The following is a 115343-nucleotide window of genomic DNA, read 5'->3' as shown; positions in this document are numbered from 1 at the left end:
CCGCGTGGGCTATCTGCCGGGCTATCGGTTGCAGGGCTACGACGCCAGCATCACGTTGAGCAGCGCCACGCCGTGGTCGGTGTCGCCGGGTTTTGAGCTGAGAAAGCGTGGATTAGGTTCAGTGTTGCCAGGCGTGTCGCTGTTTGCCGGCATCAGCAAACAGTATTCACCAGGCAGCAGCGGCTCAACGCTGACGCTCGCCGACAGCCACGCCAGCCGCACGTACGATGCGTGGAGCGATAACCGCTATCGCCTGCACGCCGGGTTTGAAGGTCAGATTAGCGAGAACTGGTCACTGCAGGTAGGCGCGAAGCATAGTGCTGGCGGGAAGTATCAGACCGATACCGCATTCAACGGAGCGCTGAACTATTCCTTCTGAAGATCGCGGTTCTGATAAAAAAGCCGGGCAATCTTCTGCCCGGCTTATTCATTTATTTACTGCTGGTGCGCCGCTGTAGCTGATCGCGCAGATTAGGCGGCGTGCCTTTAATGGTCAGCGTATCGGTAGTGGGATCCCAGAAAATACGTTCGCCAAGCAGCATCGCATCAAAATTCAGGGTTAATCCGCCACCGCTACCGGCAAACTTGGTGAGCTGACGCAGTGTACTGCGGTCAGCAGGGAAGCTCTCTTCCAGCTCGTAACCCTGCTCCTGAGTAAAAGCCTGGAAGGTTTTTTCCCCCAGTGGCGGCAGTTCGCTCGACAGATCTTCCAGCGCGATCTCTTCGCCTGCCTGCAGCTGCTCGTTGCAATAGCTGTAAACCTGCTGGCGATAATTCTGGCGTTCGTTTTTATCCAGCTCCGACTCGGCGCAGTAATCATCCACCGCTTGCAGCAGACCGCGGTTTTGCGCTTTGGTGTCCAAACCTACGCTGGCGCCAAGGAAATCCATAAAAAAGTCAGCCACTTTGCGCCCAACGCGACCGCGCAGGAACGTCAGATAACGCGTCGATTCTGGATTGGTTTCCCATTCGGTGAGATCGATACGCGCTACGATATCCGCATGGTTGATGTCGAGATAATGGGTGCTGCTGATATCAAGCTGCTCGTTGACGCGCATGCTCGACTGGCTGTTCAACACCGCAATCAGCAAATATTCGACGGCCAGATAGCGATAGTGCAGGAACAGCACCACGCCACCTTCAGCAAACGTATATTTGCTCAGTTCATCGCGCAAACGACCGGTCGCCGCGCGGCTAAATGCCAGAAAGTCATCTTCCCCTTTGCGGCAGTTACGCAGCGCATCGGCCAGCTCGCTATCCTCGTTAAACAAGCCGTAGGCTTTGCTTTTTGCGCTATAAACCCGGTGCAGCTCTTCCGCCATCTCTTCAACCGCGCGGGTGGGCGGCAGCAAGGTATCGCGCAGCACCAGTTCCAGCTGGTTTTCATCACGTTTAACTAACTGGTGCAGGGCAATCTGGTCGATATCCAGACTCATGGTAGACTCTCCTTTTAGCTCAGGCGCGTATTCAAACACCGCCCGAAGCCGCTTTCAACTGCCAGCACAAACTGATCGCTCTGCTTGCGATAAAATTGCGGAAAAAAGTGCATTGTTACGGTAATATACCGCCTTTTCACCCTTGATTAGACGACGATATGCCACAATCATCCCGTTACAGTGACGAACGCGTGGAAAAGCTCCTCGCAGAGATGGCGCAGATTCTTGAGAAAGACAAAGCGCCAACCGACCTTTCCCTTATGGTATTGGGTAATATGGTAACTAATTTGATCAATACCAGCGTTTCACCGGCTCAGCGCCGCACGCTGGCACGATCTTTCGCGGAAGCGTTGCAGTCTTCCGTCCGCGACGATAACGCTCATTAAAATGCAGATCTGACCTCATAATATGGTAACCAACCGGCAGCGCTACCGCGAAAAAGTCTCCCAGATGATCAGCTGGGGGCATTGGTTTGCCCTGTTTAATATTATCTTCGCGTTTATTTTAGGCAGCCGCTATCTATTGGTTGCCGATTGGCCCGCGTCGCTTGCGGGTCGCATCTATGCCTTTACCAGTTGGATTGGCCACTTCAGCTTCATCGTTTTCGCCGGTTATCTGCTGATCATTTTCCCGCTCACCTTTGTGGTGATGTCTCAACGATTGCTCAGGGTGTTGTCGGCGATTATCGCCACCGCTGGACTGACGCTGATTATGGTCGACAGCGCAGTGTTCAGCCGCTTCCACCTGCACCTTAATCCGGTGGTGTGGGAGTTGGTGATTAACCCCGATCAAAGTGAGATGGCGCGCGACTGGCAGCTGATGTTTATCAGCGTGCCGCTGATTTTCCTGGTGGAGATGTTGTTCGCCACCTGGAGCTGGCAAAAGCTGCGCAGCCTTAACCGACGTTCATTCGGTAAGCCGCTGGCCGCGCTGTTTATCAGCGCCTTCTTCGCCAGCCATCTGCTGTATATCTGGGCCGATGCCAACTTCTATCGCCCAATTACCATGCAGCGCGCCAATCTACCGCTCTCTTATCCGATGACCGCGCGTCGCTTCCTGGAGCGCCACGGCCTGCTGGATGCGCAAGAGTATCAGCGCCGTCTGGTACAACAAGGCGACCCTGAAGCGCTATCGGTGCAGTATCCGCTGAGTGACATTACTTTCCGCGATGCGGGTACACGCCATAATCTGCTGGTGCTGACCGTCGATGGTCTGAATAACGCCACGGTGGACAAAGCGCTGCCGTCGCTCAATCAATTTGCTAGCGAGAACGTGCGCTTCACGCAGCATTACAGCGCCGGACTGCAGCCGGAAAAAGGCTTGTTCGGTCTGTTCTACGGCATCTCGTCCAGCTATATGGATGGCGTGCTGGCATCACGCATGCCTTCCGCCCTGCTCAATGCGCTGAATGCGCAAGGTTATCAGTTCGGTTTGTTCTCATCGGATGGCTTTAGTCAGCCGCTGTACCGTCAGGCATTGTTAGCCGATTATTCGCTACCGCAGGCCGATTCACAGCCTAATAGCACCACCGTCACGCAGTGGCAAAACTGGCTCAACGGCCAGAAAGCCAATAGCGCGCCGTGGTTCTCATGGGTGGCGTTGAACGGCGTGACCATCAATGGCGATACGCTGAAGTCGCGTCAACGCAGCTATTTGCGTCAGGCAAGTGGTGTTGATGAACAGATCAATACCGTGCTGCAAACGCTGCAGCAGCGCGATTTGCTGAAAAATACCGTGGTGGTGATTACGGCGCAGCGTGCCATCAATCTGGATAGTAATGATGACAATGCTGGCAATCGCGCGACGCTGCAGGTGCCGCTGGTGGTGCATTGGCCCAATACGCCAGCACAAACCATCGATCGCCTGACCAATCAGCAGGATGTGATGACCACGCTGATGCAGCGTCTGCTGCACGTGCGCACCAATCCCGTCAACTACTCGCAGGGTGAAGACCTGTTTGCCGCGCAACGTAGCCACAATTGGGTAGCGAGCAGCGAAGACGGCAAGCTGGTGATCACCACGCCAACCCTGACGCTGGTGCTAAATAATAATGGCAGCTACAGCGCTTATGATGTCCACGGCAAGCCGCTGAAAGATCATAAACCGCAGCTGGCATTGTTGTTGCAGGTGCTGACGGAAGAGAAGCGCTTTGTCGCAAACTGATTAAATATGAGGCAGTTAAATAGCTCTCATCTTGCAATTGCGCGGGGAAACAGTAATATTCCCCCACGTTCGGCACGTAGCGCAGCCTGGTAGCGCACGGTCATGGGGTGTCCGGGGTCGGAGGTTCAAATCCTCTCGTGCCGACCAAATTCCCAAAAAAGCAGCCTTTAAGGCTGCTTTTTTATTGCCTGAGATCCCGCTTAGATAATCCGATTACCTTGATCATCTATCACCCTCTCGCCATCCTCCTTAATAAATTCGCCTTGCTGCGCGTCTGGCAGAATATCAATAACCGCTTCTGAAGGTCGGCATAAGCGCGTGCCTAAAGGCGATACCACGATTGGGCGGTTAATTAAAATCGGGTTATTCAACATCGCCTCGAGCAACTGTTCATCGCTAAACCGTTCTTCGGCTAAACCTAGCTGTTCATACGGTGTTACGTTCTTACGCAATAAGGAGCGTGGGCTGATCCCCATCGCATTGATCAACGCCATTAACGTTTCACAATTGGGCGGCGTTTCAAGATAGAGAATGATGGTAGGTTCAACACCACTATTGCGAATAAGCGCCAGGGTGTTGCGAGAAGTTCCGCAAGCCGGATTGTGATAAATAGTGATATCAGTCATGACTTCCCTCAGGTTAGTTCGACAACGTCAGGCGTAATGCCAGCGCACTTAGCGTGACAAGTAGTACCGGCAGCGTCATCACCACGCCGACCCGAAAGTAGTAGCCCCAGCTAATTTTAATGTTCTTCTGATCAAGCACGTGCAGCCAGAGTAATGTTGCCAGACTACCGATCGGAGTAATTTTAGGACCGAGGTCGCAACCAATCACATTGGCGTAAATCATCGCTTGTTTAATCACACCCTGTGACGTACTGGCATCAATAGAGAGCGCGCCAATCAGCACCGTCGGCATATTATTCATCACCGATGAAAGCACCGCCGTAACCAGGCCGGTGCCAAAAGTGGCCGACCATAAACCTTGCTGGGCGAAGATATTCAGTAACTCAGTAAGATACTGCGTTAGACCCGCATTTTTCAATCCATAAACCACCAGATACATGCCCAGCGAGAAAATGACGATCTGCCAGGGGGCGCCACGTAGAACTTTTCCCGTGTTAATAGCGTTGCCGCGTTTAGCCACGATAAACAGGATTAAAGCCGCCGCCGCAGCAATAGCGCTCACCGGAATACCCAGCGGTTCCAGCAGGAAAAATCCAACCAGAAGTAGGCTCAGCACCAGCCAACCCGCTTTAAACGTTGCAGAATCTTTAATCGCCTCCGCGGGCTTTTTCAGCAGGGCATGGTCGTAAGCGTCAGGTATATCGTTGCGGAAGAAGAGGTGAAGCACCAACAGCGTAGCGCTGATAGCCGCCATGTCTACTGGAACCATTACCGAAGCGTAATCACTGAATCCGAGGTTGAAGAAGTCAGCTGAAACGATATTAACCAGATTGGATACCACCAGCGGTAAGCTCGCGGTATCAGCAATAAACCCAGCAGCCATAACAAAAGCCAATGTGGTGCCTTTACTAAAGCCCAGCGCCAGCAGCATAGCTATCACGATCGGCGTCAGTATCAGTGCGGCGCCATCGTTGGCGAAAAGCGCAGCGACCGTCGCCCCTAAAAGTATGATGTAAGTGAACAACGATCGACCTCGCCCATGCCCCCAACGAGCTACATGCAAAGCACACCACTCAAAAAAACCGGATTCGTCCAGCAATAGACTAATGATGATGACGGCAATGAAAGCCGCCGTGGCATTCCAGACGACATGCCAGACACCAGGAATATCTGCCAGCTGTATAACCCCGCTAACCCATGCCAGAACAGCGCCGAACAAAGCAATCCAGCCAATCCCCAGGCCGCGAGGTTGCCAGATGACAAATACAATCGTGACGATAAATATCGCTGCTGCCAGTAACATCCCCATCTCCTGCCCAATGCCACACATTCGTTTTGGTGTATGTATTTTAATTATCAACTACAAACAGAGGTATTGCCGCGTTGCAATGACTCGCGCACCTCATCACGCTGACTGCTCCAGGCAGTATCGATAATCGACGCCGCCCAGGCGGGCATATGTGGCGAGAGACGATAGTGAATCCACTTACCTTCACGGCGATCCAGTAGCAACCCAGCCTCACGAAGCAAGGCAATATGCCGGGAAATCTTTGGCTGTGATTGGTCAGTGACTGAACAGAGGTCGCACACACACAGCTCCCCTGCTTCTCGCAGCAGGAGGATAATGGTGGTGCGCGTCTCGTCGGCAAGCAGTTTGAAAAGTTGAACAGGCAGCATCAGAACACATTCCAGTGAAATTTAACACATATGCTAATTCATATATGTTAAAAGTAAAGGAAGAGTTTAATTACTGGAGAATTTTACATGCAGGCATTTCCCGCACTTGATGCGCATCATTTTGATCCGTCCATCGCTGAGAAGATCGGTGGTGTTGAGCAACCACCCAAATTCCTCATCCTCTATGGCTCGGTGCGCCAGCGTTCGTTTAGCCGACTTTCTGCCGAGGAGGCCGGGCGACTACTCAGCAAAATGGGGGCAGAGGTGAAGATATTTAATCCCTCAGGTTTACCTCTGCCTGATGATGCTCCCGAGACACATCCAAAAGTGCAGGAGTTACGCAGCCTGGTAAGGTGGTGTGATGGCATGGTGTGGAGTTCACCAGAAAGGCACGGAGCCATGAGTAGCATCCTAAAAGCGCAGATTGACTGGATTCCGCTGACTGAAGGTTCGATTCGCCCTTCTCAAGGTAAAACGCTGGCAGTTATGCAGGTTTGTGGTGGCTCGCAGTCATTTAATGCCGTCAATCAGATGCGCGTGCTTGGGCGCTGGATGCGGATGTTCACCATTGCCAATCAATCATCGGTGGCAAAAGCGTGGCAGGAATTTGATGAAGAAGGACGGATGAAACCCTCTGCTTATTACGATCGCATTGTGGATGTCGTGGAGGAACTGTTCAAAATCACGCTGATTCTAAAAGACCATACTGACTATCTCGCGGATCGTTACAGCGAAAGAAAAGAGAATCACCAGCAGCTTTCAGCCCGGGTTAATCAGGCGAAGATTTAGCCATGCCGGGCTGGCCTGGGCTCAGCCCGTTAATATTATCAGAATAGCACCAAGCAAAAAGCAATTATCAGCGTTTAATCAGTAAGTTACCGAAAGCAACCTAAGCGGTTCAAGATCACACTTTCGGATAATTATGACGGCACTTCATCAAACTGAAACAAAACTGTCACAGACTTCACTTATTCTTAAGCCTCATGTTTTTTCGATGGAAACCGTTATGGTCATCAAAGCAAAAAACCTGCAGGACGCGGAAGAACTGCTGCACTCGGGTATCAATAAAGTTGAACTGGCTTACGATATCGACAGTGACGACTTCTTCCGCCTGGCCAGTCGTTGGTGCGATCGGGGCGCGCGCATTACCAAAGGCCATCAGCACTTTGTGGTGCAGATTAAAGGTATGGCAATTCCCCCGAATAACTAACAGTGAGTAAGCCCCTTTGGCTTGCTCTCCATCCGGCTGACTGGTAAAACTACGTTTTCCGTCGGCCGTGATTTTTTATGTTTGCCTCTCAGACACCGCTTGCTCTGCCCTCTTCTCCCTTTATTCATGCTGCTGGCCTCTCGCTGGACAGCGTGCCGATCGCCTGGTGTGAATTCGATCAGCACCATTGGCATGCCGAACTGCATCATTCGTGGCAACTGCCGCTGCCCACCTCGCTGGAAAGTGCCGTAACGAAGCGCAAAGCCGAGTTTCTGGCCAGCCGCTGGTTGGTACAGCAAAGAGTGGCGCAGCTTGATGAACCCGATTTTGTCTTGCGTAATGCGCCGGATCGCTCACCGCTATGGCCTGCTGGCATTCAGGCGTCGCTGTCGCACACGCGCAACATTGCGATCTTCGCCGCCACGCGCGATCCGTTATGCATTGGCGTGGATGTGGAGCAAATAATGGCAGAGGAGACTGCCGATGAGACGGCCGAGCTGTTGATGAGCGCTGCGGAAAAGCAGCGCCTGCTGGCGCAACCATTGCCTTTCGCGCAGAGTGCAACGCTGCTGTTTTCGCTGAAAGAGAGTCTGTATAAAGCGCTGTGGCCGCAGCTGCATCAGCCGATGGATTTTCTGCAGGCGGAAGTAGTGGAGTTGGATGTGAAGCAAGGCCATGCGCGGTTGCGGCTGTGTCAGGATTTTGCGCCGGATTTTACTGGCAACACGCCGTTGCAGGCGCGTTTCTGGCTGAGCGATGCGCACGTCATAACGTTGCTCACCCATCCGCTGCCGGCAAAATAAAAAACCGGCTCAGAAATAAACCCGAGCCGGTGACAACACAAGACGACAGAAGTGTTCCAGGGACGCAGAAACGAGGATTTCTGCTGCGAATGACTTTACTTCCTGCGCAACACCTTGCCCAATAAGGCTTTTCGCTAAGCTTTCCCGGCTAGCATCAATGCCCGGTATCGGTGCGATGTACCGCATCCAGCGTGGCCATCTCGCGCTCTTTGCCGGTTAACTCAATGAGCTGTCCTTCACGCATCTCAAGCAGGCGATCGGCATGAATAAAGTAGTGATCGTCGTGGCTAATGGCGAAAACGGTTTTACCCGATTGCTGTAACCACGGCAGCAACTCGCGATAGAAGATACGGCGGAAATGGGGATCCTGATCCGCCGCCCACTCGTCGAGCAGCAAAATGTCACGCTCTTCGGCTGCGGCTAACAGCAGCGCCAGGCGTTTGCTCTGCCCTTTCGACAGTTGCAGATTGAGCACTTTATTGCCTTCGAGCTTGAGCTTATCCTGCATCTTCAGGCGCTCCAGCCACTGCTGCACCAGCGCCGGATTGGCCGGCTGGCCTTGCTGGCCGATTAAACGGTCAAACAGGTGCACATCAGTAAACACCGCCGAGAAGTGTTGGCGATACGCATCGAGATTGTGCCAGTCAACCACCTTGCCATCCAGCAGCAAGCTGCCCGATTGCGGCTGATAAAGCCCGGTGAGCAGCATCGCCAGGGTTGATTTACCGCTGCCGTTGCCGCCAATCAGAAACACCAGTTCTCCACGACGCAGCGTCAGATTGATCGGTCCAACCTGGAAACCCCGTTCGCCATAGTGGAAACTCACATCGCGCAGCTCCAGCGTTTGCCAGTTACTGACGCTCGGTAATGGTTTAAATGCTTCATTGTACGGCGCCAGTTCAAAGGTATTGAGTTTGCGAAAGGCGACCTGCGCGCTAAGCAGCGTGGGCAAGGCACCGACCGCCGCCAGCAGCGGCGTTCGCAGGAATAGCAGCGTCAGCGAATAGGTTGCTGCCACCGCAGTATTGGCCCAGCCAAGCCCGTTTGCCATAAAGAACACAATGCCAATCGCACCCAGCATCATAATATTTGACCAGTTCACCGCGCTGAGGTGGAAAGTATCGGCGCGCACGATGTGGTGGCGATAACTTTTGGCATTCTCCTGATACACGCTGTCGTAAATCAGCTGCGCACGTTCGCGGTTCAGCTGCAGCTCTTTGCGCCCTTCAATAATGGTCTGGAAGTCGCGATACAGTTCATCTTCTGTCTCGCGCAATTTTGCCATGTGCTGATAAACGCGCGACACCAGCAGCCAGCCACCGACCAGCGTTACCACCAGCCACAAGCTGGTAATCAGCAGCATTTTCGGCGAGAGCCAGGCGAGATAAAGTGCCGAGCCCAGCGTGATGATGATGCCCTGAATCAGCTCGGGTAAACGCACGAAGGCAATGGTGATGGCGCGCACATCGCTGGTAAGACCGGCCAGCAACTGCGCATTGCCAATCTGTTCAAGACGTTCCACCCGCGTATCAAGAATACGTTTGATAAATTCACCGCGCAGACGCCAGACAAAATGGTGGCCGAGCAGGGTCAGCGCCAGCTGTGAACCGAGCGTCACCGCCATCAGCAGAAACAGCTGCCCGAGAAAGCTTGGTAAGACAGAGATCGAGGTGTTCACCGCCACGATCAGCTCATTATTGATATAGGCAATCAGGCCTATACCGAGCACGGCGCTCAGCAGCGTGAGCAGGATGACGCCAATAAAAGGCCAGCGGTACTGGCGATAAACTACATGCAGCAATGCCATCAAAGGGTTCCAGCGGTCAATCAAGCAGCCTGCAGTTTAATGTCGCCCTCGCTGATAGCAAGAATAATTCTCATCCCGCCGCGGCTAAAACGCCCGGCGGAAAGTGAGGTTGTAGCGGAAAGCACCCGCCTGCGGATGAATGCCCGCTTTAAGCGGCAAAATGCCGTGATAGCGCAGGCGTGAAGGCCCGCCCCACACCACAATGTCGCCATGTTCCAATAGCACACGCTGGGTAGCATCGCCGCGTTCGAAGCCACCGAACTGGAACACCGCCGGCAGCCCTAGCGACACGGAAACTATTGGCTGGCGTAGATCCTTCTCATCCTTATCCTGATGCAGCGTCAGTTTCGCACCGGGTTCATAGCGATTAATCAGACACGCATCGGGATTGTAACCGCTAAAACCGGCTTCGCCTGCCGTCTGCTGCGCCAGCTCGCGGAACAGCGCGGGCATCGGTGGCCAATGGTGCCCGCTGTTGCCGTCCTGTTCGGTGTATTGATAGCCGCGTGAATCGGTTGACCAACCAAAATCGCCGCAGTTAGTCATCGCCACCGACATACGATGGCCGCCGGGCGTGATGCGATGCTCGAAGGGATTCTGTGCGGAAATGTCGTGAATCGCGGCCAATAGCGCATCGGCCCGATCGCGAGCGCGACGGCGCAGAATGACGGCGCCCTCTGCCAGCGGCTCTTGCCACGGGGCTTCTTCACTGAATAAGTCCAACATCTGCGCCTCCTTTACTGTGATTTCTGATCGATCAGGAAAGATTTGAACTGCGGCGACATCCAGTGGTTAAAACCATCGCCCTGCTTAGTGATCAAATAGACGGCCAAATGCTCTTTCAATGCTAGCGCCTGCGCATTTTCGCTGCCCAGCACCATCAAGCCGGTATCCCAGCCATCCGCTTCCAGCGCGGTGGTGGCAATCACCGTCGCCGAAACCAGCTTATGCTCAATCGGCCGGCCGGTGCTGGGATCGATGACGTGCGAAATGCGTTTGCCATCCAGTTCATAATAGTTGCGATAGCTGCCCGAGGTGCTGATGCCATGCCCTTGCAGATCGACACGGGCTTCTACCGCGTTTTCGCGATCGGTCGGTTTCTGAATCGCTACGCGCCACGGCTGCTGGTTGGCATTCACGCCACGGCTTAACACCGCGCCGCCCACCGAGACCAGATAGTTGGTGATGCCTTGCTGCTCCATCAGACGCGCCAGGTGATCGGTGGCATAACCTTCGCCCATGGTAGAGAGATCAACATACAAGCCTGGCAGATCTTTCTGCAGCCACTGACCGGCAACGCCCTGAATTACACGCAAGTGCTGTAAACCGCTCAGCGCTTTGGCCGCGGCAATTTCGGCATCGGTTGGCGTATGCAACGGCTGTTGGGTTGGGCCGAATCCCCATAAATTGACCAGCGGCCCGACGGTGATATCCATCGCACCCGCCGTTTTTTTGCCAATACGCAGCGCCAAAGTGACGATATCCGCCATATCCGCGCTCACCGGTTGCGCTGCTGTACCTTGATACTGATTAAATTGCGATAGCACCGAATCAGGCTTCCACGTCGATAATTCACCGTCATCATGGTCCAGCTGCTGCTGAATCATTTGCTGCAAGGTCGCTTTACGTTGCGGCTCAACGCCGGCGACGCTAACGCGCCAAACGGTGCCCATGGTTTTGCCTTCCAGCACCATTGCCTGCTGACTATCATTTTTTTCACAACCGCTCAGGCCGCATGCAACTAAGCCAATTAGCAGAATATTCTTAAGGCACATACTTTCCTCTTATGAAACGCATCACTTCAGCCCATTGCTAAGCATAAAATCTTGTAAATCAGTCTAAAGACCCTTGATGTTTGTTAAGCACTGGCCCAGGATAATCGGTCCCTGCAACGGTATGTCTTCAGGAGAATGAGATGATTTATATGATAATTGCAGTGACCACCGGGTTATTTATTTTTGGCAGCTTCAAATGCTGGCAGCACTATCGCCATCGTCTGATTCAGCATTATCCCTCACGCAGACGTTAAATTTTTGCACCAGAAAGTCATCATCCTGCACCGCTTCAGCGCTGGCGCAGTGTAGCAAAGTCGCGGCAAGGCGCGTGGCGCTGAGAGCGGTGGAATGGCATGAATTCTGCATTGTTGATGGGGAGTTGAACATCAGCGAGGTGCAGAATGGAAAATATCAAAACGCAGAACAGTAAATGGCAGCACTGGCTTAGCTTCTCCGCTTTTACGCTGGCGGGTGTGGCGATGGAAGGCAGCGTAACGTCCATCACCCAACCACCGCAGCAACCGGCGCCAAAAGCCAAAAAATGGCGCGGTGTGCAGTAAACCGCTACAGCCCCAACTCACTCAAGCCCGGATGATCGTCCGGGCGCGTGCCCGCCGGCCAATGAAACAGACGCGCTTGCGCGCTGATTGGCAGATCGTTAATGCAGGCGAAACGCTGGACCATTAAACCATCGGCGCCAAAGTGCCAGTTTTCATTACCATAGCTGCGGAACCAGTTACCGCTGTCGTCATGCCATTCATAGGCAAAACGCACCGCTAGCTTATCTTCATGCCACGCCCACAACTCTTTAATCAGCCGATAATCCAACTCTTTAACCCACTTGCGCTGCAGGAAAGTCACCACTTCCGCGCGTCCATTCACGAATTCGCTGCGATTACGCCAGCGCGTATCTTCGCTATAAACCAATGAAACACGCTGCGCGTCGCAACTGTTCCAGGCATCTTCCGCCATGCGGACTTTCTGTAACGCCGTTTGTTGATTGAACGGTGGCACCAGCATCTTTTTATCTCCTGATTATGTAGACAGATCTGTCTACTTGATTCATCCTGCCGTATGTAGACAATTCTGTCTACATTTCTTTAAAGGATTTTTTGATGCTTGAGCCCCTGGTTTTTGATGCGACGGCTTCCGCACGCGAGCGTATTTTGCTGTGCGCCCAGCAGCTGTTTTATCAACAAGGCATTCGCGCCACCGGCGTGGATAAAGTGATTGCTGAGGCCGGCGTCACCAAGGTGACGTTCTATCGCCACTTTCCGGCGAAGAATGCACTGGTGGTCGCGTTTTTGCAGCAGCGCCATCAGCGCTGGATGGCGGCTTTTCGTGTCGCGCTGGATCAGCAGGTGGCGCTGATTAATGCCCTGCCCGCCGCCTTACTGAGTTGGTTCAACGATGCCGATTATCGTGGCTGCGCATTTATTAACACCGCTGCCGAATTAGGCACCACGTTGCCGGAAGCCAGTGAACTGATTCGCCAGCATAAGCGCGAGATGGCGCAAGCAATAAGCGAAAAGCTGACGCCAGAACAGCAAATTAAAACAGCGCAGATTGTGTTGTTGGTAGAAGGGGCGATTGTGCAGGTGCAGATTGGGGAGGATGCGGAACAGGTGGTCGAGGTGCTACGGGCCGCGCTGGATGCGCTGATAAAAACGGGAGCGTGACCGCTAAGCCACGCTCCATCACGATTAGAACTGGTAAACCAGACCTAATGCTACGACGTCATCGGTGTTGATTCCGGCTGCGTCGGTGAAGTTACTGTCGTCCAGCAGGTTGATCTGATAATCAACATAGGTCGACATGTTTTTGTTGAAGTAGTAAGTCGCACCTACATCAATGTATTTCTTCAGGTTCTGGCTGCCGTATCCTTCGATATCAGAGCCGCGAGAAGAAACGAAGGCCAGAGATGGACGCAGGCCGAAATCAAACTGATACTGTGCGACCAATTCCCAGTTATCTGCTTTGTTGGCGTAACCGTAAATCGAGCCATCATCGCTGGCACCAAAGCGCGTTGCGTTATAAGAACGGCTGTACATCGCGGCCAGGTAGATGTTGTTCGCGTCATACTTCAGCGCGCCGCTGTAAGCTTCGGCTTTATCACCACGACCAAGGATGCCTGCGGTACGTGGGTTGTTGCCATTCTGGTTATTGGTACGATCCGACTGGAACATTGCCGCACCAATACCGAAGCCTGAACCCAGGTCATAGGTGGTGCTCAGACCGTAGCCGTCGCCATTTTCACCCAGTACATCACGACCAGAGCCCGTCGCTTCGGTTGGGTTGTCGTTTTTGCCTTGATACTGAACCGCGAAGTTCCAGCCATCGACTAAACCGAAGAAGTTGGTATTACGATAGGTTGCGAGGCCGTTACTGCGCTGGAACAGGAAGTTGTCCGCGCCGTAGGTATCGCCACCGAACTCTGGCAACACGTCAGTCCATGCGCCGAGATCGTACATTACGCCGTAGTTACGACCGTAATCGAATGAGCCTGCATCACCAAATTTCAGACCGGCAAAGCCTACGCGCGTATAGCTGTTAGCGGTGCCTTCGCTTTCAGCGGTGTTGAGTGCCGCCTGATATTCCCACTGGCCGTAACCGGTCAGCTGATCGGTCACCTGAGTTTCACCTTTGAAGCCAAAACGTAGGTAAGACTGGTCACCGTCCGAGCCAGAGTCGTCAGAGAAATAGTGCAGACCATCAACTTTACCGTAGAGGTCTAATTTGTTGCCATCTTTGTTGTAAATTTCAGCTGCGCTTGCTGATCCTGCAACCAGCAATGCAGGAATCATCAGGGAGAGAACGCGACGTTTCATTTTATTACCCTCTTTAATGTGCCTTTATTTATGCCACTGCAAACTGAACGATTAAAAATTCAGCCGGCAAGCCATTGTTATTTTATGTTGGGCAATAATCTATCACGAAAATGATACTAAATTTCCAAAACTGTTTCATTGTATTAAAAAGTTATTTCAGGATGTAATTTTTGGGGAACTAATAACCAGCACAGATAGGTAAAAAATATAGCACTTAATGACAACATGGATTTAAAACATTACAAAACAGCAAATTACATGAATTACATTTTCGCACTGAATGACAAAACTCTTCGTCATCCAGAGCATACAATTATCTCGCTATCATCATTTATTTCATTATTACCTTCATTCACCCCGAATGATTTGATTTACCCTAATTTCCCGCCGGACAAGATTGTCCGGCATTTTTTTGCCCAAAATTCAGCCCCAGCGATTATATTGCGTAAAGTTAATTACGCGAGACAAATTAACCCAGACAATTCCGAGGCATTATTTGCCGCTTTCCGCACATTTTGTTCAATGTATACCCTTAAAATGGCAATGTTAATTTCCGTGCACAACAAAGATTGCTGGAATATTACCCGGTGCGTAATATTAGCGCTCACGCAGCGATTCTTTAGCTTTATTCAGTGGCTTAAGCAAATAATCCATGACGGTTTTCTGACCGGTTTTAATCTCCACATTTGCCACCATGCCGGGCATAATGGCGAACCTGCGGCCGCTTTTATTAGTCAGCTCGGCTTTTTGCGTACGGACATACACGCGATAGTAAAATTCTTCATGCCGCACCTCATCCTGCAGCGTATCCGGCGAAACGGTTTCGACCTCGCCATGCAGATCGCCATAAATTGAGGCGTCGTAAGCGGTGATCTTCACCACCGCAGGCAAACCTGGGCGAATGTAGCCGATATCTCGCGGGTTGATGCGCGTTTCAATCAGCAGCTGATCTTCGAGCGGAACAATCTCCATCAGCTTGCCACCCGGCTCCAGCACGCCGCCCACGGTGGTGACCCGCACATCTTTCACAATGCCGCGTACCGGTGACAGCAGCGTGGTGCGCGTCAGCAGATCCTGTTTACCTGCCGCCACCTGCAGCTGCGCATCCAGTTCACCATTGTTCTTCACCTGCTCTTCATGGGCACGCACATAATAGTCGTTGCGCGCTTCGTCGATTTTACCGCGTAGATCGCTAACCTGGCGGCGCAGACGAATAACATCCACCTTGCCCGCTGCACCGCGTAGCATCAGTGGTTCCGTCACGTTGAGTTCCGCCTGCACCAGCGCCAGCGATTGCTGCAGATTGGCAATGGTCTCAACGAAATTTTGCCGTCTGGCTTGATAGAGCTGCGTTTCGCGCGCGACCAGCTCGGGATGCTGCAGAATATCGGCGCTGAAGATCAATGGTCGATCGCTGAGCTCGGCCTGTAAACGCTCAGCCGAGGCGCGCAGCGTGCGCACGCGCGCTATCGCCTCACCAAAATTGGTTTGGAAACGAGTGGGATCGAGCGTTGCCAGCACCTGGCCGCGCTGCACGATATTGCCTTCGTGTACGTCGAGCTGTTTCACAATGCCGCCATCAAGGCTATCAATCATTTGCGCACGGCTGGAGGGCGTGACCTTGCCAATGCCCACCGTGACTTCATCCAGCACAGCGAAGTGCGCCCACAGCAGAAACAGCAGCAGCGCGACGACGCATAGCCAAATGATTGCCGAGGTGCGACGTTCGCGCCGCGCCAGATCTTTATCCAGCATGACCACACTCATGCGGCATCTCCTTTGTGGCTGCTGGCATGACGTAAAATCTCATCGCGCGCACCATCCGCCACAATGCGGCCGTTATCCATCACCACGATGCGGTCCACCATACGCAGCAACGCCGGCCGATGCGTGACCAGCACCAGCGTGCGCCCCGTTACCCACTGCGCCAGTTGGCGAATGACCTGTGCTTCGAGCTGTTCGTCCATCGCCGCTGTCGGTTCATCCAGCAGCACCACCTGCGGCTGACGCAGAATCAGCCGACTTAGCAGCACCATTTGCCGTTGGCCGCCGGACAAACCGCGCCCGCCTTCATGAATAATGCGATCAAGGCTGGCGGCATCCTGCTGCACCAGGGCCAACGCGCCGCTGATGCGCAGCGCCTGCAGCATCTCCTGTTCGCTGGCATGCGGATTACCGAGCAGCAGGTTCTGGCGTAGCGTGCCGAAGAATAGCCGCGAATCCTGCGATAGCCAGCCAAGCTGACGACGCAGATCGACCGGATCAATGCAGGTGAGATCCACGCCATCGACCAGCACTTTTCCCTGACTGGCGCGCGCCTGGCCGGCCAGCATTTTTAGCAGCGTGGATTTACCCGCGCCGACTTTTCCCAGAATCGCCACGCGCTCGCCGGGCGTAATCTGCAGCTGTGGAATGTTCAGCACGCTATTGCCGCTCTCGTCGTCATAGCGATAGTGCACATTTTGCAGTTGGTAATGCCCGCTAAGCACCGGACAGTGCGCCAGCGTGGCGTGATCGGGCTGATCAAGCGGTTTTTTCAGCAGTTCATCCAACCCTTTCATGGCCGATTTGGCATGCTGCCAGCGCGAGAACACCATAGTGAGCTGCATCAGCGGCGCAATGGTGCGTGATGAGAGCAAGCTGCACGCCACCAGCGTGCCGGTCGTTATTTGATTGTCGAGCACCAGATAAACGCCAAACACCAGCATGCCGGCGTAGGTCAGCTGCTGCACGCTGGCTGACCAACCGGTGAGCCGCGCGCCCCACAAACGTTGCTGATTGCTGATACCCGCGCTCACTTCGTGAGTTTGCTCCCACTGACGCTGAAAGTAGGGCTCGGCTTGCAGCGCCTTGATGTCTTCCACGCCTTCGAGGGTTTCCACCAATACCGCCTGACGCAGCGCGCTCTCACGCAAGCCTTCCTGCGCCAATCGCGCCATCGGAATCTGCACCAGTAAACCCGGAATGACGATCAGCGGTATGGCGAGTAGCGGAATCAGCACCAGCCAACCGCCAATCGACGCCATAATCAGCAGGAACAACAAAACGAACGGCAGATCGGCGGCAGCGTTAACGGTGGTTGAAGTTAGCAGTTCGCGCACCTGATCAATCTCGCGCAACTGAGCAATAAAGGAGCCGGTCGAGCGCGGCCGCGCTTCGTTACGAATATTCATCGCCCGCGCGAATAACATGGCCGATATTTTCAGGTCGATGCGTTTACCCATCAAATCGGAGACCTGAGTGCGCATCAGGCGGATGAGATATTCCACCGCCGCGGCCAGCAGCACACCCGCAAACAGCACCCATAACGTTGGCTGTGACTGCGCGGGAATGACCCGATCATAAACCTGCATCGAAAACAGAATGCCAGCCAGTGCCAGCACGTTTCCCACCAGCGAGGCCAGGCTGATTTCCGCGATACGCCGCTGCATGCCGCGAAAATTGTGCCAGAACCAGTGTGGCTGATACGGCTGCACAAATTCATCGATACGCGCATCACGCGCGCGCGCCGCCACGCCAATCACCCCCACTTCCGTCTGTGCCTGTGCAAGTAGATCACTTAATTGTGCTGCGCGGATTACATCGCCACTTTCACTCAGCCAGTAGCGCGCGCCACCGTCGCTATCAACCTCTTCGATCAGCGCCACGCTGCCGTTTTCCAGCAACAGTAACACCGGCACAATCTCCTGACGCCAGCGCAGCGTCTGGTGAGGAACCAGCATCAAATGCAGGCCCAGCAGTCCAGCCAAACGGGCTAACTGTTGCGCAGGAGCCAGATGTTGAAACCAGCGCATTTGCTGGCGTAGCGTATTGCCCTCAGCCGGCTTACCGAAGCGTGCCGCCACGCGCAGCATCGCCGCGATGCCGTTGTCGCTGTTGAAGGGTTGTGCAGTCATCCCTGGAGTCCCGTAAAAGTAAAGTAGGCAGGCAACCGCTAGCAGGCGCTAGCGGTTGGTATGCGGATTACACCAATGTCTGCACCTGATGTTGCTGTTGCACATGATCGGCGAGGGTGTAACTGCTGTCGCTGGCGCTGTAGTGGCTTTCCACCACGCGGCTGGCGGTGGCATCGCTATGCTGATCGTGTTGGCTGACGTTGCTATCAGTAACATTCACCAGCAGCGTGTCCAGCTGCTCGCTGCTAACCTGCGCCACCGCTTCGTGGCTATCGACGGTCACCGGTCGCGTCGCCGTCGCGATATTGCCCGCTTTATCTTGCGCGCTGACTTTCATCTGATAGCTGCCATCATCCAGCGGGGCAAGTTGGCCGGCCAGAATGGTCAGCGCCCAGTTGCCATCGGCTTTAACCGTAGCGCTATAACTTTGATCGCCGAGCGTTAACGTGACCAAACTGCCCTGCTCAAGGTGGCTGCTGCTGCCCTGAATCAGATGCCAGTTATTCACCTCGGCCGCATCCAGCACGCCATCGCCAAACGGTTGGTTTAGCGTGATGGTTGGCAATTGATGGGTAGCAACGTTGAACAGATTCTCAATGACCTGGGTGTCATGATTGCCGTACTGATCCCAGCGCGTGGCGATCGGCGATACTTCACCATCCGGCAAGGCTTGAAGATCCTCGGCGCTGATGGTCACCATGCCCGCGACCGGCGTGTAATTTTTACCATTGAGCGTAAGCTGATTTACCCCTTCCAGATAGAAGCTAAGATCGTGCTGAGCTTCCTGCTGGTTGAGCGTGGTATCGCCGCCGATATTAATTTCGTAGTAGATGGCTGGCAGCTGGGTGACTACATTCAGCTCCAGCAAAGAGTCGGTGCTGTTACCGGCACCGTCCAGTGCATAAACGCGGACTTCACCCAGAGCGATAAAGCTCGCCACTTCACTGGCCGGAATGGTCACCTGCCAATGACCATCGCTGCCAATCTGCGCGTGATAAACCGCATCACCGCTGCACAGTAACAGCTGCTGGCCCGGCACCACCACCGAGAGCGCGCCGCTAAAGGTGAGATCGTTAAGGCTCTCCTCTTTATTGATGACGTTATCTGCCGTGACCTTGTCGAAGCTGATATGCGGCAAGCTGCTAACGTGGGTAATGAGCGTGATGTCCTGGTACGTGGAGGTGGTTTTGCCGTTGGGATCGGTAGCGCTGATTTTGAGGCTGTACACACCATCCTTGAGTGCCTGCAGATCCTGCTCATGAATAGTGGCGGTCCATTCGCCCTTCTCATTGACGCCACCGAGGTATTTTTTCCCGGCTAAGGTGAGCGTAATTGCGCTATTCACCGGCATATGTGTGACGTTGCCATGTACCTCTACGCCATAAATCCCTTCGGCAACGCTGACGGCATTGTCACCGCTGATGGTATCCACGCTAAGCGTCGGTTTTACGGTTTTATCCACGTACACACCAAAGCCAACCTGAGTATCGGTGCTGTTACCGGCTTTGTCGGTGATGGTGAGCGTAAGTGAGTAAGCCCCGTCGGCCAATCCGTGCAGCATTGAAGGCGGCATGGAGGCATTCCAGTAACCCCACTTATTTACCGTGCTGTGCCAGCTTTCACCGTTGAACGTCAGGGTGACCGTGGCGCCCGGTTCGGACTCCGCGCGGCCGCGCAGATGAATATTTTTACCCGCTTCCCAGGCGGCAATCACGCCATCCTGCGCAATCGGCTCATACGGGCGCAGAGGCGCGGGCGGTGTGGTGTCGACACTGCGGGTTTGCAGACTGGCGGCATCGTCCGTCACCGGATAAAGGCTGACCGCGGATTGCAAAATTGCCGCTAATTGTTGTTCAGATTGATGTGAAGACATAGATAACCTCGTTACAGGAAATGCGTTGCAGCAGTCATTATGCTTATTAATGCTTTAAGCGAACCGGTGCGCCATACAGGCCGTTAATAAACGGCCCGCTTCGCCTGATGAAAACGGGTTACCAGCAGGTAACAAGGATGAAAGTAAACCACAGCAAAATTCTCCCAAAGAGGAGAAATAATATCGATCTCGCTATATTCCGCATCGGGAGCCGATGGGATGACTAACATATCGGTTTTAGGTGGTCGCTGCCTATTGGCGAAAATCCGGAAATAGGCGCTTTGCGACAGCGCCAGGATAATGACGTGTAAGCCGCGGGTGGCGCGGAAACTTTCATCAGTATACTGCAACAATCACCAGAAAAAATTTTACTTAAGTCACTCTAGTTTTGGTTGGTACATGCCAGGAAAGTTCTGGAAAAGCGTAGCGTCAGGTAAAAAATCGGTAATATGCCTGTTTCAGGCGCTAAACCTCACGCACCATTCGTGTGGGATGCCAGGTTTGACGCCGGCTTTAATGCTAAACTTCGTCGCTTCATCCGCTAATGAAAAACACTCTTTATGACAGCACTGGACGCCGCGCAGCAGAATAAATTGCACCACCGTGTCAATGCAGGAACACGTATCGTTTTCCTTATCGCCGGACTGGCTATGTCCGCCTGGGCACCGCTGGTGCCGTTTGCCAGCCAGCGTCTGGCGCTGAGCGGTGCATCGCTCGGAGGATTGCTACTGTGCCTTGGCATTGGCTCTTTGGCGGCGATGCCAGTTACCGGTGGTTTAATCGCGCGTTTTGGTGGTCGTCGGGTAATGCTGTGTTCCACGCTCGTGGTGTTGGCAGTTCTGCCGCTGCTGGCCACGCTTGATGTGATGTGGCAGATGGCCGCAACATTAATGGTGTTTGGCGCTGGGCTCGGTATGCTGGACGTCGCCATGAACGTGCAGGCTGTTGAAGTGGAAAAAGCGGCAGATAAACCAATGATGTCGGGTTTCCACGGTTTCTTCAGCCTGGGCGGCATTATTGGCGCAGGCTCCGTCAGCCTGCTGCTTGGCGCGGATCTGGCGCCATTGCAGGCGGTTGGCGTGGTGATGGTGCTGATTGTGTTACTGCTGCTGTGGAGCCTGCCGACGTTGATGACCGAGCGCCTGCATCAGCCCGATCAACCGTGGCTGGTGATCCCGCGCGGCTGGGTCGCCTTCCTCGGCTTGCTGTGCTTTATCCTGTTTCTTGCCGAAGGCGCGGTGCTGGATTGGGGCGCGCTGCTGCTGCTGCAAAGCCCGGAGATGAGCCCTGCGCACGCCGGTTTGGGTTATGCGGTGTTCTCGGTGGCGATGACCATTGGTCGCTTAACCGGCGATAAAGTGATTCAGCGCTTTGGCCGCTATCCGGTGATGTTGACCGGCGCATTGGCTGCGGCAGCGGGGATGACGCTGGCGGTGTTGCTGCCGTGGCCACAAATCGCGCTGCTGGCTTTCCTGCTGGTGGGCTTTGGCCTCGCCAATACGGTGCCGATGTTGTTTAATGCTGCCGGGAATCAACACGATATGCCGTCGAATCTGGCGATTTCGGCCATGACAACGTTAGGCTATGCGGGTATTCTTTCAGGTCCGGCTTTAATCGGATTAATTTCCCAGTGGATCAGCCTGAGTGGCGCATTTTTACTTATCGCTCTGCTGCTGCTGGCCGTCGCGGCCAGTGCCCGACGGGTTGCGCGCTAATTCCATGGTCCTGAGACACTATGCTGCCTTATAAATTTCCTCTGACATCCGGCAATGTAACGCGCTTTTTCGTGGTGTTTAATCTGGTGCTTTTTCTGGCGCTCGGCGCGATGGTGCATAACAGCGTCAATGCCTGGATTACTGAGAAGCGCTATGCGATGACTGATTTGGCGCGCGCCATGCAGAAACGCATCGATGCGTCGCGCTTTGCTACCTGGCAGATCTATGAAAACCTCGCCACCAGCGCCGCCGGATCGTCGCCGAACAGCAATCTTCAGGAAACCCGCCTGCGCCCGGATGTCTACTATCTGGAAAAAACCCGACGTAAAACGGAAGCGCTGATCTTCGGTTCGCACGACGGCAGCACGCTGGATATGACCCTGCGCATGTCCAACTATCTGGATACGCTGTGGGGCGCAGAAAATCCGACCTGGTCGATGTACTTCCTTAATGGTCAGGACAATAGCCTGATCATGATCTCAACGTTGCCGCTGAAAGATATGGCAACGCGCTATAAAGAGAGCGCGATCAATACCATGGTTGATAGCCGCCGCGCGGAGATGTTGCAGCAGGCCAATGCGCTGGATGAGCGTGAAAGCTTCTCGCCGCTGCGCCATTTTGCCTGGCAAAACGATCACTACTTTACGCTGCGCACCACCTTTAATCAGCCGGGCCATTTAGCCACGGTGGTGGCGTTCGATCTGCCGGTTAACGATTTGATTCCGCGTAATATGCCGCTGGAGAACTTCCAGTTGCGGCAGGACGCCACGCAAACCTCAACCACCACCAATAGCGACGATACCAGCAGTGAAACCACGCACGTAGCGCTGGTTAATCCCAATCTGGAGATCGCCGCTTCGCTGCCGAGCACCTCATTACAGCTGGTGTATCGCGTGCCGCTCACCAGCCTGGCGCTGGATACGCTGCATAACCTGATGTGGCCGCTGCTGATCAATCTTGTGCTGTTTTTACTGTCGATTGCCGGCATTACGCTGCTGCGTCAGCAATCGCTGCGCCCGAATGAGAACCAAAGCGCCGAGCTCGATTCCCTGCGCATGCTGAACGAAGAGATTGTTGCCAGTTTGCCGGTTGGCCTGCTGGTGTATGACTTCGCCACCAACCGCACGCTGCTCAGCAATAAGATCGCGGAGCATCTGTTGCCGCACCTCAATCTGCAGAAAATCATCAATATGTCCGATCAGCATCAGGGCGTGCTGCAGGCGACCATCAATAATGAAGTGTATGAGATCCGCCACGCGCGCAGCGTGTTATCGCCGCATACGCAGCTGTTTATGATGCGCGATCAGGACCGCGAATTGCTGGTCAATAAGAAGCTGCAGAAGGCGCAGCAGGTGTTAGATCGCAACCACCAGATGCGCCAGCAGCTGATGCATAACCTTGGACACGCACTGAATCGTCCGCTGCAAAGTATGGTCACGCAGCTGGTGCAACTTAGCCAGCGTGATGATGACGAGAGCGTGCTTGATCTGCTCGACGAAAGCCAGGGCCTGGCGCGCCTGGTCGATGACATCGTGCTGCTCAATCGCCTTGAAGCGCATGATTGGTCGCCGGATGCCAGCGTGTTCAATCTGCAGGATATGCTGGATGAGATCGCGCTGGAAAGCCTGCCGCTGTTGCGCCGCAAAGGCCTGGCGCTGGTGATGAACAACCATTTAGCCAACGACGAAATGCGCTTTGGCGATCGTCGTGCGCTGCGTAAAGTGCTGACCACGCTGATGCATTACTCGCTCACCACCACCCGCTGGGGCAAAATTACGCTGGAGATTAAGTCCAGCGAAGAGAAGCCGAATCAGGTGCTGCTGCAACTGGTGGATACCGGCGCCGGCTTGAGTGTCGACGAACTGGCGAATGTCGATTTCCCCTATCTGGGCGAAACCACGCAGGACCGCTTCGGTCAGGCATCTGGCATGGCATTTTTCCTGTGTAAGCAGCTGTGTAAACAGATGGGCGGGCAGCTCGAGATCATCGCCAAACCCGATATCGGTACGCGCTACAATATTCAACTGCCGCTGGCATTAGAAGAACAGCAAGGTGAGCAGGAAGAGAAGCTGCTGGAAGGTGTCACCGCGCTGGTGGATATCGCCGTTGAAGACGTACACAAAATTGTGTGTCGCCACCTGGAAAACTGGGGCGCCAAATGCCTGACTTCGGACGAACGTTTGACCGGTCAGGATCATGATGTGCTGGTGACCGACGATCCCGCGCGCCTGAACGGCTGGGCGCTGTTACTGGCCGGTGACGAGATGGGCCATCACGCGTTGAACGATCGGCAATTCCGGGTCAACTTCAATCTCAGTAATGCGCTGCTTGATGCGCTACTGGCCCTGATTGAAAAGCAACTTTCTCATGACTTGATGGAGGAGAGTAGCGAAGATGAAGCAGCCACGCCGCTAATGAGCGGAGGCTATTTCCAGCTGTTTACCGAGACAGTACCGCCAGATGTGAAGAGACTGTATACTGAAGCGGCGGAAAAGGATTATCCCTCGCTTGCTCAGACAGCACATCGCCTGAAAGGCGTGTTTGCCATGCTCAATCTGGTGTCAGGTAAACAGCTTTGTGAAGCGTTAGAACAACACATTAAAGTATGTGACGATTTAACCATTAAAAATACCACCAGTGAAATTGACGCTTACGTCAGCCAACTGCTGCAGCAAGGTAACCAATAAGATGAATAACTTGAACGTAATTATTGCCGATGACCATCCGATCGTTTTGTTCGGTATCCGTAAGTCGCTGGAACAGATCGAATGGGTTAACGTTGTAGGTGAGTTTGAAGACTCAACAGCATTAGTAAACAGCTTGCCCAAACTGGACGCCAACGTCCTGATTACCGACCTCTCGATGCCAGGCGAGAAATACGGTGACGGTATCACCCTGATCAAATACATCAAACGTCACTATCCGGATCTCTCGATTATCGTTCTTACCATGAACAATAACCCAGCGATCCTGAGCGCGGTATTGGATCTGGATATTGAAGGGATTGTCCTGAAACAAGGCGCACCAACCGATCTGCCTAAAGCACTGGCTGCTTTACAGAAAGGTAAAAAATATACGCCGGAAAGCGTGGCAAAACTGCTGGAGCGCATCAGCGCCGGTGGTTACGGTGACAAGCGTTTGTCGCCGAAAGAGAGCGAAGTGCTGCGTCTGTTCGCCGAAGGTTTCCTGGTAACTGAGATTGCCAAGAAGCTGAACCGCAGTATCAAAACCATCAGTAGCCAGAAGAAATCAGCGATGATGAAACTGGGCGTGGAAAACGATATTGCGCTGCTGAACTATCTCTCTTCTGTTAGCGCTACTCAGGTCGACAAAGAGTAATCCTCAACAGGCGGCGCTTCGGCTCCGCCTGTTTTTCGCTTTACCCTTCCCTGCCTTTCCTGACGCGTTCCGCGTATACCGCCAGCGTGCTTATCAGTACATCCAGCGTCACAGGTTTCGACAAGCAGTTATCCATTCCTGCTTCCATACAGCGCTGCTTCTCTTCCGCCAGTGCATTCGCCGTTACGCCAATCACCGGGAACGTATGTCCTAACTGACGCAGACGTTGTGTCAGGCGATAACCATCCATATTCGGCATATTGACGTCGCTCAGCACAATATCGATGTGGTTGCGGCTCAGCACATTCAGTGCATCCACCCCATCCTGCGCCGTTTTGGTCTGATAACCGACGGTGCCCAGCTGCTCTGACAGCAGCATACGGTTGATAGGATGGTCATCCACGATCAGCACGATAATATCTTCAAAGGTCGCCGCCTCTTTTGCTGCCACCAGCTGCAGCGGCGCGGCGGTTTCGCTATTGATGTTGATGCGATAGATGCGGCCCAGTAACTGTGGCAAATCGTGTAACATCGCGCTGCTTTGAATCCAGCGACCGGGCTCCGTTTCATGCGGCATATCGATGTGCTCACCGCAGATGCGAATACGCGCGCGCCCGCTTGGTGCGGGAAGCTCATCATGATCGCTGATGATCACATCATCGCTTGCCGCCTGGCCGTGGTAATAAGCCACCTGAATACCCTGCTGCTGCAGCAAGCGCAGCAGGAAGCTGGCGAGATACTCATTGCGCATATCCAGCCAGATAGCTTTTTCCTGCAAGCCATCCAGCAGCGGTGGCGCCGCGAGTTGACCGGAATAGATGGGAATCCGCACCACAAACTGGCTGCCCATGCCCGGCTCCGAATCAACTTCGATATCACCATCCATCATGTTGATGAGTTTTTCACAGATCGCCAGGCCAAGCCCGGTTCCCTGGAAATTACGCTGCACGCCCGATCCCACCTGGAAGAACGGATCGAACAGACGCGTCACCTCTTTGGCCGGGATGCCTACGCCAGTATCACGCACGCGGAACGCCAGATAGCCCTCTTTCACGTAAGCATGCAGAATGATGCAGCCGGTGTGCGTGAACTTGATGGCATTGTTTAGCAGGTTAGAAATCACCTGCTGCAGACGCATGGCATCGCCATCCATCGTCAGCGGCACATCGTTCTCGATAAACACATACAGCGTCAGCCGCTTGCGTACCACCAATGAGAGATAGTTGCTGGCGATGTGATTGACCACCTCGCGTGGAGAGAACGGATGCGGTTCGATTTTCAGCTGTTCAGATTCGATTTTTGAGAAGTCGAGAATGTCGCTGATGATTTTTAACAGCAGGCTTGACGAGTTATTCATCGCTGTCACCAGCGAATCCACTCCTTTCGGCAACACTTTGGTCTGCAGCAGATCGAGGTTACCGATGATGCCGTACAGCGGGGTACGCAACTCGTGGCTGACGGTGGCCAGGAACATCGATTTCGACTGGCTTGCCTGCTCGGCAGAGTGCGCCATCTCCTGTAGCGATTGCTCCATGCGTACGCGCGCCGAGACATCCACCAGCACGCAAATTGCTACGTTTTCATTACGGTAGCGTGAATGCACGAAGCTAATTTGCAGGTTGGTGTTGCTGCCGGTCAGCACATCAACAAAGTTGACCTGCTGACCGCCGATAATTTCGTTCAGCCGCTGGCGATCTTCCTGCGTTAGCAGCGTCAGATAGTTGTGCGCCAGCTCATTACTCAAAATGTTGGTACCGTCGCTGGTGCGCAGAATGCAAATTCCTACCGGCGCAGAAGCGACAATCTTGCGGTTAAACTGTTCATGCTCTTCCAGCCGATGCGCATTCTCTTCTGCCGGCAGGAACATACGGCGCTCAAATATCCACGCCAGGGTGAATAAAATCACTGCCGTGAAGATGTTAAGCAGCAGCGCGTTTATCAGCATCAGCTTAAGCTGATCCATTAATACGTTGGTCGACAGTGACCACACCACATTGAGATTCGACGGCGGCAACGGTTTTTTCAGCACCAGCTGGCGATAGCTGTCGAGATAGCCAAACCAGGTGTTGTTATCCGGCAGATCGTCCAGCGAATAACCCGGCCCGCCGCGACGCGAGCTGATCAGTGGACGATAGTTTTCATCGGTGATGGTCGCCACCAGCGGTAAACCGCCAGGCTGAATAAACTCATCCAGACGGATATTCTGCTCTACGCCCAGCAGCGCCTGCAACTTGTTGGCCACATACACCGGCATCACCATATAGAAGTTGCCTACGCCCGGCTGCGCACTGCTGGTAATCCAGTACATCGGTTGGCGGCGCTCTTCTTCATTGCCGTTGCGATAGTGCAGCACGCGCTCGCGCAGCGCTTTCAGACTGCGTTCGCGATCGACCGTATTGTTGCTGCCGATGGTGAAATCTGCCAGACACTGATTTTCGCCACCGATGAAGAACACGCGGTTCAATTCATACGCCGAGGCGAAATTGCTTTTCCAGTAATTGATGTAGTAGCTGAGCGAATCCAGCGAGTTGCGCCAGGTGTTGCTCATTGAGGTGCAGTCACCATCGGAAAATAGCGGCGTGAACTGCGGCAGCGTCCCTTTGCCTGGCGGTAAGCCGTTGATCACATCCAGACCGTTAGCGCTGCTGCTCAGGCGATTTTCGGTGATGTATTTCAGTTCGCGCATCACATCCGCCGAGTGGCGTATATACCACTCCATCTGCCCGTAATTGGTGGCAAACTCCTGACGAACCGCGTTTTCTTTCTCATGCAGCACGTTAATGATGTAGAAAGTGGTCAGCAGCGCACCCAGCGCCCAGAGCAGCAACGCCAGCGCACGAAACAGATAGCGCGAAATACGGAGCGTGGTGCGAAAGGAGACGAGATATTTCAAAAGAGGCTCACTGGCGGCAAGGGGTTATCAGGATGTTGAAAAACTCTCATACACTAGCTTTATCGGCCCTAAAAAGCCAGTTGGCGTGCGCCGTTAGCGTAAAACTCAGATAAAAAAACGGCAGGTCAATTTACTGACCTGCCGTTTTCAACAACCTTACGGATTACTCTTCGTCGTCCGCTTCCGGCGCTTCGTCATCGCTGTCCACTTCCGGCGCGATGTCTTCTTCGCCTTCCGCTACGCTGCCGTCGATGGCGTCGAGTTCTTCCTCTTCCACCGGCTCGGCAACACGTTGCAGACCCACAACGTTTTCATCTTCCGCGGTACGGATCAGAATCACGCCTTGGGTGTTACGGCCAACCACGCTGACTTCCGACACGCGGGTACGCACCAGCGTACCGGCATCGGTGATCATCATAATCTGATCGCCGTCCACCACCTGTACCGCGCCGATAACCGGGCCGTTACGTTCGGTGACTTTAATCGAGATGACGCCCTGCGTCGCACGCGACTTGGTTGGATACTCGCTGTTGGCGGTACGTTTACCGTAACCGTTCTGCGTCACGGTGAGGATCGCGCCCTCTTCACGTGGCACAATCAGCGACACCACTTTGTCGTTGGCGGAGAGCTTGATACCGCGCACGCCAGAGGCCGAACGGCCCATCGCACGTACCGCAGTTTCAGCGAAGCGCACCACTTTACCGGCGGCAGAGAACAGCATCGCTTCGTCGCTACCGTTGGTTAACGCCACACCAATCAGCTCATCATCCTCACGCAGGTTGATGGCGATGATGCCCGCGCTACGCGGACGGCTGAACTCCTGCAGCGCCGTTTTCTTCACGGTACCGCTAGCGGTTGCCATGAAGATGTTGAAGCCTTCCGTGTATTCACGCACCGGCAGAATGGCGGTGATACGTTCGTTGGCTTCCAGCGGCAACAGGTTGACGATTGGACGACCGCGCGCACCACGGCTGGCTTCCGGCAGCTGATAGACTTTCATCCAGTAGAGACGGCCACGGCTTGAGAAGCACAGAATGGTGTCGTGGGTGTTGGCCACCAGCAGACGATCGATAAAGTCTTCTTCTTTAATACGTGCGGCTGATTTGCCTTTGCCACCGCGGCGCTGGGCTTCGTAGTCGGTCAACGGTTGATATTTGACATAACCCTGATGCGACAGCGTGACCACCACATCTTCCTGATTAATCAGGTCTTCGATGTTGATATCGGCGCTATTAGCGGTGATTTCAGTACGACGTGCGTCGCCGAACTGATCGCGCATCAGCACCAGCTCTTCACGGATCACTTCCATCAGGCGCTCAGCGCTCTGCAGGATGTAAAGCAGCTCAGCGATCTGATCCAGCAGCTCTTTGTACTCGTCGAGCAGTTTTTCGTGCTCCAGGCCGGTCAGTTTCTGCAGGCGCAGATCCAGAATCGCCTGGGCTTGCTGCTCGGTCAGATAATATTGACCATCGCGGATACCAAACTCGGCTTCCAGCCACTCCGGACGCGCGGCATCGTTCCCGGCACGTTCCAGCATGGCGGCAACGTTACCGAGATCCCACGACTGTGCCAGAAGGCCCAGTTTCGCTTCCGCTGGCGTTGGTGCACGACGAATCAGTTCGATAATCGGATCGATGTTCGCCAGCGCAATTGCCAGGCCTTCAAGGATGTGGGCACGATCGCGCGCTTTGCGCAGTTCGAAAATGGTACGGCGCGTCACGACTTCACGACGATGGCGCACGAAGGCTTCAATGATGCCCTTCAGCGTCATGATCTTCGGCTGGCCCTGATGCAGCGCCACCATGTTGATACCGAAAGAGACCTGCAGCTGCGTCAGTGAGTAGAGGTTGTTGAGAACCACTTCACCGACCGCATCGCGTTTGATCTCAATGACAACACGCATGCCGTCTTTGTCAGATTCATCACGCAGTGCGCTGATGCCTTCAACGCGCTTCTCTTTCACCAGCTCAGCAATCTTCTCGATCAGGCGCGCTTTATTCACCTGATACGGCAGTTCGTGAACGATGATGGTTTCACGGCCGGTCTTGGCATCGGTTTCTACTTCGCCACGTGCGCGGATGTAAATCTTGCCGCGCCCGGTGCGATAAGCCTCTTCGATGCCGCGACGACCATTGATAAACGCCGCCGTCGGGAAGTCTGGCCCGGTGATGTGCTCCATTAAGCCTTCAACGGTGATGTCTTCATCTTCGATGAAAGCCAGACAGCCGTTGATCACTTCCGTGAGGTTGTGAGGCGGAATGTTGGTCGCCATACCTACCGCGATACCGGAAGAACCGTTTACCAGCAGGTTAGGAATTTTGGTTGGCAGGACTTCAGGAATCTGCTCGGTGCCGTCATAGTTCGGCACGAAATCGACGGTTTCCTTTTCCAGGTCAGCCAGCAGCTCCGAGGAGATCTTCGCCATACGCACTTCGGTATAACGCATCGCTGCAGCGGAGTCGCCGTCGACCGAACCAAAGTTACCCTGACCGTCAACCAGCATGTAGCGCAGGGAGAACGGCTGGGCCATACGTACAATACTTTCGTATACCGCGGAATCGCCGTGCGGGTGATATTTACCGATGACGTCACCGACCACACGGGCGGATTTTTTATAGGGTTTATTCCAGTCGTTACCCAGTTCGCTCATGGCAAAAAGCACACGGCGGTGTACCGGCTTCAGACCATCACGCACATCGGGTAAGGCTCGGCCAACAATGACCGACATGGCGTAATCGAGGTAGGAGTTTTTTAACTCTTCTTCGATATTGACCGGTGTAATTTCTCTCGCAAGGTCGCTCATGGAGCCGCTATCCCTCTACATAATCCCGGATTTAAAGGTGCGAAAGTATATCACATCGCTTCCCTTCGGTGAACGTAAACCAGGGCTTAATCCCGCTTTTCCTTCGCCGTCAGAGATGCGCTCACAGCGCTTAAGCGTTTATACTGAGGGAATATTTTGTCTGGAGTGATGATTCAATGAGTGAACAACCGCAGGAAAGCCGCCAGAACGTGGACCACGCCGAGATTGCTAAGTTTGAGGCCGTGGCATCCCGCTGGTGGGATTTAGAAGGTGAATTTAAGCCGTTGCACCGTATCAATCCCCTGCGGCTTGGCTGGATTGCGCAGCACAGCCATGGCCTGTTTGGTAAGAAAGTGCTGGATGTCGGCTGCGGCGGCGGCATTCTGGCTGAAAGCATGGCGCGCGAAGGGGCTGAGGTAACCGGACTGGATATGGGTGCGGAGCCGCTGGAAGTGGCGCGTTTGCACGCACTGGAGAGCGGCGTTAACGTCAATTACGTGCAGCAAACCGTGGAAGACCACGCCACAAGTCACGCCGGTCAATATGATGTGGTGACCTGCATGGAGATGCTGGAGCACGTACCGGATCCGCGTTCCGTGGTATTAGCCTGCGCGCAACTGGTAAAACCGGGTGGTGAAGTGTTCTTCTCCACCATTAACCGTAATCCCAAAGCCTGGTTGCTGGCGGTGTTTGGCGCCGAATACGTGCTGCGCATGGTGCCGCGCGGCACCCATGACGTGAAGAAGTTTATCCGTCCTGCTGAATTGCTGAACTGGGTGGATGAGACGCCACTGCGTGAGAGAAATATGATTGGCCTGCACTACAACCCACTTACCAACCAGTTCCGACTCGGTCGTGGCGTTGATGTCAATTACATGATTCATACCCATCGTCAGGATTAACCAACCGGGTGCGCATCAGTGCGTACCCTGCGAAGATTCTCGCTGCTATTGTCAGGTCGTCGTATAGGGCGACCTGCTATCCAGATCAATTTCCTTTTAGACGCGCCCCGGCCTTTTTTATAGGCTGAACAAGTCACAAAAAATTCATAAGCAATTTTAGATAAGTTCGCTGCTGGCGGCCTTGTCAGGGCTTTTTTGGCCTAAGAAAATTCCTGAACCGCAGTTGTTGCACAAGAAACACGCGTCCGATCATAAAGTGAAAAAAAAGTGCTTAACTGTTGACACTAAGTGCAGGCCTTGCGGCACGCGGATCCAGGATTTTAGCCAGCCGCTAAGGACGATTTTTTAGTGAAAATCAACTCTTGTTAAGAAGAGATTGCTGACTAGAATACTCACCATATTGTTGTTCAAACTTCCCGCACCCCCTATATATAGTGTTTATCCACAGGCTTACTCACAACGAGCGGCTTGTGCATAGACCTTGTGCATAGATGGGGGATAAATACGTCATTCATGCATGGACAGGTAAAAACGCGACATGAACCAAAGTCTGCTCGTTACTAAACGCGATGGCCGCCAGGAGCGCATTGATCTCGACAAAATTCACCGTGTACTGGATTGGGCAGCCGAAGGGCTGAACAACGTTTCAGTTTCACAGGTTGAACTGCGCTCACACATTCAGTTCTACGATGGCATCAGAACCTCTGATATTCATGAGACCATCATCAAGGCTGCCGCAGACCTGATCTCCCGTGATGCGCCAGATTACCAGTACCTGGCCGCGCGTCTGGCTATCTTCCACCTGCGTAAAAAAGCTTACGGCCAGTTTGAACCGCCGAAGCTGTACGATCAGGTGGTGAAGATGGTTGAGATGGGCAAATATGACCGTCATCTGCTGGAAGATTACAGCACCGAAGAGTTCGAGCAGATGGACGAGTTCATCGACCATTGGCGCGACATGAATTTCTCCTACGCCGCGGTTAAGCAGCTGGAAGGGAAATATCTGGTGCAGAACCGCGTCAGCGGTGAAATCTACGAAAGCGCCCAGTTCCTCTACATTCTGGTGGCGGCTTGCCTGTTCTCGGGCTACCCGCGCGAAACCCGTATGGATTACGTGAAGCGCTTCTATGATGCGATCTCGACGTTCAAGATCTCGTTGCCGACGCCGATCATGTCCGGCGTGCGCACCCCAACCCGTCAGTTCAGCTCTTGCGTGCTGATCGAGTGCGGCGATAGCCTCGACTCTATCAATGCCACCTCCAGCGCCATTGTGAAGTACGTTTCACAGCGCGCCGGTATCGGCATCAACGCTGGCCGCATCCGTGCGCTGGGTAGCCCAATCCGCGGCGGCGAAGCGTTCCACACCGGCTGTATTCCGTTCTACAAGCATTTCCAGACCGCCGTGAAGTCCTGCTCGCAGGGCGGCGTGCGTGGTGGTGCCGCTACGCTGTTCTACCCAATGTGGCATCTGGAAGTGGAAAGCCTGCTGGTACTGAAAAACAACCGTGGCGTTGAAGGCAACCGCGTGCGTCACATGGATTACGGCGTACAGATCAACAAGCTGATGTACACCCGCTTGCTGAAAGGCGAAGACATCACCCTGTTCAGCCCGTCTGACGTGCCTGGCCTGTATGACGCGTTCTTCGCCGATCAGGACGAGTTCGAGCGTCTGTACACCAAATATGAGAAAGACGACAGCATCCGCAAGCAGCGTGTGAAAGCAGTTGAGCTGTTCTCACTGATGATGCAGGAACGTGCTTCAACTGGCCGTATCTACATTCAGAACGTCGATCACTGCAACACCCACAGCCCGTTTGATCCGAGCATCGCGCCGGTTCGTCAGTCGAACCTGTGCCTGGAAATCGCGCTGCCGACCAAACCGCTCAACGATGTGAATGACGAAAGCGGCGAAATCGCCTTGTGTACGCTGTCGGCCTTCAACCTGGGCGCGATTAACAGCCTAGACGATCTGGAAGAGCTGGCGACACTCGCAGTGCGTGCCCTTGATGCGCTGCTGGATTATCAGGATTACCCCATCCCGGCAGCCCAACGCGGCGCCATGGGCCGTCGTACGCTGGGCATCGGCGTGATCAACTACGCCTACTACCTGGCGAAAAACGGCGTGCGTTATTCTGATGGCAGCGCCAACAACCTGACGCACAAAACCTTCGAAGCGATTCAGTATTACCTGCTGAAAGCCTCGAACGAACTGGCGAAAGAGCAAGGTGCTTGCCCGTGGTTCAAAGAGACCACTTATTCGCAGGGCATTCTGCCAATCGATACCTATAAAAAGGATCTCGATGTGGTGTGCAACGAGCCGCTGCATCTGGATTGGGAAGGTCTGCGTGAGTCAATCACCACGCACGGTCTGCGCAACTCTACGCTCTCTGCGCTGATGCCATCCGAAACCTCTTCACAGATTTCGAACGCGACTAACGGTATCGAACCACCGCGCGGACACATCAGCATCAAAGCATCAAAAGACGGCATTCTGCGTCAGGTGGTGCCAGAGTATGAGCGTCTGAAAGATCAGTACGAACTGCTGTGGGAAATGCCGTCCAACGACGGTTATCTGCAGCTGGTTGGCGTGATGCAGAAGTTTATCGATCAGGCGATTTCGTCGAATACCAACTACGATCCGAGCCGTTTTGCCAATGGCAAAGTGCCGATGAAACAGTTGCTGAAAGATCTGCTGACCGCCTACAAATTTGGCGTGAAAACCCTGTACTACCAAAACACCCGTGATGGTGCGGAAGATGCACAGGACGATCTGGCCCCTTCCATTCAGGATGATGGCTGCGAAAGCGGCGCATGTAAGATCTAATCTCATCTTGTCAGGGCCGGCAACGGTCGGCCCTCTTCACATTTGGACTCAAAATGGCTTACACCACATTCTCGCAGAACAAAAATGACCAGCTGAAAGAGCCGATGTTCTTTGGCCAGTCCGTCAACGTTGCCCGTTTCGATCAGCAGAAATATGACATCTTTGAAAAGCTGATTGAGAAGCAGCTCTCCTTCTTCTGGCGTCCGGAAGAAGTCGACGTGTCGCGCGATCGTATCGATTACCAGGCGCTGCCAGAGCATGAAAAGCACATCTTTATCAGCAACCTGAAGTATCAAACGCTGCTGGATTCGATTCAGGGCCGTAGCCCGAACGTGGCGCTGCTGCCGCTGATTTCCATCCCTGAGCTGGAAACCTGGATTGAAACCTGGGCGTTCTCCGAGACCATTCACTCGCGCTCTTACACCCACATCATCCGTAATATCGTGAACGATCCGGCGGTGGTGTTTGACGATATCGTCACCAATGAACAGATTCTGGCGCGCGCGGAAGATATCTCGAAGTACTACGATGACCTGATCGAGATGACCAGCTACTGGCATCTGCTGGGCGAAGGCACGCATCAGGTGAACGGTAAAACCGTCACCGTTAATCTGCGCGATCTGAAAAAACAGCTCTATATCTGCCTGATGAGCGTCAATGCGCTGGAAGCGATTCGCTTCTACGTGAGCTTCGCCTGTTCATTTGCTTTCGCCGAGCGTGAGCTGATGGAAGGTAACGCCAAAATCATTAAGCTGATTGCTCGCGACGAAGCGCTGCACCTGACAGGCACCCAGCATATGTTGAACCTGCTGCGTACCGGTGAAGATGATCCAGAGATGAAAGCGATTGCCGCCGAGTGCCGCGACGAATGTTACGACCTGTTCAAGAAAGCAGCCGAGCAGGAAAAAGAGTGGGCAGAGTATCTGTTCAGCGGCGGTTCGATGATCGGCCTGAATAAAGACATTCTGTGCCAGTACATCGAGTACATCACTAACATCCGTATGCAGGCCGTTGGCCTAGACCTGCCGTTCCAGACGCGTTCGAACCCCATTCCATGGATCAATTCATGGCTGGTATCGGACAACGTGCAGGTTGCACCGCAGGAAGTCGAAGTGAGCTCGTATTTGGTCGGTCAGATTGATTCCGAAGTAGGCGAAGACGATTTCGACGGTTTCCAGCTGTAATTATGAGTCGTTCTGTTGTTATTCTGCGTAGCTCCGGCTCCCGGCTGGAGTGCGCAGAAGATCACCCTAATCTGCTGGCCACGCTGGAAGCGAATAATCTTTGCGTGGAGTTTCAGTGTCGTGAAGGCTATTGCGGTTCTTGCCGCCTGCGCTTGCTGAAAGGCGAAGTGGATTATGCGGAGACCCCGTTGGCGTTTGTGCAGCAAGGCGAGATTTTGCCGTGCTGCTGTCGCGCTAAAGGGGAGATTGAGATCGAGTTTTGAGTTGTTGGTCGCCATAAATGGCGACCCTTCGAATCAACGTTTCACTGTTTCCAGCACATCAATCCAGCCGTGTCCGGTGCTGACTTCGCTGCCGTGCATCCAGCGACGCAGCATATTCATCGCCATCATCGCCACCACTTTTTGTCGCGTCTCTGCGTTATGACGACCATGCATGAACTTGACGCGTTGACCCCAGTTCGCTTCCGGCGTGTGCAGTGCGATTGACACTTCACCCTCTTCCAGATTTCCGACAGATAACGCCAACGCGCAACCCTGTTGCTGCGCCCAATCACGCGTGCGCGCAACCTGCGATTCCAGATCTTCATCCTGAGCTGGCAGGATCTCCGCCTTGCTGAGCGCTACGTCCGCGGCCGCCAATTGCCAGTGAAGTAAACCTGCGGTGAACTGCTCGCTCAGCGCCAGACGGAAGCCACGATCCTGCAGTTCGCGCGCCAGCAGCGCCGGCAAACCTTCGGTGCCCTCAAAGATAGTGCATTCAGCCAGCAACAGTTTTACCTGCTGCCACACCTGCTCCATCGCCACGCGCTGATCGGCTGGCCCGGTAAGTTTGATCTCGATAATCGGCATTGATGAGCGATACCCCATCACCACACCTTCCGGCAGCGGTAATGGCTCGAGCTCGGCGGCAATATCACTTTCTCCGCGCCCAAAAGTGGTGAGGCGTAAACACAGCGGCGGCTCAGGCAACGCAAAGCGCGCTTTGAGACGCGGAATGATCTCCTGCTCGACCATCACCTTAAATTCCGACGGTACACCCGGCGTGAAGAAAATCCAGCAGCGATTGAGCTGCAATGCAAAGCCACATGCGGTGCCGACCGGGTTATCCAGCATCTCAGCATTTGCCGGAATTTCTGCCTGCTTGCGATTGCTCGGCGCCATAACGCGTCCGCGACTGGCAAACCAGGCTTCCATTTTCTCCAGCCAGGCTTGTTGAATCACTAATTCACTACCGCTGGCGGCGGCGGCGGCCTGTGCGCTGAGATCGTCGCTGGTCGGTCCTAAACCGCCATTGACAATCAGCACGTCGGCAATCTGGCTGCGGCTTTGCAGCGCTTCGACCAGCGACGTCATCGCATCACCGACGTTGCTGCGGCTGGTCATCGGTAATCCGTGCTGGAACAGCACATCGGCTAACCATGCGGCGTTGGTATCAACTATTTGCCCATGTAACACTTCATCGCCCGTTGAGAGCATTTCTACACGTATCACGTTGCGTTCTCCTTATCCCTGTCGTTTTACTGTAGGAAGCGCGCAGGCGAAACACAATCGCGGATGATGCGAAAAGAGGATTTGGTAGGGAATGGGGTCAGGAAGAGCAGAAATCGGGCGCGAAGCGAGTCGCGCCCGGCAGAACTCAGCGTCGTGCCAGCAGTAAACCGACAAACAGGCCAGCGGCGGCACCGATGCCAATCCCCTGCCACGGTTTTTCATGCACATAATCATCGGCGCGATAGGCCGCATTTTTGGCACGATAGTAATAGCTGTCTGACGCCTGGCTAACGCGTGATTTCACGTCTTCCAGCGCTTGTTCAGCTTTGAGTTTCAGTTCGATGTATTTCTGATCGGCCGGGTCACCCGAAGCGCGTAATACTTCTTCCAGCGTTTCGGTTAGCAGCGCCAGATCGTCGTCAAGGCGGGTTTCAAATTGGTCTGATGATGACACTATGTAGTTCCTCCATGTTCCTAACTCGTTGTGGTTTAACTATAGTCTTAAATTCCATTTTTGCTGGCGGCAAGCCTCCAGGAATTTACCGAGTTTCACCGCTCTCAATGCAAAGTTATGTTATCAGCGGCGTAGCGGCGCGAAATCTGCTTCGCTTATTTGATTAATCTGATAAATTTTCCGCAGACTGAATTTTTTAATTTCGCGACTGTCGTAACCCCCTGTAGCCTGACGCTCAGCGTCACACATGTGTGAAGCACGCACGACAGTCACAATACACCCGAGCAGCTAAGGATTAGATTTCCGGCATGAATCGTAGAAAATTTATGAAAGCGTCCATGGCCCTCTCCGCCGTTAGCGGCATGACGGGCCTCTCCACGCTGTTTGCACAATCCGCCTGGGCCGATGAGGGTATCGCCGACGGTACCGCAGTTCGCTTCGATTTCTATTCCTTGAAAAAGAAAGCCTCCGCTTTGGCAAAACAGCCCTGGGGCGGCGCACCCGGCCCCCTGCCCGACACGCTGGCCAATCTGACTCCTCAGGCCTATAACGAAATTCAGTACGACGCCAATCACTCATTGTGGAACAACATCGCCGATCGCGAGCTTGATGTGCAGTTCTTCCACGTGGGGATGGGTTTCAAACGCCGCATCCGCATGTTCTCGGTGGATGCTGACAGCCGTGAAGCGCGCGAGATTCACTTCCGCCCGGAGCTGTTCAACTATCACAATGCCAACGTTGATACCAAACAGCTGGTCGGTAAAACCGATCTCGGCTTCGCCGGTTTCCGTGCGTTCAAAAAGCCAGAGCTGGCCCGTCGCGATATCGTCTCGTTCCTGGGCGCCAGCTATTTCCGTGCGGTAGATGAGACGTTCCAGTACGGCTTGTCGGCGCGCGGCGTGGCGGTCAACACCTTCAGCAACGGCAAAGAGGAGTTCCCGGACTTCACCGCCTTCTGGTTCGAAACGCCAAAAGCCGATGACACCACATTTGTCGTGTATGCGCTGCTGGACGGCGCCAGCATCACCGGTGCCTACAAGTTCACCATTCACTGCGAAGAGAAACGCGTGGTAATGGATGTAGAAAACCACCTGTTTGCCCGTAATGAAATCCGCCAGCTCGGCATCGCGCCAATGACCAGCATGTTCAGCTGCGGCACCAATGAGCGCCGCATGTGCAACACTTACCATCCGCAAATTCACGACTCCGATCGTTTGGCGATGTGGACCGGTGAAGGTGAATGGATTGCGCGCCCGCTCAATAACCCGCAGCGCTTGCAGTTCAACGCCTATCAAGACGAGAACCCGCGTGGATTCGGCCTGCTGCAGCTCGATCATGACTTCAAGAATTATCAGGACGTGATTGGCTGGTACGACAAACGTCCAAGTCTGTGGGTGGAACCGATTGGCAAATGGGGCAAAGGCGCCATTAATGTGATGGAGATTCCTACCACCGGTGAAACGCTGGATAACATCGTCTGCTTCTGGCAGCCGTCAGAACCGGTGAAAGCCGGCAGCGAGTTCAACTTCCAGTACAAACTCTACTGGAGCCAGTTGCCGCCAGTTCGCAGTGGTTTAGCGCGTGTCGATGCAACACGCACCGGGATTGGTGGCTTCCCGGAAGGTTGGGCGCCTGGCGAACACTTCCCGGATACGTGGTGCCGTCGCTTTGCCATTGATTTTGTCGGTGGCGATCTGAAAGCCGCTGCACCGAAAGGCATTGAGCCGGTGATTACCGTTTCTGACGGCACCTTCAAGCAGGTGGAGATTCTCTACGTCGAGCCGCTGAACGGTTACCGCATCCTGTTTGACTGGTATCCAAACAGCGATTCAACTAAACCGGTTGATATGCGCCTGTTCCTGCGTACTAAAGATGAGACGCTGAGTGAAACCTGGCTTTATCAGTACTTCCCGCCACCGCCGGATCAACGTAAGTATGTTGACGACCGGCAGATGACGCCGGGCTGATGATAACGGCGAGGAGCGATCCTCGCCGTTATGCTTTCTGCATGCCGATGTGCGGAATATCATCTTCCATGTACACGTCAGTAACCGCTTTAAAGCCCAACCGACCGTAAAAACCTTCCAGATGCGCCTGCGCTGAGAGATAAATCGCGCGCTGTGGCCAATTCTTTTCGCAACTCTCCAGCGCCTTCTCCATCAAACGGTATCCCAGCTTTAAGCCGCGAGCCTCTTCAGAGACGATGACGCGTCCTATCAGCACAGGCGCAGACTCTAACGCTGGCGTCAGTACGCGCGCATAGGCCAGCAGTTTGCCGTCGAGAAATCCGAGAATATGGCGGTTATCGGCAGCCAAATCCTGTCCATCAATATCCTGATAGGGACAGTTTTGCTCCACGATGAAGACGTGATTGCGCAGCGCCAACAGGGTATAGAGTTGTTGTGCCGTCAGTTCACTGTGATGGCAATCAAGCCAAAGCATTTCCATGGTGCTTCCTTGTCTGAGCGAAAAAAGTGAATTCCGCCAGCGTATCACAGCAGCCTAAGTAAACGCAGTGCCTGCCGCGAGTTCGTACGACCAACGTGACGCACCCTGCACTGTTATTTCACAATGCTGCGTGATGGCGTCCGCTTTTGCTGCCAAAGCTCATGGCGCAATTTTAGGCCTTGCCATAACCGGAGCGGCCACAGCTGGCTCGACTGGGGTTCAATCACGCGTTTTAACAACCAGACATAATCCAGCGCCAATCCTGGCGTCCACGTCATCTCTTCTGCCCTGCCGCGAATGACGCCAAGTAACCAGAAATTCGGATCGATAAACAAGCGCAGACCGGCAAAAGGTTGCTGCGCCAGAATCCCTTCTATCGCCACATCCAACGCCTGAATCATGGTGGATGAACAGTTACGTGCCGTGAGGTTATAAGTGCCGTCAGTTCGATAGCTGCGCCAGTAATTTTCCAGCGCTACCCGATTGTAGCGTGGAAAAATGATCTGTTTATCAGGCGCACACCAATCCGCCACTTCCTCCGCCAGCGACGGCAAGAAGCGCCCGGCAACATCATTACTTTCCCCCGAACGGAGAATGGCGCGGAAATTCCCGGAATCGCGATCGATGTTGTCCAGCGGATAGTGACTGATATAGAGATCGCTGCCGACTTCGAGCGCCGCGTGCCCGGTCGACACCACGCCATTGTTATCGACCGCTGCAATATAGCGATTGATCAACGGATAGCGTTCGCGCACCACACAGGCGCCAACCGGCGTCCAGATATACACGGTCAACGGGGCCGCGGCCAACTCCGCCGGAAAGGGGGGATGCGCATAGCGGCTACTGTGCCAGCGGCGTAATCCTGCCGCCTTGAACAGCGGCAACGCGGTTACCGAGCTATTGTCGGTTAACAGATGCGCCTGACGCGCCATCAGGAGCAGATTGGTGCCGATACTCAGTAGCAACAGTGCGAAACAGAGCGGCACCGCAATGTGATGATGAAACGGCCAGTTGCTGATGATCACAATACTCAGACCGAGCTCGACGATGCCGGTGAAGCAGTGCTTGCGCCAACGTACGCCGCGTAATACCCAGGCCGCCGAGATGCGAAACAGGCCATCGAACAGGAACATCAATCCAAATAACACCGCTGATACGTCGTTATTGTCTGCAGGAATGTTGAATATCAGGAAGGCGATGAAGAGAAAACCCAGCGCTTTCAGCAGCGTTAACCAGTCAATGCGTAGCTCTTTGCTGATGGCGAAGAACAGCTGCACCGCACCTTCCACGACGAACAGGATGGCGAGCATATCCAGCGGTACCGACAACACGCCATCGCTGCCAATATCATAAAGAATCATTGCGGAGAGCAGGATCAACGCGATGCCACCCAGCGCGAGCCAATACCAGCGTCGACGCAATATCTGCGCGCCGGTAAGCAGGAAGATCAATTTGATCATGTCGCCTCTGCGGAGGAATTAACACTGCTTAAAAATTAGCAACGTCAGCAGGGATTGTCAGATTTCAGGCAAAAAAAATCAGGCCCGCAGGCCTGATTCAGTGATGACATGGGTTTGGCTTACATCAATGGCTGAGCCATCTGCACCAGCGTGATCAGCGGCTGCGGATAAACACCGAGCAGCAGTACCAGAATCGCAGAGATCAGCACCACAACACCACCCGCCGTAAACGCCCAGTTGGCTTGGGTGTCGCGGTTATGCAGTTCTGGCGGACTCAGATACAAGCTCACCGTTACGCGCAGATAGTAGTAAAGACCAATCGCACTACCGGCTACCACGGCACCACTCAACCACCACAGATGTGCGTTCACACTTGAAGCGATCACGTAGAATTTACCGATGAAGCCGAGCGTCATCGGGATACCCGCCAGTGACAACATCATCACCGTCATTACTGCTGACAGAATAGGACGATGCCAGAACAGGCCACGATAAGAGTAGAGCGTATCGGCATCCGGACCACGATATGGGCTCGACATCAGGCTAACCACACCGAACGCACCAAGGCTGCTGAACAGATAACCAGCCAGATAAACACCGGCGGTTTCCAGCGACAGTTGATGCGTTTTCACCGCAATCAGCGCTACCAGTAAATACCCCAGATGCGCAATGGAGGAGTAACCCAGCAGACGCTTGATGTTGCTCTGAGAAATCGCCATCAGGTTACCGAACAGAATCGACGCGAAGGCAATGATACCCAGCACGGTTCGAACGGCTTCGCTGTCAGTGACTGGCGCGTACATGAATAGACGCATAATCACGGCGAAAATCGCAATCTTACTGGCGGTGGCGAGGAAGGTTGAAACCGGCGCAGGCGCACCCTGATAAACGTCTGGCGTCCACAGATGGAACGGCACCAGCGACAGTTTAAAGCCCAGACCGATAATCATCATGCCCAGACCCAGCAGCAGCAGCGGCTCCTGAATCATGCTATCGCTCAGGCTTTTGCCCAACTGCACAAAGCTCAGGCTACCGGAGTCTGCATAAATCAGGGCGATACCGAACAGCAGGAAGGATGACGCTGCAGCTGACAGAATGGTGTATTTCAGTGACGCTTCCAGCGAACGTTTCTGGCGGAAGGCGTAACCAATCAAACCAAACAGCGGCAGAGAGAGCAGTTCGATGCCGATGAACAACGCCGCCAGATGGTTAGCGCTCGCCAGCACAATACCACCGAGAGCCGCAATCAGCACCAGCAGATAGAACTCATCTTTGTTGTCTGGGAAACCGGCCAACCAGGGATAAGCAAAGGTGCAGGTGGCCAGGCTCGCTAACACCACCAGCGCGGTGTAGAACATCGAATAGCCATCAACACGCAGCAGCGGCGTGACATCCATCGCCCCCGCCTGGCCGACAAACCACAGAGAAAACAGCGCAATGTTAAGTCCGATCACGGTCAGCGTGGCATTAACAAAGTGATTGCGTCGCCACGCAATGGACAGCATCACCACCACCACCGTCAATCCGACGATCAACAGCGGCAGTAACGCGATCAGATGTTGAGGAGTTATTGTCATGGCGAATTACGGCCTTGTAGTTGAAATTGAAGCGGTAAACCACTGCTGAATATTGCTCATCGCAGCATGGGATGTGTCGAGGATTGGCTGCGGATAAATCCCCAGCAGCACCAGCAACACCACCAATACGCCGATAGTCATGAACTCACGCGGTGACATGCCTGGCAGCGGATCTTTTGACTTCGCTTCGCCGAAGTAAGCGCGCTGCATCATGATCAGCGAGTAAACCGACGCAAACACCAGACCAAAAGTCGCAATGACGATAATCACCGGCACCACCTGGAAACTGCCGGTCAGAATCATAAATTCGCCGACAAAGTTACCGGTGCCCGGCATACCGAGGTTTGCAACCGCGAAGAACAGCGACAGACCCGGAATCCATTTAATCCGCGACCACAAACCGCCCATCTGACGCAGGTCGCGCGTATGCAGACGCTCATACAGCTGACCACACAGAATGAACAGTGCCGCCGCCGAAAGGCCGTGCGCAATCATCTGAATTACCGCGCCCTGGAAGGCCAGCTGGCTGCCGGTGTAGATGGCGATCAGCACGAAGCCCATGTGCGAAACGGAGGTGTAAGCAATCAGGCGTTTGATATCGGTTTGCGAGAAAGCCATCCACGCACCGTAGAAGATGCCGAGGATACCGAGCCACATCGCAATCGGAGCAAACTCCGCAGACGCATTTGGGAACAGCGGTAAGCTGAAGCGCAGCAGACCATAGGCCGCGGTTTTCAACAGAATACCGGCGAGGTCAACCGAACCCGCGGTAGGTGCCTGGCTGTGTGCGTCGGGCAACCAACCGTGCAGGGGCACCACCGGCATTTTCACCGCAAAGGCGATGAAGAAGCCCAGCATCAGCAGATACTCAACGGTGTGCGACATCGGGGTTTTCAGCAGCTCTTCATAGCTGAAGGTCCAGACGCCGGTTGCGTTGTAGTGCACAAAGACCAGCGCCAGAATCGACACCAACATAATCAGACCGGAAGCCTGGGTATAGATGAAGAACTTGGTCGCCGCACTGATGCGCGTTTTACCGTCTGATGCTTTATGACCCCAAAGTGCGATGAGGAAGTACATCGGCACCAGCATCATTTCCCAGAAGAAGAAGAACAGGAACATGTCGATGGAGAGGAACACGCCAATCACACCACCAAGAATCCACATCAGGTTGAGGTGGAAGAAGCCCTGATACTTCTCAATTTCATTCCAGGAACATAGCACTGCCATCAGGCCGAGCAGACCGGTTAGCACCACCATCAGCAGCGACAGACCATCAATCGCCAGATGGAAGTTGATACCAAAACGCGGAATCCACGGTACCGAGAACGTCGATTGCCATTGCGGAATGCCCGCAGCCTGCGTCAGTGAATAGCCTCCCTGCAACCACAGTTGCAGGCCAAGCGCCAGCGTCAGGCCCATGGTGATCATGGCAATCCATCGCGGAACTTTTGCGCCAAGACGCTCCGCAAGCCAGCAGAGCAAGCCACCGACAAAAGGTATGATTATTAGCCAAGGTAATAACACGGCATACTTCCCTTTTTTCAGCCTGATTCCGAGCTATCTTACTTGCCATTTTCGTTCCCGGCAGTGCCCGCAATCCTCACGTACCTAAGTACGCTCCGGTTGCTGTGCGCTGGCGGTAACGAAACTGGCTGCGCCGATTACGCTTCGTCATTCAGGCAACTTTTACATTCGCTACTGGGGTGAGAAAACTTACCCGCCCCGCTCATCAATCTTTAAATCACCAGCAGCAGCGCCAGCACCACCACGGCGCCAACGCTCATCGAGGCCACGTACCAGCGCAGATAACCGTTCTCACTCACTACCAACCCTTTATTACCAATACGCGACAGCAGCGCAGGCAGGTTCATCAGTGAATTAAGCGGATCGCGCTTCAGCAGCCAGGCGATGCCGAGATAAGGTTTCACGAACACCTTGTCATACAGCCAATCGAAGCCCCAGGCCGCGAACCACCAGGTGCCGAAGAAACGACCCGGCGCGCTGTTAGCGATGCTGGTAACCAGCTGACGTTTACCCAGCCACAGCGCTGCAGCAATCAGGATTCCGACGATTGCCACTACGCCTGAGGTGATTTCCAGCATCACTTTGCCGCCTTCACCAAATTCGTTCTGCGGCAAGACGCCCGCCAGCGGTGGAGTAATCAGCGCACCAATAAAGGTGGAGAGCACCATCAGCACAATCAGCGGCAGATGATGAGTAATGCCTTTGCCAGCGTGAGCATGAATTTTCTCTTCACCGTGGAACACGATGAAGATCATGCGGAAGGTGTAGATTGAGGTGAGGAATGCACCCACCAGACCCGCAACCATCAGATTGATGTGACCATTCGCCAGCGCACCAAACAGGATTTCATCTTTACTGTAGAAACCTGCGGTAATCAGCGGCAGTGCCGCTAGCGCAGCGCCACCCACCAGGAAGCAGACATAAACCAGTGGGATGCTCTTACGCAGGCCGCCCATCTTGAAGATGTTTTGCTCATGATGGCAGGCAAGAATGACCGAGCCTGAAGAGAGGAACAGCAAGGCTTTAAAGAATGCATGCGTCATCAGGTGGAAAATCGCCGCGTCCCATGCCTGCACGCCAAGCGCGAGGAACATGTAGCCAATCTGACTCATGGTGGAGTAAGCCAGCACGCGTTTGATGTCGGTTTGCACCAGCGCAGCAAAACCTGCCAGCACCAAGGTAATCGCACCAATGATTCCGACCAGATGCAACACTTCCGGCGTTAACAGGAACAGACCGTGGGTACGTGCAATCAGGTAGACACCGGCGGTTACCATGGTGGCGGCGTGAATCAGCGCCGAAACCGGGGTTGGACCCGCCATCGCATCCGCCAGCCACGTTTGTAACGGCAGCTGTGCAGATTTACCCACCGCGCCACCCAACAGCATCAGGGTTGCCCACTGCAGCATATGGTTGTCAGCAGCAAAGTGCGCTGGTGCCAGCTCAACCAGTTCGCGGAAGTTCAGCGTACCCAGTTCGTTGTAAAGGATGAATAAGGCGAAAGCGAGGAACACATCACCGACACGGGTGATGATAAAGGCTTTCATCGCCGCTTTGCCGTTCTCTGGATTGCTGTAGTAGAAGCCAATCAGCAGATAAGAACACAGGCCCACACCTTCCCAACCGAGATACATCAGCATCAGGTTATCGGCCAGTACTAACACCACCATGCTCGCGATAAACAGGTTGGTGTAAGCGAAGAAGCGCGAATAACCTTCTTCACCACGCATGTACCATGAAGCGAACATGTGGATGAAGAATCCGACACCGGTAACGACTGACAGCATGGTCAGCGATAAGCCGTCCAGCACCAGATTTACTTTGATGTCAAAATTGCCGACGTGAATCCAGGTCCACAGCGCTTGTGTAAACGGCTGCTGTCCCTGATTGAAGAAGTCAAAACCGGCATAAATAGTGGTCAATGCTGCCAGACCAACCGATCCCATTCCGACTGCAGCCGACAGGTTCTCCGACCAGCGACCGCGTGAAAACGCTAATAGCAGAAAGCCAATCAGCGGAAATAATACGGTTAAATAGAGAAGATTCATCCGCGCATCTCGCTCACTGTGTCAATGTTCAGCGTCTGACGACGACGATAAAGCTGGAGCAACAGCGCCAGACCAATACTCGCTTCCGCCGCCGCAAGGCTGATTGCCAGAATGTACATCACCTGGCCGTCAGCTTGTCCCCAATAGCTGCCTGCAACCACCAGCGCTAACGCCGAGGCATTGATCATAATTTCCAGACCAATCAGCATAAACAGGATGTTACGACGCAGCACCACCGAGGTCAGGCCGAGAACAAACAGCACAGCGGCCAGCATTAGACCGTGTTGTAACGGGATCATGCGTGATCCTCCTTATTTGCTTGCGCATCCGCTTGACGATTGCTCAGCACTTCGCCGTGACGCTCTTCACGTCCAATATGGAAGGCCACTACCAGACCGGCGAGCAGCAGCATTGATGCCAGCTCAACAGCCAGAACATAAGGACCAAACAAGCTGATACCGACCGCTTTGGCGTCGATGACGGTGCCATCAATGCCCTGATCCTGTGCAGTGCTAATGGCATAAATCATTACCGCCAGCAGCAGTAACGAGACGATGCCGGGACCAATCCACAGTGAAGGCTTCAGCCACTCGCGCTCTTGATCCTGCTGGGTTTTGCCCAGGTTCAGCATCATCACCACGAAGACGAACAGCACCATGATAGCGCCGGCGTAAACGATGATTTCCAGGGCACCCGCAAAGTAGGCGCCCATTGAGAAGAACACGCCGGCAATCGACAGCAGCGAAACAATCAGGTACAGCAGCGCATGTACCGGATTGGTGTGAGTGATGACGCGCAACGTCGTCAACACCGCGACCAGTCCGCAAAGATAAAACGCAAATTCCATACCTGGCTCCTTAAGGTAACAACCCTTTGACGTCGATCGGCTTGGCTTCGTTTTCCGCTTCGCCCTTCTCTTTTCCGTCGATCGCCATACCAGCCATACGATAGAAGTTGTATTCCGGGTACTTACCCGGACCGGAAATCAGCAGGTCTTCCTTCTCATACACCAGATCCTGACGCTTAAACTCACCCAATTCAAAATCGGGCGTCAGCTGGATCGCGGTGGTTGGGCACGCTTCTTCGCACAGACCACAGAAGATGCAGCGTGAGAAGTTGATGCGGAAAAACTCTGGATACCAGCGTCCATCCTGCGTTTCAGCTTTCTGCAGCGAGATACAGCCGACAGGGCACGCTACCGCACACAAGTTACAGGCAACGCAGCGCTCTGCACCATCCGGATCGCGCGTCAGCACAATACGTCCGCGGTAACGCGGCGGCAGATAAACCGGCTCTTCCGGATACATTTGGGTTTCGCGCTTGGCGAAGGCATGCATGCCTATCATCCAGATACTGCGCACTGTCGTGCCGAAGCCAACGACAATATCTTTTAAAGTCATTTCATTGTCCCTTACTGCGCGGTGGACAGAATCACTGCGGCGGTCGCCAGCAGGTTCAACAGCGTCAACGGCAGACACACTTTCCAGCCGAACGACAGCACCTGGTCATAGCGTGGACGCGGCAGCGCAGCACGAATCAGGATAAACATCACCATAAAGAACGCTGTTTTCAGAGCGAACCAGATGAATGGCGGCAGGAACGGACCGTGCCAGCCACCGAAGAACAGCGTGACAATCAGCGCTGATACAGTGGTGATCGCCACGTATTCACCGACGAAGAACAGGCCGAATTTCATACCGGCATATTCAATGTGGTAACCATCCGCCAACTCCTGCTCCGCTTCTGGTTGGTCAAACGGGTGGCGGTGGCAGACCGCAACGCCGGCGATGCAGAAGGTGAGGAAGCCGAAGAACTGCGGAATGATGTTCCACAGATGCGCCTGACTTTCGACGATGGCATTCATATTGAATGAACCGGCTTGCGCCACTACACCCATCAGCGACAGACCAAGGAACACTTCGTAGCTCAGCGTTTGTGCCGAGGCACGCATCGCACCCAGCAGCGAGTATTTGTTATTACTCGACCAGCCAGCGAACAGCACCGCATAGACCGCCAGACCCGCCATCATCAGGAAGAACAGCAAACCGATGTTCAGGTCGGTGACCATCCACGTTGGCGAAACCGGTACAATGGCAAAGGCCAGCAGCAGCGATACAAAGGCGATAACCGGTGCCAGTGTAAAGATGAAGCGGTCGGTAAACGGCGGAACCCAGTCCTCTTTAAAGAACATTTTGATCATATCTGCAGCCAGCTGCAGCGATCCGCCCCAACCTACACGGTTCGGTCCGTAGCGGTTTTGCCACAAGCCGAGCAGACGACGCTCGGCGAAACTCATGAAAGCACCGCAACCCACCACTACCAACAGGATGACCAGCGCTTTGCCAATGTTGATCAGGATTTCAATAACGTCCGGTGTCAGCCAACTCATTGCGCGGCCTCCTGCAGTTTGTCAATTTGCGCACCTGAGAGGAACGGCGGCACACCTGGCATACCGAGCGGTAAACCCACCTGCCCCGCTTGCAGCGACGCAGAGAAACGTACCGGCAAACGTAACGTTTCACCGGCACAGACCAGCTCGACAGAGGAACCGTTGTTAACGCCCAGTTTCTCAGCATCAGCCGGATTAATCACCAGCGTGGCCGGTGACATGCGTTTCTGGAAGGTGGTTGAGCGCTGCGTCATCTCTTCACTGCCAAACAGCTGGTAGTAAGGAGCGACACGCCACTGGCTGCCCTCAACGAAGCTTTCCGGAATCGCAGTAAACCACGGTAGAGAGCGATCGCTGGCTTCAAACAGACGTACGCCTGGATCGCCATGACGCAGTTTGCCGCCGACTTCCGCCTGGAACTTGTTCCATGCTTGCGGTGAGTTCCAGCCCGGCGCCCAGGCAAATGGAATCTGCGAACGAGGTGCGCTTGGTTGGTTGTTACCTTCCATCGAGAAGGCAAACATGGTGTCTTTATCCTGCGGCTGGCGCGGTTCATGCACGCTGATGTTGGCACGCATCGCGGTACGGCCACTGTTACGATGCGGGGAACGCGCCAGTTTTTGACCACGGATACGGAAGCTTGCGTCTGGCGCGGCATCTTTAATGCCTTTCAGCTGTGGCAGCGCCGCAACGGTGGCATCAATCACGTGATCGAGCTGTGTCCAGTCAATGTGACGGCTTTCAACCGCGCTGTGCAGCGAGCGCAACCAGCGCCAGCTTTCCAGCATCACGACGCTGTCATCGTAATAAGACGGATCGTAAACCTGGAAGAAGCGCTGAGCACGACCTTCATGGTTGATAGATGTACCATCGCTTTCGGCGAAGCTGGCGGTAGAGAGCACCAAACCGGCTTTTTCCAGCGTTGCGGTACGCTGATGATCAACCACAATCACGTTAGCGGTGGTATCTAGCGCCGCATCTACGTCGGCCTTTGGCGCATGACGATAGAGATCGTTTTCCAGCACCACCAGCGCATCGGCTTCGCCTTTGCTCAGCTGTTCCAGTGCGCTATCCAGCGACTGACCGCCCATCAGGCCCAGGCCGAAGCTGTTCGCCGCACCGGCTAGCAAAGTAATGCCGACATCGGCTCCGCGCGCTTTCAAGGCTTTCGCCACGTTCGCGGCGGCTTCAATCATCGCGATGCTACCGGAATGCGTACCGGAGATGATCAGCGGTTTTTTCGCCCCCGCCAGCGCCTGAACCACGACATCTAATTTGCCGTTCAGTTTGCTGTCGAAGCCGCTTACCGCTGGTGCGCTCTCATCCAACGCATTGGCGATGGCAAAGCCGAGACGCGCCTGATCTTCAATCGGTGCGCGATAGCTCCATGCCGCGATATCATCCAGTCGGGTTTCGTCAACGTTGGTCACGAACAGCGGATGTTTGGCATGCTGACCGATATTGAGGATTGCCGCGATTTGCCAGTCAGCCACTTTTTGTGCGGCTGCCATCTCACGTGCTTTACCTTTTACCGCCTGACGTACAGACAGCGCTACGCGCGCGCCAACCTGAGTCAAATCTTCACCCAGCACCAGCACCGCATCATAGCTTTCGATTTCGCGCAGTGATGGCGTGTAAACGCCGCCGTCCTGCAGCACTTTCAGCATCAGTTCCACGCGCGCCTGCTCACTTGCTGGCATACCGGTGGAGAAGTTTTCTGCGCCAACCAGCTCACGCAACGCGAAGTTGCTTTCAATGCTGGCGCGCGGAGAGCCGATACCGATCACTTTCTTCGCCCGACGCAGCACATCCGCCGCCGCATTCACGGCTTGTTCAGCATTCAGGCTGACCCAATCGTTACCGCGTTGCTGTACCGGATGACGTGGACGATCTTTGCGATTGACGTAGCCGTAACCAAAACGACCGCGATCGCAGAGAAAATAGTGGTTTACGCTGCCGTTGTAACGGTTTTCAATACGACGCAATTCACCATAACGCTCGCCTGGGCTGGTATTACAACCCACGCTGCACTGCTGACAGATGCTTGGCGCGAACTGCATATCCCATTTACGGTTATAGCGTTCAGAGTGCGTTTTATCGGTGAATACGCCGGTCGGACAGATTTCCACCAGGTTGCCGGAGAATTCGCTTTCCAGCGTGCCATCTTCCGGACGACCAAAGTAGACGTTGTCATGAGCGCCATAGACGCCGAGATCTTTGCCGTCAGCATAATCTTTGTAGTAACGCACGCAACGATAACAGGCGATGCAGCGGTTCATTTCGTGTGAAATAAACGGGCCGAGGTCCTGATTCTGGTGGGTGCGCTTGGTGAAGCGGTAGCGACGGAAGCTGTGTCCGGTCATTACCGTCATATCTTGCAGGTGGCAGTTACCGCCCTCTTCGCACACTGGACAGTCGTGCGGATGGTTGGTCATCAGCCATTCCACCACGCTTTCACGAAACTCTTTTGCTTCGCCATCGTCGATGGAAATAAAGGTGCCGTCTGACGCTGGCGTCATGCAGGACATGACGAGGCGACCGCGGGTATCTTCGGCATTCTGGAATTGCTTCACCGCGCACTGGCGGCAGGCCCCTACGCTTCCCAGCGCCGGATGCCAGCAAAAATAAGGAATATCAAGGCCCAGAGAGAGACACGCCTGCAGCAGGTTGTCCGCTCCGTTCACATCATATTCTTTACCGTCTACATGGATTGTAGCCATAGTGAACATGCTTCCGTAAGGCTCGCCCTAAGACGAGCGTTAAACATCTAATTCTTTCCTCACGCTATTACAGCGCGAGGCGAGTTCCGTGTACGGCAGCCGATTACCAGCGCGCTTTCAGCAGGTTCGGCTGAATACCACCGATGGCTCGGGTATTACCAAACACCTGCGGCGCAATGCCGGCTTCAAACTCTTCACGGAAATATTTAATCGCGCTCTGCAATGGCTCGACGGCACCCGGTGCGTGGGCACAGAAGGTTTTACCTGGGCCGAGCTGGCGGCAGAGTTGCTGCAGGGTTTCGATATCACCCGGCTGACCTTTCTTCTGCTCCAGCGCACGCAGGATCTTCACGCTCCACGGCAATCCGTCACGGCACGGCGTACACCAGCCGCAAGATTCACGCGCAAAGAACTCTTCCAGATTACGTACCAGCGAAACCATATTGATTTCGTGATCGACCGCCATCGCCAGCGCGGTACCTAAACGGCTGCCGGCTTTACCAATGCTGGCAAATTCCATTGGCAGATCGAGGTGCTGATCGGTAAGGAAGTCGGTTCCTGCGCCGCCGGGCTGCCAGGCTTTGAATTTCAAGCCATCGCGCATGCCGCCGGCGTAATCTTCCAGGATTTCACGTGCGGTAGTACCGAATGGCAGTTCCCAGACGCCGGGATTTTTCACGCGGCCTGAGAAGCCCATCATCTTGGTGCCGGTATCTTCACTGGTAGAGATGTTTTTGTACCAATCGACGCCGTTAAGGAAGATGGCCGGCACGTTCGACAACGTTTCCACGTTGTTGACGCAGGTTGGCTTGCCCCATACGCCAGCACTTGCCGGGAACGGTGGCTTAGAGCGCGGATTGGCGCGACGACCTTCCAGCGAGTTGATCAGCGCCGTCTCTTCACCACAGATATAACGCCCTGCCCCGGTGTGAACGATCAGCTCGAAATCAAAACCGGTGCCGAGAATATTTTTACCGAGATAGCCCGCTTCGGTGGCTTCAGCAATCGCGCGACGCAGATTGACTGCCGCTTCGATGTATTCACCGCGTAAGAAGATGTAGCCACGATAGGCTTTCAGCGCGAACGCGCTGATCAACATGCCTTCCACCAATTGGTGCGGCAGTTGCTCCATCAGCAAGCGGTCTTTATAGGTGCCCGGCTCCATTTCATCGGCGTTACACAGCAGGTAACGGATGTTCATAGATTCGTCTTTCGGCATCAGGCTCCACTTCAGGCCGGTATTAAAGCCGGCGCCACCGCGGCCTTTCAGGCCAGAGTCTTTTACCGCCGCGACAATTTCGTCCTGGCTGAAATCTTTCAGCGCTTTTTCAGCACCGACGTAACCGTTTTTACTGCGGTATTCATCAATCCAAATTGGCTGCTTGTCGTCACGCAGACGCCAGGTCAGTGGATGCGTTTCGGCAGTACGAATGATCTGTTTAATGGTCATTGATACTGCTCCAGCAAGTTGGCGATGCCTTCAGGCGTCAGATGAACATGCGTATCTTCGTCTACCATCATGGTTGGCCCTTTATCGCAATTACCGAGGCAGCAGGTAGGCAAGAGCGTAAAGCGACCATCCGCCGTGGTTTGACCAGGCTTAATATTCAGCTTCTGCTCAAGTGCGTCCTGAATGCCCTGATAACCGGTGATATGGCACACTACGCTGTCACAGTAGCGAATCACGTGACGGCCAACCGGCGTGCGGTAGATCTGGCTATAGAAAGTGGCAACACCTTCCACATCACTGGCGGGAATTCCGAGTACTTCTGCGATAGCGTTAATCGCGCCATCCGGCACCCAACCGCGCTGTTTCTGCACGATCTTCAACGCTTCAATCGAAGCCGCACGCGCATCTTCGTAATGATGTTTTTCGTGCTCGATAGCGTGGTGCTCGGCCTCGCTCAGCACGAAGACCTCAGTCGGGTCGATGGTGTGAATAGCAATCTTTTGATCGTGCATAATTAGCGGTCCACGTCTGACATAACAAAATCGATACTACCGAGGTAAACGATCAAGTCGGATACCAGGCTGCCGCGGATCACCGATGGGATCTGCTGCAGGTGCGGGAAGCTCGGCGTACGCACGCGGGTGCGATAGCTCATGGTGCTACCATCGCTGGTCAGGTAGTAACTGTTGATCCCTTTGGTCGCCTCAATCATCTGGAAGGATTCGTTGGCCGGCATCACCGGGCCCCACGAAACCTGCAGGAAGTGGGTGATCAGGGTTTCAATGTGCTGCAGCGTGCGCTCTTTCGGTGGCGGCGTGGTCAGCGGATGATCCGCTTTGAACGGGCCTTCAGGCATGTTGTTCAGGCACTGTTCCAGGATACGCAGTGACTGCCACATCTCTTCCATTTTCAGCTGAACGCGGGTGTATGCATCACTGATGCCTGCGCCAACGGGAATTTCGAAATCGAAGTTTTCGTAGCCTGAATACGGACGCCATTTACGCACGTCAAAATCTAAACCGGTAGCGCGCAGACCAGCACCGGTGGTGCCCCATGCCAGCGCTTCATCCATGTTGTACGCCGCAACGCCCTGCGAACGGCCCATCAGCACGGTATTGCGCAGTGCAGCTTTGTCGTACTCTTTCAGACGCTTCGGCATCCAGTCGAGGAAATCGCGCAGCAGGCGCTCCCAACCTTTTGGCAGGTCATGCGCGACGCCGCCAATACGGAACCACGCTGGGTGCATACGGAAGCCGGTGATCGCTTCAACCACGTCATAGATTTTCTGACGATCGGTGAAGGCGAAGAACACCGGCGTCATGGCGCCGACGTCCTGAATAAAGGTGGAGATATAGAGCAGATGGCTGTTGATGCGGAACAGCTCGGACAGCATCACGCGAATCACATTGACGCGATCCGGTACGGTGATGCCCGCCAGTTTTTCTACTGCCAGCACATACGGCATTTCGTTGACACAGCCACCGAGATACTCGATACGGTCGGTGTACGGAATGTAGCTGTGCCAGGATTGGCGCTCGCCCATCTTTTCAGCGCCACGATGGTGGTAGCCAACATCGGGAACGCAATCGACAATCTCTTCACCATCGAGTTGCAGAATGATGCGGAAGGCACCGTGCGCAGACGGGTGGTTTGGACCGAGGTTGAGGAACATAAAGTCCTCGTTGGTAGTGCTACGCTTCATGCCCCAATCTTCAGGCTTGAAGGTCAGCGCCTCCATCTCCAGATCTTCTTTCTGTTTGGTCAGTTCGAAGGGATCGAACTCGGTGGCACGCGCCGGATAATCTTTACGCAGCGGATGGCCTTCCCAGGTCTGCGGCATCATGATGCGCGTCAGGTGCGGGTGACCATTGAAGGTAATACCGAACATCTCCCATGTTTCGCGCTCATACCAGTTGGCGTTGGCGAAAATTTTGGTGATGGTTGGCACATTCAGATCGTTTTCAGACAGCGCCACCTTGAGCATGATGTCGCGGTTGCGTTCAATCGACAGCAGGTGATAGAAAACGGAAAAATCCGCGGCGGGCAATCCGGCGCGGTTAGTGCGTAAACGTTCATCAAAACCATGTAAGTCATAGAGCATGACATACGGCTTTGGCAGCTTGCGCAGGAATTCAACGATTTCCAATAGCTGTTCACGCTTCACCCAAACTACCGGAATGCCGGTGCGGGTGGCCTGAACGGTAAAGGCATCCGGCCCAAAACGGTTACGCAGCTCGCCGACCACTGGATCATCCAGATGATCGCGGGTTTGCCATGAAGGCTGTGCGAGATCTTGCGTGGTTAAATCAGTCATACGTTACTCACCATTCCGGCCTGTAATCAGGCGCTCAAAAGAAGGCGTCAGGATGGCGGCGCACATTAAATTGTGATGTTCTGCTGCGGCCGTGGCTCCATCCGTGAACGGGAAGCTTAAACTTCGTCTGGCGTTCTCAGGTTGGTGACGGCAATACGCTCACCACGTTTCCTTTCACGCTCTGGCTGCATATTGGCGCGGTAAACACCTTGATCGCCAACCACCCACGACAGTGGACGACGCTCTTTACCAATCGACTCACGCAGCAGCAGCAGCGCTTGCATATACGCTTCAGGACGCGGTGGGCAGCCTGGGATATACACATCCACCGGCAGGAATTTGTCTACGCCCTGCACTACCGAGTAGATGTCGTACATACCACCGGAGTTAGCGCATGCGCCCATGGAGATCACCCATTTCGGCTCCAGCATTTGGTCATACAAACGCTGAATAACCGGCGCCATTTTGGTAAATGGCGTGCCGGCAATCACCATGAAGTCAGCCTGACGTGGTGAGGCGCGCATAACTTCCGCACCAAAACGTGCCACATCATGCACCGCAGTGAATGACGTGGTCATCTCCACGTAGCAGCAGGAGAGACCGAAGTTATATGGCCACAGAGAGTTTTTACGTCCCCAGTTCACCATGTCATGCAGAGCGTGTTCGAGCTTGCCCATATAGACGCTGCGGTGAACGTGCTGCTCCAGCGGATCGGTAACAATTTCCTGTTTCTGCAGAGGATAACGATCGTTATCGCCGCCCCCGTTCGGGTCTACGCGTGTCAGCGTGTAGTCCATCTTATTGCCTCGCTTTTACTGCTTATGAGGGTTGGTGTGGCTGTGACTGACCGGGACAGATTTGACGACTACGCGACGACGCGCAGGAGCCCAATCCAGCGCACCGATGCGCACCAGATAAACCAGGCCTGCCAAGAGCACCAAAATGAAAATTGCGGCTTCGACAAAGCCGACCCAACCGCTTTCGCGGATAGAAGTCGACCATGCGTATAAATAGAGGGCTTCAACGTCGAAGATGACGAAGAACATCGCAACCAAATAGAATTTTGCAGAGAGGCGAATATGAGTGTCACCGACCGACTCAATACCCGATTCGAACGGGGTGTCTTTGTGTCGCGCACGCGCACGTCCACCTAACAACCAGCCACCGGTCAACATGAAGGCACACAGGCCAAATGCGATAACGATAAAAACAATAAATGCCCAGTGATGAGCGATCACTTCTGTAGTTGTCGACATACTCTTTGCTTACTCATCAAAAGTGGTGATGGCATCCTGCACTGTTGCAGCAAACACACCACATCGATTCAAGGGAAGGATAAAAAACCTTATAAAGTTTGCTGTCATTAGCAATAAAGCAGCAATTTTATAGGGGTTTTTACTCCTTTCTATAACCTTTTGTCAACTTTGACAAAAGTATCCAAACATTATTTTACAGCTGCAGCATATTATTAACATTCACCTCTGCGATCGCCAGCTAAATCGCTTCAGTTTGTGAGGTTAATTTTAGTGTAGCGGGTATTCACATGCATGGATCGTGCATTTAACAATCATATTTTGACAGGTCTTGTCGAAGATTCCCCCCCCTTATCAGGGGTATTTTTTTGATCCAAAGCACATAAATGGGTTTTATGATGCAAAAACCAGCGTTACAAACGGGCAAATGCCCTGGGAAAGAGGGCACAAATTGATAAAATCATTCCATCCTGAAGAAGAATGGAACGCATTCTATATTTTAAGATGATGAGGAAATCTTCGACAGGAAAATTGGTCAAAAAAGGTCGACAAACGGGCATAAAAAAAGCCTTAGCGGGTAATTAATTCGCTAAGGCTCATTTATCTAAGTTTTAACAATTAACCGGTATTCCATTTAGGAGGAATTATCAGTTACTGCAGTACTTACTCTTCATCATCCAACAACAACGTACCGTCTGGATTAGCACTCAAATTGTACGGATCGTTGGTGGACTGCATGGCATTGAAAATAGCCAGCGCCAGTTCGTTATCGCTGTCTGGATTACGGCACAGCAAATACTGGGTATCCGGCAGCACTGGCAAACCTTCCGCCGCTCCCATCACTCGCAGCTCTGGGCTCATCATTTCAACTGGACGTGCTGTCACACCCAAACCGGCCTTAACAGCTGCACGTACCGCAGCTAACGTAGACGCGACATACGAGATGCGCCACGGAATTCCAGCTTCGTTGAGGTGATCAATCGCCATATCGCGATAAGGGCTTGGCTCATCCAACAGAACCAAAGGAATGGCTTCACCGCGCTGGAAGATATAATCCGCCGCGCAGTACCACAACGTGGGTGAAGTTCGCAGTACCTGATGGGTAAAATTGCCTGGGCTGGACGTGGTCACAACCAGATCAACTTCACCTTGGTTTAGCATTTCCATCATGAACGGGTTGCGTTTGACACGAACATCAATGGCCAGCTTCGGATAAACCGACGTTACGCGATTAAGCAGGAACGGCAGAATGGTATCTGAGGTATCATCTGAAGCGCCAATGGTCAGAACGCCCTGGATGTTGCTGTACATTAAAGAGGTGCAAGCTTCGTCGTTAAAACGAAGGATTTTCCTGGCGTAACCCAGCAGTTGAATGCCATGCTCCGTCAGCAATTTATTACGTCCATGTCTGGCAAACAGCTCTTTACCTACCAATTGTTCCAGACGTTGCATCTGCTGGCTCACTGCTGACTGCGTTCTGCATACCGCGGCAGCGGCCGCTGCAAAAGTATTCAGATCGGCAACGGCAACAAATGTACGCAGCAGATCGAGGTCGAGATTCAGTATCGGACGATTTGCATTAGTCATGTTTTTTTCTTCACTTATAAGATTTTTTAAAACTACTACCCTGGTGTATTACCCGACTTATCAAAGAGATAAGAGGCAATGGTGCTTAATGACAGCCCTGTGTTGAGGCTGCCACGAAAAAATTTTGTTATGCGGATGCCGACGATCGCACCACTCTGAGATCAGAGCAGCGTCGTCATTATAGACAGCAGAACTTCTGGGCCGGAAACGTATGTCGTACAGGTGCTGGAAGCTGCGTAGTTGTCTATGTATCCCGCGTAAAGTCCCTGCGGGTCAAAAAGAAATAACATCATGTTAAGCAGATGCGAAGCGATAAAGTGCATCAAATAATAAATTATACTTAATCATTTTTACGCTATAAATGGAAATGTTTTTGTTCAAAACATTGCAATTTTTGACCAAAAGCCTTTTCGCACACATCCTGCCATAACGCTGCTCTTATTTTAAGCCCCCCAGGTTCTGAATCTTAAACACTTGCGTTAAAGTTACAGCACAAATGCTATTTTACCCGTGTTTTACACCACATTTGTCTCATTGCTGGAGCTTAATCCTATCCCTGAAAACTGAATGAGAATGAACTGCATTTTGTAACACCAGTTAGAGCTTAACCATTAACCGACGTTTTTTCGCCATCTAACAAGAATCACTTAACTATTTCATTAGGTCGCTAATTTTTTTATAAGCCAATTGTGACTGAAAAATTTCTGAATAGTCCGCCATGCTGATGGAAGAAGGCATTTACACGTCTGCCATAGCTAAGCAGTGTTTAATCTTACCAATTACTGCATCCCTGAATTAATGAACCAGATTAATAGAATTCCAATGACTTTTACGCCATGCGGCGCGGGAAAAAATGGCAAATGCGCCAAAACCAAGCGCTGCCCTTCTTTTGTTAAGGTGAGAAGAGTAAATTGGGCAAGTTTGATTTTTGGTGGCAGGTTAAAGGACTCTGCCCTTAAAGGCGGTAATGATGAATTTTCAAATTGATAAATCCGGCAAGCTGGAAAATGTCTGTTATGACATCCGTGGTCCGGTACTGAAAGAGGCTAAACGTCTCGAAGAAGAAGGCAACAAAGTTCTCAAACTGAACATCGGTAACCCCGCCCCGTTTGGTTTTGAAGCGCCTGATGAAATTTTGGTGGATGTCATTCGTAATCTGCCGAGCTCGCAAGGTTACTGCGACTCAAAAGGTCTGTATTCGGCGCGTAAAGCGATCATGCAGCACTATCAGGCGCGCGATATGCGCGACGTTACTGTCGAAGACATTTATATCGGTAACGGTGTATCGGAACTGATTGTGCAAGCCATGCAGGCATTGCTTAACAGTGGCGACGAAATGTTAGTGCCCGCACCCGACTATCCGCTTTGGACGGCTGCAGTTTCGCTGTCGAGCGGTAAAGCGGTGCATTACCTGTGTGATGAATCGGCTGGCTGGTTCCCAGACCTGGATGATATTCGCAGCAAGATTACGCCGCGCACGCGTGGCATTGTCATCATCAACCCCAATAATCCCACCGGCGCGGTTTATAGCAAAGAGCTATTGCTGGAGGTTGTTGAGATTGCACGCCAGCACAACCTGATTATTTTCGCCGACGAAATCTACGACAAAATTTTGTACGACGAAGCTCAACATCATTCGATTGCAGCACTGGCGCCAGACTTGCTGACCGTAACGTTTAACGGCTTGTCCAAAACCTATCGCGTGGCGGGTTTCCGCCAGGGCTGGATGGTATTGAATGGGCCGAAGAAACATGCCAAAGGTTATATTGAAGGGCTAGAAATGCTGGCCTCGATGCGTCTGTGTGCCAACGTTCCGGCACAGCACGCAATTCAAACGGCGCTCGGCGGCTATCAGAGCATCAGCGAATTCATCGCCCCAGGCGGTCGTTTGTATGAGCAGCGTCAGCGTGCGTGGGAGTTAATCAACGATATTCCTGGCGTCAGCTGCGTCAAACCGCAGGGAGCGCTTTACATGTTCCCGCGTATTGATGCCAAGAAATTCAACATCTTCGACGATCAAAAGATGGTACTGGATTTCCTGTTGCAAGAGAAAGTGCTGCTGGTTCAGGGGACCGCTTTCAACTGGCCGTGGCCGGATCACGTGCGCATTGTTACGCTGCCGCGCGTGGACGATCTGGAGATGGCCGTAAGTAAGTTTGGGCGCTTCCTGCAAGGGTATCGCCAGTAATCGGTGACACGTCTGTATCCGTGGATATTCAAGTCCTCTCATGGGGACTTGAATTATTTAGGGTATAGTGATCGTATTTCGGGGAGAGCGTTCGCTTCGCTCTCCCCGCCATGCGAACAGGAACCGTCCATGACTCGTAGCCATTTTTTTGCCCATCTCTCTCGCCTCAAACTGATCAATCGCTGGCCGCTGATGCGTAATGTGCGCACCGAAAACGTCTCCGAACATAGCTTGCAGGTGGCGATGGTCGCTCATGCACTCGCCATCATTAAAAACAAAAAGTTTAACGGCAACCTTAATGCTGAGCGTATCGCGATGCTGGCGCTCTATCATGATGCCAGCGAGGTGCTTACCGGTGATTTACCTACGCCAGTGAAGTATTACAACGCGCAGATCGCGCACGAATACAAAAAAATTGAGAAGATCGCCCAGCAGAAGCTAATAGATATGTTGCCAGCTGAACTACAGGACGCCTATCGCCCGTTGATCGATGAACACTTGCATACTGAAAGTGAGCAATCGGTGGTGAAGCAAGCGGATGCACTTTGCGCCTACGTAAAATGTCTGGAAGAGTTGTCGGCGGGCAATAACGAGTTTCTGCTGGCGAAAGCGCGCCTGGAAAAAACGCTCTCACAGCGTCGCTCGCCGGAAATGGACTATTTCGTTGAGGTGTTTATCCCCAGCTTTAGCCTGTCATTGGATGAGATTTCGCAAGATACCCCCTTATAAAAAACGGGCCGTTCAGGCCCGTTTCATTATGCATTGATTGAGAGCGTAAACTCGCCGCTACTCTCTTTCGTCACCTTTACAGGTTCCAGCGTCGTAACGCGAAACGCCACGTCGTTGAGACGCGGCGAATCTGCTGGTGCATTCACAGCAACGACCGCGCTGCCCGCCTCTAAACCTGAAATGATGCCCGCTGGCGCATCCTCAACTACAACGCAGTGTGTCGCCGAAAGCCCTAAACGTTCCGCGCCCAGCAAATAAGGCTCTGGATTCGGCTTGCCATGCTTAATATTCTCAGCGGTGATAAAGACTTCTGGCATCGGCAGATTTGCCGCTTTATGGCGCGCGTGCGCTACCGGAATCGAACCGGACGTCACAATTGCCCAGGGAATCTGTAACTCGTTCAGCGTAGCGAGTAACGCTAACGCACCCGGAATGGCTTGCACCCCTTGCGTATCCTCAGCCTCTAAGCGTTCAAGCCAAAGGAACTCCGCCTGGATTGCCTCTTCCGATTGTCCCGCCATGAAATGGCGCAGCGAATTGATAGCAGGCTTTCCATGTATGTAGCTCAGGACCTCATCCGCCGATAAGCCGTGGCGCTCGCCCCACAGTGACCATGCGCGAATCACTGCAGGCAGTGAATCCACCAGCGTGCCGTCTAAATCAAACAGAAAACCCCTGTACTTCACACATCGCTCCTTATTCAGGCATTGATAATCTGCGCGATCTCATTCGCGCTGAGATGATACTGACGTGGACAAGTTTGCCACACCGTTAGCATACGTTGGTATTTTTCCCACATCGGTGTTTGCGCATTGAAACCGTGCGTGCCGGAATCAAAGTGGGTGTAGCGTCCCTCAACATTCACCATAAATCGTACATAACCGAGGTAACGCGCTTCCGTGGCGGCATCAAATCCAAGAAACGCGAGGCGGCGCTCGTCAATAGAACTGCCATCTTTCAGGTTCGACCAGGAAACATGCAGCGCATGGTGCATTTCCATAATATCGATGAGCTGGCGACAAGTGGCTTCCGTTAACTCGCCGAATTCCTTGTCCAGTTCGCGTAACTGCAGGCCGTAGCCGCGCTCAATAATGGTTTGATAGCGGCGATAGCGCTCGGCGTTATCGGGCTCGAGCATTGCCATCATTTTATATTGGTTGGAAAGGATGAGTCGTTGCGCGTGGGTCATTTCCATGGTTTGCTCCCGGGCCGGCAAGGCCGCTTAAGATTTAAACAATGAAGAAATGATTACACAAGGAGAGTGATGCGTGTGTGTCCGCATCACTTTTCTTTGATTTGAACCGGGATTTGGCTCAAATTCTCTGCCCGGTAAAAGCGTAAGCAGATCAAAGATCGTCGAGGAAAGTGCGATCAAGCTGTTTAAAAGCGCGCTTTAATACGTCAGCGAGCGATTGGTAAGTCGGCTTACCGTCCACAGGCGCAATCGCCTGCCCCGCTTCTTCCAGCTTAGTGCGCACCTCATGAAACCACTGCAGCAGGGTTGGCGGCAAAGGCGTCACAGAGCGTTTACCCAACCACCACAAACCTTGCATCGGCAGGCTACAGGCAAAAAGCGCCGTTGCAATTGCTGGGCCGAGCTGTCCACCAAGGGCGATTTGCCACGTCAGCGTGAAAATTGCCAGCGGCGGCATAAAACGGATAGCAAAGCGGGTGGTATTCACAACACGATTTTCGGGAAACACCGGCGCCAGGCGTTTATCGGCAGGCCAGGTCTTCATGTATCGCTGTCCGCGCTGGAACAAGCTGAACCAGCCGGGATTGTCTGTCTCATTCGCCATGATAGACCTCAACAAAATCTGCAATATTTAAAATAAACCGATAACTACACAACTTTACGTGACATCCTTCAAAAGTTTTTGTCTTTGTGGGTGACAGTGAGTATTCTGACGCCGTTTAAGCAACATTACCGGAAGCATTAGCTCAATAAAAGAGCGGCCAGAGCCATGTTTCACTAAACGCTTATCAAAAATAAGCGTAAAATCACCAAAATTTTTTGCATGTCACTCAATTTTTGACTAGCACATGATGTTTATCATTAACCTACCAGCTTTCATGGGCTACGCTGTTAGTCTGATTGCGTTATTTTTAGCCACTATTTAACAAAATAGGTACTTCCATGTCGACGAAGTTAGTACTGGTTCTAAACTGCGGCAGCTCCTCTCTTAAGTTTGCCATCCTCAACCCAGCCACTGGCGACGAATATCTGTCGGGTCTGGCTGAATGTTTCCATTTACCTGAAGCGCGTATCAAATGGAAGCTGGAAGGCAGCAAACAAGAAGCCCCATTGGGTGCAGGCGCTGCTCATAGCGAAGCGCTCAACTTCATCGTTAAATCTATTCTGGCACAAAAACCAGAGCTTTCGGCACAAATCGCTGCAATCGGCCACCGCATTGTTCATGGCGGCGAGCAGCTGACGAAATCCGTCATTATCGACGAGTCTGTCATTCAGGGCATTAAAGATGCGTCTTCATTTGCACCGCTGCACAATCCCGCGCATCTGATCGGTATTGATGAAGCGCTGAAAAACTTCCCGCATCTTTCCGATAAAAATGTGGCGGTTTTTGACACGGCATTCCATCAGACAATGCCGGAAGAGTCCTATCTCTATGCTCTGCCCTACAAACTGTACAAAGAGCACGGCGTTCGCCGCTACGGCGCACACGGCACCAGCCACTACTATGTGACGCAGGAAGCCGCAAAAATGCTGAACAAGCCGGTGACTGAATTGAATATCATCACTTGCCACCTTGGCAACGGCGGTTCAGTTTCCGCAATCCGCAACGGTCAGTGTGTTGACACCTCAATGGGTTTGACCCCGCTGGAAGGTTTAGTGATGGGTACCCGTAGCGGTGATATCGATCCTGCCATCATCTTCTTCCTGCATGATGCACTGGGCATGAGCGTTGATGCCATTAACAAACTACTGACCAAAGAGTCTGGCCTGTTAGGTTTGACCGAAGTCACCAGCGACTGCCGCTATGTTGAAGATAACTACGCGACCAAAGAGGATGCCAAACGTGCGATGGATGTATTCTGTCATCGTCTGGCGAAGTACATCGGCAGCTACACTGCGCTGATGGAAGGTCGTCTGGATGCGGTGATCTTCACCGGTGGCATCGGTGAGAATGCAGCAATGGTACGTGAACTGGCGCTGCAGAAACTGGGCCTGCTCGGCTTCGAGGTCGATCACGAGCGCAACCTGGCAGCCCGCTTCGGTAAATCTGGCTTCATCAATAAAGAAGGCACTCGCCCAGCCGTGGTGATCCCAACCAACGAAGAGTTGGTGATTGCTCAAGATGCCGCGCGTCTCACCGCATAAAAACACTTCTCTCCGTCAGCTTAGGCTGACGGAGTTGTTTTAGACAGTCTGCAACACCTGAGAGGTTTCTATCGTGTCACGTACAATCATGCTCATTCCTACCGGCACCAGCGTCGGCCTGACCAGCGTCAGCCTCGGCGTGATCCGTGCTATGGAGCGCAAAGGCGTACGCCTGAGCGTATTCAAGCCCATTGCCCAGCCACGTGCGGGCGGCGATGCGCCAGATCAGACCACCAGCATTATCCGTAAAAGCTCCGCAATTCCTGCTGCTGAACCGCTGCAGATGTCACGCGTTGAGTCGCTGCTGGGTTCTAACCAGCAAGACGTGCTGATGGAAGAGATCATTGCCAACTACCACGCGAACGCCAAAGATGCCGAAGTCGTGCTGGTTGAAGGTCTGGTCCCCACGCGTAAACATCAGTTCGCCTCGGCGCTGAACTATGAAATCGCCAAAACCCTGAACGCAGAAATCGTCTTCGTGATGGCGTTGGGTAACGATTCGCCGGCCCAGCTGAAAGAGCGTATCGAACTGACGCAAAGCAGCTTCGGCGGCAGCAAAAACAAAAACATCACTGGCGTTATCATCAACAAACTGAATGCGCCAGTGGATGAACAAGGCCGTACGCGCCCGGATCTGTCAGAGATTTTTGATGACTCTTCCAAAGCGAGCATCGCCAACATCGATCCTAAGCAGCTGTTTGCCAACAGCCCGCTGCCGGTGCTGGGCTGTGTGCCGTGGAGCTTTGATCTGATCGCTACCCGCGCCATCGACATGTGCCGTCACCTGAATGCCGATATCATTAACGAAGGTGAAATCCAGACGCGTCGTGTTAAATCAGTGACCTTCTGCGCGCGCAGTATTCCGCACATGCTGGAGCACTTCCGTCCAGGCTCACTGCTGGTCACTTCTGCCGATCGTCCTGATGTGCTGGTGGCTGCATGTTTGGCCGCGATGAACGGCGTGGAAATCGGTGCGGTGTTGCTGACCGGCGGTTATCAGATTGAAGCGCCGATCGCGCGCCTTTGCGAGCGTGCGTTCCAGACTGGCCTGCCGGTATTTATGGTGAAAACCAATACCTGGCAAACCTCACTCAGCCTGCAGAGCTTCAACCTGGAAGTTCCTACTGATGATATTCAGCGTATTGAGAAAGTGCAGGAATACGTAGCCAGCTTCATCAATGCCGATTGGGTTGAATCGCTGACCGCCACCTCTGAGCGCAGTCGTCGTCTGTCACCGCCGGCATTCCGTTATCAGCTTACCGAATTGGCGCGTAAGGCCGGCAAACGCATCGTGCTGCCAGAAGGCGACGAGCCGCGCACGGTGAAAGCGGCGGCGATTTGTGCCGAACGCGGCATCGCTACCTGCGTGTTGCTGGGTAATCCGGAAGAGATTCAGCGCGTTGCTGCCGCTCAGGGTGTTGAACTGGGCAAAGGCATCGTCATCGTCGATCCAGAAGTGGTACGCGAAAACTATGTGCCGCGTTTGGTTGAGCTGCGTAAGAGCAAAGGCATGACCGAAGTGGTGGCGCAAGAGCAGCTGGAAGACAACGTGGTGCTGGGCACCATGATGCTGGAGAGTGGCGAAGTTGATGGCCTGGTATCAGGTGCGGTTCATACCACCGCGAACACCATTCGCCCACCGCTGCAGCTGATCAAGACCGCGCCAAACAGCTCGCTGGTCTCTTCCGTGTTCTTCATGCTGCTGCCGGAACAGGTTCTGGTGTATGGCGATTGCGCCATCAACCCGGATCCGAACCCAGAACAGCTGGCGGAAATCGCCATTCAGTCTGCCGATTCAGCCAAAGCTTTCGGTATCGATCCACGCGTTGCGATGATCTCTTACTCCACCGGCAACTCCGGTGCCGGTAGCGACGTAGAGAAAGTACGTGAAGCAACGCGCATTGCGCAGGAAAAACGCCCGGATCTGGTTATTGATGGTCCGCTGCAGTATGACGCCGCGATTATGGAAGATGTTGCCAAATCCAAAGCGCCAAACTCAGCGGTTGCTGGTCGCGCTACGGTGTTCATCTTCCCGGATCTGAACACCGGTAATACCACTTACAAAGCGGTACAGCGTTCTGCCGACCTGATCTCAATCGGACCGATGCTGCAAGGCATGCGTAAGCCGGTAAACGATTTGTCGCGTGGCGCACTGGTGGATGACATCGTCTATACCATCGCACTGACGGCGATTCAGTCACAGCAAGCCGAAGGCTAATCGCTTTCCTGCTCGCTTAAAAAGCAAAAAGGCGCCCGATGGGCGCCTTTTTTATCGCAGCGTAATTATGCTTCACTGCTCTGCTTGCGGCGTGCGGCATCACTGTTGCGGCTCAGCCACAGTGAAAGTGCTTTCAGCGAATCATCAGTGAACTCATCACAGCGCGCGGTGATCTCTTCCGGCGTCATCCAGAAAATCTCATCCACTTCTTCCTCTTGCATCGCAAACGGACCATGCGAGACGCAGCTAAACAGCCCGCCCCACACGCGACAATGCTGATCTTCGAAGTAAAATTGTCCGTGCTCAGCAAACGGAACGGCCGCGATACCTAATTCCTCTTCCGCTTCACGACGAGCAGATTCCAGCAGGTCTTCACCGCTCTGCACCACGCCGCCGGCGGTGGCATCAAGCATACCCGGCATAAAGTCTTTAATTTCAGTACGACGCTGCACCAGAATTTTGCCCATGCCATCATGCACCACGATATAGGTGGCGCGATGGCGTAGACACTGCGCACGCATCTGCGCACGGCTGGCCTGCGCAATGACTTCGTTCTCTTCGTTAACGATATCAACCCACTCGATACCATCACCTGCCGTTTGATCCACCATCCATAACCCTTTTCTGTTTTCGGCGTGCCCAGCACGCGCCTGATTGCCACGCTTTATTAGAATCTGCGGTAAGGTAATGCGTTCTTTTCGCCATCGCAAGGCGCATCGTGCTTAGCGTGTTTTACCGGATTCAGCCAACCACAACTGCACCGAAGCACGCTGCCACTGGAACTCGGCATAATGCTGCAACTTCACTGGCAGCGCGTCACCGTGCAGCGCCAGACGATTAATCATCACCGCTAAATCAGTATCCACAATCGACCATTCACCAAACAGGTTTTGCTGTCCCTCCGGCAGCAGACGCTGCACCGCAGCAATCAGTTTATTTGCGGCCTGCTCACCCGCTGGCGTGAGCGGTGCAAAGCGCTCACCGGCAAACAGCACTTCGGTGGGACGTTCCGATCGCAGCGGCATCAGATCGCTGCGCAGCCACGCCTGCACTTCACGTGCATGCGCCCGTTTTTCGCGGTCGCGTGGATAGAGTCGCTCGAACTCTGGCGCTGGAAAACGCTCCTCCAGATACTCAGCAATCGCTGAAGACTCCGTCAGAACCACCTCATCGATTTGCAACGTGGGTACGCGGCAGGTAAGAGAGAGTGCACGATAATCATCATCCCACTGCGCGTTCTGTGATAAATCGACGCGCTTGAGGGTAAAGGGAATCCCCTTCTCGGTTAGCGCAACATAAACCGACATGGCGTAAGGGCTGAAAAAGGAAGAATCGGACCACAAGGTAATGGTTGGATAATTCATTGGCTGCCTCAGGTAAGCGTCAGGTGTGCATCATGTTTACCGATTTTTATTTGTTAAGGCAATGGTGCGCTGGTCGGATGTTTAGGTGCTAAGGCCAGCGCTGACTACGCCTTTTTATTCATAAGCGTAAGCCCAGTCACGCCGCACGGGCGCTTCTCTTCTATGCTGAATCTGAGCAGAGAAAAAATTACAAGGAGGCTCAACATGCATTTACTTATCACCGGCGGCACCGGCCTGATTGGCCGTCATCTGATCCCGCGCTTATTACAGCTCGGGCATCAGGTCAGCGTTGTCACCCGCGATGTCGCCGCCGCGCGAGAGAAACTCAATCCCAACGTGGCGCTGTGGTCCGGCATTAATCAGCAATCCGATTTAAACGGCATTGATGGCGTGATCAATCTGGCAGGCGAACCGATAGCGGATAAACGCTGGACCGAGCAGCAGAAACAGCGGCTTTGCGAAAGTCGCTGGCAGATTACCGAACAGCTGGTCTCGCTGATCCACGCCAGCAGCCATCCTCCCCAATTTTTGATCTCTGGCTCGGCCACCGGCTTTTATGGCGATACCGGCGATCTGGTATTGACTGAAGACGATCCGGGCCACGATGAATTTACCCATGCGCTATGCGCGCGCTGGGAGCAACTGGCGTTAACCGCGCAAAGTGACCGCACCCGCGTCTGTTTGCTGCGTACCGGCGTGGTGCTGGCAAAAGAAGGCGGCGCACTGGCGAAGATGAAGCTGCCGTTCAAACTGGGTGTGGGCGGTCCGATTGGCAACGGCAAACAGTATTTACCGTGGATTCATATCGACGATCTGGTGAACGCGCTGTTGTGGCTGATCGATCACCCGGAACTGCGCGGGCCTTTCAACATGGTTGCACCTTATGCGGTGCGTAACGAGCAGTTCGCCGCCACGCTGGGGCATGTGATGCATCGTCCGGCCTTTATGCGCACGCCAGCCAGCGCCATCAAGCTGATGATGGGGGAATCGGCGGTGCTGGTGCTGGGCGGGCAACATGTTTTGCCAAAGCGGCTGGAAGAGTCGGGATTTGGTTTCCGCTGGTACGATTTAGAGCAAGCGCTGCAGGATGTCGCCGGTTGAATAATCAGGGCGGCACGTCGGCCGCCCTGAGGTATTAACTGCGCTGTTGCGCGACGCGAGATTTCAACGTCACAGGTTCACGCGTATGACCCGGCTGCGGTACGCGAATGATAAAGGTTAGCACGCCGGCAAACACATACAATCCGGTATACGCCCACACCACGCCCACGATGTCGAAGAACGGTAGCATCACCGAAGCAATAGCGGGTGCCACGAAGTTACTCAATCCCGCCGACAGGTTGTAAATCGATACGGCAGCCCCTTTGTGATGCGGCTCCAGCGTCGGGAACACGGCCGTCATTGGCACAAAGGCCGCGACAAAAATCCCCAACATCACCGCCGGAATCAGCGCCACCCAAAAGTTATGCCCGGCATACACTGGCAGGTAATAGAATGCCAGGCTGGAAATGGCCATGCCGACACAGCCAAACCAGCGCACCTGACGAATCCATCCCAGTTTCTCGCCGGTGATGCCCCAGAAGATGTTAGTAAAGATGGTGACAAAGAAGAACACCGCCCAGATCTGCAGCCATTCGGAAATGGTAAAGCCAAGGCGATCAACGAACAGCAGCGGCATGATAATGGCGAAGCCAAACAGTGACAGCGTGTTAATGATGCGAATCAGACAGGCATAAAACACGTGCTGATTGGTGAACAGAATGGTGACGGCCCGCGACATTTCGGTCATTTTGTCGCGCATCGGCAGATTGACGCGCGAACGGTCAACCGGCACGTGGCGCAAGCTAAAGTAAGCCAGCACACCGCCACACGCCACCCATACGATCGCCAGCCACAGCGTACCGGTTTCGCCCAGCATGGGAATGGTGAGGCTCGGTAAATAGCTGCCAACCACACCAATGCCAACCGAGTACATCGCCCAGAACCAACCGGTCGCGGCCGCCAGTTTTTCCCGCGGCAGCACCTGCACCAGCATCATCATGAACGAGTAGATGAATAACGGATACGCCAGGCCGCGAATGCCATAGAACAGCACCATCAGCGGATAGTTACGCATCCCCAGACCAAGCGACATAAACAGCGTGTGCATCACAATCCACAACACGAAGCCAATCATCATGGCGCGCTGCGGGGTAATCAGCTCCGCCACCACGCCCGAGGCCCACGCAGCCAGCGCAGCGGCAAGTCCATAAAAGGTAAACACCACCGCCGACTGCGCAGGGGTGAAGCCCATATCGGTGATATGACGCGATAAAAACGCCATCTCAAAGCCGTCACCTGCCATAAAGATGGCGATGGCGAGGAAGCCCCAGAACATCTTTTTCGGTAAGCCAAACCAGTATTCATTCGATTGCATCTCATTCATCCTCTGTCTGGAGTTAGGCAGGCAACAGCGCCCGCGCCTGCTGTTGCTGTTCGTAGAGTGTGCGGAACAGATGCAATCGCTGGTGCAGCACCTTGCCGCGCCCGGCATCCGGCTGATAGCGCGCCTGCACCGGCGGCTTGAGACAGACATCGCGCTCGGCACCACCATCGGCCAACCACGCCAGACGTGCTGCGCCCAATGCGCCGGAGGCGCTGGCCGGATGCGTGACGATGGGCAGTTGCAGCACATCCGCAATCAGCTGGGCCCACAGCGTGCTGCGTGCCCCGCCGCCGGTCAGGCTGCATTGACGAATCTGCTGCTGCGCATCACCCAGCACCGCCAATCCATCGGCCAGACCAAAAGCCACGCCTTCAATCACCGCGTAACCCAGCAGCGCACGCGGCGTTTCATGGCGCAGATTGAAGAAGGAGCCGCAGGCATCAGGATCGTTGTGCGGCGTGCGTTCGCCAGAAAGATAGGGCAGGAACAGCGGCGCATGACGCCGTTGTTCCTCACTGAGCGGTGCCATCTCGTCCATCAGCTGGCTTTCCGTGACCGACAACAGATTGCACAGCCAGCGCAGACAGCTGGCGGCGCTAAGCATTACGCTCATCTGGTGCCAGCGCCCAGGCAAGGCGTGGCAAAAGGCATGCACGCCAGATTGTGGATCGGCCAGCAGGCGATCGTTAACCACGAAAATCACGCCGGAAGTACCCAGAGAGATAAAGGCATCTCCCGGATTGATCGCGCCGACTCCCACCGCCGATGCCGCGTTATCGCCGCCGCCGCCCGCCACGCTAACCGAGGCCGATATGCCCCACTGGCTTGCCAGTTCGGCTTTCAGCGTGGCGCTAACTGCACTGCCTTCCACCAGTTCGGGCATGTGGGTGCGCGTCAATCCGCTAATGGCTAACAGTTCGTCGGACCAGTCGCGTTTGGCGACATCAAGCCACAGCGTACCCGCCGCGTCCGAAGGTTCGCTGACAAAGCGTCCGGTCAAACGCCAGCGCAGATAATCTTTTGGCAGCAGCACCTTATCGATGCGCTGAAAAATCTCCGGCTCATGTTCCGCTACCCAACGCAGCTTTGGTGCGGTAAAGCCCGGCATGATCATGTTGCCGCTCAGCTGCATCATTTCCGGATGTTGCGCGCTGAGTACTGCACATTGCGCTGCGCTGCGCGTGTCATTCCACAGGATGCAAGGACGCAACACCTCACCCTGGTTATCCAGCAGCACCGCGCCGTGCATTTGTCCCGACAAGCCAATAGCACGAATTTCGCTCCACGCCGCTGCGGCCTGTTGGCGCAATCCGGCCAACACCTCACCGCAGGCCTGCCACCAGCGTTCAGGATCCTGCTCGGCCCAGTGGGCATGTGGACGCTGCACGCTAAGCGCGGCGTGATGAGTCGCGACGATGTCGCCCTGCGCATTGATGAGCAGCGCTTTGAGTTCAGAAGTACCAATATCGATTCCGAGATACATGACCCGCTCCTTACCCTTCAGCCAGCGCAGGTTGCGGCTGTTTCAGCCACTTCTGCAGGTCAGCAACGGTGCGGGTCACCAGCGCATGGAACGCTTTGTCCTGCGCCAGTTCGCCAAACAACGCGCTGTCGCTGAGGAATGCAGTAAGGGTATCGGACCGGCTAAACTGCTGACGCAGCGCATCGGCCTGCAGCACGCCATCCTGATAGGTGTAAGGCAAATCATCATCAGCCCAACGTTGCAGGAACAGGAAGAACAGCGCAGGCAGCACGGCGGTGGCAGCCGGTTCTGCGCCGCGCTGATAGCATTCGCGCAGCGTTGGCGTCACCATGCCGGGGATTTTCGACAGACCATCGGCGCCAACGCGCTGATTAGTGTCTTTGATGTAGGGATTACTGAAGCGCGCCAGAACCACATCGCGATAATCCGCCAAATTCAACGGGCTCGGCGACAGTGAAGGCATCACGTCCTGCGTCACATAGTCATACGCTAATTGATAAATCGCCGGCTGACGCGTGCTGTCGTCAATGTAATTGAGGCCAATCAGCGTGCCTGCCCAGGCAATTGCGGCATGCGTCGCGTTGAGGATGCGGATTTTTGCCTCTTCCCACGGCAATACTGACTCAACCAGCTCAACGCCCACCTTTTCCAGCGGCGGACGACCGGCAATGAAATCATCCTCAATCACCCATTGAATAAAGGATTCGGCCATTACCGCCGCGCCATCGTCTTTGCCGGTGGCAGCTTTTACCCGCTCAGCCACATCCGGCGTCGGGCGTGGCGTGATGCGATCGACCATCGTGTTGGGTGACGTCGTGCTGGTGCGTACCCAATCTGCCAGTGCCCGATCGCCCTGCGCTGCGAGAAACGCGAGGAAGCCGTGACGGAAACGTTCGCCGTTATGGCGCAGGTTATCGCAGTTGAGCAGCGTGACGGGCGCGCCGCCCTTTGCCAGTCGCTGGGAGAGAATGCGCGCCAGAGCGCCATAAATGGTGCGGATATCGCCTTTCACATCGGCCTGCACATCCGCCTGTTCAAGATCAAGTTCATGTTCCGGCGTCAAATAGTAACCAGCTTCGGTGACGGTGAAGCTGATTACGCAGGTTTCTGTTTTAGCACCCTGCTCAACTAACGCGCTGATGTCGCTGTCCCAAGGCAGAATTTTGCGCAGTGAAGTGATGGTTTCGTAGGCGCGTTCGCCTTCAGGAGTAACGGTTTCCAGTACGTACTCGCCACTCTGCGCGGCGAGTTGCTGTAGCAGCGGCGCAGCGTCGCTGCGGATATTACCGAGTGCAATGCCCCAGCACTCATCGCCCTGCTCGCGTAATTTATGCAGATACCACGCCTGATGTGCACGGTGAAATGAACCTGCGCCAATGTGCATCCACACTGAGTTATTTGTCATAGCCACCTCAAAATAAACATTTGCCACGATTAAGGGCATTTGCCCGATGCCGTGTAGCATAGTGTGTGCGGTAAGCCAGGTTCTGCGAACTGAATCACAATTAATACTTTTGCTCTTTTTTAGGGCTTTTGCTCAGTTAACACTTAGCGGCCTTCTCGCGTTAACATGGCGCACCGGTTTTGACGGAACAGCGCGATGAGCAGAGAAGAGAAAAAACAAGAACTGGCAGCACGTGCGGCCTGGATGTATTACGTCGCTGGGGTGACACAGCAGGAGATTGCGCGTGCGTTGGGATTGTCGCGTCAGGTGGCGCAGCGTTTAGTGTCCAACGCACGGGAAATGGGCATGGTGAGCGTGAAGATTGAGCATCCCGTCACCCATTGTTTGCAACTGGCGCGCGAAGTGCAGGAGAGGTTTGCTCTGCAGCTGTGCCGCGTCGTGCCTTCAGCCAACCTTAATGATGATGCCATCCAGCAGATGTTGGCCGTGGAAGGCGCAGCGGTGATGGCGCAATATATCAGCGAAGAGCAACCGCAGGTATTTGGCATCGGTTCGGGCAAGACATTGCGTTCAATGATCGATGCGCTTCCCTGGGTTGAACGACCACAGCATCAGTGCGTTTCGATGATTGGCGCGATTGCGCGAGACGATTCAGGTACGCGTTATGACGTGCCGCTGAAGATGGCGGAGAAGATGCAGGGTAAGTATTTTTTCATCCCTGCACCGCTGTATGCCGATACACCCGAAGACAAGGCGATGTGGATTCAGCATCAGGTCTATCAACGCGTCACGCTACGCGCGTTGCAGGCAGATGTAGCCTTCGTCGGCATTGGCGAAGTACAGCCAGGTTGCCCGCTACATGCCGAAGGCTTTATTACCGATGCGCAAGTGGCTGCACTCAACGCACGCGGCGTGGTTGGCGAAATGCTCGGGCACTTTTTCAATCATCAAGGCGAACGCGTGTTGGGTGAAACCGATGAGCTGCTCACCAGCGTCTTGCTGGAAAGCCAGACGCAGCGCCAGATTATCGGCTTTGCCGGCAGTGAACGTAAGTATCCAGCGATTCGCGCCGCGCTGCAGGGCGGCTGGGTGTCAGGCTTGGTGACCGATGAGGATACGGCGCTGAGATTGTTGCGGGATTAGAACGTGCTGGCTGTCCCCCATCCCGCCTTCCCCCGCTAGCGGGGGAAGGAGACGCTGCCACATGCAGCATCAGTACGCACATATTGCAGCATCTTCCTTCCCCATTTATGGGGGAGGACCGAGGTGGGGGGCAGCGAGCACAGACCAGCCAGCACTATTCTAAAACTACTTTAACGATCCCTTCAAAAACTGCTGCAGGCGCGGGCTTTTCGGGTTACCGAACAGCTCATCCGGCGTGCCCTGCTCTTCGATTTTGCCCTGATGCAGGAAGATCACATGATTAGAGACGTGACGAGCAAACTCCATCTCGTGCGTCACCACCACCATGGTTTTCCCCTCTTCGGCCAGCTTCTGCATAATGCGCAGCACTTCACCGACTAACTCTGGATCGAGCGCCGAGGTCGGTTCGTCAAACAGCAACACTTCAGGCTCCATCGCCAGAGCACGCGCAATCGACACGCGCTGCTGCTGACCGCCAGAGAGATGCACCGGATATTTGGCGCGCGCACGCGCATCAATACCAACCTTATCCAGATACTTAATCGCACGTTCGCGCGCTTCGGCCTTACTAAGCCCCAGCACCTGAATCGGCGCTTCGGTGACGTTATCCAGCACCGTCATGTGGCTCCACAGGTTGAAGTGCTGAAACACCATCGTCAGACGGGTACGCAGCATACGCAGCTGCTCTTTGTTCGCAACTTTGAGCTGGCCATCGGTGTCGCGCACCAGGTTGATCTGCTGATTGTTAACGGTAATGGTGCCTTCGCTCGGTTTCTCGAGGAAGTTAATGCAGCGTAAAAAGGTACTTTTCCCGGAACCGGACGAGCCAATAATGCTGATCACATCGCCGGCGTTGGCCTGCAGTGATACGCCTTTTAGAACTTCATGCTCACCGTAACGTTTGTGCAGTTCGGTAACGCTTAATTTATTGTCAGCCATAGTGATACTCAGTGCGATGAAGAAGGTTTTACGTGTGCCAGGAAGCGTTGTTCGGCTTTGCGGAACAAGCTAATCAACCCGTAAGAGATTATCAGATACAGCACCGCTGCAATGCCAAACGCGGTAAACGGCTGATAGGTGGCCGAGTTGATATCGCGCGCAATTTTTAACAGATCCGGCACCGTGGCAGTGAACGCCAGCGCAGTGGAGTGCAGCATCAGGATCACTTCATTGCTGTACGCCGGCAGCGCCGTGCGCAGTGCCGAAGGCAGAATGATGCAGCGATAGAGTTTAAACGGCGAGAAGCCATAGGCGCGTGCCGCTTCAATTTCACCGTGCGGCACCGAACGAATCGCGCCAGCAAAGATTTCGGTGGTATAAGCGCAGGTATTGAGCGTAAACGCCAGCAGCGTACAGTTCAGTCCGCTGCGGAAGAAGGCATTCAGCAACTCCGTGCCTTTCACCACTTCCAGCGTGTACATGCCGGAGTAGAACACCAGCAGCTGCACATACAGCGGCGTGCCGCGAAACACGTAAGTGAATAGCCACACCGGCGTGGAGATAAAGCGGTTGGAGGAGACGCGCGCAATCGCCAGCACCACTGCCAAAGAACCGCCGATCACCACAGAAAGGATCAACAACCACAAGGTAATCGCGATGCCGGTAAAACGATAACCATCGGTCCAGAGCAGCTGTTTCCAATACTCCTGAATAATCTCAATCATAGCTCTGCCCTTTTCACACCCACCGTGTAGCGACGTTCAAGCCACCACAGCACGCCGTTCGACAGCGTGGTAAATACCAGATAAATCACGCCTGCCACAATGGCGAAGTAGAACGGCTGCCAGGTACTTTTACCTGCCAGCTGCGTGGCTTTCACCACATCTTCCAGCCCCAGCAGCGACACCAGCGCAGTCGCTTTCAGAATGACCTGCCAGTTGTTGCCGATGCCCGGCAGCGCAAAGCGCATCATCGCCGGAAACAGAATACGCCGGAAGGTCTGCGAGCCAGTAAAACCGAAGGCGGTTGCCGCTTCGATCTGTCCTCGAGGCACGGCGAGAAAGGCACCACGGAAGGTTTCGGTAAAGTAGGCGCCGTAGATAAAGCCAAGCGTAATGATACCGGCGACCATCGGGTCGATATCAAACTGGGCCAGTCCCAGCGCATCGGTGAGGGTATTCAGGGCGATCTGCAGACCGTAGAAGATCAGCAGCATCAATACTAAGTCGGGAACACCACGAATTAAGGTGGTGTAGCCTTCGAACAGCATCGCCAGCGGGCGATTGCGGGAGAGTTTGGCGCCCGCGCCAACCAGGCCGAGCACCACCGCCAGCAGCACCGAGCTGAGCGCCAGCTCCAGCGTCACAAGGGTGCCCTTGAGGATTACTTCGGAATAGCCATACAACATGAGTTCAATCCTGTCGTGAGGGTAAATTACAAACGCTGCCCAACTGACGGACAGTCCTAACCAGGAAATTTGAATCGCAGGATGGATGGCGGCAAGCGTATGAAGCCGGGCAGTTTACATAAGTAAGCGCCCGGAGTGAATACTTATGACCAACCTTCCTGCAACTCAAAGAACAGGGTCAGGAACAGAATTGTTAGTCGCCGTACACGTTAAAGTCGAAATACTTTTTCGCAATCTTGTCGTAAGTTCCGTCTTTACGCATTTCGCCAAAGGCTTTATCGATCGCTGCCTTCAGATCCGCGTCATCTTTACGCAAGCCCATACCGGTACCGACGCCAAAGATTTTATCGTCTTTAACCGCTGGACCAGCAAATGCATATTTTGCGCCGACCGGCTGCTTGAGGAAACCTTCGCTCGCTTGAACTTCATCCTGGAACGCGGCATCGATACGACCCGCATTCAGGTCCTGATATACCAGGTCCTGGTTAGCGTATGGCGTAACGGTGACGCCTTTCGGCTGCCAGTACTCTTTTGCATAAGTTTCCTGGGTGGTGCCCTGCAGCAGACCGATGTTTTTGCCTTTCAGTGATTCAATGGTTGGCTGCAGCGTTGAGCCTTTCGGCGCCACTAAGCGAGCATTTGCCGCGTACAGTTTTTCAGAGAAGTTGATCTCTTCCTGGCGCTTCTCGGTAATAGAGAGAGAAGAGATGATGGCGTCAATTTTCTTCGCCTTCAGCGAAGGGATCAGCGCATCGAAATCACTTTCTACATAAGTACATTTTGTCTTGATACGCTTACAAATTTCGTTGGCCAGATCGATATCAAAGCCAACCAGCTGGCCCTGCGCGTTCTTGGATTCGAATGGCGGATAAGTCGGGTCAGTTCCGATACGCAGCGACTGCGGCACAGCGGCGAAGACACTCGCGCTACTTGCCATTGCCAGCATCAGAGAAAGAGCCAAAACTCGCTTTTTCATAGGTAACCCTCAAGTGAAGTGCTTATTGTTATGTAGTGCGTGATGTGTTGGTTTGCGCAGTAAGATGTGCACGTTTCATGCCAGTTATGCGAATCGGCTAAACGCTGCACAGGCGCACTAAATACCGCGCCGATAAGCGGCGCAAGCACTTAGTTTGTGAGGGAAATATAACAGCGGTGTGAGGAAGAAAAAGCGACATTGTTAACTTTTGGTGCACAAGATGCACGAACAGTGATCGCGCCCCCGAATTTGCACAGAGTCAGTGCATCACTGCACCATTATGCGCCGCTCCAGCGAGTGAAAAGATCTTCCGGCAGTTCGATATCAAACTGATCGAGTACGCGATTGACGGTTTGATCGACCAAATCGCCAATTGATTGGGGACGGTGATAAAACGCCGGTACCGGCGGCATAATTAGCGCACCGAGTTCAGCTGCCGTGGTCATCATGCGCAGATGCCCCAGATGCAGCGGCGTTTCGCGCACGCACAGCACCAGCTTACGCTGCTCTTTCAGCACCACATCCGCGGCGCGCGTCAGTAGGCTATCGCTGTAGCTATGCACAATACCGGAGAGCGTTTTCATCGAGCATGGCGCAATCGCCATGCCGAGGGTTTTGTAGGAGCCGGAGGAGATGCTGGCGGCAATATCGCGCACGTCGTGCACCACATCGGCCATCGCTTGCACCTCACGCAGGCTGAAATCGGTTTCCAGCGCCAGGGTTTGGCGTGCGGCGGGACTGATCACCAAATGGGTTTCCACTTCCGTCAGCGGTTGCAGTACCTGCAACATCCGCACGCCGTAAATTGCGCCGCTGGCGCCGGAAATGCCAATGATCAGTCGTTTCATAATTTAGCCTTGCTGGTTCAGATTGCGGCAATGATAGCGGCTCGCTGAACAAAAATACAAAAACAAACAGGGCGGGATTGCGCCCGCCCTGCTTTTCATTCTGCCACAACGTTGAGCTTAGCCTTCGTTGTGCAGTTCCAGACCTTCAACTTCTGTCTGACGTGCAATGGCTTTAGAGTCGTCATTACGCAGCGACTGCAGATACTCAAGGTACTGCTGGTCGACATCCTTGGTGACGTAAATGCCGTTGAATACCGAGCACTCGAACTGCGCGATATCCGGATTCTCTTCACGCACCGCTTCGATCAGATCGTTCAGGTCCTGGAAAATCAACGCATCGGCTTTAATCAGCTGACGAATCTCTTCCACTTCACGACCGTGCGCGATCAGCTCAGTAGCGCTAGGCATATCAATGCCGTACACGTTCGGGAAACGAATTTCCGGCGCTGCAGAAGCCAGGTAAACCCGCTTCGCACCCGCTTCACGCGCCATCTCGATAATTTGCTCCGAAGTGGTGCCACGGACGATGGAGTCATCCACCAACAGCACGTTTTTATCGCGGAACTCGGCACGGTTGGCATTCAGCTTGCGGCGAACCGCGCTGCGACGCAGCTGCTGGCCCGGCATGATAAAGGTGCGGCCAACATAGCGGTTTTTCACGAATCCCTGACGATAAGGTTTATCGAGGATGCGGGCGATTTCCAGCGCGATATCGGTTGAGGTTTCCGGAATCGGAATCACCACGTCGATATCCAGATCTTCCCACTCGCGGGCAATTTTATCACCCAGCTTGGTGCCCATACGCACACGGGCGCTGTACACCGAGATTTTGTCGAGGAATGAGTCCGGACGCGCAAAATAGACGTACTCGAACAGGCATGGATTGGTTTTCGGGTTTTCCGCACACTGACGGGTAGAGAGCTGGCCCTGCTCGGTGATGTACACCGCTTCGCCCGGCGCTACGTCACGAATGAACTCGAAGCCCAGCGTGTCCAGCGCAACGCTTTCCGACGCGACCATGTATTCCGTGCGGCCGTCGGCAATGACGCGTTTGCCCAGCACCAGCGGACGAATACCGTTGGGATCGCGGAAAGCGACCATACCGTGGCCGATAATCATAGAAACGACCGCGTAAGCGCCGCGCACCTGCTGATGCACCGCCGCCACCGCAGCAAAAATGTTGTCAGCTTCCAGCGGATAGTGCTGAAAACGGTCCAGCTCCTGCGCAAAAATGTTCAGCAGGATTTCGGAATCAGAGGTGGTATTAACGTGACGGCGGCCCGTTTCGAACAGCTGTTTACGCAGTTCGTGCGCGTTGGTCAGGTTACCGTTATGCGCCAGGGTGATGCCATAAGGGGAGTTCACGTAGAAAGGTTGCGCTTCAGAGGCGCTGGAGCTGCCTGCCGTTGGGTAGCGCACATGACCAATCCCGATGTTGCCCTGTAAACGCTGCATGTGACGCGCTTCGAACACATCGCTTACCAGACCGTTGGCTTTACGCAAACGGAAGCAGTTAATAGCATCGATGGTACAAATGCCGGCGGCATCCTGCCCGCGGTGCTGAAGCACCGTTAACGCGTCATAGATTGACTGGTTTACTGGCATAAAACCGGTGATACCAACAATACCGCACATATTGTCATTTCCTCATTAGCCGCACTCCCGATGGTGTCACCGGGGTAAAAAACTCGACGTGCTTTTCAGGTAATCGAAAAACCACCTGATGATGTAACTGAACTCGGGAATAAGTTGCGACTGTTGCCAGTCGGGGCTTTTGGAAAAGCCGGTGAATGTATCGAGGAAGAACAGCATAGCAGACACGATCAGTACGCCACGCAACGCCCCAAAACAGACCCCCAACACCCTGTCGGTTCCTGACAAGCCGGTTTTTTCAACCAGCGAGCCGATCACATAGTTCACGATGGCACCCACAATCAGAGTGGCAACGAATAACACCGCGATGGCGATGCCGTTGCGAACCAGTTCGTCGTCAAAACCTGTAAACCAGACTGCAAGGTAGGCGTAATAATGACTGGCGACAAAAAACGCACATCCCCAGGTAACGAGAGATAAGGCTTCCCGGACAAACCCACGAATCAGGCTGACCAGAGCCGAAAAACCAACTACCGCAATAATGACGTAATCAATCCAGATCATGAACTCTTCCAGCCCAGTGCTATCGCACCCCTGCATCCAGTTCGGGGCGCATTCTAACAGAAAAAGAAAACGTTTGCGTAGGGTTTTCCGGTTCTGTTTCCGTAAAAAGGGCGATGAAAAAAACTTTCCTCGCCCTGTGTATTACCAGCGATTTAATTCACTGATATTCAATGATTTTATGGCCGCGCTTCGCTACAAAAGTTTTATAAAGCCGCGCCTTTTTCTGCCATCGGCGCGGCTTATCAACGCTTTATCGCGCGCTATACGGTTTGACCACACCACCGAGGCCGGAGATGCTTTGCAGCTCACTCAATGAACCTTGTAGCTTGGCCTTATTCGCATCCGGACCGACATAAATGCGAGTGATTTGCCCCTGCACCGGCGTTGACGGCACGGTAAAGGCGCGATAGCCCGAGAGACGCAGTTGCGCCACAATCTCACTCACTTTCGCCGCGTTCTTCAGGGCACCGAGCTGTACCACAAACGCCTGACCGGCTGGCGCTGCGGGCTCACTTTGCTTCGGCGTTTCAACCGGTTTTGGCTGCTCAACCGGCTTCGGCTGTTCGACTGGCTTCGGCTTCGGTTGCTCAACCGGTTTAGGCTTCGGCTGTTCCACCGGTTTCGGTTTCGGCTGCTCAACCGGTTTTGGCTTCGGCTGTTCTACCGGTTTCGGCTGCACCTGTTGATGCACCGGCGGCGGCGTGACGACGCTGGGCTCGCTGTTCTGCGTCGGCTGTGCGCTCCCGTTGGTGGCGGTTTTACCGCTCTCCGGGTTCTGCGCCGCGCCAGCCCCTTCCGGTGGCTGCGAAGGCAGCGGTTGCGTCACCGGCGGCACCATTTCGCTATCCTGCTGATCGTCCGGTTTTGGCACCAGCGGGATGGCGGCGAACTCCTCTTTATAATGCTTTTTCTGGCCGTCCAGCAGGCCCGGCAAAACGATGACGCCAATCGCCACCAGAATAACCGTGCCGACTAAGCGATTTTGAAACTTACTTGCCACTGCCGTTCTCCGCTGCCATCGATTCCATAACCTGCGCTACGGTGTGGAAAGAACCACACACCAGAATCACATCTTCGGGACGCGCCTGCTGACGCGCTGCCTGCCACGCCGCCTCAACGTTGCGGTAAGCATCGCCGCTTTCCAGATGAGCCAACAGTTCGTCGGCCGAGGCACCTCGCGGCCCTTCGAGCGGCGCGCAGTACCAGCAATCCACCTGAGGTGCCAACGCGGCCAGCGTACCGGCAATATCCTTATCATGCAGCATGCCTACCACCGCATGCACCTGACCACTTAACGGCTCAGCGGCCAGACGTGAAGCCAGATAATAAGCGGCATGAGGATTGTGTGCCACATCCAGAATCACGCGCGGCGCTTCGCTCACCGTTTGGAAACGCCCTGGCAGAATCGCCAGCGGCAGATGCTGACGGATAATCGCTTCGCTGACATTCAAGCCCGATGCACGTAACGCGGTAAGTGCGGTTGCAGCATTGGGTAGAGGTACCTGCGGTAACGGTAAATCGCGCAGTTCACCCTTTGCATCCTGCAACATCCAGCTATTGCCGGTTTGCTGCCACTGCCAGTCGCGATTGCGCTGCAGCAGCAATGCGCCCTTCTCGGCCGCGACATCCGCAATAGTGCCCGGCATATCGTCTTCACCGACTATCGCCGGTTTGCCTGCACGGAACACGCCGGCTTTTTCACGACCGATGCTTTCGCGATCCGGACCCAGCCAATCGGTGTGATCCAGCGCGATGCTGGTGATCACCGAAACATCGGCATCGACAATGTTGGTGGCATCAAGACGTCCGCCAAGGCCAACTTCGAGAATCACCACATCGAGATTCGCCGCGCGGAACAGATTGAAAGCCGACAACGTGCCGAACTCAAAATAAGTGAGAGAAATGTCACCGCGCCCGGCTTCAATCGCGGCAAAACTGGCGCTGTGCTGCGCTTCATCCAGTTCTGCGCCCTGCACACGTACACGTTCGGTGTAACGCACCAGATGCGGCGAGCTGTAGACGCCCACGCGATAACCGGCAGCGATTAACAGCGTTTCCAGGGTGCGACAGGTGGTGCCTTTGCCGTTAGTACCGGCAACGGTGAAGACAAACGGAGCAGGTTTGAGCAGGTCGAGGCGTTCAGCAACGCGTTGAATACGATCCAGACCGAGTTCAATGGCCTGCGAGTGCAGATGCTCAAGATAATGAAGCCACGTGGCCAAAGGCGACGTGGCTTGAGGAAGAGAATTATCCATGTGTCCCGTTCTTAATTAATACACATCATCCTTCAAGCTGCAGCGGCGTTGGCTGCGTTCATCCACCCCGGTCACTTACTGATGTAAGCTCCCGGGGATGTATTCACTTGCCGCCTTGCTGCAGCTCGAATGATTTCGTGTAGACGGTGCATTGGAGGAAAGGAAGATTCCTTTCCGTTGCCTGTCAGGCTTCGTTGCTCTCCGGCTCAGCCACATCAGGCTGATTACCATCCTGCAGCGGTGCTGGCAGGTTCATCATTTTCGCCAGCAGACTTGCCAGCTTAAAGCGCATTTCCGGACGACGGATGATCATGTCGATCGCGCCTTTCTCAATCAGGAACTCACTGCGCTGGAAGCCCGGCGGCAGCTTTTCGCGCACGGTCTGCTCGATAACGCGTGGACCGGCAAAGCCAATCAGCGCTTTCGGTTCCGCCACGTTGAGATCGCCTAGCATCGCGAAGCTGGCAGAAACGCCGCCCATCGTTGGGTCGGTCAGCACGGAGATGTACGGCAAGCCGCGCTCTTGCATTTTCGCCAGTGCAGCACTGGTTTTTGCCATCTGCATCAGCGACTGCAGTGCTTCCTGCATACGTGCACCGCCTGACGCAGAGAAGCAGATCAGTGGGCAGTTGTCTTCCAACGCCTGCTCAACGCCACGCACAAAGCGCGCACCCACTACGGAACCCATTGAGCCGCCCATAAAGGAGAACTCAAACGCGACCGCGACAATCGGCATACCGTGCAGCGTGCCTTTCATCGCCACCAGCGCATCTTTCTCGCCAGTGTCTTTTTGCGCGGCAACCAAACGGTCTTTGTACTTCTTAGAATCGCGGAACTTCAGCAGATCCTTCGGTTCAAGCTCGCTACCCAGCTCAACCAGCGAACCTTCATCCAGCATGCTATGCAGACGCTCACGGGCGTGCATGCGCATGTGATGGTCGCACTTCGGGCAGACCTCGAGGTTACGCTCCAGCTCGGCGCGGTACAGCACCTGTCCACAGCTATCGCACTTGGTCCACACCCCTTCCGGGATGCTGGCTTTGCGCGTTGGCGTGGCAGTGCTTTTATTCAGTATGCGTTCAATCCAGCTCATTGATGACCTTTCTGTTTAATGCTGACCTGGTCCAGTCTTCTCATTGCTGCTGAAATCACCTTCAGCAGGCCGTAAATGTCGCTCATTAAACCACAACCCGTTCACGCTGTGGATAAAAATCTGGTAACGAGCTTACTGTGACTTCTGCTGACGGCGATGACGCCACACTTCAATTACGCCAGGCAGTATTGAAACCACGATGATGCCGACAATCAGTAGCTTCAGGTTCTCCTGCACAATCGGCAAGTCGCCAAACAGGTAACCGGCGTAAGAGAAGAGCAGTACCCACAGCAGTGCACCCGTTACGTTATAGAGCGCGAAGTGGCGATAAGACATATGTCCCATCCCCGCCACAAAGGGGGCAAAGGTTCGCACGATTGGTACAAAGCGCGCAAGTATAATGGTTTTGCCGCCGTGGCGATCGTAGAACGCATGGGTTTTATCGAGGTAGCTGCGACGAAAAATTTTCGAGTTCGGGTTACTGAACAGCTTCTCACCAAACAGACGCCCAATAGTGTAGTTCACCGCATCACCGAGGATCGCGGCGATCACTAGCAGCGTTACCATCAGATGCACGTTGAGATCGTTACCCGGCAAGGCCGCCAGTGCACCTGCCACGAACAGCAGCGAATCGCCGGGCAGGAATGGCGTGACCACCAAACCGGTTTCACAGAACAGAATCAGGAACAGAATGGCGTAAATCCACACGCCGTACTGCGCCACCAGCTCGGCCAAATGCACATCAATATGCAGAATAAAATCGACCAAAAAGTGGATAAACTCCATATAACGACAACTCCCCGATACCCGTCATACTTTAAGCCGCAGCTTCGTTAGCTGCGGGCGCTCACCTCGATCACTTACTGGAGTAAGCGCCCGAGGATTCACCCACTTGCCGCCTTGCTGCCGCTAGAATTATTTAGGGTATACATCCTAGATTAATGGTTAATCCGCGAGGAACAACGGTCCCAACGCAGGCTGAGGTAATGCAAAGTGGGATGGATAATCCACCGCCACCAGATAAAGTCCCTCGGCTTTGGCCGTCGCCGCCGCCAGCTTACGATCTTTGGCTGCCAGCAAGGTCGCCATCCACTCTTCCGGCTGATTGCCCGTGCCGATTTCCATCAGGCTGCCCACAATATTGCGTACCATATGGTGCACAAACGCATTGGCTTTGATGTCAATCACCACGTACGGTCCATGACGCGAAACGTTGAGATGCATCACGTTGCGCCACGGGGTGCGTGACTGGCACTGCACCGCACGGAACGAGGTAAAATCGTTTTCACCAATCAGCGCCTGGCCAGCGCGCTGCATCTTCTCCACATCCAGCGGGTGGTAATAATGGGTGATGCCATTACCTAAAATCGCCGGACGCAGCCGATGGTTATAAATCACGTAGCGATAGCGACGCGCGGTAGCGCTAAAGCGCGCATGGAAATCGTCCGGCACCGCTTTCACCCAACGTACCGCGATGTCATCGGGCAGATTGGCGTTAACACCGAGCGTCCAGGCTGCATCAGCGCGCGGCGAGGTGGTTTCGAAATGCACCACCTGCCCGGTACCGTGTACACCCGCATCGGTGCGGCCGGCGCAGAACACCACTACCGGATGGTCCGCCACCTTCGACAGCGCCTTTTCGAGCTTTTCCTGCACGCTGCGCACTTCATTTTGTCGCTGCCAGCCGTAGTAACGGCTGCCATCGTACTCAATACCCAACGCCAGCTTAAGCGTCTTACCTTCAGGCAACATTAATAGAAATACTCCTGCACCAGCTTCTCGGCCGTTTTCACCGCCATCAGTGCGCCGCCAAAGCGGATGTTGTCTGCCACAGACCAGAACTGCAGCAGCTCCGGAATGCCGTAATCATTGCGCACGCAGCCAATGCTCAGCACGTCGCTACCAGATGCATCGCCCACTTGCGTTGGATAATCGCTCTCTTCACTCAGGTTGATATCACCAGAGCGGCCGAGTTCATCGCGCGCTTCTTCTGCTGACAGCGGACGCAGATTCTCCACATGCACAATCTGCGCATTGCCGTAGAACACCGGTGCCTGCACGCTGCTGACCGCAATCGGCAAACCTTCGTCCTGCAGCACCTTACGCACCTGCTCAACCACGCGACGCTCACTCTCCACGCTGCCGTTGTTGTCAGCCAGCAGCGGCAGAATGTTGAACGCCAGTTGGCGACCAAAATAGTGCTGCTCGGCAGGCACGCCGTTCAGCAAGCGCGCACTTTCACCGGCCAGACCATCAACCGCCGCTTTACCGTGGCTGGAAGCGGCAATCAGGTTGGTCACCTGCAAACGGCTCAGACCAGCCAGATCCACCAGCGGTTTAATGGAGCACAGCAGCTGGCTCACCAGGCTGTCGGCCACGGTAATGATGTTACGGTTGCGATAATCCGCCAGCACCTGTGGGTTCACATCTGGCACCACCAGCGGCACATCCGGTTCAAGCGCAAACAGATCGCTGCTATCAATCACCAGACAACCCTGGCTCGCTGCTTCTTCGGCATAGCGAGCCGAAGCTTCACGTCCGGCGGTGAAAAACGCCAGCTGCACCTGCGTCCAGTCAAACTCGGCTGCATCCTGCACCAGCACGGTACGCCCCTCAAAACGTTTGTTCTCACCGGCACCGTTTTCACTCGCCAGTAAATACAACTCACCAACCGGGAACTGGCGTTCCGCCAGCAGTTCCAGTACAGCGTTCCCTACTGCGCCTGTTGCGCCCAGTAGCGCGATATTCCAGCCGTCAGACATGTTGGTTTACTCCAGACAATGACACAAAAACAGAAGGCGATGAAAACATGCCCGAGATTTAGGAATTATCCCCCGCATTTTTGCAGGTGATTGAAATATCTTTACAAACTGGCGCGAAAGCCCAGTTGATTGAGCATCGCCGCCGTTTCGGCATCATCGCAATTCACCTGCAGCGATGACCACTCGCGACGCTCTTCATACTGCTTGCGCAGGCGATCAAACTCGCCCGGCTTTGCTGCCACTTTGCGCAGTGGCGCATCGTCGCGGCGCACATCATACACCAGATGCACTAAGCGTTTTAGCGTTGGCTGATCGAGCTTACCACGCAGGGTAATCGCGCCAAATTCGGGCGCAGGCAGCAGACTCTCAAGTGCAACTTGCTGCGGCTGACCGATAAAGTCGCACCAGGCTTCAAACACCTGCGTGGTACCGCGCGCTTTACCTTCCAGCGTGTAACCGGCGATATGTGCAGTGGCGATATCGACTTTATCCAGCAGGTCGAGCGACAAGTCCGGCTCCGGCTCCCACACATCCAGCACCACGCTAAGATCGTGACGCATCTTCAACACTTCCAACAGCGCGGCGTTGTCTACCACCGGACCGCGACAGGCGTTAATTAAAATAGTGTTGGGTTTAAGCGCCATCAGCAGTGCCGCATCGGCCAGATGCCAGCTCTTATATGGGCCATCTTTAAACAGTGGCGTGTGGAAGGTCAGGATATCGGCCTGCGCCACCAGCTCACCGAGAGAATGGAAGGTTTCCTCATCGCCGCGATCGGCGCGTGGAGGATCGCATAGCAAGGTTTTCACACCCCACGCCGCAAGACGCTTTTGCAGACGACCACCCACATTACCCACGCCAACAATACCCACCGTGCGATCGCGCAGTTCAAAGCCATCGCGCTCCGCCAGCAGCAGCAGCGAGGAGAAGACATATTCCACCACTGCAATGGCGTTACAACCTGGCGCAGCAGAGAAGCTGATACCTGCCGCCGCCAGCGACGCCTCATCAATATGATCGGTTCCCGCGGTCGCGGTGCCGACAAACTTCACCGGCGTGCCGGCCAGCAGCGCCGCGTTTACTTTGGTAACCGAACGTACCATCAATCCGCTGGCATCCTGCAGTTCCGCTTCCGGCAACGGACGTCCCGGCACCGCTAACACATCGCCGGTGCGGCTAAACAGTTCACGGGCATAAGGCATATTTTCATCGACGAGAATTTTCACTGCGGCGGTCCTGTCTGGTTGAAATCAACGGGGCATATTTTGGCATAAAGCCGGGGATTAACCTAACCGACTGCGATAGCGATCGGGCGTGGTTCCGGCCTGCTGCTGGAACATCACAATCAGCGCCGAAGCCGAGCTGTAACCCAGCTCATGGGCGATGCCCTGCACGCTGCAGCCCTGCTCAAGCAGCGCAATTGCGCGCAGAAAGCGTAAACGCTGCCGCCACTCGCTGAACGACATATTCAGCTGCTGCTGACAGCGTCGCGCTAGCGTACGCTCGGTGGTAAACACGCGCTTCGCCCATTGTGCCAGCGTGGTGTTATCGCCGGGATGGGCTTCCAGCGCGCGCAAAATTGGCGCAAGAAATTTGTCATCCGTCATCGGTAAATAGCTGTTATGCACCGGCGCCTGCCGCAGGCGATCAATCAACACCTCGCACAAACGCCAGTCGGCCTGCGTTTGCGGCTGCGCCAATTCACGATGGGCAAAATCATTCATGATGGCGTGCGCGATGGCATCGACATGCAGCAAGCAGGCTTTTTCCGGCAGGCCTGCGCAGAGATCGGCGGCAAGATTGAAGGTGCGAAAACGCGCATCGTTGTGGTTATAGCTGCTGTGGCGATGACCCGCCGGGATCCAGATCGGGATATCTGCGGGCGTCAGCAGACGCTCCCCCTCCACTTCCATCTCCAGCACGTGGCTAGTGACGAAAATTACCTGCCCCCAATCGTGCGCGTGCGCCAGGTATTCGGTCTTCGCGTTGACTTCGTCGTAACGCATAAAGTAGCGCAGTAAAGGCGCATCAATCGGCGGCTGGTATTCAACTTGAAGATTCATTCTGTCCGGTCACTAACGAATATTGTCCGATTTTAACTATCTACTTTAAACCGGTCAAACGTAAACTATTCGCGATTATTTGAGGAGCTGTATCATGAATTTACTGTTTCCGCTGATCGCGGTGCTGATCTGGTCGATCAACACTATCGTCAGCAAACTCTCGGCAGGAAGTATCGATCCTGCGGCGATCTCCTTCTATCGCTGGTTATTGGCGCTGGTGGTGCTGGCACCGTTTTGCCTGCCGGGCGTATGGCGCCATCGTCTGACGATTAAAGCCAACGGCTGGCGCTTGCTGATCCTCGGGCTACTCGGCATGGTGCTGTATCAAAGTCTCGCCTATTATGCGGCGCACAGCGTGTCGGCGGTGATGATGGGGATTCTCGGCGCGACCATTCCGCTGTTGACCATTCTGCTTAGCCTGGTGGTGCTGCGCCTCGCGCCAACCCGCGGTATTTTGATTGGCGGCCTGCTGTCGTTCGCCGGTTTAGTGTGGCTGGTGAGCGAAGGCAATCCGGCGCAGCTGCTCAATCAGCGTCTCGGCAATGGCGAACTGATGATGCTGGCGGCATCAACCTCCTACGCCTTGTACGGCGTGCTGACCAAGCGCTGGGCCATTCCGCTGCCGACCTGGCAAAGCCTGTACGTGCAGATTTTCTTCGGCGTGCTGCTGCTGCTGCCCGGTTTCCTGCGCGCGCCGGACGTGACGCTTAATATGCATAATGTGCCGCTGGTGCTGTATGCCGGACTGTTTGCGTCGATTATTGCGCCGTTCCTGTGGATTCTGGGCGTGCAACGTCTGGGTGCCAGCACCACCAGCATTTTTATGAATTTCGTACCGGTGTTTACGGCGATTATTGCGGTGATGTTCCTGCATGAGCAGCTGCATGCCTATCACTGGATTGGTGGTGGCATGACGTTAGTGGGCGTGATTCTGGCGCAACGTCTGAAAACCCCGTTACGCAAGCCGCGCAACGCCACCCTTCCCGACCCCGCCACCTGATTTTATTATCCGGAAAGGCCGCAGCCCCCGTGGATTTCCTGGGGGCTTTTGCTATCATGTGGCCTCTTTTTTCCGGCGCACCCGGATCTGACCCGTTTTCAAGGATTCCGCCATGCAACCTCTCAGCGGTCCCGGTGTGCCCGCGGGCGATCGTTCCCCTTTATCTCAAGCAACTGGCCCGACACGTCCGGGTGGTCCAGCCGGTGAACAGCCCTTGTCTCCTGCCCAGCGCACCACGCTGGAGCGCCTGATTGTGCGCATCATGTCGCTGAGCACGCTTAAAGCGCCAGAGTTGTGGGCCGGTGTCCGCCACGAAGTCGGCGTAAAGAGTGAAGCCGAGCTGCAATCACGCCACTTCCCGGCGGCGGAACAGCATCTCAATGGTCGCTTAACCCAGGTGCAAAATAGCCTCGCCACGCGCCAGTTGCTGCAGCAGCTGCTGGAAAAACTGCCGCAAGGCAACAATCGCCAGGCGGTAAGCGACTTTATCCGTCAGCAATTTAACCAAACGGTATTGAGTGCGCTGTCGCAGGATCAGCTGCGTCAGGTGCTGACCATGCTGCAAAATGGCCAGATGGCGATTCCGCAGCCGCAGCAAACGCGCGTTTCCGACCGCAGCCTGCTTCCGGCAGAGCAGCAATCGCTGAATCAGCAGGTGACACGCCTTGCGGCTACCACCGGCGAATCACCGGTGAAGCTGCTGGCCGATACGCTGAAGCTGGTGAATCTGAAAAGTGGCGATCCAATCCCTTCACGCCACTTCCCGCTGCTCACCCAGTATTTGCAGGTTCGTCAAACGCTGGCGCAGCATAGCGCGCCGACCTTGCAGATGCTGGAAACCTCATTGAAGCAGCCGCTCACCCATGATGAACAGCGACTGCTGGAGGATTACAGCCAGCAGCGTTTCCAGGCGCTGCCGAATACCGTGTTAACGCCGGCGCAGACGCAGGATCTGCTGAATCTGCTGTTTAGCCGCCGCGCTGAAAAACTGCATGAACAGCCGCTGGCGGATAATGAAATTCGCCCGCAGCCCATTTGGTCGCCGTTTATTCAGATGCTGCCGCAGCCGCTGGCTCAGCGCCCTGCCCTGACGTTGATTGTTGCGATTTTCGTGTTCATCTTCTTGTTGTGGCTGTTTATCTAGCAGCCGCAGTTGGCAGCGGGCGTGGCGTGCGGCCATTCGCCCGCTGCCGCACCCCACGCCAGCGGATGACCATCGCGCTTCCAGAAATCCAGCCCACCAATTAACTCTTTCACCTGAAAACCCAGCGATGCCAGCTTGAGTGCAGCTTTGGTTGAGCCGTTACAGCCGATGCCGTCGCAATAGGTGACATACACTTTGCTGCGATCGAGATGCGCCGTGGATTGCGCATTCATAGTGCGATGCGGAAACGATATCGCGCCACAAAGGTGTCCCGCCTGATAAACCTCGCTGGAGCGCGCGTCGATCACCACAATCGCTGTGATACCCTGCGCCAAATCTTCCGCCAAATCCCACGCATCGGTGTAGTACGCCAGTTTATGTTGCAAATAGGCCACGCTTTCATTCGCGCTGGCTGGCGCAACGTTCAATACCGCTGACATCGCATTCTCCTGTTGTGATTTTCCCTCAGTTTACGGCAAAGTGGTCTGCATCCTGATACCACTTTTAGCGATGCGATAAGACCGCGATGAACACGTCATTTTTGGCCCTGTTTAGCCATCAGCCACAAGGGGGTTTACGTCAGCGCTTGTGCAATACCTTGCGCCAGGCGATTGCCAGCGGACATCTGCGACACGCGCAGAGACTGCCTTCCAGCCGCCAGCTGGCGCACGATTTATCGCTGTCGCGCGTGACGGTGGAAGCCGCTTACGCGCAGCTGGAAAGCGAAGGCTATCTGCAGCGCCACGGCGGGCGCGGCACGTTTGTCTCCATTAAGATGGTGCCGCCCGCAGTGAAAGCACCTATCGACCGCTCACCGCACTTTTCCCAGCGCGGCCAGCAGGTGCTGGCCACCGGTGGCTGTCAGGATCCGCCCTTTCCACATGCGTTTGCCGCGGGTTCGCCAGAGTTACGCGCCTTCCCGCACGCGCAGTGGCGTCGCATCAGCAATCAGGTGCAGCGTTCGCTGGGCAGCAAAGTGATGGGCTATGGCGATCCGCTCGGGCTGCCATCGCTGCGGCGGGCGGTGGCCGACTATCTGGCACTTTCACGCGGCGTACGCTGCTCGGCAGAACAGGTGGTGATGCTCACCAGTTCACAGCAGGCGCTGCAGTTACTGGCGCTGATGTTCCTCGATGCAGGCGATGAAGTGTGGCTGGAGGAGCCGGGTTATCCCGGCGCACGCAACGCGTTTCTCGCCGCCGGGGCGAACTGTCGCGCTATGCCGCTGGATGCAGAAGGTGCCGTTCCCCTCAACGGCAGCGCGAAGTTGGTGTATCTGACGCCCGCGCACCACTATCCAACCGGCACGTCAATGAGCCTGGCGCGCCGGTTACAGTGGCTGGCGTGGGCGCAGCAGCATGATAGCTGGTTGATTGAGGATGATTACGACAGCGAATTTCACTATGAGGATCGCCCAGCCCCGGCGTTGCAAGGATTAGAAGTGGATGGTCGGGTGATTTGCCTCGGCACCTTTTCCAAAACGCTGTTCCCCTCGCTGCGGCTGGCGTGGATGGTCGTGCCACCGCAGTTGGTTGAGGCGCTGGGCCGCGCGCGCAGCGTGATGGATGGCCACAGCGCACTGCTGCCACAGGCGATTACCGCAGAGTTTCTGCAACAAGGCCATTTTGCCAGCCATCTGCGCCTGATGCGCCAGCTGTATCGCAGTCGACGTGACTGCTTGCTCGAACAAATCGAAACGCGTCTGCAACCCTGGCTACAACCCCTACCGGCGGCGGGAGGCTTACAGTTGACGGTGCAGCTAATCCAGGGTGATGAAGCGCACTTAACCGCACAGGCTAAAAAGACGGGATTGTTGCTGCCGCGTCTGTCACCGCTTTATGCCAATGATGCAAGGCAATCAGGTTGGTTGCTGGGGTTTGCGGCGCTGACGCCCGGAGAAATTGTCAGCGCCTGCGATAAGTTGGTTACGCTGTTGTCGCTCCACGCGCAAACGTCCAGGTAACCAAAATTCCCAGTGCGGCGCAGCAGGCACCGGCAACATACACCGAACCGTAACCCAGCGCCGTCGCCAGTAAACCGGTTAAGGGGCCGCTGGCACCGTAAGCGATATCCTGAAAAGCGGAGAAGCCACCGAGCGCAGTGCCACGAATCTGCGGCGATACGCGCTTAATCACTTCGACGCCCAGCGCGGGGAAGATCAGCGAGCAACCGCAGCCGGTCAACGCCGCGCCAATCAGCGCCATCCAGCCGGAACTGGCAAACGCCAGCAGCAGTAAGCCGGCAGTTTCTACCAGCAATGACACCATCGCCACTTTTACGCCACCGTGCCGATCCGGCAAGCCGCCAAAGAACACGCGCACCAATACAAATGCGCAGCCAAAGGCGGTGAGTGCGAAACCGGCATTGCCCCAGTTTTCCGCCGCAAAATAGAGTGAAGTGAAAGTACCGATGACGGCAAAACCGGTGCCCTGCAGCGCCAGCGCCAGTCCCGGCTGGAAGATGGTTTTTACCACGCTGAACAGCGAGGGCCGCTCACCGCCGACAACCGGCACCTTGCGAATCCAGCAATTGATCGCCAGTGACAACAAAGGCAACAGCAGCGCAACCGCGCCGAGTGCGGCAAAACCGCCATGCTGATTAATCAGCAAGCCCAGTGGAGCGCCAGCCGCCAGCGATCCGTAAATCGCCATGCCGTTCCACGACATCACCAGGCCAGAGCGTTTACTGCCCACCAGTCCCATCCCCCAGGTGAGGTTTCCGGTCAGCAGTAAGCTTTCACCAAATCCCAACATCAGGCGCCCCAGCGCCAGTAAACCAAATTTCGCCCAGGGTGAAACCGGCAACAGCGCGGCAGCCAGATAAGCCACGCCCACCAATGCAATGGCAATCATGCCGTGCTGCGTAGTCAGCTTCGCGCCGTGCTGATCGGCACGACGGCCGGCAAAGCTACGCGTCAACAGCGTGGCAAAGAACTGAATACCCACCGCTACACCGACCATCAGATTGCTCATGCCGAGTTCCTGATGGACATACAGCGGGATCACCGGCAGCGCCAGGCCGGCGGTCAGATAAGTCAGAAACACCGCAAAGGAGGTGCAGGCTAAGGGCAGAACGGATTGCGCCTGCGCGTCAGCAGTCGTGGTCATGATCGGTCGAACTCCTTGTAATAACCAGACTCACGCTTGCTGCCATAACAGAAACGGGATATTTGGTTCATATTTAGCAGGAAGTGATACTTTTGTTTCGGATGGAAAGAGAGTGTAGGCAAGCAGGAGGTGAGTTGTCAAAAACAACAAGGGCCGGATTAGCCGGCCCTTAGGTATATTCTGGAAGATAACCCTAAATAATTCGAGTTGTGGGAAGGCGGCAAGTATGTAAATCCCCAGGAGCTTACTGAAGTAAGTGACTGGGGTGAGCATACGCAGCCAACGCACCCACGGCTCGAAGTATGATGGGTTATAGTTTGCGCATAGTCAGCGTGGCATTGGTGCCACCGAAACCGAAGCTGTTCGACATCACGGTAGTCAACGCTTTTTCGGTCGGCTTGGTCACAATGTTCAGACCTTTACCGGCTTCATCCAGCTCTTCAATGTTAATGCTTGGCGCGATAAAACCGTGCTCCAGCATCAGCAAGGTGTAGATCGCTTCCTGCACGCCCGCCGCACCCAGAGAGTGACCGGTCATGGCTTTGGTGGCAGAGATGGACGGTGAGTTGTCGCCGAACACTTCGCGAATTGCACCCAGCTCTTTCACATCACCCACTGGCGTTGAGGTGCCGTGCGTGTTGAGGTAATCAATTGGGGTATCCAGGCCTTGCATTGCCATTTTCATGCAGCGCACGGCGCCTTCGCCTGAAGGAGCAACCATATCTGCGCCATCTGAAGTGGCGCCGTAGCCCACGATTTCAGCGTAGATGTGTGCACCACGTGCCAGAGCGTGTTCCAGCTCTTCCACTACCACCATACCGCCGCCGCCTGCGATGACGAAACCGTCGCGGTTGGCATCGTAAGTACGTGACGCTTTTTCAGGTGCTTCGTTGTATTTGGTCGACAGCGCGCCCATCGCATCGAACTCACAAGCCATTTCCCAGCTCAGCTCTTCGCCGCCGCCAGCAAATACGATGTCCTGTTTGCCCAGCTGAATCTGCTCAACGGCGTTACCGATGCAGTGTGCAGAAGTCGCACAAGCTGAACTGATTGAGTAGTTAACGCCGTGGATTTTAAACGGGGTTGCCAGGCAAGCCGAAACGCCTGAACCCATCGCTTTGGTTACCACATAAGGCCCCACTGCTTTCAGGCCGCGTGGGCTACGCATCGCGTCCGCACCAAACACCTGATAACGCGGAGAACCGCCGCCTGAGCCGGCAATCAGGCCAACGCGTGGATTTTGCTGATACTGTTCGTCAGTCAGGCCAGAGTCTTTGATAGCTTCAGCCATAGACAGGTAAGCGTAGATCGAAGCATCACTCATAAAACGCACGATTTTGCGATCGATGAGCCCGTTGGTATCCAGTTTGACGTTGCCCCATACGTGGCTGCGCATTCCGGCATCTCTCATCTCTTCAGAGAAAGTAATACCTGAACGGCCTTCACGCAGAGAAGCCAGCACTTCTTGCTGGTTATTACCAATGCTGGAAACAATACCCAGGCCAGTAATCACTGCACGTTTCATTCAATAGTCCTCGTTCCACTCTTTTGGATTGACGTGCACTCTAGCGTACAGTTGTAAGCCGAACAAGTCCGATCAGCCATTTCATTTTGTAAATTTGCGTCATGTGACGTCTGTCGCTAAACTCGCGCCACTGCCTGAAATATGAGCCTTTCCCCGTGAAAATAACCCCGGTTGAACATGCCCAAATAAACTGGAATGAACAGGGTACACCTGTGTCTCGAGTGTTTGGTGACGTCTATTTCTCCAATGATAATGGACTGGAGGAAACGCGCTATGTGTTCCTCGATGGCAACCAGATTCCGCAACGTTTTGCCGATCATGCGCGCGATTTATTTATTGTTGCCGAGAGCGGTTTTGGGACTGGTCTGAACTTTCTCACCCTGTGGCAAGCCTTCGATCGCTTCCGCGCCGCGCATCCTCATGCCCCGCTAAAGCGCCTGCACTTTATCAGCTGTGAAAAATTCCCGCTGACGCACGCGGATTTGGTCGCCGCCCACGCGCATTGGCCAGAGCTACAGCCGTGGGCTGCACAGCTGCAACAGCAGTGGCCACAGGCGTTACCGGGCTGTCAGCGCCTGCTGTTTAACGGCGGCGAAGTGACGCTTGATCTCTGGTTTGGTGATATTAACGCGCTAATTCACACCTTTGATGACAGTCTGAATCGTCAGGTGGATGCCTGGTTCCTTGATGGCTTCGCACCGGCGAAAAATCCGGAGATGTGGACGCCCGAGCTGTTCGCCGCGATGGCACGCCTGGCGCGTCCGGGCGGCACGCTGGCAACCTTTACCGCGTCTGGCTTTGTACGCCGCGGCTTGCAGGACGCGGGTTTCAGCATGCAGAAACGCAAAGGATTCGGCCACAAGCGTGAAATGCTGATCGGTTCACTGCAGCACGCGGTTGCATTGCCGCACAGCCAGCCGTGGTACGCGCGACAGCAAGCAGCCAGCCAGGATGTGGCGTTGATTGGCGGCGGCGTTGCCAGCGCAGTGCTGGCATTGGCGTTGCTGCGTCGTGGTTGGCGCGTCACCTTATATTGCGCTGATGATGCGCCAGCATTGGGCGCATCCGGCAATCGTCAGGGCGCGCTCTATCCGCTGCTGAATCAGCACGATCCGGCGCTGGCCACCTTTTTCCCGGCCGCCTTTAGTTTCGCCCGTCGTCTTTACGATCGCCTGCCGGTGATGTTTGAACATGACTGGAGCGGCGTGCTGCAGCTCGGCTGGGATGCAAAAAGCGCCGAGAAAATCGCGCAGATGCTCAGTATGGATCTGCCGCACGAAATCGCCTGCGGCGTTAATAAAGAAGAAGCGGAGCAGCTGGCGGGCGTCGAACTCGGTTTCGGCGGCATTTTCTATCCGCAAGGTGGCTGGCTGTCACCTTCGCAGCTGACCAGCAATCTGCTGGAACATGCGCAATCGCTGGGATTACGCCTTCACTGGCAGCATCGTCTTACTCAGTTAACACCTGATGGAGATCGCTGGACGCTGCACTTTAGCCAGCAGCCGCCGGTGCAGCATCAGCAGGTGGTGCTGGCGAATGGACATGCGCTGCTGGAGATTGAGCAGAGTAAAGCGCTGCCGGTCTATGCTGTCGCGGGTCAGGTGAGTCACGTACCCACTAATCCGTCGCTCGGCGAACTGCGCACCGTGCTGTGTTATGACGGCTATCTCACGCCGGTCAGCCCCACTTTCGCTACCCATTGCATGGGTGCCAGCTATCACCGTGGCGATACCGCGACTGATTTTCGCGCCGACGACCAGCAAGAAAATCGTCAGCGGCTAATCAACTGCCTACCAGAAAGCGCATGGCCACAGCAGGTAGATGTCAGTGACCATCAGGCGCGTTGCGGCGTGCGTTGCGCCACGCGCGATCATCTGCCGATGAGTGGCAGCGCGCCGGATTACGACGCCACTTTGGCGCAGTATGCGGATCTTCCGGAACAGCGAGCGCACGGTGCAACCGTGGCCGAGGCGCCAGTGCATGCAGGGTTATTTGTGCTGGGGGCGTTGGGATCGCGCGGCTTGTGCAGCGCACCTTTAGCAGCCGAAGTGCTGGCGGCACAGATGAGCGGTGAACCGCAGCCGCTGGATGCAGCGACGCTGGCGGCCATGCATCCAAATCGCTACTGGGTACGTAAACTGCTGAAGGGCAAAAAGGCGGGTCGATAATCTGCGGGGCGAACGATCGCCCCGAAAAGTTAAGCGCTCTGGCGCGCCTGCAGGAACAGATTGTCCCACATGCCAGTGACTAAGGCCTGATCGCGTGGCGACAACTCACCAGCTGCAATGGCTTTTTGCAGGCTGTTGGTGACGTGAGTTTGCAGCGCTTCCGGCGTGTGTTCGCCACTCAGCTCAATCTCCGCCACTGCCAGGGTCAGATGACCACGCAGATAGCCGCCAGCAAACAGCTCATCATCGCTGGCGTGATCGACCATGTCATCAATCAGGGCCAGAATGCGGGTCTCAAATTCTACGATCATCTCTTCCTCTCTTCTTATATCCTTTGCGGATTATAGATCTTCCGGCCAAGGGAATTGTGCCGCCGTCAGTGCCGGCGTGCCGTAATACTGGATTAACGCCTCGATAAAACGTGCCGGTCGCGGCGGAATGCCCTGCTCCAGATAAGTCATCACCTGTGCATGAACCTTGCGCTGAAACGCTATGCGATCTGGCTCACAATCGCCTTCGAGATTGTCACAACTTACATTGAAGGGAAAGCCCGCCGCAACGCAGAACAACCACTCCAGCGCCTGCGGTTTAACTTCCACCGCTTCAAACTGGCTCTGCGTTTGCGCATCGCGGCCGTCCGGGCAGTACCAATAGCCAAAATCCACCAGTTTGCGGCGTGCTTCACCGGCAATGCACCAGTGGGAAATTTCGTGCAGCCCGCTGGCATAGTAGCCGTGCGCGAATACCACGCGATTCCACGGTGAGGTTTCATCCGCTGGAAGATAAATAGGTTCGTCGTCGCCTTTAATTAGACGGGTCTGAAAATCGTCAACAAAGCAGCCATCAAAGATGGCAATCAGCTGATCGTAATGGTGTGTTGTACTCATAATTTTTAATCTTTAAAAAAACCGGCGCCATTGTCGCATTGGCAGCCGGTCTTGACGAGTATTGGATTACAGCGTTGCCAGCCAGGCCATCACTTCGCTGCCGTGGCTATCCCACAATAATTTGGCGCTCATCACCGCAGAAACCGTCACCACCATCGGGCGGATCAGCTTCTGGCCGCGGCTCAGCACCAGCCTGGCGCCGAGGCGCGCGCCGATAAAGGCCCCAAGCAGCATAATCGCGCCGGTGCCCCACACCACTTTTCCGCCGAACATAAAGAACAGCAAACTGCCAAAATTCGAAGTGAAATTTAGGATTTTGGCGTGGGCGGTGGCTTTCGCCAGATTAAAGCCGCACAGCGTGACGAAGGCCAGCGCGTAAAAGGAACCTGCGCCTGGACCAAAGAAGCCGTCGTAGAAACCGACGCAGCCGCCGCCGACCAGCGCATAGGGCAAACCGTGCAAGCGACGTTCGCGATCCGCTTCTCCCAATCGTGGCATCAGCAGGAACCACAAACCAATGCAGATCAGCAGCAGCGGCAAGATTTGGCGCAGCACATCCGCTTGTAAATGCTGAATCAGGATGGTGCCGCCGACGGCGCCGAGAAAGGTCATGGCGATATTCAGCCACTGCTCATTCAGCTTCACCGCACCGCGACGGATGAAATAGAGGCTGGCGGAGAAGGATCCGCCGACCGACTGCAGTTTATTGGTGGCTAGCGCCTGCGCGGGAGAAAGCCCGGCTGCCAGCAACGACGGCACGGTGAGCAAACCACCGCCACCGGCGATGGAGTCGATAAATGCCGCCAGCATCGCCACAAAAAACAGCACGCCGATGATCAGCGGGCTAACAACAAACCAATCCATTTTATTCCTCAAATAACCGCGATCCTTTGAGCTGCAGCTGCGTTGGCTGCGCTCGCTCACTCCAGTCACTTACTCAAGTAAGCTCCTGGAGTTGAACGAACTTGCCGCCTTGCTGCAACTCAAATTCTCACGGTTATAGTAAGTGATGGTCTAATAAAGACTGACATGACGGCGGCAATGGCGGTGGCGTCTTTTTCACCGGCGGCGTGCTGCCGGGTTTTTTCGGCAGGAACCAGCTATCCAGCTCGGCACCACAGCCATCGCCTGGCGGCTGTGCGGCTTGATCCTCGCACTCCAGACTGCCGGCCGGACAGCGCAGACGCACGTGCATATGCGCGCGATGGGCAAACCACGGACGCACTTTATTTAACCACGCGCGATCGCTACCCGCATCGGCACACAGCTGCCGTTTAATCGCCGGGTTGACGAAGATACGTGTGACTTCCTCATCTTTCGCCGCCAGTTTAATCAGGCTATCAATTTGGGGTTGCCAGTGACGCGCAATGACCTGCTTATCATCCGCAGAGACCAGATCGAGCGGCTGCGGCTTCAGCAATTGCTGCGCCGTCCAGCGGGTTTTCGGTAGCTGCAGCCAGATATCAACGTCGAGACCGGTTTGATGGCTGGCGTGGCCGCTGCTGAAACGTCCACCTGCTGCCATACCCATATCACCAATCAGCACTTGTCCCAGCTGCAGCTGATGAACCTGGGTACTGAGGCGCTGGATAAAGGCGATGAGATCGGGATGACCGAAATAGCGGCGCTGATCCTGGCGCATCACCTGATAATTTGCTGAGTTAAGCGGCAGCTGTTGCGCACCCACAATACAGCCGTTGGCGAAACCGCCAATCGACTGGGGAGTGCCGGCAATCGGCTGATGGATTTGCTGCCACGGCGTCGCGGCAACGGCGGCCGCACTGCACAACAGCGCGGCACAGGTGATGAGCAGACAGCGCATCATCGGGCTTACCAGCGTGGAACGCTGCTGTTGACGTCACCGTTTTGCGCGCGCTGGCGCAGCAGGTGATCCATCAACACGATCGCCATCATCGCTTCGGCAATCGGTACCGCACGGATGCCGACGCAAGGATCGTGACGACCTTTAGTGATCATCTCCACTTCTTCGCCGTCACGTGTGATGGTGTTGCCTGGCACGGTAATGCTCGACGTTGGTTTCATCGCCAGATTGGCACTGATGGTTTGGCCGCTGCTGATGCCGCCTAAAATGCCGCCCGCATGGTTGCTCTGAAAACCGTTCGCGCGAATTTCATCGCGATGCTGGCTGCCACGCTGGTTGATCACCGCGAAACCGTCGCCGATCTCTACGCCTTTCACCGCGTTGATGCTCATCAGCGCATGCGCCAGATCCGCATCCAGACGATCAAACACCGGCTCGCCTAAGCCCGGCGGCACGTTTTCGGCCAGCACGGTGACTTTGGCGCCAATGGAATCGCCCTCTTTTTTTAGGCCGCGCATCAGTTCATCCAGCGCCTCCAGCTTGGATGCATCCGGGCAGAAGAACGGGTTCTCTTCCACGATGCTCCAGTCTTTCAACTCGCAGGCCACGTCGCCAATCTGTGCCAGATAGCCGCGCACCACAATGCCGTGCTTCATCTGCAGATACTTCTTGGCAATTGCACCTGCCGCTACGCGCATCGCGGTTTCACGTGCGGAAGAGCGTCCGCCGCCGCGATAGTCGCGCAGGCCATATTTCTGCTCGTAGGTGTAATCGGCATGACCCGGACGGAACAGATCTTTGATGGTGCCGTAATCCTGCGAACGCTGATCGGTGTTTTCAATCAGCAGGCCGATCGAGGTGCCGGTGGTGACGCCCTCAAACACGCCGGACAAAATTTTCACCTGATCCGGCTCGCGGCGCTGGGTGGTGTAGCGCGAGGTGCCAGGACGACGGCGATCGAGATCGTGCTGAATATCGGCTTCGGTGAGCGGAATGCCGGGTGGCACGCCATCAACGATGCAGCCCAGCGCAATACCATGCGACTCGCCAAAAGTGGTTACGCGAAAAACTTGTCCGATGCTGTTTCCGGCCATGCTGGTTCCTTGTTGCGATGTTGCGGGCGAGCACTCGCCCGCGTATTTAGTCTTTAAAGAATGAGAAGTGATGCTGTGCTGCGACAATTTGCTCACGCGTCAGCATAAACACGCCGTCACCGCCGTTATCGAACTCCAGCCAGGTAAACGGCACATCTGGATATTGATCGATCATGTGCACCATGCTGTTGCCGACTTCGCAAATCAGCACGCCCTGCTCGGTGAGGTATTCTGGCGCACAGGCCAGAATGCGACGCACCAGTTTCAGGCCGTCGCTACCCGCAGCCAGGCCAAGCTCCGGCTCGTGGCGGTATTCGTTCGGCAGATCGTCCATATCTTCCGCATCCACGTAAGGTGGATTGGTGACGATCAGATCGTATTTTACCGGCGGCAAGTTGCGGAACAGATCGGCACGAATCGGCGTGACGTGGTTCAGCAAGCCATGCTCTTCAATGTTCTGCTCGGCGACGGCCAGCGCATCGGTGGAGATATCCACTGCATCCACTTCCGCTTCCGGGAAAGCATAAGCACAGGCAATGGCGATGCAGCCGCTGCCGGTACACATATCAAGGACGTGATTAGGCGAATCACTGATCAAACCGGCAAAACGGTTCTCAATCAGCTCGCCAATCGGTGAACGCGGCACTAATACGCGCTCATCAACGTAAAATTCGTGGCCACAGAACCAGGCTTTATTGGTGAGATAAGCCACCGGAATGCGCTCGTTAACGCGGCGAATTACGCGCTCGACAATGCGATGCCGCTCGCTAGCGGTCAGGCGCGCGTTGCGCATATCTTCTGGAATATCCAGCGGCAGCCACAGCGTAGGCAGAACCAGTTGGACTGCTTCGTCCCAGGGATTATCCGTGCCGTGACCGTACCAAATGCCAGCCGCCGAAAAACGGCTGACAGCCCAGCGCAGCATGTCCTGAATGGTGTGCAGTTCATTCACTGCCTCATCGACGAATATCTTGTCCACGTAGCCCTCCGCAGGCCATAAAATCAATCGGCCGATAGTGTGCCACGAAGCCGGGCAGAATTCAGCGCGGCGAGGTGAAAAAGCTGACATTTGTTAACGCTAACGGTTAAGGTATGCCACCGGCTGTTAACCAGCCTTTTCTGAACCCATAACCGAGCCATGAGTAAGAAAACGCCGCTAAGCCAGGACGACCAGGAGATGTTCCGCCAGTTGATGAGTGGAACCCGCAAACTGAAACAGGACACTATCGTACATAAACCGGTGGTGAAAACGCGCGAACGGCCGTTGAAACGTCTGATTTCAGAACAAGCAGATAATAGCCATTACTTCTCTGACGAGTTTCAGCCGCTGTTATCCAGCGAAGGACCGGTGCGTTATGTGCGTGCTGACGTCAGCCATTACGAGCAGAAGAAATTGCGTCGCGGCGATTACACGCCGGAAATTTTTCTCGATTTACATGGCTTAACGCAAATGCAGGCTAAACAGGAACTCGGCGCGTTGATCGCCGCCTGTCGCCGTGAGCATCTGTTCTGCGCCAGCGTGATGACCGGGCACGGCAAACACATTCTCAAGCAGCAAACGCCGCTATGGCTGGCGCAGCATCCGCACGTGATGGCATTTCATCAGGCACCGAAAATGTTCGGCGGCGACGCGGCGCTGCTGGTGCTAATAGAAGTGGAAGAGTGGCAACCGCCAGAACTGCCGTAAAGGCTGCGGTATATCAGGATAGGGCCGCATTGGCGGCCCACAGAGAGATTAAATTGCTTTGGCCAATTTTGACGGGCTGACCTGCCACTCCAGCTTACCTTCGCAGGCATCTGCATCAAAGTTTACGCAGGCTATCGCTGAGGTGGCGAACATTGGCGGCGCTTCCTGCGGGCAAAGTTCAGACACCAGATAACCCACCAGCGGCAGATGCGAAATCACCAATGCTGACTTAACACCTTTCTGCGCCAGCGCTTGCAGATAACAGGCCACCATGCCTGGATCGCCACCCGGCGTCAGTTCCGGTAACACATCCTGCCCTTCCGGCAACTTCAGCGTTTCACGTACCGTTGCGAGCGTTTGCTCGGCACGCAAATAGGGACTGACTAAAACCCGATCGATTTCTGGCGTTTTGCCGTTGAGCCAGCTCGCCATTTGACGCGATTCGTCACAGCCACAGAGGGTGAGAGGACGAACTGAATCACTCGCTGCTTCCAGAGCTGCGTCGCCATGACGCATGATAAAAACTTGCATAAAGCACCGCTGTTGTTTGTCGATATCGCCCGGTACCACAGCACCAGACGCTTCATTCTGCGAATGAACGGTGTGTTTTACCCCAATGGCTTCAGTATAGTCAACCGGTTGTTTATTAAATAAGCATATCTCAGAATGGTGCCGAACAAGCCGCTGCGCGTCCACCATACTAACCCGCTGAATCTGTGCGCCTATTCATGATTGTGCAGAAGTGTAAAAATTCGTTTGTTCTTCTGACAATGCAATCAGCGCCTCACAAGGCGTAAAACGTTCGCCGTATTGCTGCATTAATGACCTTAATGCTTTAACGATATCGCCAACACTGCGCTGATCCATATAGCGGAACGGCCCACCGAGAAATGGCGGGAAACCGATGCCAAACACGGCAGCGATATCCCCGTCACGCGCGTTGCGGATCACCGCTTCATCCAGGCAACGTGCCGCCTCATTTAGCAGCATCATGACGCAGCGTTCGGCAATTTGCGTTTCGCTCTGCCTCGCCTGCGGCTTGGTGTTCAACAAGCTGTAGATGGACGCATCCGCTTTGCGTTTACCCGGCCAGCGCGAGCGTTGATAGAGATAGAAACCTTTGTGGTTTTTGCGCCCTTTCCTGCCGTCAGCGAGAATCGCGTTCGCAGCGGCGGGTGCGCTAAAACGTGCGCCATAAGCCTGCTCGAGAATCGGGCTGATTTTACTGCCGACATCAATTCCCACTTCATCCAGCAGCTGCAGCGGCCCGACCGGGAAACCGAATTTGACCAGCGCACGGTCGATATGCTCGATCGGCTCACCTTCCTGCAAACAGTGCAGTGCTTCATTTATATACGGCGTAAGGATGCGGTTGACGTAAAAGCCAGGACGATCGGCTACAACCACCGCAGTTTTTCCCTGCTGCCGTGCCAGCTGCACCGTATTCGCCAGCGTTTGTGCCGAGGTGTTGGCATGAGGAATCACCTCAACCAGCGGCATTTTGTCTACCGGACTAAAGTAATGCAGGCCGATAACATTTTCGGGACGCTGCGCATTGGCAGCGATATCGCCAATCGGTAATGACGAGGTGTTGGAGGCAAAAATCGTATGCGGCTGGCAATGGCTTTCAATTTCGCTAACCATCTGCTGCTTAAGCGCTAAATCCTCAAACACCGCTTCAATCACCACATCGCGCTGACTAAACCCCTGGTAATCAATACCGCCGCTAATGCGCGCCATGTGCTGCTGACGTTCGGCTGCTTTCAGCTGGCGCCGTTTCACCTTTTTACTCAGCAGATCCCAGCTGTACTCAAGAGCATGATTCACGCCGCTGAGATTGATGTCTTTAATACGCACCGGTAATCCGGCTTTCAACGCCGTAACGCTGGCAATGCCGCCGCCCATCAACCCGCCGCCCAGTACGCCAATCTGTTTTAGCGTTTGCGGTTCGACACTCGCCATCGCCTCTTTCTTTAACGCGGTTGAGGCGAAAAACAGGCTGCGCAGCGCCGCCGATTCAGGCGTCATCGCCAACTGGCCAAAGGCGCGTGCTTCTGCTTCATGCCCGGCGGCGCTGCCCTGCTCCAGACCGATGCGCACCACCTGCAGAATGCGCTCGGCTGCCGGATAGTTACCCTGGGTTTTGCTGTGGGTTTGACGCTGTGCTAGCGAAAACAGCACCTGACGCGCAATCGGTCCCTGCAGCAGGCGATCGCGGCGCGATAGCTCCCGGCGTGTGCCTTTTCCTTTATGGACGCGTGCAATCGCTGTATCCAGCAGAATCGATTGCGGCACCGCATCGTCAACAATGCCGAGCTTGAGTGCCTGTTTAGCCCGCAGCTGTTTGCCCGTAAGGATTAACGGCAGCGCCTGCTGCACGCCAATCAGCCGTGGCAAACGCTGCGTGCCGCCGGAACCTGGCAGTAAACCGAGCTGTACTTCCGGCAAACCGAGACGCGTTTTGTCATCCAGTGAACAGATGCGCGCATCGCAGGCTAACGCCAGTTCCAGGCCGCCGCCAAGGCAGGCACCGTGAATCGCCGCCACCACCGGAAACGGCAACGCGGCAATCATCGCCATCACATCCTGGCCCTGCCTCGCCAGCGCTTCGGCTTCTTCCGCCGTTTTGCAGCTGGCAATCATGCTGATATCCGCACCGGCAACAAAGTTATCGCGCTTGCCGGAGATCAATACCAAACCCGCCAAATCCTTATGGCTGCGTGCTTCATCCAGCACCGCTTTAATCTGTGGCACAAACTCGGCCTTCAGCGTGTTCATCTTCTCGCCCGGCACATCGATGGTAATCACACCGACGTGGTCAAGACGCATCTGTAAATGAAAAGCAGATTCACTCATTATTCAGCCTCCAGAACCATTGCCGAGCCTAAGCCACCCGCCGCACAGGCGGTGACTAACCCTAAACCACCGCCGCGCCGCTGCAGTTCATGCAGCGTTTGCGTGATCATGCGCGCGCCGGTCGCGGCAAAGGGATGGCCATAAGCAATTGATCCGCCGAGCACATTAAAACGCTCTTCATTCACTTCGCCTAACGCATGGGGGCGATTTAGCACCTCGCGCGCAAAACGTTCATCGCGGAACATCTTCAGGTTCGCCAGCGTCTGCGCAGCAAAGGCTTCGTGCATATCAATCAGCGTCAGATCATTTAGCGTGATACCGGCACGATCCAGCGCCAGCGGTGAGGCATACGCCGGACCAAGCAGCATGTCCTGCCAGACATCAATGGCGGTGAAAGCGTAGCTGCGCAGATAGCCCAGCGGTTTGATGCCAAGCTCGCGCGCTCGGCCTTCACGCATCAGAATCACCGCCGCCGCGCCATCGGTCAGCGGCGTGCTGTTAGCAGCCGTAACCGACCCGTGGCGACGATCAAACGCCGGGCGCAGTTTGGCGTAATCTGCAGCGCTAGCGTTGAAACGAATATTGTTGTCCTGCTCGATAGGGGCTTTCCACGGTGGCACAAAAGCGGGCATCACCTCCTGCGCCAGCACACCGGATTGCCAGGCGCGCGCCGCATGCTGGTGCGAACGCAGCGCTAACGCGTCCTGCTGTTGGCGCGTGATGCCGTGGCTTTTCGCCATCTGCTCGGCGGTATCGCCCATACGCAGCCCGGTGGAGTACTCCGCCACCGCCGGTGGCACCGGCAACAAATCGCGCGGACGTAAACGACGAAGAATACTGAGTTTCTGGCTAAAGCTGCGCGCTTTATTAAGATCGACCAGGGCACGCGCCAGAGTTTTGCTGACGCCAATCGGTAACACTGAAGAAGAGTCCGCGCCACCGGCAATCGCGGCATCAATGGTGCCTGCCATCAGGCTCTCCGCCACGTTTGCCACCGCCTGGAAGCTGGTGGCGCAGGCACGACTGACGCTATAAGCATCGGTGTGTACGCTTAATCCGCTGCTCAGGACAATTTCACGCGCGATATTAGGCGCTTCCGGCATCTGCACCACCTGGCCAAACACCAATTGATCGATCACCTCCAACGGCAATTCACTGCGCGCCATCAGTTCACTCACCACCATGCGCCCCAACTCCAGCGCGGGAATACCGTGAAAATCTGTCGCCTGGCGGACAAAAGGCGTGCGCAATCCATGGGTTATGGCGATACGTTCACCCTGACGCGTCAGCAGCGGCTGCGCTTTGCTCATTGCAATCACCTGTAATTTTCGACCAAGGCATCATTGCCAAACAGGTCTGACCTGATCATCAGTGTTAACCAGGTGTTGCTAAGTAGCCAATAACCTGAGGAAAAAAGTGCGAGGGAATACACGAAAAAGAGTTAACGCTGCCGAAGGGGGTTCCGGCAGCGGTGGAATTAGCGTAAGCCGAGCTGGAAAATCAGGGTTTCGGCCTGGCAGGCAAAGGTGAAGTCGATGGTCAGGCGCACCGCGTCGCCCTCTTCAGCAAATTCAGCGTGAATGTCACAGGGATCGGATTCTACCTGACGCGCGCGTTCAGTCAGGTGCGCGAGCATCGCATCCGCCGCATGGCGATCGGCGAATACGCCAGACCAGCTTGCGGTGCAATCGGTGTTATCCATCACGGTACCGACATCTACGCAGCAGCAGGCGGCCGTTTCATTCGCACTACATTTATTAATGGCATCAGTCATGGTTCTCTCCTGACGATAAATTCAACACAATCGGATCATTTTCTGTCGCAAAGTGTACGCCTGCTGCGTTTTCACATCCACGATCAAGCCGCTAAGTGACGAATATCACACTAAAAATTGATCCATAACAAAATTGAAAGCTATGTTGAAGGCGAACCGCTAAGATTTTGTTAAGCAGATCTGATTTTATCGATCAAATTAGAAATATCTAAAAAACATTATTGCAACAAATACACAGGTCAGACCTATACTCGTCGCACTGGTCTGATATGTGGTTTTGCCATCAGTCCCTACAATTCGCCGCTCTTTGTTACGCGACGTAACAACGTTAAATAATAAATCTAGATGAGGTTGTGGTCATGAACCATAAAAACCTGTTTGCAAAGTCAGCTGTGGCAGCTGCAGTAACGCTCGTCTGTTCCCATGTTTACGCCGCAGGCTTTCAGCTTAATGAATTTTCAGCAATTGGTTTAGGTCGTGCTTATTCGGGTGAAGGTGCGATGGGTGATACCGCCGCCTCTGCCAGCCGTAACCCGGCAACCATGGCATTAATGGATCGCCCCTCTTTCTCCATCGGCGCGGTTTATATTGATCCCGAAGTAGACATCACCGGTCAGAGCCCATCTGGTCGCAGCCTTGATTCAAAAAATATTGCCCCAAACCAGTGGATTCCCAATATCCACTATGTTCAGCCAATTAACGATCAGTGGTGGATTGGCGCTTCGGCCACATCCAATTATGGTCTGGCAACCGAATTTAATGATGGCTATACCGCGGGCGGTTACGGCGGTAAAACCGACCTGATGACCGGCAATTTTAATATCAGCACCGCTTATCGACTGAATGAACACTTCAGCTTCGGTATTGGATTTGATGCGGTGTATGCAAAAGCCAAAATTGAGCGTTATGCCGGTGAATCAGGTGCCGCGCTGGGCATTCCCGCCAATACCCAAATTGCCCACTTAAAGGGTGATGAATGGGGCTACGGTTGGAACGCCGGTATTCTGTATGAAGTGGATAAAGACAACCGCTTCGGCTTCACCTATCGCTCAGAAGTTAAAATCGACTTTGATGGTGATTACAAAAGCAGCCTGCCAACCTACGTGAACTCTTTGCCGCAGGCGCAGCTGCTCGGCCTGCCTTACGGCACTGGCGGCTCAACCATCCCAGGCTCTCTGACGCTGAATCTGCCAGAGATGTGGGAAGTCTCCGGCTACCACAAAGTCGCACCGCAGTGGGCGGTTCACTACAGCCTGGCGTACACCAGCTGGAGCCAATTCCAGGAGCTGAAAGCCACCGGCAGCAACGGTCAGACGTTGTTCTATAAAGATGAAGGGTTCCACGATGCCTATCGTATCGCATTGGGTACCTCTTACTTCTATGACGACAACTGGACCTTCCGTACCGGTATCGCCTTCGATGACAGCCCGGTTCCTGCCGATAAGCGTTCTATCTCCATCCCGGATCAGGATCGTCTATGGCTGAGCGCCGGTGCATCTTACGCATTTAATGAAGATGCCTCGGTAGACGTGGGTGTTTCTTACATGCACGGACAGAAAGTCACCGTCAAAGAGGGCCCCTATACCTTTAACTCTGAAGGTAAGGCCTGGCTGTACGGCGCGAACTTTAACTACAAGTTCTGATGTCTAAATAGATATTAAAAAAAACGGCGACTATCATGTCGCCGTTTTTTATTAAGAATCGATTATTGAGAATCGATGTCCTTAAGATCATCCTGAATCGCGCTGGCGTTCGGATTATCTTCCGGCTTCAGCTTACCGCCGTTGGCGATAAAGTCATGCCGCTGGAAGTAGGCATTACGAATAAAGGCGTAAGGATCTTGTTGCTGGCGCAGGATGGCATCGGAATCCAACAATTGCGCGCGCGTTTCAATACCTTCCAGCGTCCATTTACCCACCGAAATCGGCCAGCTCAGCCAGCTCAGCACCGGATAAAGCGTATCGACGAAGTCACCACCATCTTCACGAATGGTAAAACTGCCGTACGCAGGCAATTCAACATACGGGCCGTAACCCACGCCATAACGACCGAGCGTGCTACCAAAGCGATGTGGCACTTCACGTGCCAGTTCCGGATTGGCTTTACCTGCCACGTCAATGAAGCCACCCAGCCCTAAAACAGTGTTAAGGAAGAAGCGGGTGAAGTGGATGCCCGCCTGGCGCGGTTCCCCAACCAAAATGGCGTTGACCATGCTGGCAGGTTCTTCCAGGTTACCGAGCACATTGCTCAGGCCGCTACGTGCCGGCACCGGCACATAATCACGCCAGGCGACCGCCACCGGGCGCAGCACATACGGGTCCAGCACGTTGTAGTTGAAGTTAAACATCGTGCGGTTGAAGCCTTCTAACGGATCGCTGCGCTGAGCAGGCTCCGTGTTGTCGGCCGGTTTAGAACTGGCGCAACCTACCAACAACAAACTGGCCAACGCCAAACCGGTCAGGCGGTTATTCATTCTTCTCTCCCTGTGCGGATCAGTAAGGTATCGCTTCAGGGCTGCTGTTGATTAATTTCCACAGCCAATTGCTGATGACCATCCCAGGGTGTGACCGCGCTTAAACCAAACCAGTCGCCAGACTGGGGATTGGCACTGCCGTCGCGCGAAATGCGCACCCTGACCTGCACCTGATGCTGCGCCGAAAGCAGGCGATCGGGCATCATGGCATTGCTGTCATCTAGCGTAAGCGATAACGGGAAGTGGCTCAGCGGTAAACGCTTCACAGCCACAGGCACCGGTGAAACACCGTCAGACACAGAAATATACATCACTCCGCCTTGCGGTAACATTTTTTCTGCCTGCGGCGTCAAACTCACCGTCAATGCCAGCTGGCTATTTTGCTGCCCCGCATCGGTTTTCGCTTGTTCAATGCTGCGTTCGATCATGGTGATGCGCCGATCGCCCGGCGGTAACAGTTTCAACATCACCTGCCAGGCGCCAATCGCTTCATTGTACTGCTGCTGCTCAAAGGCGTTAAATGCCAGCAGACTCAACGTGCGCACATCGCTGTGATCGCGTTTCAGCAGCTCTTTCAGCATCACGTTGGCCTGGCGGTTGTCCTGCGGATCGCTGGAGCGCGTCAGCACTTCGGCATAATCCTGCTGCAACTCCAGATTGTCTGGCGCCAGCTGGAGCGCGTGTTCAAAAGCCTGGCTGGCATCGGTAGCATTATTCAGCACCATGCCAAGACGACCGAGCATCGCCCAGTCATTGAGATTATTTGCGTCGTTCTGCAGCGAGTTGCGCAGCCCGAGCTGCAAGCGCGCCAGCTCTTCCATGGTTAACGGCTGGGCTTTAGGATCCATGACGCGCGCACGCAAGGCAGGATACTCCTGCTGTACGCTGACAAATGCCGTCTGCTGCGTTAAGCCACCGGTTTTCAAATACATCCCCACCGACACCACCAACAGCACGATGACGCCCGGCAGCAATACCCAACGGCTGCTGTGATGAATAGTGGCTGCATCCTGCTGAGGAACGTCGGTTAACAACGTTTGTTGCAGTTCACGCACCATTTCTGGGCGCTCAGCCACCACGCCCTCTTCTTCATCATGCTCCAGCTCGCGCAGACGCTGTTGATAGAAATCGGTATTGAGGCGATCGCGATCGCCGGTTACGGCTTCGCGCTGACGCCAGCCTGCACGTAGAAACAGCGCGATGGCCGCCAGCAGCAAAATAATCAGGGTAATCCAGAATCCAGTCATTACGGCTTCCCGTCACGCTTGAGTAACGCCGCAAGGCGCTGTTGTTCATTGTCGTCTAATTCGTTCCGCGCTTTGCCGCGCCGATTGCGCAGGATAATAATCAGCGCGCCCAGTACCACGAACAGCGCCGGACCAACCCACAAAATCAACGTGGACGGTGTGACCGGCGGCTCATAGGTGACGAAGTTGCCGTAACGCGCCACCATGTAGTCGATGATCTGCTGACGGTTTTCGCCCTGCTTCATCAATTCGTAGACTTTGAGACGCATATCTGCGGCGATCATGGCATTGGAGTCGGCAATGCTGTTGTTCTGGCATTTCGGACAACGTAAGGATGCGGTGAGCTCGCGGTATTGCTCTTCCTGCTGTACCGAGTCGAACTGATAGGTATCAATCGCTGCCCACAGGCTGGTACTGAGCAGAATGCCCGCCAATAAAAGAAGCAGTCGTTTCACGCGCCCGCCTCCTTGTTGTATTTGTCCCACAGCGGTTTCACTTCTTCCAGCCAGACGCGATCGTTCATGTCGCCGGCGTGGCGATAGCGGATAATGCCTTTGCCATCGATGAGGAAGGTTTCCGGCGCACCGTAAACCCCAAGATCCAGGCCCAACATGCCGTTGCCATCATACAGGCTGAGCGCGTAAGGATTGCCCAGCGTGTTTAGCCAGGTCACCGCTTTGCTGCGGTCGTCCTTGTAGTTCAGCCCCACCACGCGAATGCCTTTTTCCGCCAGCGTATTGAGGTATTGATGCTCCGCGCGGCAGGTGGGACACCACGTCGCCCAGACATTCAGCAGAATCGGTTTGCCGTCATTCAGCACCTGTTGATCGTAGATTTTGCCCGGTTGACCGAGCGCTTCAAGTTTAAACACCGGCACAGGTTTGCCGATCAGCGCTGATTCGAGACGCGTTGGATCATCGCCGTTAGCATTGCGCGACAGCTGCCACAGCAGCGCCGTCGCCAGCAGCAGAAACAGAACTAACGGGATAAACAGGATTTTTTTGTTCATGCCAGCTCCTCGCGTTGCGCTTTTTTACGCGAGCGATAGCGCGGATCGAACAAACAGAATAAGCCGCCGACCGCCATAAACACGCCGCCGTACCAGATCCAGCGCACAAAAGGTTTGTAGTAAATGCGTACTGCCCACGAGCCGTCATCCAGCTCTTCGCCGAGTGCCGCATAGAGATCGCGCGTGAAACCTCCGCTGATAGCCGCTTCGGTCATCATGGTACGCGCGGCTGCATAGAAGCGTTTCTCCGCCTGCATCACCGCTTCCGGCTTACCGTTGCGCGTCACTTCAATAATCGCCTCACCGCCGCTGTAGTTCGGGCCCTGCAGGTTACGAACGCCATGGAAAATGAAGTGATAACTGTGAATATCGACGCTATCACCTGCCTTCATGCGCACATCACGCTCAACGCTGTATTGGGTGCTAAACGCGATACCCACCACCGTCACCGCCACGCCAAGATGGCCCAGCACCATGCCCCAATGGCTGCGCGTCAGATGGCGCAGGCCTTTGAAGAAGGAGTGACGATGGGTGGCGCGCTCGTGCAGCTCCATCAATGTCAGCATGATCACCCAGATAGACATCAGCAGCCCGATCACCGTCATTGCTTCGATACGATCCTGCAGCAGCCACGGCAGCGCGATTGAAAGAATCAGCGTGACCAACAAGCCAACGCCAAGACGTTTCCACAATTTTTGCGGCTGATCGCGACGCCAACGCACCAGCGGACCAATGCCGAGCATCAGGGCAAACGGCGCCATCAGCCAGGTGAACATGGTATTAAAGAACGGCTCGCCCACCGAGATACTGCCCAGACCGAGCTGCTTGTGCACCAGCGGTAACAGCGTACCCAGCAACACCACCAGCATCGCCGCAATCAGCAGCACGTTGTTGCCCAGCAGGAAGGATTCGCGTGACCAGATTTCACTCTGCACGCGGCTGCGCACCTGACCACCTTTCAGCGCGTACAGCAGCAGCGAACTGCCAATCACGATCACCAGGAACGCGAGAATAAACATGCCGCGCGCCGGGTCGGACGCGAACGAGTGCACCGAAACCAGCACGCCAGAACGCACGAGGAAAGTGCCGAGCAGACTTAACGAGAACGCGGTAATCGCCAGCAGCACCGTCCACGACTTAAAGCTGCCGCGTTTTTCCGTCACCGCCAGCGAGTGCATCAGCGCCGTGCCGGCCAGCCACGGCATAAAGGAGGCGTTTTCGACCGGATCCCAGAACCACCAGCCGCCCCAGCCGAGTTCGTAATAGGCCCATGCGGAACCGAGCACGATGCCAATGGTCAGAAACACCCATGCAGCGGTGGTCCACGGACGTGACCAGCGCGCCCATGCGGTATCCAGTCGACCCGCCATCAGAGAAGCGATAGCAAAAGCGAACGCCACCGAGAAACCAACGTATCCCATATACAGCAGCGGTGGATGGAAGATCAGCCCGATGTCCTGCAACATCGGGTTGAGATCGCGCCCATCAATCGGGAAGTTTGGCAAAGTACGGGTAAACGGATTCGAGGTGAGGATGATAAACAGCAGGAAACCGAGGTTAATCATGCCCATCACCGCCAGCACGCGCGCCAGCGCATCCTGCGGCATACCGCGACTGAAAATCGCCACCGCCAGCGTCCAGGTACTTAGCAGCAGCACCCACAGCAGCAGTGAACCTTCGTGCGCGCCCCAGGTTGCAGCGATGCGATAGTAAACCGGCAACAAGGTGTTGGAGTTGGTGGCGACATAGCCGACGGTGAAATCATTTACGATAAAAGCGTGAACCAACACCAGGAAGGCGGCAGCGACGCAGGCGAACATGCCCCACGTCAGCGGACGCGCCATCGCCATCAATCGCGCATCCTGACGCGCGGCGCCCCACAGCGGATAAACACTCAGCAGTAGCGCCAGCCCTAGCGCCAGACACAGCAAGAAGCTGCCAATTTCCGGCATCATGATTGCGCTCCCGCCTGCTGATAGGCTGCTGCTGGTCCGGTGTGATTCTTCTTCATCGCGTCTTCAATTTCCGGCGGCGTGTATTTCTCATCGTGCTTGGCCAGCACCTCTTTGGCGTTCACCTGGTTGCCCTCTGCCAGCACACCTTGCGCGACGACGCCCTGCCCTTCACGGAAAAGATCCGGCAGGATGCCTTCGTAGCTGACGCTGACCACGCCATTGGCATCATACAGTTTGAAAGAGACCGCCAGCGTGTTGGGATCGCGCTTGACGCTACCCGGCATCACCATGCCGCCGATGCGCAGGCGCTGGCCCGGCTCAGGCT

General features: G+C 54.7%; 104 protein-coding genes and 1 tRNA gene (2 of these 105 running past the window's edge). 30 read left to right on the top strand and 75 right to left on the bottom strand.

The window, feature by feature from the left end; all coding sequences use genetic code 11:
• Nucleotides 1-379 carry the 3' end of a S6 family peptidase gene (locus PMI17_RS24480; RefSeq protein ID WP_007889431.1) on the top strand. 3515 nt of this gene lie to the left of the window's left edge, so the window shows 379 of its 3894 coding nt (coding positions 3516-3894); its start codon lies beyond the left edge, outside the window; its stop codon occupies nucleotides 377-379.
• A 52-nt stretch (nucleotides 380-431) separates the two neighbouring features.
• On the opposite strand, the gene yejK is transcribed toward PMI17_RS24480, so the two are convergent.
• Nucleotides 432-1436, bottom strand: coding sequence for a nucleoid-associated protein YejK (gene yejK / locus PMI17_RS11000; RefSeq protein ID WP_007889429.1), 1005 nt, complete (start codon nucleotides 1434-1436; stop codon nucleotides 432-434).
• A gap of 158 nt (nucleotides 1437-1594) precedes the next feature.
• Between yejK and PMI17_RS10995 the strand changes: the two genes are divergently transcribed.
• The 3 genes from PMI17_RS10995 (at nucleotide 1595) to PMI17_RS10985 (ending at nucleotide 3746) form a co-directional block, all read left to right on the top strand.
• Entirely contained in the window at nucleotides 1595-1822 is a 228-nt protein-coding gene (locus PMI17_RS10995) for a YejL family protein (RefSeq protein WP_007889427.1), read from the top strand.
• A gap of 22 nt (nucleotides 1823-1844) precedes the next feature.
• Entirely contained in the window at nucleotides 1845-3599 is a 1755-nt protein-coding gene (gene yejM, locus PMI17_RS10990) for an LPS biosynthesis-modulating metalloenzyme YejM (protein WP_007889425.1), read from the top strand.
• A 70-nt stretch (nucleotides 3600-3669) separates the two neighbouring features.
• A tRNA-Pro gene (locus tag PMI17_RS10985) sits at nucleotides 3670-3746 on the top strand.
• Between the two features lie 53 nt (nucleotides 3747-3799).
• Here PMI17_RS10985 and arsC read toward each other — a convergent pair.
• Genes arsC through PMI17_RS10970 form a run of 3 tightly spaced genes read right to left on the bottom strand, consistent with a single transcriptional unit; the run spans nucleotide 3800 to nucleotide 5902 of the window.
• A complete protein-coding gene (gene arsC / locus PMI17_RS10980) occupies nucleotides 3800-4225 on the bottom strand; it encodes an arsenate reductase (glutaredoxin) (RefSeq protein WP_007889422.1) in 426 nt (141 codons plus the stop codon).
• A 13-nt stretch (nucleotides 4226-4238) separates the two neighbouring features.
• Nucleotides 4239-5528, bottom strand: a complete 1290-nt coding sequence (locus PMI17_RS10975; protein WP_007889421.1) for an arsenic transporter — start codon at nucleotides 5526-5528, stop codon at nucleotides 4239-4241.
• Nucleotides 5529-5581: 53 nt separating this feature from the next.
• On the bottom strand, nucleotides 5582-5902 hold the full coding sequence (locus PMI17_RS10970) for a metalloregulator ArsR/SmtB family transcription factor (protein WP_007889420.1): 321 nt from the start codon (nucleotides 5900-5902) through the stop codon (nucleotides 5582-5584).
• Nucleotides 5903-5989: 87 nt separating this feature from the next.
• Between PMI17_RS10970 and arsH the strand changes: the two genes are divergently transcribed.
• From arsH to PMI17_RS10955, 3 genes are all read left to right on the top strand, one after another.
• Complete coding sequence (gene arsH / locus PMI17_RS10965) at nucleotides 5990-6691, top strand: arsenical resistance protein ArsH (RefSeq protein ID WP_007889417.1); 702 nt, start codon at nucleotides 5990-5992, stop codon at nucleotides 6689-6691.
• 217 nt (nucleotides 6692-6908) lie between these two features.
• Entirely contained in the window at nucleotides 6909-7112 is a 204-nt protein-coding gene (locus PMI17_RS10960; RefSeq protein ID WP_007889416.1) for a hypothetical protein, read from the top strand.
• Between the two features lie 77 nt (nucleotides 7113-7189).
• On the top strand, nucleotides 7190-7915 hold the full coding sequence (locus PMI17_RS10955) for a 4'-phosphopantetheinyl transferase (protein WP_007889415.1): 726 nt from the start codon (nucleotides 7190-7192) through the stop codon (nucleotides 7913-7915).
• Between the two features lie 154 nt (nucleotides 7916-8069).
• Here PMI17_RS10955 and PMI17_RS10950 read toward each other — a convergent pair whose 3' ends face one another.
• From PMI17_RS10950 to apbE, 3 genes are all read right to left on the bottom strand, one after another.
• A complete protein-coding gene (locus tag PMI17_RS10950) occupies nucleotides 8070-9722 on the bottom strand; it encodes a multidrug ABC transporter permease/ATP-binding protein (protein ID WP_007889414.1) in 1653 nt (550 codons plus the stop codon).
• Nucleotides 9723-9806: 84 nt separating this feature from the next.
• Nucleotides 9807-10448 carry a DNA oxidative demethylase AlkB gene (alkB, locus tag PMI17_RS10945; protein WP_007889412.1) on the bottom strand — a complete coding sequence of 214 codons (642 nt, stop codon included), beginning with the start codon at nucleotides 10446-10448 and terminating at the stop codon, nucleotides 9807-9809.
• A gap of 11 nt (nucleotides 10449-10459) precedes the next feature.
• Entirely contained in the window at nucleotides 10460-11497 is a 1038-nt protein-coding gene (apbE, locus tag PMI17_RS10940; protein ID WP_007889410.1) for an FAD:protein FMN transferase ApbE, read from the bottom strand.
• Nucleotides 11498-11637: 140 nt separating this feature from the next.
• Between apbE and PMI17_RS25585 the strand changes: the two genes are divergently transcribed.
• Both PMI17_RS25585 and PMI17_RS25525 read left to right on the top strand, forming a co-directional pair.
• Nucleotides 11638-11751, top strand: a complete 114-nt coding sequence (locus PMI17_RS25585; RefSeq protein ID WP_007889408.1) for a hypothetical protein — start codon at nucleotides 11638-11640, stop codon at nucleotides 11749-11751.
• A gap of 147 nt (nucleotides 11752-11898) precedes the next feature.
• A complete protein-coding gene (locus PMI17_RS25525; RefSeq protein ID WP_007889407.1) occupies nucleotides 11899-12057 on the top strand; it encodes a hypothetical protein in 159 nt (52 codons plus the stop codon).
• Between the two features lie 4 nt (nucleotides 12058-12061).
• Here PMI17_RS25525 and PMI17_RS10935 read toward each other — a convergent pair whose 3' ends face one another.
• The gene (locus tag PMI17_RS10935; RefSeq protein WP_007889402.1) at nucleotides 12062-12517 is read right to left on the bottom strand and encodes a nuclear transport factor 2 family protein; all 456 of its coding nucleotides are present in this window, start codon (nucleotides 12515-12517) and stop codon (nucleotides 12062-12064) included.
• Nucleotides 12518-12612: 95 nt separating this feature from the next.
• On the opposite strand from PMI17_RS10935, the gene PMI17_RS10930 reads away from it, so the two are divergent.
• The gene (locus tag PMI17_RS10930; protein ID WP_007889401.1) at nucleotides 12613-13176 is read left to right on the top strand and encodes a TetR/AcrR family transcriptional regulator; all 564 of its coding nucleotides are present in this window, start codon (nucleotides 12613-12615) and stop codon (nucleotides 13174-13176) included.
• 24 nt (nucleotides 13177-13200) lie between these two features.
• Here the strand turns inward: PMI17_RS10930 and ompC are convergent, their stop codons facing one another.
• From ompC to PMI17_RS25385, 5 genes are all read right to left on the bottom strand, one after another.
• A complete protein-coding gene (gene ompC / locus PMI17_RS10925) occupies nucleotides 13201-14325 on the bottom strand; it encodes a porin OmpC (protein ID WP_007889400.1) in 1125 nt (374 codons plus the stop codon).
• A 597-nt stretch (nucleotides 14326-14922) separates the two neighbouring features.
• Nucleotides 14923-16092 carry an HlyD family efflux transporter periplasmic adaptor subunit gene (locus PMI17_RS10920; protein WP_007889398.1) on the bottom strand — a complete coding sequence of 390 codons (1170 nt, stop codon included), beginning with the start codon at nucleotides 16090-16092 and terminating at the stop codon, nucleotides 14923-14925.
• Complete coding sequence (locus tag PMI17_RS10915) at nucleotides 16089-18221, bottom strand: type I secretion system permease/ATPase (RefSeq protein WP_007889396.1); 2133 nt, start codon at nucleotides 18219-18221, stop codon at nucleotides 16089-16091. Before PMI17_RS10915 ends, PMI17_RS10920 begins: the two co-directional genes overlap by 4 nt.
• A 67-nt stretch (nucleotides 18222-18288) precedes the next feature.
• A complete protein-coding gene (locus PMI17_RS10910) occupies nucleotides 18289-20094 on the bottom strand; it encodes an Ig-like domain-containing protein (protein ID WP_007889394.1) in 1806 nt (601 codons plus the stop codon).
• Nucleotides 20095-20177: 83 nt separating this feature from the next.
• The gene (locus PMI17_RS25385; protein WP_157178879.1) at nucleotides 20178-20444 is read right to left on the bottom strand and encodes a hypothetical protein; all 267 of its coding nucleotides are present in this window, start codon (nucleotides 20442-20444) and stop codon (nucleotides 20178-20180) included.
• A 210-nt stretch (nucleotides 20445-20654) separates the two neighbouring features.
• Between PMI17_RS25385 and PMI17_RS10905 the strand changes: the two genes are divergently transcribed.
• Genes PMI17_RS10905 through rcsB form a run of 3 tightly spaced genes read left to right on the top strand, consistent with a single transcriptional unit; the run spans nucleotide 20655 to nucleotide 25148 of the window.
• Nucleotides 20655-21809, top strand: coding sequence for an MFS transporter (locus PMI17_RS10905; RefSeq protein ID WP_036620891.1), 1155 nt, complete (start codon nucleotides 20655-20657; stop codon nucleotides 21807-21809).
• Nucleotides 21810-21832: 23 nt separating this feature from the next.
• Nucleotides 21833-24496, top strand: coding sequence for a phosphotransferase RcsD (gene rcsD / locus PMI17_RS10900; protein WP_036620921.1), 2664 nt, complete (start codon nucleotides 21833-21835; stop codon nucleotides 24494-24496).
• Between the two features lies 1 nt (nucleotide 24497).
• On the top strand, nucleotides 24498-25148 hold the full coding sequence (rcsB, locus tag PMI17_RS10895) for a response regulator transcription factor RcsB (RefSeq protein ID WP_007889370.1): 651 nt from the start codon (nucleotides 24498-24500) through the stop codon (nucleotides 25146-25148).
• Between the two features lie 40 nt (nucleotides 25149-25188).
• On the opposite strand, the gene rcsC is transcribed toward rcsB, so the two are convergent.
• A complete protein-coding gene (gene rcsC, locus PMI17_RS10890) occupies nucleotides 25189-28041 on the bottom strand; it encodes a two-component system sensor histidine kinase RcsC (RefSeq protein ID WP_007889368.1) in 2853 nt (950 codons plus the stop codon).
• A gap of 163 nt (nucleotides 28042-28204) precedes the next feature.
• Nucleotides 28205-30844 carry a DNA topoisomerase (ATP-hydrolyzing) subunit A gene (gene gyrA / locus PMI17_RS10885; RefSeq protein ID WP_007889365.1) on the bottom strand — a complete coding sequence of 880 codons (2640 nt, stop codon included), beginning with the start codon at nucleotides 30842-30844 and terminating at the stop codon, nucleotides 28205-28207.
• A gap of 176 nt (nucleotides 30845-31020) precedes the next feature.
• Between gyrA and ubiG the strand changes: the two genes are divergently transcribed.
• The 4 genes from ubiG (at nucleotide 31021) to yfaE (ending at nucleotide 36017) form a co-directional block, all read left to right on the top strand.
• The gene (ubiG, locus tag PMI17_RS10880; protein ID WP_007889361.1) at nucleotides 31021-31746 is read left to right on the top strand and encodes a bifunctional 2-polyprenyl-6-hydroxyphenol methylase/3-demethylubiquinol 3-O-methyltransferase UbiG; all 726 of its coding nucleotides are present in this window, start codon (nucleotides 31021-31023) and stop codon (nucleotides 31744-31746) included.
• A 538-nt stretch (nucleotides 31747-32284) separates the two neighbouring features.
• Nucleotides 32285-34570 (top strand): class 1a ribonucleoside-diphosphate reductase subunit alpha, encoded by a 2286-nt coding sequence (gene nrdA / locus PMI17_RS10875; RefSeq protein ID WP_007889359.1) that lies wholly within the window; start codon nucleotides 32285-32287, stop codon nucleotides 34568-34570.
• A gap of 53 nt (nucleotides 34571-34623) precedes the next feature.
• Nucleotides 34624-35754: a class Ia ribonucleoside-diphosphate reductase subunit beta gene (gene nrdB / locus PMI17_RS10870; protein ID WP_007889356.1), complete on the top strand. Its 1131-nt coding sequence runs from the start codon at nucleotides 34624-34626 to the stop codon at nucleotides 35752-35754.
• Nucleotides 35755-35756: 2 nt separating this feature from the next.
• Nucleotides 35757-36017 (top strand): class I ribonucleotide reductase maintenance protein YfaE, encoded by a 261-nt coding sequence (gene yfaE / locus PMI17_RS10865; protein WP_007889353.1) that lies wholly within the window; start codon nucleotides 35757-35759, stop codon nucleotides 36015-36017.
• A gap of 33 nt (nucleotides 36018-36050) precedes the next feature.
• Here yfaE and PMI17_RS10860 read toward each other — a convergent pair whose 3' ends face one another.
• Both PMI17_RS10860 and elaB read right to left on the bottom strand, forming a co-directional pair.
• The gene (locus PMI17_RS10860) at nucleotides 36051-37247 is read right to left on the bottom strand and encodes a nicotinamide mononucleotide deamidase-related protein YfaY (RefSeq protein ID WP_007889351.1); all 1197 of its coding nucleotides are present in this window, start codon (nucleotides 37245-37247) and stop codon (nucleotides 36051-36053) included.
• Between the two features lie 145 nt (nucleotides 37248-37392).
• Nucleotides 37393-37701 (bottom strand): stress response protein ElaB, encoded by a 309-nt coding sequence (elaB, locus tag PMI17_RS10855; RefSeq protein WP_007889349.1) that lies wholly within the window; start codon nucleotides 37699-37701, stop codon nucleotides 37393-37395.
• Between the two features lie 308 nt (nucleotides 37702-38009).
• On the opposite strand from elaB, the gene PMI17_RS10850 reads away from it, so the two are divergent.
• Nucleotides 38010-39668: a glucan biosynthesis protein D gene (locus PMI17_RS10850; protein WP_007889347.1), complete on the top strand. Its 1659-nt coding sequence runs from the start codon at nucleotides 38010-38012 to the stop codon at nucleotides 39666-39668.
• 28 nt (nucleotides 39669-39696) lie between these two features.
• Here the strand turns inward: PMI17_RS10850 and PMI17_RS10845 are convergent, their stop codons facing one another.
• From PMI17_RS10845 to lrhA, 16 genes are all read right to left on the bottom strand, one after another.
• Nucleotides 39697-40149, bottom strand: a complete 453-nt coding sequence (locus tag PMI17_RS10845; protein WP_007889345.1) for a GNAT family N-acetyltransferase — start codon at nucleotides 40147-40149, stop codon at nucleotides 39697-39699.
• Between the two features lie 113 nt (nucleotides 40150-40262).
• A complete protein-coding gene (locus tag PMI17_RS10840) occupies nucleotides 40263-41609 on the bottom strand; it encodes an HdeD family acid-resistance protein (protein WP_007889343.1) in 1347 nt (448 codons plus the stop codon).
• A 119-nt stretch (nucleotides 41610-41728) separates the two neighbouring features.
• On the bottom strand, nucleotides 41729-43186 hold the full coding sequence (nuoN, locus tag PMI17_RS10835; protein ID WP_007889340.1) for an NADH-quinone oxidoreductase subunit NuoN: 1458 nt from the start codon (nucleotides 43184-43186) through the stop codon (nucleotides 41729-41731).
• A gap of 6 nt (nucleotides 43187-43192) precedes the next feature.
• Nucleotides 43193-44713, bottom strand: a complete 1521-nt coding sequence (nuoM, locus tag PMI17_RS10830; protein WP_036620887.1) for an NADH-quinone oxidoreductase subunit M — start codon at nucleotides 44711-44713, stop codon at nucleotides 43193-43195.
• Between the two features lie 212 nt (nucleotides 44714-44925).
• The gene (gene nuoL / locus PMI17_RS10825) at nucleotides 44926-46761 is read right to left on the bottom strand and encodes an NADH-quinone oxidoreductase subunit L (RefSeq protein ID WP_007889336.1); all 1836 of its coding nucleotides are present in this window, start codon (nucleotides 46759-46761) and stop codon (nucleotides 44926-44928) included.
• Nucleotides 46758-47060 carry an NADH-quinone oxidoreductase subunit NuoK gene (gene nuoK, locus PMI17_RS10820; protein WP_007889334.1) on the bottom strand — a complete coding sequence of 101 codons (303 nt, stop codon included), beginning with the start codon at nucleotides 47058-47060 and terminating at the stop codon, nucleotides 46758-46760. The genes nuoL and nuoK overlap by 4 nt, the downstream gene beginning before the upstream one ends.
• Nucleotides 47057-47608, bottom strand: a complete 552-nt coding sequence (gene nuoJ, locus PMI17_RS10815; protein WP_007889333.1) for an NADH-quinone oxidoreductase subunit J — start codon at nucleotides 47606-47608, stop codon at nucleotides 47057-47059. Before nuoJ ends, nuoK begins: the two co-directional genes overlap by 4 nt.
• A gap of 10 nt (nucleotides 47609-47618) precedes the next feature.
• Nucleotides 47619-48161, bottom strand: a complete 543-nt coding sequence (gene nuoI / locus PMI17_RS10810; RefSeq protein ID WP_007889332.1) for an NADH-quinone oxidoreductase subunit NuoI — start codon at nucleotides 48159-48161, stop codon at nucleotides 47619-47621.
• A gap of 11 nt (nucleotides 48162-48172) precedes the next feature.
• Nucleotides 48173-49150 (bottom strand): NADH-quinone oxidoreductase subunit NuoH, encoded by a 978-nt coding sequence (gene nuoH, locus PMI17_RS10805; protein WP_007889331.1) that lies wholly within the window; start codon nucleotides 49148-49150, stop codon nucleotides 48173-48175.
• On the bottom strand, nucleotides 49147-51870 hold the full coding sequence (gene nuoG / locus PMI17_RS10800) for an NADH-quinone oxidoreductase subunit NuoG (protein WP_036620882.1): 2724 nt from the start codon (nucleotides 51868-51870) through the stop codon (nucleotides 49147-49149). Before nuoG ends, nuoH begins: the two co-directional genes overlap by 4 nt.
• A gap of 103 nt (nucleotides 51871-51973) precedes the next feature.
• Nucleotides 51974-53314, bottom strand: a complete 1341-nt coding sequence (gene nuoF, locus PMI17_RS10795; protein WP_176519213.1) for an NADH-quinone oxidoreductase subunit NuoF — start codon at nucleotides 53312-53314, stop codon at nucleotides 51974-51976.
• A gap of 2 nt (nucleotides 53315-53316) precedes the next feature.
• Nucleotides 53317-53832 carry an NADH-quinone oxidoreductase subunit NuoE gene (nuoE, locus tag PMI17_RS10790; RefSeq protein WP_007889323.1) on the bottom strand — a complete coding sequence of 172 codons (516 nt, stop codon included), beginning with the start codon at nucleotides 53830-53832 and terminating at the stop codon, nucleotides 53317-53319.
• A 2-nt stretch (nucleotides 53833-53834) separates the two neighbouring features.
• Nucleotides 53835-55634 (bottom strand): NADH-quinone oxidoreductase subunit C/D, encoded by a 1800-nt coding sequence (nuoC, locus tag PMI17_RS10785; RefSeq protein ID WP_007889320.1) that lies wholly within the window; start codon nucleotides 55632-55634, stop codon nucleotides 53835-53837.
• Between the two features lie 116 nt (nucleotides 55635-55750).
• Nucleotides 55751-56431 (bottom strand): NADH-quinone oxidoreductase subunit B family protein, encoded by a 681-nt coding sequence (locus PMI17_RS10780; protein ID WP_007889318.1) that lies wholly within the window; start codon nucleotides 56429-56431, stop codon nucleotides 55751-55753.
• Nucleotides 56432-56446: 15 nt separating this feature from the next.
• On the bottom strand, nucleotides 56447-56890 hold the full coding sequence (locus PMI17_RS10775; protein ID WP_007889316.1) for an NADH-quinone oxidoreductase subunit A: 444 nt from the start codon (nucleotides 56888-56890) through the stop codon (nucleotides 56447-56449).
• A gap of 660 nt (nucleotides 56891-57550) precedes the next feature.
• On the bottom strand, nucleotides 57551-58474 hold the full coding sequence (lrhA, locus tag PMI17_RS10770; protein WP_007889314.1) for a transcriptional regulator LrhA: 924 nt from the start codon (nucleotides 58472-58474) through the stop codon (nucleotides 57551-57553).
• 970 nt (nucleotides 58475-59444) lie between these two features.
• Between lrhA and PMI17_RS10765 the strand changes: the two genes are divergently transcribed.
• Together PMI17_RS10765 and yfbR are read left to right on the top strand one after the other, a co-directional pair.
• Nucleotides 59445-60662 (top strand): pyridoxal phosphate-dependent aminotransferase, encoded by a 1218-nt coding sequence (locus PMI17_RS10765; protein WP_036620879.1) that lies wholly within the window; start codon nucleotides 59445-59447, stop codon nucleotides 60660-60662.
• 129 nt (nucleotides 60663-60791) lie between these two features.
• The gene (yfbR, locus tag PMI17_RS10760; RefSeq protein WP_007889310.1) at nucleotides 60792-61391 is read left to right on the top strand and encodes a 5'-deoxynucleotidase; all 600 of its coding nucleotides are present in this window, start codon (nucleotides 60792-60794) and stop codon (nucleotides 61389-61391) included.
• A 26-nt stretch (nucleotides 61392-61417) separates the two neighbouring features.
• On the opposite strand, the gene PMI17_RS10755 is transcribed toward yfbR, so the two are convergent.
• The 3 genes from PMI17_RS10755 to yfbV form a co-directional block, all read right to left on the bottom strand.
• The gene (locus PMI17_RS10755; RefSeq protein WP_007889308.1) at nucleotides 61418-62077 is read right to left on the bottom strand and encodes a sugar phosphatase; all 660 of its coding nucleotides are present in this window, start codon (nucleotides 62075-62077) and stop codon (nucleotides 61418-61420) included.
• A 14-nt stretch (nucleotides 62078-62091) separates the two neighbouring features.
• Nucleotides 62092-62586, bottom strand: a complete 495-nt coding sequence (locus tag PMI17_RS10750; RefSeq protein WP_007889306.1) for a YfbU family protein — start codon at nucleotides 62584-62586, stop codon at nucleotides 62092-62094.
• A 151-nt stretch (nucleotides 62587-62737) separates the two neighbouring features.
• A complete protein-coding gene (gene yfbV / locus PMI17_RS10745; protein WP_007889303.1) occupies nucleotides 62738-63190 on the bottom strand; it encodes a terminus macrodomain insulation protein YfbV in 453 nt (150 codons plus the stop codon).
• 338 nt (nucleotides 63191-63528) lie between these two features.
• Between yfbV and ackA the strand changes: the two genes are divergently transcribed.
• Both ackA and pta read left to right on the top strand, forming a co-directional pair.
• Nucleotides 63529-64731 carry an acetate kinase gene (gene ackA / locus PMI17_RS10740; protein WP_007889300.1) on the top strand — a complete coding sequence of 401 codons (1203 nt, stop codon included), beginning with the start codon at nucleotides 63529-63531 and terminating at the stop codon, nucleotides 64729-64731.
• Nucleotides 64732-64804: 73 nt separating this feature from the next.
• On the top strand, nucleotides 64805-66949 hold the full coding sequence (gene pta / locus PMI17_RS10735; RefSeq protein ID WP_007889297.1) for a phosphate acetyltransferase: 2145 nt from the start codon (nucleotides 64805-64807) through the stop codon (nucleotides 66947-66949).
• Between the two features lie 65 nt (nucleotides 66950-67014).
• Here the strand turns inward: pta and yfcD are convergent, their stop codons facing one another.
• Together yfcD and yfcF are read right to left on the bottom strand one after the other, a co-directional pair.
• Nucleotides 67015-67560: an NUDIX hydrolase YfcD gene (yfcD, locus tag PMI17_RS10730; RefSeq protein WP_007889295.1), complete on the bottom strand. Its 546-nt coding sequence runs from the start codon at nucleotides 67558-67560 to the stop codon at nucleotides 67015-67017.
• Between the two features lie 111 nt (nucleotides 67561-67671).
• Nucleotides 67672-68313, bottom strand: coding sequence for a glutathione transferase (yfcF, locus tag PMI17_RS10725; protein WP_007889294.1), 642 nt, complete (start codon nucleotides 68311-68313; stop codon nucleotides 67672-67674).
• 204 nt (nucleotides 68314-68517) lie between these two features.
• Between yfcF and PMI17_RS10720 the strand changes: the two genes are divergently transcribed.
• Entirely contained in the window at nucleotides 68518-69414 is an 897-nt protein-coding gene (locus PMI17_RS10720) for a TIGR01777 family oxidoreductase (protein ID WP_007889293.1), read from the top strand.
• 34 nt (nucleotides 69415-69448) lie between these two features.
• Here the strand turns inward: PMI17_RS10720 and PMI17_RS10715 are convergent, their stop codons facing one another.
• From PMI17_RS10715 to dalD, 3 genes are read right to left on the bottom strand one after another with little or no spacing between them, the layout of a single operon-like run.
• Complete coding sequence (locus tag PMI17_RS10715; RefSeq protein WP_007889292.1) at nucleotides 69449-70729, bottom strand: MFS transporter; 1281 nt, start codon at nucleotides 70727-70729, stop codon at nucleotides 69449-69451.
• Between the two features lie 22 nt (nucleotides 70730-70751).
• A complete protein-coding gene (gene xylB, locus PMI17_RS10710) occupies nucleotides 70752-72221 on the bottom strand; it encodes a xylulokinase (RefSeq protein WP_007889291.1) in 1470 nt (489 codons plus the stop codon).
• Nucleotides 72222-72231: 10 nt separating this feature from the next.
• Nucleotides 72232-73626, bottom strand: coding sequence for a D-arabinitol 4-dehydrogenase (gene dalD / locus PMI17_RS10705; protein WP_007889288.1), 1395 nt, complete (start codon nucleotides 73624-73626; stop codon nucleotides 72232-72234).
• A gap of 195 nt (nucleotides 73627-73821) precedes the next feature.
• Here dalD and PMI17_RS10700 point away from each other — a divergent pair, with 195 nt between their 5' ends.
• Entirely contained in the window at nucleotides 73822-74769 is a 948-nt protein-coding gene (locus PMI17_RS10700; protein ID WP_007889286.1) for a sugar-binding transcriptional regulator, read from the top strand.
• Nucleotides 74770-74934: 165 nt separating this feature from the next.
• Here the strand turns inward: PMI17_RS10700 and hisP are convergent, their stop codons facing one another.
• The 15 genes from hisP to PMI17_RS10625 form a co-directional block, all read right to left on the bottom strand.
• Entirely contained in the window at nucleotides 74935-75708 is a 774-nt protein-coding gene (hisP, locus tag PMI17_RS10695; protein ID WP_007889285.1) for a histidine ABC transporter ATP-binding protein HisP, read from the bottom strand.
• An 8-nt stretch (nucleotides 75709-75716) separates the two neighbouring features.
• The gene (locus PMI17_RS10690; protein ID WP_007889284.1) at nucleotides 75717-76433 is read right to left on the bottom strand and encodes an ABC transporter permease; all 717 of its coding nucleotides are present in this window, start codon (nucleotides 76431-76433) and stop codon (nucleotides 75717-75719) included.
• Entirely contained in the window at nucleotides 76430-77116 is a 687-nt protein-coding gene (locus PMI17_RS10685) for a histidine ABC transporter permease HisQ (RefSeq protein ID WP_007889283.1), read from the bottom strand. The genes PMI17_RS10690 and PMI17_RS10685 overlap by 4 nt, the downstream gene beginning before the upstream one ends.
• Before the next feature lie 193 nt (nucleotides 77117-77309).
• Nucleotides 77310-78092 carry a lysine/arginine/ornithine ABC transporter substrate-binding protein ArgT gene (gene argT / locus PMI17_RS10680; RefSeq protein WP_007889282.1) on the bottom strand — a complete coding sequence of 261 codons (783 nt, stop codon included), beginning with the start codon at nucleotides 78090-78092 and terminating at the stop codon, nucleotides 77310-77312.
• Between the two features lie 278 nt (nucleotides 78093-78370).
• The gene (locus PMI17_RS10675; protein WP_007889281.1) at nucleotides 78371-78940 is read right to left on the bottom strand and encodes a UbiX family flavin prenyltransferase; all 570 of its coding nucleotides are present in this window, start codon (nucleotides 78938-78940) and stop codon (nucleotides 78371-78373) included.
• Between the two features lie 117 nt (nucleotides 78941-79057).
• Nucleotides 79058-80575 (bottom strand): amidophosphoribosyltransferase, encoded by a 1518-nt coding sequence (gene purF, locus PMI17_RS10670; RefSeq protein ID WP_007889277.1) that lies wholly within the window; start codon nucleotides 80573-80575, stop codon nucleotides 79058-79060.
• Between the two features lie 36 nt (nucleotides 80576-80611).
• Nucleotides 80612-81097: a colicin V production protein gene (cvpA, locus tag PMI17_RS10665; protein ID WP_007889274.1), complete on the bottom strand. Its 486-nt coding sequence runs from the start codon at nucleotides 81095-81097 to the stop codon at nucleotides 80612-80614.
• A gap of 250 nt (nucleotides 81098-81347) precedes the next feature.
• On the bottom strand, nucleotides 81348-82097 hold the full coding sequence (gene dedD / locus PMI17_RS10660; protein WP_007889272.1) for a cell division protein DedD: 750 nt from the start codon (nucleotides 82095-82097) through the stop codon (nucleotides 81348-81350).
• The gene (gene folC / locus PMI17_RS10655; RefSeq protein ID WP_007889270.1) at nucleotides 82087-83352 is read right to left on the bottom strand and encodes a bifunctional tetrahydrofolate synthase/dihydrofolate synthase; all 1266 of its coding nucleotides are present in this window, start codon (nucleotides 83350-83352) and stop codon (nucleotides 82087-82089) included. Before folC ends, dedD begins: the two co-directional genes overlap by 11 nt.
• A 184-nt stretch (nucleotides 83353-83536) precedes the next feature.
• Nucleotides 83537-84445: an acetyl-CoA carboxylase, carboxyltransferase subunit beta gene (gene accD / locus PMI17_RS10650; RefSeq protein ID WP_007889268.1), complete on the bottom strand. Its 909-nt coding sequence runs from the start codon at nucleotides 84443-84445 to the stop codon at nucleotides 83537-83539.
• 132 nt (nucleotides 84446-84577) lie between these two features.
• Entirely contained in the window at nucleotides 84578-85231 is a 654-nt protein-coding gene (locus tag PMI17_RS10645; RefSeq protein WP_007889266.1) for a DedA family protein, read from the bottom strand.
• 159 nt (nucleotides 85232-85390) lie between these two features.
• Nucleotides 85391-86197 carry a tRNA pseudouridine(38-40) synthase TruA gene (truA, locus tag PMI17_RS10640; protein ID WP_007889264.1) on the bottom strand — a complete coding sequence of 269 codons (807 nt, stop codon included), beginning with the start codon at nucleotides 86195-86197 and terminating at the stop codon, nucleotides 85391-85393.
• On the bottom strand, nucleotides 86197-87207 hold the full coding sequence (locus tag PMI17_RS10635; RefSeq protein ID WP_007889262.1) for an aspartate-semialdehyde dehydrogenase: 1011 nt from the start codon (nucleotides 87205-87207) through the stop codon (nucleotides 86197-86199). The genes truA and PMI17_RS10635 overlap by 1 nt, the downstream gene beginning before the upstream one ends.
• 101 nt (nucleotides 87208-87308) lie before the next feature.
• Entirely contained in the window at nucleotides 87309-88433 is a 1125-nt protein-coding gene (pdxB, locus tag PMI17_RS10630) for a 4-phosphoerythronate dehydrogenase PdxB (RefSeq protein WP_007889261.1), read from the bottom strand.
• Between the two features lie 57 nt (nucleotides 88434-88490).
• The gene (locus PMI17_RS10625) at nucleotides 88491-89270 is read right to left on the bottom strand and encodes a helix-turn-helix domain-containing protein (protein WP_007889259.1); all 780 of its coding nucleotides are present in this window, start codon (nucleotides 89268-89270) and stop codon (nucleotides 88491-88493) included.
• 94 nt (nucleotides 89271-89364) lie between these two features.
• Here PMI17_RS10625 and PMI17_RS10620 point away from each other — a divergent pair, with 94 nt between their 5' ends.
• On the top strand, nucleotides 89365-90270 hold the full coding sequence (locus tag PMI17_RS10620; protein WP_007889257.1) for a DMT family transporter: 906 nt from the start codon (nucleotides 89365-89367) through the stop codon (nucleotides 90268-90270).
• 112 nt (nucleotides 90271-90382) lie between these two features.
• The gene (gene flk, locus PMI17_RS10615; protein WP_007889255.1) at nucleotides 90383-91414 is read left to right on the top strand and encodes a flagella biosynthesis regulator Flk; all 1032 of its coding nucleotides are present in this window, start codon (nucleotides 90383-90385) and stop codon (nucleotides 91412-91414) included.
• On the opposite strand, the gene PMI17_RS10610 is transcribed toward flk, so the two are convergent.
• The gene (locus PMI17_RS10610; protein WP_007889239.1) at nucleotides 91411-91854 is read right to left on the bottom strand and encodes a rhodanese-like domain-containing protein; all 444 of its coding nucleotides are present in this window, start codon (nucleotides 91852-91854) and stop codon (nucleotides 91411-91413) included. The genes flk and PMI17_RS10610 overlap by 4 nt on opposite strands.
• A gap of 86 nt (nucleotides 91855-91940) precedes the next feature.
• Here PMI17_RS10610 and PMI17_RS10605 point away from each other — a divergent pair, with 86 nt between their 5' ends.
• Nucleotides 91941-93377 (top strand): PLP-dependent aminotransferase family protein, encoded by a 1437-nt coding sequence (locus tag PMI17_RS10605; protein ID WP_007889238.1) that lies wholly within the window; start codon nucleotides 91941-91943, stop codon nucleotides 93375-93377.
• Here the strand turns inward: PMI17_RS10605 and PMI17_RS10600 are convergent.
• Together PMI17_RS10600 and fabB are read right to left on the bottom strand one after the other, a co-directional pair.
• Nucleotides 93340-94521, bottom strand: a complete 1182-nt coding sequence (locus tag PMI17_RS10600; protein WP_007889236.1) for an MFS transporter — start codon at nucleotides 94519-94521, stop codon at nucleotides 93340-93342. The two genes, PMI17_RS10605 and PMI17_RS10600, sit on opposite strands and share 38 nt — an antisense overlap.
• A gap of 310 nt (nucleotides 94522-94831) precedes the next feature.
• A complete protein-coding gene (gene fabB / locus PMI17_RS10595) occupies nucleotides 94832-96046 on the bottom strand; it encodes a beta-ketoacyl-ACP synthase I (protein ID WP_007889234.1) in 1215 nt (404 codons plus the stop codon).
• 155 nt (nucleotides 96047-96201) lie between these two features.
• Between fabB and mnmC the strand changes: the two genes are divergently transcribed.
• A complete protein-coding gene (gene mnmC, locus PMI17_RS10590) occupies nucleotides 96202-98214 on the top strand; it encodes a bifunctional tRNA (5-methylaminomethyl-2-thiouridine)(34)-methyltransferase MnmD/FAD-dependent 5-carboxymethylaminomethyl-2-thiouridine(34) oxidoreductase MnmC (protein WP_007889232.1) in 2013 nt (670 codons plus the stop codon).
• Between the two features lie 29 nt (nucleotides 98215-98243).
• Here the strand turns inward: mnmC and PMI17_RS10585 are convergent, their stop codons facing one another.
• From PMI17_RS10585 to prmB, 6 genes are all read right to left on the bottom strand, one after another.
• A complete protein-coding gene (locus PMI17_RS10585) occupies nucleotides 98244-98525 on the bottom strand; it encodes a YfcL family protein (protein WP_007889229.1) in 282 nt (93 codons plus the stop codon).
• 30 nt (nucleotides 98526-98555) lie between these two features.
• Nucleotides 98556-99101 carry an elongation factor P hydroxylase gene (locus PMI17_RS10580; RefSeq protein ID WP_007889222.1) on the bottom strand — a complete coding sequence of 182 codons (546 nt, stop codon included), beginning with the start codon at nucleotides 99099-99101 and terminating at the stop codon, nucleotides 98556-98558.
• Between the two features lie 66 nt (nucleotides 99102-99167).
• Nucleotides 99168-99965 carry a sulfite exporter TauE/SafE family protein gene (locus PMI17_RS10575; protein WP_007889219.1) on the bottom strand — a complete coding sequence of 266 codons (798 nt, stop codon included), beginning with the start codon at nucleotides 99963-99965 and terminating at the stop codon, nucleotides 99168-99170.
• Between the two features lie 133 nt (nucleotides 99966-100098).
• Nucleotides 100099-100923 carry a penicillin-insensitive murein endopeptidase gene (mepA, locus tag PMI17_RS10570; protein WP_036620920.1) on the bottom strand — a complete coding sequence of 275 codons (825 nt, stop codon included), beginning with the start codon at nucleotides 100921-100923 and terminating at the stop codon, nucleotides 100099-100101.
• Nucleotides 100924-100931: 8 nt separating this feature from the next.
• On the bottom strand, nucleotides 100932-102017 hold the full coding sequence (aroC, locus tag PMI17_RS10565) for a chorismate synthase (RefSeq protein ID WP_007889217.1): 1086 nt from the start codon (nucleotides 102015-102017) through the stop codon (nucleotides 100932-100934).
• A gap of 46 nt (nucleotides 102018-102063) precedes the next feature.
• A complete protein-coding gene (prmB, locus tag PMI17_RS10560; protein WP_007889216.1) occupies nucleotides 102064-102996 on the bottom strand; it encodes a 50S ribosomal protein L3 N(5)-glutamine methyltransferase in 933 nt (310 codons plus the stop codon).
• Nucleotides 102997-103155: 159 nt separating this feature from the next.
• Here prmB and smrB point away from each other — a divergent pair, with 159 nt between their 5' ends.
• A complete protein-coding gene (smrB, locus tag PMI17_RS10555) occupies nucleotides 103156-103704 on the top strand; it encodes an endonuclease SmrB (protein ID WP_036620857.1) in 549 nt (182 codons plus the stop codon).
• 48 nt (nucleotides 103705-103752) lie between these two features.
• Here smrB and sixA read toward each other — a convergent pair whose 3' ends face one another.
• The 4 genes from sixA to PMI17_RS10535 all read right to left on the bottom strand — a co-directional run bounded on the left by sixA (nucleotide 103753) and on the right by PMI17_RS10535 (nucleotide 108334).
• The gene (gene sixA / locus PMI17_RS10550) at nucleotides 103753-104235 is read right to left on the bottom strand and encodes a phosphohistidine phosphatase SixA (RefSeq protein WP_036620918.1); all 483 of its coding nucleotides are present in this window, start codon (nucleotides 104233-104235) and stop codon (nucleotides 103753-103755) included.
• Nucleotides 104236-104430: 195 nt separating this feature from the next.
• On the bottom strand, nucleotides 104431-106560 hold the full coding sequence (gene fadJ, locus PMI17_RS10545; RefSeq protein ID WP_007889213.1) for a fatty acid oxidation complex subunit alpha FadJ: 2130 nt from the start codon (nucleotides 106558-106560) through the stop codon (nucleotides 104431-104433).
• Nucleotides 106560-107870 carry an acetyl-CoA C-acyltransferase FadI gene (fadI, locus tag PMI17_RS10540; RefSeq protein WP_007889211.1) on the bottom strand — a complete coding sequence of 437 codons (1311 nt, stop codon included), beginning with the start codon at nucleotides 107868-107870 and terminating at the stop codon, nucleotides 106560-106562. The genes fadJ and fadI overlap by 1 nt, the downstream gene beginning before the upstream one ends.
• 167 nt (nucleotides 107871-108037) lie before the next feature.
• Complete coding sequence (locus tag PMI17_RS10535) at nucleotides 108038-108334, bottom strand: YfcZ/YiiS family protein (protein WP_007889205.1); 297 nt, start codon at nucleotides 108332-108334, stop codon at nucleotides 108038-108040.
• A 359-nt stretch (nucleotides 108335-108693) separates the two neighbouring features.
• Between PMI17_RS10535 and fadL the strand changes: the two genes are divergently transcribed.
• The gene (gene fadL, locus PMI17_RS10530; protein WP_007889200.1) at nucleotides 108694-109977 is read left to right on the top strand and encodes a long-chain fatty acid transporter FadL; all 1284 of its coding nucleotides are present in this window, start codon (nucleotides 108694-108696) and stop codon (nucleotides 109975-109977) included.
• Nucleotides 109978-110039: 62 nt separating this feature from the next.
• On the opposite strand, the gene mlaA is transcribed toward fadL, so the two are convergent.
• The 6 genes in view from mlaA to ccmE are tightly spaced (at most 35 nt apart) and all read right to left on the bottom strand, a layout consistent with a single transcriptional unit that may run on beyond the window.
• Nucleotides 110040-110807 carry a phospholipid-binding lipoprotein MlaA gene (gene mlaA / locus PMI17_RS10525; RefSeq protein WP_007889197.1) on the bottom strand — a complete coding sequence of 256 codons (768 nt, stop codon included), beginning with the start codon at nucleotides 110805-110807 and terminating at the stop codon, nucleotides 110040-110042.
• 35 nt (nucleotides 110808-110842) lie between these two features.
• A complete protein-coding gene (gene ccmI, locus PMI17_RS10520) occupies nucleotides 110843-112054 on the bottom strand; it encodes a c-type cytochrome biogenesis protein CcmI (RefSeq protein WP_007889196.1) in 1212 nt (403 codons plus the stop codon).
• The gene (locus PMI17_RS10515) at nucleotides 112054-112509 is read right to left on the bottom strand and encodes a cytochrome c-type biogenesis protein (protein WP_007889195.1); all 456 of its coding nucleotides are present in this window, start codon (nucleotides 112507-112509) and stop codon (nucleotides 112054-112056) included. Before PMI17_RS10515 ends, ccmI begins: the two co-directional genes overlap by 1 nt.
• On the bottom strand, nucleotides 112506-113063 hold the full coding sequence (locus tag PMI17_RS10510; RefSeq protein WP_007889194.1) for a DsbE family thiol:disulfide interchange protein: 558 nt from the start codon (nucleotides 113061-113063) through the stop codon (nucleotides 112506-112508). Before PMI17_RS10510 ends, PMI17_RS10515 begins: the two co-directional genes overlap by 4 nt.
• Nucleotides 113060-115018, bottom strand: a complete 1959-nt coding sequence (locus PMI17_RS10505) for a heme lyase CcmF/NrfE family subunit (protein WP_007889193.1) — start codon at nucleotides 115016-115018, stop codon at nucleotides 113060-113062. Before PMI17_RS10505 ends, PMI17_RS10510 begins: the two co-directional genes overlap by 4 nt.
• Nucleotides 115015-115343, bottom strand: the 3' portion of a protein-coding gene (gene ccmE / locus PMI17_RS10500; RefSeq protein ID WP_007889192.1) for a cytochrome c maturation protein CcmE. It continues 157 nt past the right edge of the window; 329 of the gene's 486 nt are visible here — the last part of the coding sequence; its start codon lies off the right edge, out of view — the gene reads right to left on this strand; its stop codon occupies nucleotides 115015-115017. Before ccmE ends, PMI17_RS10505 begins: the two co-directional genes overlap by 4 nt.

Origin of the sequence: Pantoea sp. GM01 (assembly GCF_000282675.1) — a bacterium.
Classification (GTDB): domain Bacteria; phylum Pseudomonadota; class Gammaproteobacteria; order Enterobacterales; family Enterobacteriaceae; genus Pantoea; species Pantoea nemavictus.
This window is presented reverse-complemented; position numbering and strand designations above follow the sequence as displayed.

Excerpts from the sequence above, each read along its gene's own strand:
- nuoN (WP_007889340.1), bottom strand. The coding sequence starts at position 43,186 with ATGACAATAACTCCTCAACATCTGATCGCGTTACTGCCGCTGTTGATC.
- PMI17_RS10960 (WP_007889416.1), top strand. The coding sequence starts at position 6,909 with ATGGTCATCAAAGCAAAAAACCTGCAGGACGCGGAAGAACTGCTGCAC.
- sixA (WP_036620918.1), bottom strand. The coding sequence starts at position 104,235 with ATGCAAGTTTTTATCATGCGTCATGGCGACGCAGCTCTGGAAGCAGCG.
- ackA (WP_007889300.1), top strand. The coding sequence starts at position 63,529 with ATGTCGACGAAGTTAGTACTGGTTCTAAACTGCGGCAGCTCCTCTCTT.
- PMI17_RS25525 (WP_007889407.1), top strand. The coding sequence starts at position 11,899 with ATGGAAAATATCAAAACGCAGAACAGTAAATGGCAGCACTGGCTTAGC.
- PMI17_RS10840 (WP_007889343.1), bottom strand. The coding sequence starts at position 41,609 with ATGATCAAATTGATCTTCCTGCTTACCGGCGCGCAGATATTGCGTCGA.
- PMI17_RS10645 (WP_007889266.1), bottom strand. The coding sequence starts at position 85,231 with ATGGAGTTTATCCACTTTTTGGTCGATTTTATTCTGCATATTGATGTG.
- PMI17_RS10535 (WP_007889205.1), bottom strand. The coding sequence starts at position 108,334 with ATGACTGATGCCATTAATAAATGTAGTGCGAATGAAACGGCCGCCTGC.
- yfaE (WP_007889353.1), top strand. The coding sequence starts at position 35,757 with ATGAGTCGTTCTGTTGTTATTCTGCGTAGCTCCGGCTCCCGGCTGGAG.
- hisP (WP_007889285.1), bottom strand. The coding sequence starts at position 75,708 with ATGGCTGACAATAAATTAAGCGTTACCGAACTGCACAAACGTTACGGT.
- xylB (WP_007889291.1), bottom strand. The coding sequence starts at position 72,221 with ATGTATCTCGGAATCGATATTGGTACTTCTGAACTCAAAGCGCTGCTC.
- PMI17_RS10935 (WP_007889402.1), bottom strand. The coding sequence starts at position 12,517 with ATGCTGGTGCCACCGTTCAATCAACAAACGGCGTTACAGAAAGTCCGC.
- truA (WP_007889264.1), bottom strand. The coding sequence starts at position 86,197 with ATGTTGCCTGAAGGTAAGACGCTTAAGCTGGCGTTGGGTATTGAGTAC.
- PMI17_RS10955 (WP_007889415.1), top strand. The coding sequence starts at position 7,190 with ATGTTTGCCTCTCAGACACCGCTTGCTCTGCCCTCTTCTCCCTTTATT.
- nrdA (WP_007889359.1), top strand. The coding sequence starts at position 32,285 with ATGAACCAAAGTCTGCTCGTTACTAAACGCGATGGCCGCCAGGAGCGC.
- mepA (WP_036620920.1), bottom strand. The coding sequence starts at position 100,923 with ATGCGCTGTCTGCTCATCACCTGTGCCGCGCTGTTGTGCAGTGCGGCC.
- mlaA (WP_007889197.1), bottom strand. The coding sequence starts at position 110,807 with ATGAATAACCGCCTGACCGGTTTGGCGTTGGCCAGTTTGTTGTTGGTA.
- fadI (WP_007889211.1), bottom strand. The coding sequence starts at position 107,870 with ATGAGCAAAGCGCAGCCGCTGCTGACGCGTCAGGGTGAACGTATCGCC.
- argT (WP_007889282.1), bottom strand. The coding sequence starts at position 78,092 with ATGAAAAAGCGAGTTTTGGCTCTTTCTCTGATGCTGGCAATGGCAAGT.
- dalD (WP_007889288.1), bottom strand. The coding sequence starts at position 73,626 with ATGACAAATAACTCAGTGTGGATGCACATTGGCGCAGGTTCATTTCAC.
- PMI17_RS10610 (WP_007889239.1), bottom strand. The coding sequence starts at position 91,854 with ATGTCAGCGGTATTGAACGTTGCGCCAGCCAGCGCGAATGAAAGCGTG.
- PMI17_RS10750 (WP_007889306.1), bottom strand. The coding sequence starts at position 62,586 with ATGGAAATGACCCACGCGCAACGACTCATCCTTTCCAACCAATATAAA.
- PMI17_RS10915 (WP_007889396.1), bottom strand. The coding sequence starts at position 18,221 with ATGACTGCACAACCCTTCAACAGCGACAACGGCATCGCGGCGATGCTG.
- alkB (WP_007889412.1), bottom strand. The coding sequence starts at position 10,448 with ATGTTGGACTTATTCAGTGAAGAAGCCCCGTGGCAAGAGCCGCTGGCA.
- yejK (WP_007889429.1), bottom strand. The coding sequence starts at position 1,436 with ATGAGTCTGGATATCGACCAGATTGCCCTGCACCAGTTAGTTAAACGT.
- fadL (WP_007889200.1), top strand. The coding sequence starts at position 108,694 with ATGAACCATAAAAACCTGTTTGCAAAGTCAGCTGTGGCAGCTGCAGTA.
- PMI17_RS10720 (WP_007889293.1), top strand. The coding sequence starts at position 68,518 with ATGCATTTACTTATCACCGGCGGCACCGGCCTGATTGGCCGTCATCTG.
- PMI17_RS10950 (WP_007889414.1), bottom strand. The coding sequence starts at position 9,722 with ATGGCATTGCTGCATGTAGTTTATCGCCAGTACCGCTGGCCTTTTATT.
- cvpA (WP_007889274.1), bottom strand. The coding sequence starts at position 81,097 with ATGATCTGGATTGATTACGTCATTATTGCGGTAGTTGGTTTTTCGGCT.
- flk (WP_007889255.1), top strand. The coding sequence starts at position 90,383 with ATGCAACCTCTCAGCGGTCCCGGTGTGCCCGCGGGCGATCGTTCCCCT.
- fadJ (WP_007889213.1), bottom strand. The coding sequence starts at position 106,560 with ATGAGTGAATCTGCTTTTCATTTACAGATGCGTCTTGACCACGTCGGT.
- PMI17_RS10575 (WP_007889219.1), bottom strand. The coding sequence starts at position 99,965 with ATGGATTGGTTTGTTGTTAGCCCGCTGATCATCGGCGTGCTGTTTTTT.
- PMI17_RS10845 (WP_007889345.1), bottom strand. The coding sequence starts at position 40,149 with ATGGAAATGCTTTGGCTTGATTGCCATCACAGTGAACTGACGGCACAA.
- PMI17_RS10580 (WP_007889222.1), bottom strand. The coding sequence starts at position 99,101 with ATGAGTACAACACACCATTACGATCAGCTGATTGCCATCTTTGATGGC.
- PMI17_RS10930 (WP_007889401.1), top strand. The coding sequence starts at position 12,613 with ATGCTTGAGCCCCTGGTTTTTGATGCGACGGCTTCCGCACGCGAGCGT.
- PMI17_RS10690 (WP_007889284.1), bottom strand. The coding sequence starts at position 76,433 with ATGATTGAGATTATTCAGGAGTATTGGAAACAGCTGCTCTGGACCGAT.
- ubiG (WP_007889361.1), top strand. The coding sequence starts at position 31,021 with ATGAGTGAACAACCGCAGGAAAGCCGCCAGAACGTGGACCACGCCGAG.
- PMI17_RS10995 (WP_007889427.1), top strand. The coding sequence starts at position 1,595 with ATGCCACAATCATCCCGTTACAGTGACGAACGCGTGGAAAAGCTCCTC.
- yfcF (WP_007889294.1), bottom strand. The coding sequence starts at position 68,313 with ATGAATTATCCAACCATTACCTTGTGGTCCGATTCTTCCTTTTTCAGC.
- PMI17_RS10970 (WP_007889420.1), bottom strand. The coding sequence starts at position 5,902 with ATGCTGCCTGTTCAACTTTTCAAACTGCTTGCCGACGAGACGCGCACC.
- yfbV (WP_007889303.1), bottom strand. The coding sequence starts at position 63,190 with ATGGCGAATGAGACAGACAATCCCGGCTGGTTCAGCTTGTTCCAGCGC.
- lrhA (WP_007889314.1), bottom strand. The coding sequence starts at position 58,474 with ATGACTAATGCAAATCGTCCGATACTGAATCTCGACCTCGATCTGCTG.
- nuoC (WP_007889320.1), bottom strand. The coding sequence starts at position 55,634 with ATGACTGATTTAACCACGCAAGATCTCGCACAGCCTTCATGGCAAACC.
- PMI17_RS10910 (WP_007889394.1), bottom strand. The coding sequence starts at position 20,094 with ATGTCTTCACATCAATCTGAACAACAATTAGCGGCAATTTTGCAATCC.
- PMI17_RS10715 (WP_007889292.1), bottom strand. The coding sequence starts at position 70,729 with ATGCAATCGAATGAATACTGGTTTGGCTTACCGAAAAAGATGTTCTGG.
- yejM (WP_007889425.1), top strand. The coding sequence starts at position 1,845 with ATGGTAACCAACCGGCAGCGCTACCGCGAAAAAGTCTCCCAGATGATC.
- PMI17_RS10600 (WP_007889236.1), bottom strand. The coding sequence starts at position 94,521 with ATGACCACGACTGCTGACGCGCAGGCGCAATCCGTTCTGCCCTTAGCC.
- PMI17_RS10510 (WP_007889194.1), bottom strand. The coding sequence starts at position 113,063 with ATGAACAAAAAAATCCTGTTTATCCCGTTAGTTCTGTTTCTGCTGCTG.
- PMI17_RS25585 (WP_007889408.1), top strand. The coding sequence starts at position 11,638 with ATGATTTATATGATAATTGCAGTGACCACCGGGTTATTTATTTTTGGC.
- PMI17_RS10920 (WP_007889398.1), bottom strand. The coding sequence starts at position 16,092 with ATGAGTGTGGTCATGCTGGATAAAGATCTGGCGCGGCGCGAACGTCGC.
- PMI17_RS10605 (WP_007889238.1), top strand. The coding sequence starts at position 91,941 with ATGAACACGTCATTTTTGGCCCTGTTTAGCCATCAGCCACAAGGGGGT.
- apbE (WP_007889410.1), bottom strand. The coding sequence starts at position 11,497 with ATGTGCCTTAAGAATATTCTGCTAATTGGCTTAGTTGCATGCGGCCTG.
- PMI17_RS10505 (WP_007889193.1), bottom strand. The coding sequence starts at position 115,018 with ATGATGCCGGAAATTGGCAGCTTCTTGCTGTGTCTGGCGCTAGGGCTG.
- PMI17_RS10625 (WP_007889259.1), bottom strand. The coding sequence starts at position 89,270 with ATGAATCTTCAAGTTGAATACCAGCCGCCGATTGATGCGCCTTTACTG.
- ompC (WP_007889400.1), bottom strand. The coding sequence starts at position 14,325 with ATGAAACGTCGCGTTCTCTCCCTGATGATTCCTGCATTGCTGGTTGCA.
- PMI17_RS10905 (WP_036620891.1), top strand. The coding sequence starts at position 20,655 with ATGACAGCACTGGACGCCGCGCAGCAGAATAAATTGCACCACCGTGTC.
- PMI17_RS10700 (WP_007889286.1), top strand. The coding sequence starts at position 73,822 with ATGAGCAGAGAAGAGAAAAAACAAGAACTGGCAGCACGTGCGGCCTGG.
- ccmI (WP_007889196.1), bottom strand. The coding sequence starts at position 112,054 with ATGACTGGATTCTGGATTACCCTGATTATTTTGCTGCTGGCGGCCATC.
- fabB (WP_007889234.1), bottom strand. The coding sequence starts at position 96,046 with ATGAAACGTGCAGTGATTACTGGCCTGGGTATTGTTTCCAGCATTGGT.
- nuoJ (WP_007889333.1), bottom strand. The coding sequence starts at position 47,608 with ATGGAATTTGCGTTTTATCTTTGCGGACTGGTCGCGGTGTTGACGACG.
- PMI17_RS10635 (WP_007889262.1), bottom strand. The coding sequence starts at position 87,207 with ATGTCTGACGGCTGGAATATCGCGCTACTGGGCGCAACAGGCGCAGTA.
- nuoL (WP_007889336.1), bottom strand. The coding sequence starts at position 46,761 with ATGAATCTTCTCTATTTAACCGTATTATTTCCGCTGATTGGCTTTCTG.
- PMI17_RS10765 (WP_036620879.1), top strand. The coding sequence starts at position 59,445 with ATGAATTTTCAAATTGATAAATCCGGCAAGCTGGAAAATGTCTGTTAT.
- PMI17_RS10850 (WP_007889347.1), top strand. The coding sequence starts at position 38,010 with ATGAATCGTAGAAAATTTATGAAAGCGTCCATGGCCCTCTCCGCCGTT.
- gyrA (WP_007889365.1), bottom strand. The coding sequence starts at position 30,844 with ATGAGCGACCTTGCGAGAGAAATTACACCGGTCAATATCGAAGAAGAG.
- yfcD (WP_007889295.1), bottom strand. The coding sequence starts at position 67,560 with ATGGTGGATCAAACGGCAGGTGATGGTATCGAGTGGGTTGATATCGTT.
- purF (WP_007889277.1), bottom strand. The coding sequence starts at position 80,575 with ATGTGCGGTATTGTTGGTATCACCGGTTTTATGCCAGTAAACCAGTCA.
- PMI17_RS10585 (WP_007889229.1), bottom strand. The coding sequence starts at position 98,525 with ATGATCGTAGAATTTGAGACCCGCATTCTGGCCCTGATTGATGACATG.
- nuoK (WP_007889334.1), bottom strand. The coding sequence starts at position 47,060 with ATGATCCCGTTACAACACGGTCTAATGCTGGCCGCTGTGCTGTTTGTT.
- folC (WP_007889270.1), bottom strand. The coding sequence starts at position 83,352 with ATGGATAATTCTCTTCCTCAAGCCACGTCGCCTTTGGCCACGTGGCTT.
- nuoG (WP_036620882.1), bottom strand. The coding sequence starts at position 51,870 with ATGGCTACAATCCATGTAGACGGTAAAGAATATGATGTGAACGGAGCG.
- PMI17_RS10780 (WP_007889318.1), bottom strand. The coding sequence starts at position 56,431 with ATGGACTACACGCTGACACGCGTAGACCCGAACGGGGGCGGCGATAAC.
- PMI17_RS10620 (WP_007889257.1), top strand. The coding sequence starts at position 89,365 with ATGAATTTACTGTTTCCGCTGATCGCGGTGCTGATCTGGTCGATCAAC.
- nuoI (WP_007889332.1), bottom strand. The coding sequence starts at position 48,161 with ATGACTTTAAAAGATATTGTCGTTGGCTTCGGCACGACAGTGCGCAGT.
- rcsB (WP_007889370.1), top strand. The coding sequence starts at position 24,498 with ATGAATAACTTGAACGTAATTATTGCCGATGACCATCCGATCGTTTTG.
- smrB (WP_036620857.1), top strand. The coding sequence starts at position 103,156 with ATGAGTAAGAAAACGCCGCTAAGCCAGGACGACCAGGAGATGTTCCGC.
- yfbR (WP_007889310.1), top strand. The coding sequence starts at position 60,792 with ATGACTCGTAGCCATTTTTTTGCCCATCTCTCTCGCCTCAAACTGATC.
- PMI17_RS10775 (WP_007889316.1), bottom strand. The coding sequence starts at position 56,890 with ATGTCGACAACTACAGAAGTGATCGCTCATCACTGGGCATTTATTGTT.
- accD (WP_007889268.1), bottom strand. The coding sequence starts at position 84,445 with ATGAGCTGGATTGAACGCATACTGAATAAAAGCACTGCCACGCCAACG.
- PMI17_RS10675 (WP_007889281.1), bottom strand. The coding sequence starts at position 78,940 with ATGAAACGACTGATCATTGGCATTTCCGGCGCCAGCGGCGCAATTTAC.
- nuoE (WP_007889323.1), bottom strand. The coding sequence starts at position 53,832 with ATGCACGATCAAAAGATTGCTATTCACACCATCGACCCGACTGAGGTC.
- PMI17_RS10975 (WP_007889421.1), bottom strand. The coding sequence starts at position 5,528 with ATGTTACTGGCAGCAGCGATATTTATCGTCACGATTGTATTTGTCATC.
- nuoH (WP_007889331.1), bottom strand. The coding sequence starts at position 49,150 with ATGAGTTGGCTGACACCGGACGTTATTGAAATCCTGATCAACATTGGC.
- aroC (WP_007889217.1), bottom strand. The coding sequence starts at position 102,017 with ATGGCCGGAAACAGCATCGGACAAGTTTTTCGCGTAACCACTTTTGGC.
- arsC (WP_007889422.1), bottom strand. The coding sequence starts at position 4,225 with ATGACTGATATCACTATTTATCACAATCCGGCTTGCGGAACTTCTCGC.
- PMI17_RS10685 (WP_007889283.1), bottom strand. The coding sequence starts at position 77,116 with ATGTTGTATGGCTATTCCGAAGTAATCCTCAAGGGCACCCTTGTGACG.
- nrdB (WP_007889356.1), top strand. The coding sequence starts at position 34,624 with ATGGCTTACACCACATTCTCGCAGAACAAAAATGACCAGCTGAAAGAG.
- arsH (WP_007889417.1), top strand. The coding sequence starts at position 5,990 with ATGCAGGCATTTCCCGCACTTGATGCGCATCATTTTGATCCGTCCATC.